Here is a 112,348-nt window from a genome sequence, read left to right on the forward strand (position 1 = left end):
ACCATCGGTTACGGACTGCCGGACTTCGCAGAGGAACTCAACTACGGAGTCGATCTATCAACCATCTGAGGGTGGTATCAGATTGATGGGGTGAAGGTGCCCCATCAACCATTAAATCCGTATACCCAGATAATCTTAAATGAAGCATCGGCCCAGCCTCGGAGATGGAGAGCGGCTAGGCCAGTTGGGGGGGCAAGCAGAACACCAGCTTACCATGCGAAGGTTCTAGCAAACCGAGCTGCTAAACCGGCGCGAAGTCAGGTCGCATGCTTCTTAGCGCGGCTCAGGTCCTGTACTCGTGAGGCCGAAATGCCTGCGAGTTTGGCCAACAATGAATGGGGGATAACACCCAAGAGGTGGTTGTATCTAACAGCTCTGGATACGCGCTCGTAAGGCTTCACGCCGAGAAAATCACGGCGCTTTTCGATGATGCTGTAAGGGACCCCTACAATGCGGCTGATCTTGGCGATCGACATGCTGTGCAATAGGGATTCGTAACCCAGCAAAGGACCATGGAAGTCCTGCAGAGGGTAACCGTCCGGCCAACTCACCTTCCTGACCCCGACGCCAAAGGCGATGGTGTCCACCTAATTTAAGTGGACACCATTTCTAGCCTTTTAAGCGGGTCTTTCCATGCAGTCACAACGCCGTTCCTATTCAAAATCCTTCAAGGCCCAAGTTGTCCAAGAGTGCGCCCAGCCCGGCGCATCGATTGCCAGCGTCGCGCAGAAGCACAGCCTTAACGCGAACCTCGTACATAAATGGATTAGGGTACTCACGAACAAAACTATGGCGCTGCAACCTGCTTTCATTCCAGTGCCCTTGCCGCTAGCCGGAGGACATTCGCAGGCAGCTTCATCAAGTATCTGCATTGAAATCCAGCACCCGCGTGGCACCGTCAAAGTGAACTGGCCGACCGAAAGCGCTGTCGCCTGTGCCACCTTTCTGCGAGACCTGTTGGAATGATTCGGATCGATGCCATCTGGCTTGCCACCGAGCCTATGGACATGCGCGCCGGTACCGAGACCGCGCTGGCCAGGGTGATCGCGGTGTTCGGTGTGGCGAAGCCGCACTGCGCATACCTCTTCGCTAATCGCCGTGCCAACCGAATGAAAGTCTTGGTGCATGACGGTGTGGGCATTTGGCTGGCAGCGCGACGATTGAACCAAGGCAAGTTTCATTGGCCCGGCATCCGTCACGGATCGGAAGTCGAACTCGATAACGAGCAACTTCAAGCCTTGGTACTGGGTTTGCCGTGGCAGCGGGTCGGCGCAGGCAGCGCGATCACAGTGCTTTAGCCCCTGCCATTAGCCCATCGGTTTATCGCTGTTGACGACCTGCTCTGACACAATCAGCGGCATGACTTCCTCGCCCAATCTCGACCAGATGACACCGGAACAGCTGCGCGGCTTGGCCGAACAGGCTATGCAGTTGCTGTCCCAGGTCGACTCCATGAGCCAGAAAATCCAACGCCTCGAAACGGTCAACGAGCAACTGGCTCATGAAATCGCCATCCTCAAGCGACACAAGTTCGCCAAGCGCAGCGAGCAACTGAGCCCCGACCAAGGCAGTCTGCTTGATGATCTGCTCGATACCGATATCGCAGCTATCGAAGCCGAGCTGAAGGCAGCCAATCCGCCGGCCGCACCGGCCGAGCCACGTCATAAGCCCAAGCGTGCACCACTGCCGCCGCAGTTTCCGCGAACCGTGATCCGTCACGAACCAGAGAATACTCAGTGCGTGTGCGGCTGCCAGCTTCAGCGAATCGGCGAAGACGTCAGCGAGAAGCTCGATTACACTCCGGGCGTGTTCACAGTTGAGCGGCATGTGCGTGGAAAATGGACGTGCCGTCAGTGTGAAACACTGATCCAGGCGCCTGTACCGGCCCAAGTGATCGACAAGGGCATCCCGACCGCAGGCCTTTTGGCCCACGTGATGGTGGCGAAGTTCGCCGACCATTTACCGCTGTACCGGCAGGAGAAGATTTTTGGTCGGGCCGGACTGCCCATCGCCCGTTCGACACTGGCGCAATGGATCGGACAGACCGGTGTGCAGCTCCAGCCTCTGGTCGATGCGCTGCGTGAGCATGTGTTGGCCCAGGGCGTGATCCACGCCGATGAGACCCCGGTTCAGATGCTCGCACCAGGCGAAAAGAAAACCCACCGCGCTTACGTGTGGGCCTATAGCACCACGCCTTTCTCGGCCCTAAAGGCCGTGGTCTACGACTTCAGCCCCAGCCGTGCCGGCGAACATGCGCGTAACTTCCTGGGCACGTGGAACGGTAAGCTGGTCTGCGATGACTTCGCCGGCTACAAGGCCAGCTTCGAGCTGGGCATCACCGAAATCGGCTGCATGGCCCATGCACGCCGCAAATTCTTCGACCTGCATGCAGCCAATAAAAGCCAGTTGGCGGAGCAGGCGCTTCACTCGATTGGCGGGTTGTATGAAGTCGAGCGACACGCCAAGGAAATGAGCGACGAAGCCCGCTGGCGATTACGTCAGGAAACAGCGGTGCCCATCGCTGAAAAACTGCATGAGTGGATGTTGGCCCAACGCGAACTTGTGCCCGAGGGTTCGGCCACGGCCAAGGCCCTGGATTACAGCCTTAAACGCTGGGTAGCGCTGACGCGCTACCTGGAAGATGGTGCTGTGCCCATCGACAATAACCAGATCGAGAATTTGATCCGGCCGTGGGCGCTTGGGCGCTCGAACTGGTTATTTGCCGGGTCGCTGCGCAGTGGAAAAAGGGCGGCGGCAATCATGAGCCTGATCCAGTCGGCGCGTATGAATGGGCACGATCCGTATGCCTATCTCAAGGATGTACTGATGCGGCTTCCGACACAGCGGGCGAGCGAAATCACGCAATTACTCCCGCAGCATTGGATGCTTGCCTGAGGCAGGCTAAGTGGACTTCGCCAAATAGTCAGCTCAAAGGCTGATTGGCATCAACAATTCGGAAGCGACTTTTCTCAGCATGTAGGTTTCGCGCAGAATTGACTGCCCCATCGAAGACTCGTGACGCTGCATGACGGCTTCATTGTGTGCGATGGCTTCATGCAGGTTGATCCAGACAGGCCGCATACCATTAGCGATTTCGTGGCTTTCCATTCTCACCGGCTCTAGCTGGGGCGCTACTTCGCATTGATAAAAATGCGAGGTCATGTGCATCAGATCGTACTGTGGCTTTTGGTAGGGCCGGTACTCCTCGATGTAACCGTAGTGCTGGAGCACCTGTATTTCACGAGCACCAGTCTCTTCCTCAAGCTCACGCTTCAGGCCTGCGACAATGTCCTCGTCACCATCAAGGCCGCCTCCAGGAAAGCTGAAATCGTTATAGCGCTCGGTGAACAGCAACAGGATCTGTTCACCCCGCATCACGATGCCGCGAGCTGCATGTCGACGGAATACTCTGCCCTGCTTGGATTTCAGCTCGGGGTGAACAATTTCAGTTATGAGTTGCATGTGGTCTCGTAGCGGCAAGATCAGTTAGTCATCGTCCAGGGTGGCCACGGTATTTCCTCAGTTCTGGAAATACTGTGGCCAGTGGAACTGGCTCAGCGAAGCAGCAATAAGGGTACAGTGGATGTACGCAGCATCGTCGTGGTCGTGCTGCCTATCAGAAACTGCCTGATGCGTGAGTGCCCGTACGCCCCCATGACCAAGAGGTCAATGCCGTGCTCTGCCTGATACGCATGCAGTGTGGACTCTACTTCGCCTGGGCGGATCTCGGAATGCACCAGCGAGCCGGAAGACGCAAGCGTGGTTCGTGCCTTCTCCAGCGCGTTCTGGTTGTCTTCAGAATCCGTTCCAACCATGACGATATGAATTGGCAGGCCTTCGCACAGCGGGCTTGAAGCAAGCATCTGTAAGGTCTTGTGGCCTGTTGCGCTGCCGTCAAATGCCACCATGACCGTTTCAGGTTTCCTGAAATGGCTGGTTGTAATCAGGGTGGGGCGGTGGATAGTTCGGACTATCGCTTCAATCTGGCTGCCAAGACTTTGGGCACTGCGCGTGCTGTCCTCACCGACTCTTCCAATCACCAGTAACCGAATATCGTCTTGGAGATCGCTCAGGCTCTCGACGAGATGGCCATGGCGCTGCTTCATATCAGGTGACATGGCGCCAGAGTGAACTGTTCGCTCGCGAGCTTTTTCAAGCATGTGCTGCCCATGCTCCAACGCCAGTTTTGCCCGCTGCGCATCCAGCATGGCCAACTCTTCCAGCAGATGTTCTCTGCTACCGAGACCGATATTGCCGCTGAGGTCAGCGGATGCAGGATATTTCTCCTTATCCAGCACATGAAGCAAGGTCAGGGGAGCGCTGAGTCGTTGCGAGGCCCATGCTGCGTAATCGCAGACCGCCAATGAGGATTGTGAGTTATCAATGCATGCCATTACGCGGGTCATTGTCGTTCTCCTTAGTGGCTCATGAGCTTGTCGATGGCACCGGGTTTGTCATGCACGCCGAAGCGGTCAACGATTGTCGCGCTGGCTTCATTGAGACCGAGCACTTCAACCTCAGCGCCTTCGCGTCGGAACTTGATCACGACCTTATCCAGCGCTGCGACGGCGGTGATATCCCAGAAATGCGCCTGTGTGAGATCGATGGTGACCTTGTTGAGCGCCTCCTTGAAGTCAAAAACCTCAGTGAACTTGTCCGCAGAGCTAAAGAACACCTGGCCCACGACGCGGTAAGTCCGATGCGATTTCGTCTCTTCAAGAGTGCTCTTGATATCCAGGTAGTGCCCGACCTTGTTTGCGAAGAACAGGGAGGCCAGCAGCACACCTACCAGTACGCCGTAAGCCAGATTGTGAGTGGCCACGACGACTACGACGGTCGCCACCATGACGAGGTTGGTCGACAGCGGATGCTCTTTCAGATTACGCAAGGAATCCCAGCTAAAGGTGCCGATGGACACCATGATCATCACAGCCACGAGTGCCGCCATAGGGATTTTGGAGAGCCACTCGCCAAGAAATACCACCATCAGCAGCAGGAAAACGCCGGCACACAATGTCGAGAGACGGGTGCGGCCACCAGATTTCACGTTGATGATCGACTGGCCGATCATGGCGCAACCTGCCATGCCGCCAAGCATGCCGGCAGCGATGTTGGCCACACCCTGGCCTTTGCACTCGCGGTTTTTGTTGCTGGTGGTGTCGGTAAGGTCGTCGACGATGGTCGCGGTCATCATTGATTCGAGTAGACCCACTACTGCCAACGCAGCCGAGTACGGGAAAATGATGCGCAGGGTTTCAAAATTCAGCGGAACTTCAGGCCAGAGGAAGATCGGGAGCGTATCAGGCAGTTGGCCCATGTCACCGACGGTGCGGATATCCAAACCGAGGTAAATGGCGATGGCAGTCAGCGTCAGAATGCACACCAATGGAGAGGGAATCACCTTGCCGATTTTCGGTACATACGGGAACAGGTAGATGATTCCCAGGCCCGCAGCGGTCATGGCATAGACATGCCAGGTGACATTGGTCAGCTCAGGCAATTGCGCCATAAAAATCAGAATCGCTAATGCGTTTACGAAGCCGGTGACTACCGAGCGTGAAACAAAGCGCATCAACGAGCCGAGCTTCAGGTAGCCGGCAAGGATTTGAAGTACGCCACATAGTAGCGTCGCGGCCAGCAGGTACTGGAGTCCATGCTCTTTTACCAGCGTAACCATCAGCAGTGCCATGGCGCCTGTCGCCGCCGAGATCATTCCGGGGCGCCCGCCGACAAAGGCGATGACAGCACAGATACAGAAGGAGGCGTAGAGACCGACTTTGGGATCTACCCCGGCGATGATGGAAAAGGCGATGGCTTCCGGGATCAGCGCGAGTGCGACCACCAGCCCCGCGAGCACGTCGGCACGGACGTTGGAAAACCACGTTTGTCTAAGTTTTTGCAGCATATAAATATCCAAGGCAAAGCATCGCGCACGCCAAGGGAGTGGCGAGCGAATCGATACAAATTCAAATTTTGAGGATTTTTTGCTGTGTGCTTAAGGTGTAAAACCAGGCGTACAGCAGTGAGCACCCGCGAGCGAGGCTAGCGGAAGCAGGTTGTTGCGAGGGGGCGTAGCGCTAAGGCGGCGTAGGCTGCCAGTAGATCGTTTGGAGTACAGTCATGCTGATGTTCCTGTAGCTCAAGGGGTATGCGGAGCCGAAGTATACAATGAAGCCATCGTCGATTGCGACCCGCTGGCAGGCTCTGCATGACCTACGTCAGATACAGGCTTATTCAATGGGTATACCTGCGGGCAAGGCTTTGTTTTCCACCCGTTCTTGTCCGAGCTGGTCTGTGTGCTGAGGGGTGAGTTGGCCAGACGGTTACTGCAGAGGGGCTATTTCGATGGGTTGGAGTAGAGGAGCGACTGGCTCGAACCCGAGCGACTCTCTCGCTTGCTGTACGGCATCGAGCGGCACGTCGGACACTCGAGCTATCTCTTGATCACTCACGAAGCCGAAAAGGGGCTTGTAGGCCCTCAGAGGGTGTCCTATGGGTAGGCTTTGCTGCCGCGGTTTGGGCCTAAACACCGGCAGAATTTTTTGGGACTCCCTGTAGACTTTCACCATGTGGGCCGAGACGCCGCATCGAGCTGCAACAGAACGATCCGAGATAACCCCCAGCAAGTGCGTATAAGGAGCGATAGCTTGCGCTACGGTGTAGGGCGGCAATCCATACGCTTCTCTACGGCGTTTGATGGCGTGCCTCGAAGTGCCCACCTGCAGGGACAGGTGAAGATCTTTCATGGTGCCCAGTAGGTGGTCATAGTCCCGTGGTTTACCGATCGCAGCCGGATTTACGATCCTCGGTAGGCTTGCTTCCATTCAATGCTCCAACACTTGCTAAATGCCGCCGGCATTCCGGTAAAAACTCAACTCAGTTACGCGGCAAAAGGAACATGTTAACAGCCCTCAACCTGAGAGTTCATACCATCCTTTGGGCGGACGAGGTGATCTTTCTGACAATCCAGCACTCCACTCTGAAGGGAAATCTCAGTTAGCGAGGTCGCGGATCGTGCAACCACCCAAGGCACCGAATCCGGGTTGGATCGCTCCACAACTGGTGACTTTGACGACTCGGCCTCCGCAAGGCGAATGGAGGTACGAGATCAAGTACGACGGGTATCGCCTTTTAGTCCGGATCGATGGTGACCAGGTGCAGCTTTTTACGAAGAACGGTTTTGACTGGACCGATCGTATGCCACTGCTTACCAAAGACCTAGAACGCCTGGCCGTGCATTCGGCCTGGCTCGATGGTGAGGTCGTGATCCAGGAGGATGACGGTCGACCTGCCTTCCAAGCCCTGCAGTCGGCGTTCGCCTCAAAGGCCACCGATGACCTGGTATATGTGGCCTTTGATTTGCTGTATCTCAATGGTGCGGATCTTAGAGGTGAAGCTGTCGAGCTTAGGCGACAGGTCCTCGAGGCGCTTCTTGAGCATTGCCCAATGGAGCGAGTGCGGTTCTCCGTGACATTGGATGCTGACCCGATGCAATTGCTTGCCAATGCCTGCCGGATGAACTTAGAGGGAATCGTCGGGAAGCGAGACGGTAGCCGATACAGCAGCGCGCGGGACGGTGCCTGGGTGAAGCTCAAGTGTGGCAATCGGCAAGAATTCGTCATAGCCGGCTACACACGGGCTGCAGCCGGCATTGGCTCGCTATTGCTGGGCCTGCATAACGACGATGGTCAGCTGGTCTACGCAGGGAGGGTTCGCTCCGGGATCAGCGAGCGTACCCTAAAGGCTTTACGGGTTGCTCTCGCACCGCTTGCCCAGGATCGCACCCCTCTCATCGACCCGCCCCGTATGGAGCGCGCAGGGGTTGTGTGGCTTGCCCCGCAGCAGGTGTGTGAAGTGAAGTTCGCGGAGATTACCCCGGCCGGCAAGGTTCGGCACGCCGTGTTCGTCGGGTTACGCGACGACAAGCCGGCCGACGCCATCAGCCTGGAAAACGACAGCGAGCTGGACTGAGCGGACAACTTCCTCAGAAGGTTTTCCGTTAGTCGTGTTCGTTGGAGGCCAGCTCAACACCGCCGTCCCACTCGGCCTGGACCTCGGAACCGCACGACGCACAGGCCGTCGTCACCTCGGGCGCAGATTCCGGAAGTTGCAACTGGCCGGCATGCCCACAAGCCTCGCAGCGGTAGACGTACAGCACTATCGGGGCGGTCGTATCCATGGTCACGTTTTCCTATGGTCAGGCGTAGCGCTCAAGCCGGGAATGCAGTTCAAAAATGAATTTGCTTGAACTGCGCGATTTGTCCTTTCTCCAGCATACGGACTGCACCGCTGGTCTGGGGACGTAAATACTTTAGGTCTTTCACATCGATCTTGAGCTTGCGGGCAGCCTCATCCCAATCGGCAGTGGCCAGGTTCAGAAGCAGCAAGGTGCCAGCGTTCTTGATGAAGTCAGAGCTAAAATGTGCTGGGGACTGTCCTGCCAATAGAATGGACAACCCAAACTTACGCATTTCAGTGACGATGATGTTAATAGGATTGCTAACGTCCTCATCGTTAAATTTCTTGGATTCATCCAACACAACAAGGCGCCGCAGCTTTCCACCAGACTCACCTCGTTGCATCATCTCGCGGATGATGGAACGGAGGCGGAAGCGCACGAACATTTTTAGTTCGTCCTCGGATTGAGCCAAAGGTTTCAAATTGTAGCGCCGCACCCTTGCATTACCAAACGGGGGAGGGTTTGGGTTGAAAATGCCAGTAGCGTGAAGATTCTCAAGTCGAGTGATCACACTTAATACAACGTCCTTGCTGTGGTACTTGATGACATCCTCAAACTCATGGCCAGTTTCAATATTATTTAGGAAGGTCATATGTGCCTCGGCTGCTTTGTCTTTTGCCGAATTGAGTCGCTTCTGCTGTGCCTCCATATCTGCATCATCGCCTCGCGCTTTTGCTTTTGCGAGTTCAGTACGCCTTTTGTTCACCGCCGACATGCACCTGCAATATTCCTCAAAACAGCTCAAGGCTTTTTTTCCATCGCCACTGTCGTCCACCCCCATCCAAAGTGAACGCAGCTTTCGTTTCGCAAGCCGGATCACATCAGGTAGCGTAGGGTAAACACCACGGAGGTCATTCCACTGCTTTGTCTGAATTAAGTGGCGAATTTCATCCTCGGTCGCTTCACGCCGCACCCAGGTACGAGGATCACCAGGCAGTATGCCGCGGGCGGTGTACGCATCTGTTAGCAAATGCCGAAGCACACCTTCCTGATTACCGCCGAGCTTTCTTGAGGTTGAATTGATCGACTCAATGACGTCATTCACTGCGCGACGAACACCGCCATAATGCGGATCAGTATTTAGAATGAGCGGGTTGAACCCGTAGCGTGATGACTCACTAAACATGACGGTCTCTGTGCCAGGGATCTCGATATCACCGTGATAGTCGAAGATGTCGATTTCGATCTCTTCATTCATGTTCGTCACGAACTCGCGAATCCAATGAGTTTTACCAGCACCGGATGTCCCGGCAACACCAACATGGTGATTCGAAACTCGGTCCTCTGACCAAACAACAGGTAACTCAACGTTATCTTTTTTGAGTTTCCAGTAGTCGTTCCCCAATTTGATAGCTGTGGACATAAAAACTCCTTAGTCGTCGAAGGCTTCTTCGGGTATCTCTAGATCATCCCCTTCATCACCCAGCAACTCCTCGAATTCGTCTTCATCACGAACCTGGTGGTAATAGCCGGAGAGCCCTTTCGCCTCTGCAGCGTGTACTGCTTTTCGAGCAGCTTGGAACAACACAATGCCGCGTTGTTCAGGGCTCACTTCAAACCGGGTAATAGTGTCCATGTGAGCTGCCGTTGCCACAATTTCATCGAGAACCGGATCATCCAGCTTTGGATAGTAGGCGGATTCGACTCTGCGCAACTGGGCAGTTACGTAATCGACTGAATGGTGATCGGTTATGCTGATCTTTTCGGCGCTGTGAGGTAGCCGCGAATATTCTGGTCGCTCAATTTGAAGGAACCGGTTGATACGTGCCGACAGTTTGCTAGTTTTTTTGTGCTCATCCGGGATGTAGAAACTGGAGCTCGGAACAACGCTATCTTTGAAGATGACCATGCCTTCGCCGGCTTGGAGCTTTTTCAAATCAGGCAGCTCGATCTTGTTACGTTTCTCAATATTGGCTCCCGCTTGAGCGCGGAAAGAGGACTGCATGGCACCGGAGCTTTCATCGTAGCCACCCAGGACACTGTAATACCCTTCACCGCCAGCCTTGCGGATGAAGTCGTAGGTGTCCTCAGGGTCTTCCAATGCGAGCACCCACTTAACCTTGGTATTGGCCAGCATCGAAGCAGCTTCGTCAGCTGCCTCGCCACGTTTCAGACCTTGCATGTCTTGAACTGCCGCAACCATCATGAAGCCCAGACTACGAGCCTGTGCGAACATTACAGCGATCCCTGCAGCAAAGTAGTAAGCCAGCTCATCACTGATGATGAGGTAGGGGTTGGGCGCATTGGTCGCTTTTGTGTCGAGCACCTGCTCTTTCGTCCCCTCCAGTTTGTAACCGAGGTTCTGTGCCATCATCAACCGAATGGACGAGATATAGAGCTTGCCCAGCGATGCCGCTTCGGAGGCTGATTTCTCCAGGCTCGGGATCATCACCACAAGCAGCCTATCGTTAAGCAACACATCCATCATGTCGATTTCCGGATACTTGTCGCTGAACACGTGCGAGTAGGTATCCATCATCATCGAGAAAATTCGCGAGAATTGACCAGTCAAATAGCCATGCTGGTTAAATACCTCCGCGTCCCATTTAGAAGGATCGTCCACCAAGTCGGGGTTGAAGCCCGGCAGGCCGGTCTCAAAGTACGCTTTGATAGGCAGGTAGGCAGTCTCGGGAATCAGTCCCTGCTGGCCTTCTTTGTATAGCTCGACCAGATTCTTCAGCGCGAGATAATGCCGGAAGGTAGCAACGGAAATTTCAATTTCGCCCCTGGCGCGTTTGTAGCAGAGCGTCCTGATCACTGCGTCGACCATGTTGATCGCTTTTTCTTGCCACTTCGCACCATCGCCACTGGCCGCAGGCAGCAGCGACGCCAAGAGCTGCAGCAAAAAGTCGGCAGCACCGTCACCAAAGGGATTCAGCGAGTTCGACTGCGCTCTAAAGTCCGAGGTCCACTCTTTTCCATTCTCGCGTGCCACCATGCTATCGAATGGGTCCATACCCCCGGTCAAATAGTTGAGGATCAAGAAGTCATCTTCACGGCCTAGGCGCCTGGCAAGCGACCACAGGCAAAATGCTAGGTTGGAGTCTGCTTTGCCGTCTGCGTAGCAAGCTCCCGATCCCCAGCAAAGTGCGTTGAAGAACAGCGCCATGAGAGTTTCACTTTTTCCACTGCCGGTGGTTCCAGGAATCCACATATGCGTACGGCAGTCGGAGTTGTTGAGCCAAAGTTCTCGACCTTCGTCTTCACTCCTTGCAATGCCCTCGGCGTTTGGCGTACGCAAATACCCCAGATACATGATGCCACCAGCAGCAAGGAGCTTGCGAAACGTCCGAGAGCTTTTAAATAAGCCCCACAAGGTTTTTTGTTCGACCAGTTCTTCGTAATAATCAGTTCGATCTTTACCACCGATGTCTTTTGGCATGCGCAATGGCATTCGAAAACGCTGATCATTGAAGGACATAACCATCATGCACATGATCAGTATCCAAACAGGCCACGCGGCAGGTTGATAGATCATCAACCCAATAAGTGCGAGCATCGCCAGCTTGAAGTTATTTGGCCGATGAAGTGAGACCATAAATCGGGTCCAAGCTGACCGGGTGTCTCTGGACAAGCGTCCAGCTTGGATCTCGTGTTGAGAATCGATAGCCATTAATCGTCTCCTACGCGCTCAAGGTAATGCCAATAGCGCGTTCAAATTGCAAGCTAAGCGCTTTTTTGAAGAGAGCCGCATCGCGAATACGGGCTATGACAGCCCGACCGCGCTCCGCTGCTTTAACCTGGGATTCGGGGATCTCGATATCCAGACGGTGCTTAACAAAATCGGTCAGAAAACGGCTGAGCGGTTGCGCTTGGTTCAGCATCTCAATCCAATATTCGAGACCGTTTTCTCGCAGGACACTGTCCGGGTCGGTACCTTCTGGAAGGAATAAGAATTGAGCATTTTTCCCATCGCACATTTCTTCCAAAACAACCGCAGAGGATCTTAAAGCCGCTTTTCGTCCCGCTTTATCGCCATCGAAGGCGAATGTAACGGTATCTGCGTTTTGAAAGAGCCTACGCATTTGCACATTGGTAAGGGACGTGCCCATGGGAGCAACTGCCCGCGAATCACCAGCCTGGTGGAGGCTCAACACATCGAAAAAGCCTTCGACCACCACCGCATGTCTGTCAGCGCGGATGAATTGGCGGGCGATGTTGAAGGCATACAGCTCCTCGCCTTTATGAAAAAGTTTCGTCTCTGGCGAGTTAATGTATTTAGGCGTTCGGTCAGGGCTCTCAATAACAGATCGGCCAGCAAAGCCAACCAGGGCCCCGCCGTGGTCGTGAATCGGGATCATTATCCGGCTTCGAAATCTGTCAAATAACCGGCCATCTTCGGCTTCACATACCAGACCACAATCAATCAGGATCTGCCGGTCGTGGCGCTTCAGCAGGAGATCTGCAATACCAGTACCTACGGTGCCTAAACCGTATTTACCGATCGTCTCGGAACTCAACCCTCGCTGTTGAGTCAGGTAGCCATATGACTTTGCATTCCTCTGAATGCCTCCGGCATAGAGGGTTTGGGCATCCTTGAGGGCTCGGTACATGGCTGCCAACTCTGCATTCCGGGCTTGATCTGCCGCAGTATCCTGGCAGGGCTCAGGGAGTTGGATGCCCGAAAACTCGGCAACCGCTGCAACGGCATCAGGGAAGGGCAGGTGGTGATGGTCCATCATCCACGTGATAGCGTCACCCTTCGCGTCACATCCATAGCAGCGGTAGAAATTACGCTCTGGGGAAACACTAAACGACGGCGTTTTTTCTTTGTGGAAGGGGCAACAAGCGCTAAAGTTTTTGCCCGATTTCTTCAGTGTAATGTCACGCGATATCAACCCTACCAAATCCGCTGCTTGGCGGACTCGGTCGAGAAACTCGTCACTGTATCTAACGTACTTCCCCATGGGCGATCCCTACTGAGCCTGCGTCTGTTCCAGCCACTGGGCAATAGCTGCCGCTTGGTTGGGAAGGGTGAGCGGCGTCTGCGCGCCCTGCTGGTTGATCACTGTTGGGGTGCCCAGGAACTGCAGTTTTCTGAAGACTTGGTCATTGGCCCGAACATGGGTAAGGCCTTCCTCGCATACAGGCCCATCGATCGGCCGCCCCTTGGCGATGGCTTTCCACATCGAGGCGCGCTGCTCGATCGGAGCGCAAAGCATCTGTGCGATAGGCTTGGCTGAGCCTTCACCACCGATCACCGATACAGGGAAGATCTCAACGGTATGATCCGCGGCGAGCTGCTCGAGCTCAGGCTCGAATTTCTGGCAATGAGGGCAAGAAGGATCAGAGAAGACGTAGACAGTCCCTTTAGCCCCTTCGGATAGCTTCACTGAATACTTGCCGGTAGCCACCCCGGCCTTGATCGCCTCGCGGACAATTTTCGGGTCTGTTGGTTTGGGAAGGCCGGGGATGTTAGAGAGGTCTGGGGCAGGCTGTTGGAATGTCTGTGGGTTCTGTGGGGCAAATGTCGGGGTAGGGGTCTGTGGTGTTTGGAGACCGCTTCCCGAACCATACTGCGCCTCGGTAGGCGCCTGCAGCCCGGTCAGTTTTGCCGCAAACATGTTCAGGCCGAGGGCAAAAATGATTGCGAAAGCGGGGATAACTCCCCACTTTACGATCCCTTTGGCCCGGGAGGTCCAGCGCCGGCGCAATCCATGCGAAACAATAGCGCTCTGGAGTGCATCAAAGGCGTCAGTAGCCAGTTGTTCGGTGCCAAAGGACTCGAGAACGACCTGCTCCAGCTTCCCGCCAAATGCGCTGGTCACGAGGATCTGCTTACCCTCACGCTTCAGAGACAGCCCGCGCTCCAAGGGCAACAACGATACACTCCGTTCTTCACCAGTCGAGCCGAAGTGAATGTGAAGGGTGTTGTCGTATTGACGAATCTTGTCTCGGTTCTTCATTGGATATCTCCAGTATTGAGGTCGACGAGACCAAGCTTGGCCAGATACTTTTCAACCCCGTCGATTGCATCTTCGATAAATGGCTCGGTTAATCTATAACCCGTGTCATCGGCGTAACTTTCCCAGTGGGTCTGCGTGTAAACTGCTCCCGCTTCTATAAGCGGAGCTTTACGCTTACCTAAATTCAGCGCGTAAAACAAAGGGCGGTCCATCCCTTTCAACCAACGAAACTGAGACGATGGCAATTTTCCCAAATTACTAGCTTGCTGGTGCATGGCATAAAGCATTGTTCTAGGGTAGGGGTGTTTATCAAGAAAAGTTTGAGCTTCCGGGTGTATGGCATACTTCTTGAAAGCATCGTCAGCCAAGCTCAAATCGGGGTAGCCCTTTTTTCCCTCAAAGGTGTTGTGGTGGCATGAACGATTCAGAGCGTCCAGCAGCTCCTGGGCCTTTTTCATATCGCGCCCATCCGATAACAGCCTGGCGCCGAACACTGCAAACAGGGCTCGCTCGGTAGGACTCAGCTCATTCAGGCTTTTGATCCGGCTACCCAAGTCTTTCACCAGCAGCTCCCGGCAGCGCTCCCGGTCGAGCCGTCGGTTGACGATGAGGCCACGCTGCAGAGCCCATTCTTCGGGATGGATCGCGCTGCGATGCTCCTCAGGATCTTCATTCAAAAGCAGCGTGTGCGGATCGCCGTAATACAAGGACGGGATGATTGCGGGCGAATGGTTAGACATCACCCATGGCAGCGTTTCTACTGTGATAACTCGGCGAGTTTTGTTAGCCGCGTGCCGATGCGCCGCACGAAATCCACGTAGCGCTAATATGACGGGGATGAAAATGAAAAAGTACCCGGAAATATTGAGCAGACGCAGCAAGTCAGCAAACTTTACTTGCGAGGGGTTCATCGCAAGCTGGGCCGCTTCGTATCGCCACAGGCGAATTTGATCTGGCATAAATGACCAATCAAACACACCAAGTTGGTGCCAAGCCCATTTCAACCCCCAGTAGCTGATCGTGCCGTGCCAGCGAGACCAGCACATCCAGCCAAACACAACAGGAAGTGCGATCATCACCAACCACACAACTCCCATACCATCAGACTCACCCTGGTTATGGCGCGCCATATTCCCTCCTAGAATCTCAATGAGTTGTTATATACGCGCTGTATATAGGGATATTTGAATTTCGGAGTTCTTGAGTGGTAGTGCCCAACACCGTCCCAAAAACTCCCACCGGCCTGATTAATTTCGTACCGCAGGATGTAAGCGCCGGCCCTTGCCGCCCAGCAGAAATCGCTCGTGATGAGTTCGGGCGGGACGCCGAACTCGCTTTGCAGGCGGTTTGCCCAAACCGTGTTGATCTGGAAGGGCCCGTGATCGACCGTCCCGTTCTTGTTCACGCTCTTCAACGGTTCACCGCTGCCGCTCTCGGTAAGCCATACAGCGATTAGGCCACGCAATGGCAGGCTGTAATCCCGAGCAGCCTGCACCATGCAGGCAGGTACCAGGTCTTGGGCGACATCAGGCGGTGGAGCGGGAATTGGAACCATTAGGCAATCCTTCCGTAATAACCCGTGATGGTTTATGATTTTCCGTATGATAGCTATTCTACGGAATCAAGGCAAGGCAAACCATACCAGTCGCTGGGTAGGTCCAGACGGCTCCAGACTTAAGGGTAAGGAGGGTTGATGGAAAAAATTCTTTGGATCGCTGAGAAAGAATCCCAGCTATCGCAGGGTGTATTCCCTGTGCTCAATGGACACTCTTCTGATCGTGGGGCAGGCTGGACGAAACATGGTAACGACTGGTGCGTATGGCTGGATGGACATGCCTTCCAACAGGCGACGCCTGATGACTATTTGCCGGACGATCTGCCTACTACCGGCAAGGGTCGGAAAATTTGGCGGATGGAAGATCTGCCAATTATTCCACCAGAACAACAATGGAAAATTCTGCCTGATCCTCGCAAACGGCCCCGGCTCAGCAAGCTGAAAGAGCTTCTGGCCTGGTGTGACGTTGTGTACCACCTTGGCGATCCGGATAGCGAGGGACAAAGTCTGGTCGACGAGGCGCTTGAGTACTATCGCTGCCGCAAGCCTGTTAAACGGGTGTTGATCAACGACTACAACCCCAGCAAGGTCCGCGAAGCACTCGCCAATATGCGTGACAACTCTGACCCGCTGTTCAGTGGATGGCGGTTGTGGGGGCTTGCTCGGAGCCGTTATGACTGGCTTTTGGGCATGAACGGTACAAGGGCGATGACCCTTCGAGGGCGCGACATGGGCCACCAAGGATTGCTGCCCGTTGGTAGCGTGCAAAGCCCTCTGCTGTACGTCGTCCGCGAGCGGGACCGAGCGATCGAGTCTTTCAAGCCTGTCCCTTATCAAGACATCACTGCCGTTTTCACAGCCGAAGCTGGGATTTCAATCCGCGGCCGCTGGATGCCACAGGATGACCAGGCTGGCCTGGATGAATCCGGTCGCCTGGTCGACGAAGGGGTTGCTAAATCCCTCCTTGCACGCCTGCAGGATGGTGTGCCCGGGGAAGCCTCAGTCATCGAGCACTCGGTCACCGACAAGAAGAAGGAGCCCCCACTTCCCTTGTCCATGAATGAATTGCAAATGGAAGGTTTCAGCCGCTTCGGCTACACCGGTGACGAGGTAATGGAGGCCGCGCAAAAGCTCTACGACACCTACAAGGTCATGACATATCCTCGTACCGATGTGCGCTTCCTTTCTGAAGCCCATCATGCCGAGGCGCCCTGCGTGATCGCCGGCATCATACAGCTGCGGCCAGATCTGCAGGCCATTGCTCGTGAGCTGGACCCATACCGCAAATCAGCAGCCTTCAATGATGCGAAAATGCGTACTCCCACGGGGGAACCCACCCCGCATCACGGCATCATCCCTTCAATCCCGGAAAATCCAGTCAATGTGGCTGACTGGTCGGAGCCTGAGCGGAACGTGTACGACATGGTGGTGCGGGCGTATCTTGCCCAGTTTGCAGCCGATTACCGGTATCGGTCGATGGTGTTGCGCATTCGCGTTCAGGTTGGTGAGGTGTTCGCCGCAACTGGTGTCTGCCCAACCGAGCAAGGTTGGAAAGCTGTTTACAAGGAACCCCCACCGCTGGATGGTGCGCCCGCCGAAGATGAAGGGCCCGAGGGTGAACTCCCTAATGTGCAGATCGGCGATCTGTTGCAGTGGCTGGAAGTAAGTGCAACAGGCAAGGTGACTACTGCGCCACCGCGCTTTGACGACAACATGCTCCTCGATGCAATGAAAAACTTGCATCGATACGTAGACGATGTGGAGTTGAAAAAGCGGCTCAAAGAGGGTGAGGGGATAGGTACTACTGCCACTCGTGCAGGCATCATCGCCGACATGAAGCGACGTAGCCTGTTTGTGCCGGCGGGGGGAAAGGGCAAAAAGCTCATGACCAGCCCTGAAGCCAGGAGCTTGATTGACGCTCTGCCCATGCGCGTTAAAGACCCCGCACAAGCCGGTGCCTTCAAGCGCTCGCTGGATCAAGTCGCTGATGGAGCGATGAGCCTGAGCGACTTCATGCGCTACGCCGAGGAATTCGTTCGTGACGTTGTAGCCACGGCCAAGGACGCCTCTATCACGCCCCTCCCGCCCGCAGCTGGCGAAGGCGTTCCCTGTCCTAACTGCAAGAGCGCATTGCAAAACCGGGGCAAGCGTCGCAAGCTCACTCCAGTCGGTCAAGCTGTAATGATCGGGGTAATTGCAATCAGCATTGGATGTGAATACCCAGTACAACCTTCCGATAGCCGGATGAACCGTGCTGACAAAAACTTCGCTCATGGCCGATCCTCCTTAAGCGCCGCCGCGCCGGCCGTAACTCTTCACTCCGAAAACCAAAAGCCCGCGAATCCGCGGGCTCGATGGTTTTTATTTCCAAACCTCATTCCAATTTGTCGACGAATCGGCCGCGTCACTGGTGTGTCCGACCTCTACAGGGTTGCTGATATGCGTATCGCCGCTACCGACAACGGTGCCAAGGCCGGTATCGTTGACGCCCGTTTGATTGACAGCATCAGTTACGGCCCCGTTAACCTCGCTCATGACTCCGTTGATCTGTCCATTCACCTCGGAAATCACACCGTTTACTGAGGAGCTGGCGATCGAGCAAACCTTGTCCTTGATCATTTGCCAGATGGCAGACAGATCAGGGAAAGAGGTGGTGCTGAATATGCCGGTGATCCCCCCGACACATTTGCCCAAAATGTCTGACGATGTCTGAGCAGCCGTTTGGTTGGTGTCGGCCGCGTCCTGATCTCGAGCCAGGCCGGCCTCACCACCACGCACCGCGGCTTCTCCGCTACGGCAGGTGGCAGCATGGGCTGTCACAGCCGAGCTCATGAGCAGCACAACGAGTAACGCGCGGGTCAGTGTCTTCATACCAGTCCTCCAAGAACATTCAACGGCCAGGAGCATCAAGCTCGTGCCCGGGATTTAACAGCGGGTTGCGCCGGGCTGGGCTGTTGCTTGACGGGCTCCGTCAGAGCCTCGGGCTTTGGGGAAGCGCTTGATTTCTCCCGCTCTTTACGTTGCTCGAGGAAACCCAGCTTGCGGTGCATATCCTCATCAACGTGCTTGGTAACCTTTGCCTTGAGGATCTGGTTATCAACGTTGAAAAGCACCTCATCGAAGTAAACGGCTTTCCCGTCGCCGCGGCGATTAACCGCGTTCCCGAAGCCGATCTGCGTCCACTTCTGGTCGCTTCCATCGTTGTTCGGCTGGGACAGGGTGATAAAGTTAGGCTTGATCTCACCGGTACCTGGGTCGGGGTTACGCTCATTGATGAACGCAAGGACCTGGTGCTTCTCACCGTTGACCTTCACGTATCCCTGTAGGTAATCCCCACTGCCCTGGTACAGGAGCACTGTGGTGTCGTACTGATCGTTATCCAGCTTGGTCACACCGCGAAGGATGAGTTTCTGTCCCGTATTGCTGTCAGCGTTTGCCATACCAACCTCCTGAGGAGTGGTTGAGTCACTGGTTGAAGCGCCGGTAATGTCCCCGGGTACACCGGAGTTGCTCGACCTGCCTTGAAGGCCAGCGCCAAAGCCTTCAATCTGGGATTCGGGGGTATGCTCATCCTTGATAAAGGCTTTCGCCATGATCCAGTCGTACTCGTTCACTGGTGCCGGCACAGGACGGCCTGTTTTGTCGAACCAGTAGTACTGATCGGTCGCAGGCTCTGGCCCAAGAGCGGCCAGATCGTGCTCAAGCTCTTCCAGCGACTTGCTCCAGGTACTGATGGCCTCAGACTGATCTCGCCACCAGGCGGCGGCGTTTACCGCAACAAGGTTCTCAGCCTGTTGCAGATCGGAGTCCCCAAATGGCACTCCCTCAGTTGCCTGGAAATGTCGCTGCTCGACCGCTGCTGCAGCTAAATCCCCCAGTTCTACTTCATCAGCAGCCTGTGGAGCTTCTCCTGTACAGTCCAGAGTTCTGGACTTCTCGTACTCGGAGATAGCACCAGCAAGCACGGCGATATCCGCGCCTGGATCGTTGATCATTGGCTGGGGGATGCGCTGACCATTAAGGAAGGTTGCAGGAGCGCTCTCGAGCTTGCCCGTCCCGCACAATTCAGTGTGGATACCGGTCGGTTGCCCTTCACGGTCGAAATAGGCAATGGAGTACGTGACACCATCGACCCTTTCCGATTCGTTCACTAGACCAATTTTCGCGGTGTAGCCGTGCTTAGCAGCCTCGCTGTTCAGCAATTCCCACCTAGCTGAAGGCGTCGTATCTGAGTCATAGGGATACTGGCTGTAGCTATCCAGCGTGAACGACTCCAAAACTTCTGTCGGAATTGAATCCGTCGAGGAGCGAGGGGGGATATCTGTGCCTTGATGATTTTTCAGTGAGGCCAGATAAGCAGCATCTATCTGTTCAATTGCTTCGATGACTTCATCTGGATCCCAGCAATTCTCTAACTGGTACATCCGGTCAAACTCATTGCTGCCAGGCTCGGGCAGTGGCCCGTACTGCTTATCAGCGTCTGCCAGCAGCTCTCTAGCTATGGCGTAACCCTCTGATGCTTCCATCTGCCCGCGGAAGTGCGTATTGAGCTTGCCGAGCTCACTGTCCAGCTTGGCTTGGAACGCGGCGCGATATTTTGCCTCGGCCATGCAGCTTTCGATTGTCCGCAGTCCTTCCGGAGAGCTGTCATGCTCCCACATGACTGCCATAGCGTGATCCTCGGCCCGATACGGCAGCAAATCAGGGTAGTCATTGATATCACCTGTAGGCAGACCGATTGACTCAACGAATCTCGCATCGCGTCCAGCAACTGTGAGGGACTCAGCTGCCAACGGTTCGACTGGGGGGGCCTGCTCACGATCAGCTTTAGCAAGCAGAACGGCTTCCCACTCATTACGATGAACCGTTTTTTCTTCGTAACGCTCGACACGGCCATCGCTGCCACGTACCGGCACCTCTACCGTCACCTGCTTACGACCCAAGTTATTCAACGTGACGGTATCGCCTGCTGCGATTTCGTTCTCGCGGAACACTCGGGCCAGATCTACCCCCCAGGTAACACGCTCTTCTCCGTCGCTATTGCGCAACTTCACGTAGAAGCTTTTGCTTTGCTTCTTGTCGAAAAGATACGGCGCCGGGCCGAAATCTACGATCACACCCTCACGGGCATTCACAGGTGTAGGATCATTTGCGGCCGGTTCTGCAGGTGATGCCGTTTCTTCGCTGGAGGTGCCCACCTTCTCAGCGGTTGCCTCGGTCGGTTTCGGCGTTTCAGTTTGCGCGGCGGCTTTGTCTGGTACAGCTGCAATGGGTGGCAAGCCGAGCAGTTCGCGGCGAATAGCTTCTTGTGCGGGGTTATTGAGTTCTACCGGAACCTCATGCTTGATCAGAACCGCGATCGCCCGGCGCTTAAACTCTTCACTGCCAGTGAGCTCGATAGACCCACCGAACTTCTGTTTCGCCATGTAGAGGCCGGCGAGAATGGCCATCTCATCATCTTTTGCTTCAGCCACCATGAGGATTTGCTGCCCATGGTCGATGAAAATAGGTCTGTCATGCAGGGAATAGAGGACGCTGCCATCGCGCCGCTCCTTGTAGGTGATCTCCTTCAAGAGCTCGCTAATCTGGATTTTTGGATCCTGATCAACACTTTCTTGATCTAAATCAGGGTTTCCACGGCCAAAACCGTTACCGAATGCTTCATGCCCCCTCAAATGCGAAATAATTTCGCTGTAAAGGGCCTGGTCTAGTTCCTTTAGCAATTCCGCATATGTATCGTATGCGAAAATATTCTGATAAACGGTAGTTGCTGCTTCAGCTGTATTCTTGGCGTCAATTGAGCGCCATGACGACAGGTCTGCAGCAACCCAATGTCTGACCAACGCAGTAGGGACGGCCGCAGCCTCTTCTTCGGAAGGTTGGCTATTTAGCCAGGCTTGGTACGCCTTAGCACGACGTTCGATCGCTTCACGGGGAGAGGCCTCCGTTGCCTGCGGCGAATTCAATCGCTCGTAGACAGCTTGGCGGAACTCTTGCATCAAGGCTTCGCTTACTTCGCTCATGGCAATCCTGCCTCCTTCCGGATGGTGGGGTAGTCCGTTGCCCTGAGCCCCCCGTGGAGGGGCTGGGTAAAGTTGGGTTAAGCGCGTCGCTCTGGGCTGGACCGTGACTGCTGAAATTTCGTATTGTGTATATTATTCAAAATTCAGCGGAATGGGAAGCTCCGCGCCCTAAGGCCCAGGAGGGCTACGTCTGCTACATTTGAGGGGATCAAATGTCCTTTGGAACTGATGAAATTCAGCCAATTTGTGGGACGGATTTGGAGAGATGGCGGATCGAGAACGGTCTGACCAAGGTTGCTGCTGCAGACGCCTTTGGCCTGCAGAAAGCGAAGTGGGAAGAGCTAACAGGCCCGGATAAGTCGGCTGAGCAGATCAACGACCCCGTGGTGGCTATGCTGCTTTTTCTCTACAGAACGCATCCTGAGTCTTCACCGGTGCAACCGCCGTTGGATATCAAGGATTTTTACGACTATTTAGGACTGCAAGATTCGCCTCAAGATCGAGATACGTTTGCCACCCTTATTGGTAGATCGCCACCCTCGGTTTACCGCTTGATGCTTCATGATGGCAAGCCCGGTCGGCCGGTCATGAAGTGGGTTGAGGCCTTGAAGCGCATGGATTTGACACCTAAACAGTGCAAACGCGTGATGCAGGATGTCGTAAGTAAGGTAGGTGAACGACAGAAGGTGGAAAGGGTCTTGATTCAGGGTTGGTCAAAAGGTGGCATTGGTGAGCACGACTGAGAAAACAGACTCGCACATTATCGAGCTCTCCAGCGTTTACTTCTACGCTGGCCCAGCGCCGCGGGCGATCGCCTTGAAGGACTGCGGCGCGCTACTCAACGGGCAACCTGGGGACGTGTTCCCGGCACTGTACGGGTATCAGAGCAAGCAGGACGGCTTTATGGCGGCTCGGGCGTACGCTGACAAAAACCGACTCCATTTTACTGTTATCGATTTCCTGGTGGAGCTTGATCACAAGCAGAATCCACTCATGATGAAGCCGGAGGACCTGGCCAACCACGACTTTGTGTCGTTTGCCAGAATGTCCAGGAGCATGATGGATGATCTGCAGGATCTTCTGCGGGAAAGGTTGGTCTGCGAAGGCTTGACCCCGACAAAGACTGAATTGGCGAAGCCTCATCTATTGCTGCAGCAACGCCCCGAGTTGTTGAGCACACTGACGGCCGCTCCGGACTGGGAACATATGAAGGTAATTGCCTATCCTGCCAAGGTGGCCTTCAGTGAGAAGCCATTGACGGTAGGAGTGCTCCCCCATAAACACTGGTCGGCAATCAAGGAGGCGACTTGCCGCCTCAACCCCGGTATCCGGATCACGTTAGAACCTCCAGGGCCAGCCAGTACCGACGCTGCACCATTGGCTGCACAAGCCAGCAGGGACCGAGGTCCTCGAGCACGCTGAACGACTGACATCAAAAAACCGCCTCTCAGGGCGGTTTTTTTCTAATCTCTGAATCGGTTCCTGTACCACCACGGCCGTGACACGATCCGACCTCCGCGCATGAAGCCCAGGAACTTGTTCCAGCAAACATCCAGGGTCCACCCAATATGAGCCATGACGCCGAAGCAGACGATGATCATCACTGCGGTGATCCATACCCACGGTTTATGCCCTACATACAGACAGGCCATCAACGGCAGATAAGCCCCGCAGGGTATGCCGAAGGCCTTGGGTGAGATTGATGCGCCTCTCCAGCTAGATGCCATGGTTTAGACCCTCCAACTCCCAGCGTTTCTTGAACTCTTTAGCGCCGGCCAGGCTGATGAACTCGCCAGCATCAATGCGATCCGCTTGGAACAAACGCCAGGCTTTGTCATCCAGGGTGGCCTCGGCCTTCTCCAGTAAACCCCGAATGAACCGGCCCCAGTCCGTGTAAGGAAGGGACTGTAGTTCATTGCGCACCTCACGATCGAACACCAGGTACTCACGGATCGCAGCTCGCTTGCCGTCCGTGGTTTTGAGCAGGCGTTGAACCAGAATGACACGTAAGGCACCGGCCAGGCGTGAAGCCATACCGGCTTGCTGGTCAGGTGGATAGGTTTGAATTGCACGGTTGATCGTCTCAGCAACAGACTCGGTGTGCATGGTGGCAAAGCATAAGTGACCAGTCAGCCCAGCCTCAGTCATTGCCTCGATCGTCTCGCGGTCCCGAGCTTCACCGATACCGATGATACTGGGTTTACGACGCATGGCATTCCGAAGTGCTTTCGGGAAGTCGCCAATGTCTCTACGCAGTTGCGATTGCGACGGTTGCGGTCCCAACCAGTGCGGACCACCAAGTACATACTCGATGGGGTCCTCATAGGTGATCACTTTCCGGTCGGGCATTTCTGTCCCTGCCTTCTTGTACAGGCCCGCGAGGAAAGTTGTTTTTCCAGACCCAGTGGGTCCGCAGACCAGAACCAGGCCCATTTCTGCGTAGCAGCCCCGGATCAAGTCGGGCTCGATTCCCATTTTATCGATATCAGGCAGATCCGACGGAATCACCCGCATGGTGATCGAATAAGCCTCATCGATGCTGGCTATGCGCGCTTGAACAAAGTTGGTCCGAAAGCGAAGCGTGGTACCCCGAGCCAGCCCAAACTCTTCTCCAGCCAGCTCCAAGGCACGGTCAACACCCTCATCACCCTGCTTGATCATGCTTTCAATTTCAGCGGACCAAGCCGACGCCATCAACGGTGATAGCTGACCTTGCTTGATTGTCGTCGTTGACGCTTTCAGTTGCCGTCCATGCAGCTCGACCCAAATGTAGTCGCCGCCTTGTACGAGAATGTCAGACACCCCCCGATCCGCACACAGCTTCAGAAAGCGCATGAAATTATCGGGAGACAAGTCGCCCTCGAAATTGTACGGATCGAATATTGGACTCGTCACTTGGTCGCACCATCACCGGTCTGCCGGTACTGCGTTTTGACCGTAGGGCGCCATTTTTTAGGATCAGTCTCGAACGTCGCACGGCCGGTTACGCGACGCAATTTGTCGCCAAGCATCATTTGCTTACCATCACCCGTAACAGTCTGCTGGCTTTCAGCCACGCTGGTCGAGCTGATCATGTCGTTCTGCAGAAGAGAGGAATAGAGGTGCATGCCGAGGTAATCGCGGGTCAAACGATTGAAATTGGCGGCGAGGATAGCGTCCGCTTGTTTGTAACCATCGTCCCAACCTTTACGGACTGCTACCTCCCAGATTTCAGCCTCGTCACTGTCTTGAGGGCGTGCTTCGAAGTCGGGCAGTTCAACACTGGCATTCAGAGGCAGGCCAACATAGAGGTAGTCACGCCAAGTAGGGGGAACACTCACAAACCGTTCCTCCCGCTCAATTTTGTAGACGCGATTCGCTGTTCGGACCTGGTCTTGAGAGAACGCAGCAACGTCCCGGGCTTCTACGATAACTGGTGGAAGCGTGCCGTTCTTAGCGATCATGGGAGCGAACTTGAACATTGCATCGAGTGACGGCGATCGTGCGTTAAGGCCATCAACCAGCTCACGAGCTCGAGCTGCCATACCGCCGCGGAAGCCGACAGTGTTACCCATGTCGGTCAGCAATTGATTGCGAATGTCGGTGACCTTGGTGGTCGCTTTTGACTGTGGTTTCAGCAACGAGTCGAGATCAGGCGGTGCCGTTTCAACGACTGGAGCGCTTGTCTGCCCGCTGGCATCAAGCTCGGGGGTTTCACCCGCATGGACAGCAAGCGAAACCATCAGAGGCAACAATGCGAAAATCCGCTTCATAGCGTACCTCCAGCTCAGGCCTGAGGCCGGTTGTAATGAAGTTCCAACTTCCCGGGCGTCTGGGTCACATTGGCGCGGTAGCCAACTTGGGAGCGAATCATCAGCATCAAGGTGTTGTAGGGCACCTTGTTTACATCGATGTCGACCGGCAGCGGCATACGCACGCCCATGAACGAGAACTCAAGCCCACGATCCCGAGCCAAGGCTGCTAACAGTTCGACTGCATCGCCCTGCCACTTGAGCGACACACGCTGCTTGTCGTCCACGATGGTCGACGGAAGGCGCATCACCACGCGGCTATTAATCGCGCCCTGCTGATATAGGTCGGCCTGAGCCATCTCAATGCGTTGCGACGCTTCGAGGATCTGTTGGTCGATCAGCTGCTGGGCCGATTCGTCCGGTTTCTTCGATGCGCAGCCCCCAAGGGCAAGAGCCAAGGCAACCAGTGCCAGTGGGTAACGTGTGTTGGCCATTATCAAACCCTCCGTTGATTTCGTATAGATACTATAATACGGAATGAGCACAAGCAAACACTATCCCCCCCGCGGGCCGCTTCTTGACCTCTGCTGTGCGTCCCGCTCGGCCTTGAGCTCACGAAGCAATTTTTCGAGCTCTGGATCTGCTAGCGCACCGCTGTATCGTTCATCGACCAAAGCCTCGATCAGCGAGCGCTTAAATTCGGCACTGCCGGTGATCCGCAACGGACCAGGTGGTGCCGTGTTCGGCATCGCGCGTAAGGCGCGGGTGATCAGCTCACTGTCTACCGCTTGGCCAGGGAAGTTGAACTGGCCGCCAAGGTCTACAAATCCCGGATCGCCAGCGGCCCGCCGGTAAATGACTGTGCCGTTTCTCCTAACTACACCGAGCATTCCATCGATCGACTGATATTTAGGATCGAGATCCCGGGCAAATTCGAAACCGTTAGCTCCTTCAGCCTTCGCTGCGCGTTTCTCGCCATATGTGAAACCTCGCAGCTGACTGATTGCCCCTGGATCACCGGTGGCTGCTTCTTGCTCAACCCATTCACGATAACTGAGCCTTTTATTAGAAGGATCATTCTTTAAATCTGCGCGCATTTTTGAAATCTTAGTTTTCAGTTCCTCTCTAGCTCTTAGTGTCTCGAACGCCAAGATACTGTAAAATGCTTTTCGATCCTTTGGATTTTTAATACGCAATTTGATATCCAGGCGCTGCTGTCTGGAGTCATCGCGTACGCGTTTGAATTGTTGCTTGACCCACTCTTTATCAACTCGGCGATATACAAATTTTGTCCGATAGGCTTCGTATCGGGCACGTAGTGCCCTGCGCAAATTAGCTCGCTCTGTGCGGCGCTGCTGACGATCTTCGGGATTCCGTCGTGGGCTTGCGAATTTTTCGTAACTCATAAGAGCCATCAGCTCTTGTGTAACTTTACGCTCCTCATAGTCACCAAGACGCTTTTCCAATCGAGCCTTAGACAAGGCCTCGTGCATGTCGCTTGCTTTGATAGGCACCAAGCTCTGTTCTTCAAGCGAATAAATACCCATGCCGCGACCTTTGGGTTTGATCCCCAACCCAAATCGCGCTAGTTCCGCGTGCAGTTTCTGCCAGGTAAGGCTTTTCTTTTTCAGAAGCGTTGCAATTGCATCGCGAGGTTCACCGCGAGAATAAGTGTGCAGACTTTCCTGGTCAAGATGACGTTCCATATCCGCAGCACGAGTAGGCTGTTTACCTTGAAATTTGGGTTTAGGCGCTGACCAGGCAATTTCAGGCGAGCCCTTTTTGTCTTTGACACTGTAGGGACCATTGTCATGAGTCCAACCATAGCGAAGCTCAAGCTCTCGCATTGCATAATCGAGCTTAAAATAATCTCTATCCGGGTACACCGCGTTATACGAATCGGGGTGAACCCGATTCACCGTCATGTGTAAGTGAACATTGTCCGTGTCATGATGGATAGCAAACACATACTGGTGCTCCGCCATACCGACCGCATCCATTGCATGCAGAGCACAATCGAAAGCTTGATCATCAGTTGGTTTCTCTGATTGCGGCCAGCTCAAGATGACATGGTAAACAGGATCCTTAACACGTGAATTTTGAGCCGCGACTGCTTTCATTTCTGCCGCGGCTGTCGCCAAGCTCAAGCAGTTGTGCTGGCAGGATACACCGGAACGTGTAACTTCCCTTACTGGTGCTCCGAGGAGGAGTCCGGATTCGAGCTCGGCGATAGCATTGAGCTCATCTCCTGCATCCCTTCTTTGAGCGGCTGCAGCATGAAACGCAAGGTTGGCTCCACGGGATCTTGCTCTTGCCGCAAAGTCAGGATGATTTCTAACAGCTTGTCGGAGATGGTTTGCTGCTGCTGCAAGATGGTGCTGAGCAACGGCAAGACGGCTTTCATGTCCATCAGCGCTTACCCCTCGTTCTGTGATGGGTCCAGGCTCGTCAATGCGGACTGGAACTGGGTGTTGATCCTGTTGATATCGACGCCAATTGGAATCAAGAGCAATTCCAATACTTCGAGCACGTTCTCGGATGGCATTTTGAGTTGCAGCATCAATTCGTCCAATCTCTCGCAAACGGTCTGCTGCTCTTTCGATATGTTCTCGAGCAGACTCAAGAATTGAGTCGTCTCTTCGGGTGTGGCCTGGATTGAGCTCATCCGTTTGTGTCTCCTTTTCTTCGTCACGTTCTGTCGCGTAGTCGACCAACGCCGAGAAGCTTGAGCTCCCATCGGCCCGTTTCGGTGGAACCTTCGCAAGCATTACGAACCGATCCTTTCGATAGCAGCTTTCAACGCCACCAGGATCTGTGCGTACTCTTTTGAAAGCTTCCCACCGCCTTCATTGAACAAGTGTTTCTGGAGGCCTCCGAGCCTCCGCAGTTCGTTGAGGATATGCCCCTCCACCTTAGACCTGGTACGTCTCCCAAGCGCAGCTGCGAGCATGAATTGACCCACGCTCTGGCCGCAGTCCTTCGCCTTGTCACGGACGATTTCCTCTTCATCCTCGAAGCACCGGATAGGTGGTAGCCGACCGGTGCGACGCCTTTGCTCACTGGTACTCATAAGCAGGATCCTCAGGTGTTCCAAGGGGTCTCGGGGCGCAGCCCTGAGCAGGGTGGTAGGCATCGCAAGGGAGTGAAACGACTGTCAGCGATGCCGGTTGGACGGACGCCATTTATGGCGGGAGTACAAACCCTACCCTGTCCAAAACTGTAGACCTAGTTTCGTATCAAGGCTATCGTACGGAACTTGACTACGCAAGGGATGCCCATAGAATCAGGGCATAGAGGACGTTAGGGGGACGGCAAAATGGGATTCACCATTTCGCAAATCGAGAAGCTCATGGGCGATCTCGAAAACCTGCCAGAGGTAGAACAACCGGACAAGCCGGTCTCAAAGCTGAAAGCAGTCGAGATGATGCAAGGATCGATAAAAGAGCTGCAATCACGCGGCTACAGCCTGGCGAAGATTTCCGAAATTTTGACTGCAGGTGGAATGCAAATTTCTGAGACAACGCTGAAAAGCTATCTCACTAGGGCGAGGGGTTCTGTGAAAGGCAAAACCCGGCGCACGCCAAAAGCCCGGGTTAAGTCTTCCGGCGAGGATCGCCAAGGCGGGAAAGAAAAATCCACTCAGGCCGGCGCGAAGGCGGCTCAGGGTGTACGTCAGGTAACAACCGGGGTAACACGAGATGGGAATCCCGGTTTCCAACCGAAAACAGATACGGATGACATTTGAGGAGCAACCCTATGAAAGAAAAATCGACTACCCAGGTTGGTCAAATCTACGTCAGCGGTGGTGGCAAAGGAGGCGTAGGCAAAAGCTTCACTACGATAGGTTTGGTTGACACTTTGATCCAAGCTGGATTCAAGGTCTTGCTGATTGAATCGGATACCTCCAATCCAGATGTTTGGAAGATGTATAAAGACGAAATAGAGTGCAGGCTGATTGATCTGGACGACGCAAACGGCTGGATTGACCTGGTCAACGTCTGCGACGAATTCCGCGATCACGTTGTGGTAGTCAACACAGCAGCACGGAACAATAAAGGCGTAGCTGCGTACGGAGAAACGTTGAACAGCACGCTCGGTGAACTGAACCGGAAACTCATCACTCTCTGGGTGATCAACCGACAGCGAGACAGTCTGGAACTGCTCAAGGAATATCGAGAAGCGCTGCCAGGATCAACTACTCATGTTATCCGAAATGCTTACTTCGGTGATGAAATCAAGTTTGAGCTTTACAACAATTCAAACATCAGGGAAAGCATCGAGGGCGCAGGCGGAAAGTCACTGATGCTGCCAGACTTGGCCGATCGGGTGAGTGATGATTTGTACAGCAAACGACTTTCGATCGGAAAAGCTTTGAAAGAATTACCAATCGGAAATCGCGCTGAACTGACCAGGTGGCGTCGCGATGTGAATAAGGTGATGGGGGAGGTTATCAATGGATGATATTGAGGTAGCTTTCGAGAAACTCTTAGGGAGGCAAGCCTCTGATAAAGAGGTGCAGGATCTCTATAGGGTTAAAAATGCATTGAATCTGCATAATAATGATTCGCTCTGGCTAATCTTAATGGCCTTGCAGTCCTACGACACGATGTATGCAAAGTATCCAGAGCTGATTGCCAGGCAGGTTGACAAACAAGTTGACAAGCATAAGTCATTGTTCGCCGAGATGGCAGACGCAGAAACAAAAAAGGCGCTCTCTACATTGTCCGTTGCTGTAAGCGAAGCTAGTCAAGCTGTTGCGCTGAAAGTTGCTGATGCCGCTCGATGGAGAGCCTGGGGATTCGTTTTATTCGCGCTTCTCTGTTTTGCCGGCTTGTGCATGACTGTCGGGTTTGTGCTTGGCAGCGGGCAGGTTCCTTATTGGGCTCAAATTGGCTCGGCAAGGGGACCACTCTTCAATATCGTCACGATAATCCTCAATGCCCCCGTCGGGTGGCTACTCCCCATTATCGCTGCTGAGTTATTCGGAGCAACATTCATATATCAAAAACCTACAATCAGGTCGGTCTTGTTGCTGGGGCTATTGCTGGCCTTATCGTTGCTTTCCCTGGGGTTTGTACTATGACAAGTGGGCCATTATTTTTTTTGGCCCATTTATTCCGTATGATACATACTATACGGAATTAGGATGTGTAATGACTCTACGTCAATACGGAGGTCAATTATGGAAGCGTACTCAAACATCAAGGCGTATCGCAGTGTCGGCCTGGACATCAAGGGCTACAAGGAAGCTGAGGCCTCCAGAGGCCTCGCGTGGTCCTGCAAAGTGTATCTCCACAAAAAAATGCTTGGGCTTGTATCCAACAATGGCGATGGCGGCATGACGCGGGTTGAAATCGATTATGCTCAGCAAACGAACTTGGTTGCGCAGTTGAAAGCGCAAGGCTACCAACTTCAATTGACCTTCCAAGGGCACGCTATGGATGAGCCAACTGAAACGCCAGAATGGCTCGACATGGCCATCACCCAGATGATCGATGAAGTTGCCCAGCTGCGGAGATTGAAACGTCTCGGCAAGACTCATCTGATCGTCCTGCAGCATTCGAACTCACCAGAATTCTCCTTCTATAAAGCGCCTCCTAGTGACACCTCGATTGCTCGTATTCGTCGTCAGCTGGGCCCGGATCTGGCCTGCGTCATGAATGCGGAAATTGCCGCCCTGTAGGGCATTTGATGCCCGATCACTGAAGGATGGACCCTATGGACTTGAAAGACATGCTTAGACAGCTCGATGAAGACCTGCTTGCCGAAATCTTGGAAGCCGCGCATTGCGCCCTGAATCGACCAGGTGCAGCCAAACGAGTAGCAAAAGCAATGAACACCTCGGTTGACCGTGTTCGGACCCTGGCCTACATCTCTGCCCAGCTCAACCTGTGTCCAAGGCTTGTGCCAGACATCAGCACAATGAAAGAAATGGAAGCATTTCAAGCGCGCTTGAGCGCTGCATAGCCTCCCTCCCCCCGCGTTCATAAATTGGTGATAAAATACGTTATCACCAATTTTGGACAGGGAGAGGTTTTGTGGACTGGTTTGACCCTCTGCGTGATTTTTTCGAACACACGCGCCGGAAATCCCCAAAAACGACCAAGCTCGAACAATCCGTTCAGTTAGTGACTGAACGGGAGAGTTCGCACCCGCTCCAATTTGGTTATCCGTCTCCGACCATTTACGCCGGCATTTATGCCGGCGCTACGCGCGTGGGTAGTATCGAATACGGTTTGAACCCGATCCTCGACCGCGTGTACGTTCACAAGATTGATGTGGACGATCAGCACCGCGCAAATGGCCATGGCCTGGCCACTTTAAAAGTGCTTCATGAACAGCACCGGGTTCCGATCGTGCCGGTTCATGTCTGGGGATCTGCACTAGGCTTTTGGTCGAAGGCAAAATCCGCCTTGGCAAAGTCTGGTGGCTCCATTGCCGCTGAAATCCGTGGTGAAGATGAGATGGATGCGGAAACTCAACGGTGGGAGCGATTACTGAACGCTAAGCCTGTCGATCCTGTAGATACCAGCACGCCTAATAGACGACGGCGGATGCGTTGATGAAAGACATTCAGATAACCAGGCAGCCTGGCAAACTCACTGAAGCGCAGTACCTGGCTCTATCTGAGGTGCCAGCTGCTACCGAGTGGTTGGCCAACATTGATAACCCGCAGACCCGCCGTGCCTACAGCATCGATATCGGCGATTTCACCGCTTTCGTGGGCATTGTCCATCCGGACCAGTTCAGAGAGGTTCAACGCGCCCATGTTCTAGCTTGGCGAGCTGACCTCGAGCGCAGAGTGTTGTCCGCCGCAACCATCCGGCGAAAGCTTGCTGCGTTGACCAGCCTGTTTGATCACCTGCTGGACAGCAACGCTGTGGCGGGAGGCAATCCCGTCCATGGCGTCAAGCGGCCTCCGAATGAAAGCAATGAAGGTAAAACGCCGGCGCTGGGCGACGACCAGGCCAAGGCACTACTTGATGCTCCAGATCTGGATAGCGTGAAGGGGCTTCGCGATCGAGCCCTGCTGGCGGTTCTCCTATACCACGGATTGCGTCGTGAGGAGGCAGCTATGTTGGATGTCGACGACCTGCAGGAACGCCGCGGCGTTCGTCATTTGAAGGTGCATGGCAAAGGTCGCAAGGTGCGCTACCTGCCACTCCATCCAGTGGCTGCAGAGCGGATCCACCAATACCTGGAAGCGGATGGCGAGCGGACCACGGGCCCATTGTTTCGCTCTGTTCGCGGACGGACCCCAGGGGCGCGTTTGCTGGCCAACGGTATTTATTCGATCATCGGGTTTTGGGCCAAAACGGCCGGCATTGCGGTGGCTGGCCTTGGTGTGCATGGGCTGCGGGCTACTGCCGCAACCAATGCTTTGGAGCACGAGGCTGATATCGCGAAGGTCCAGACCTGGCTGGGACATTCCAATATCAGCACGACGCGCCTTTACGATCGGCGTGGCCAGCGGCCGGAGGATTCGCCGACCTACAAGGTCAAATATTGACGCGGATTCTCCAGGGCATCATCAAACGCCGCGTTCGCACGTTCACGGAACAGATTGCGCCAGAAGATTGCCCATGGATTGAAAGCCAGAAACGGGCCGGTAACATAAATTGCGAACGTTTGAGAGATGTCCCCAGGCAAGCCGATTCGCTCAATCACCATTCCGAGTGCAACCGTAATGCAAACAGCCTTGATTGCACCGCAAACGACATTGACCAGCTGGTCCCGCCAAAGCATCCGGTCGCGTAGCGCAGCACGGATCGCAACTTTCCTGGCGGTATCGGCCGCGAGCCACATCCTCTCCATTTCTTCGAGCTCCTTCATACTGGCGACCAGTGCGTGGCACCGTTGTAGGCATCCCCCCCTTCAGCGATGAACACCTGACCGGCAGGGTCCACTGCGATAGCGCCTGGCTGCTCATGCTGAGGGTCGCGCAACTCATTTTTCCAACCGTATACGGTCCCCTGCCAGACCAGGACGATTCCTCCCTGATTGCATTGGTTGCTATCGCGCCAGTTCTGGGCTGTCTTCTGAAGGGTGCTGATTTCAAGTTCCATGAGTTCCTCCGCGAACAATCCATCCCGGGATTAGTGGAAATTTTTCCGATACAGCCAGTAGTACCCGCCACCCAGAATCGCTGCGAGCCCTACCCACTTCACCGCGCTCGAGGCCCACCAAGCAACCGGTGGCGTCTGCCCTGGAAACGCAAGGCCGACCGCTCCCCACTCTGTCATCCCAGGCCAAAGCCCTCCCCAGATCGACCCAACTGCCAGCGGTAGAACACCTACGGCAGTGATCATTCCAATACCATCAGGCTGGGTCTCGCACCAGAGACCTGTCCCGAGTATGCCGACCGCAATCAGCACCCCGAGCATCATCCAGGCGTGTGCGGCAAAGCTTACTTCCGGTAGCAACTGCAGCACACCGTGCGTGAAAGCCGCAGCGACTACAGCCACCAGCGCAGTACCAACCGGTATCAGCCTTTCAGTTCCTACAGACATATCGATCTCCTTGAAGTGTGATCGAGGCGCCTACGCGCCTCGCTGCGGTGTACTCACTTGATGATGCGCTGGTGCAATTCGGCCAGCGATTCCGGCATAGGAATGTTGGCAATCGAAAGCAGCTGAGCGGCAGTGGCTTTGGTCCCGTCGACCGTCTTCTGCATTTTGCCCAATACCACGCACCGATTCTCCCACATGCCGTCGCTCTTTGACGGTTGAAGCGCCTCGAGCGGTCTCAACACATGCCACTTGGCCTTGCCTGGATCAATGACCTTGGCGCTCTTCTCTTGAGGCGATAGATGCGTACCGTAAAACAGCGCTTCACGACCGAACGTCCCAAGCGCCTCCAGGAAGACCGCGTGTCCAATGACGAAATTCTCACGCACATCCGAGGCAGCGATCTTGCCGGAAACCATATTGCCCCACTGGGGGATGTACTTCTCACAACCTTCGAGGAACTCACGCACAAGATCGGCGCAGTCCATTAGCTCATCATCACTCAGGCCAGTGATAGTTTTCTCACTGAGCCCCGTAAGCAGTGTCACGAATTTTTTGAAGGCAATCAGGCTCCAGAGCTTGGACGAACGCATGCCCGGAGTACCGTTCTCGAAGTCGATCTTGCGCTTGATCGCAGGAAGCTGTGTGAGGAGATCCTGGAGCCAGGTGTTGTATGGATTGCGATGATCATACAGCGCATTGATCGCGCTGGACGGCTTCACCGCCTTGCTGTTGATGTCAGCAAAGATCTGTTGAGAGCGCTGCAGGCCTTGGTCAAAGTGAATCTGTACCGGCGCCGTTTCATGGCGCAGCGTCTCGTCGTTGCGCAGTGCCATTTCGATAGCCAGGCGCCGGTGCTGCCCATCATTGATCAGCATGGTGGCGCTCATGGGAATGTGTAGCGTGCCCAAGGGAGCACGCTTCTTTGGCGATCACTGCGTCGTACATTCCAGCCTCCGATTACCTGGTGAGAATGCACAAATGATAATATGCGTACGTACGTATGTACATACTTTTATGTGAAGGCAATGGCGCGGCGGCATAGCTAACACATATATGTATTAGGCTAAGTTTCTTCTACTGCGCTACCGTGCGCGTCTTCAAGCACTTCAACCGGTCACATCCAGCCTGGAAGCAGCGATGCCCAAATATTCCAAGATCGAACCCTACGACTGGCTTCTTGGCCAATGCTACGACCGCATTGTGGCCTACCTGGCGGGCACGACTACTAATGCGGTCCAGATCCGTCGGGCCAATAAAGGCATCCCACCATATGCGGACGACAAAACGATCAGCAAACCCTATGACCCGCTCTTGGGCACTATGTCGGACGTAGCCCTGGCAAAAATATTCTGCGTCACTGCGTACGAAATTGGCCGCCGGCGACGGCTATTGAAAGTGGATATTTACGAACCCCGCCAAGGGCAAAAGCTGGAAGATTTCGATCATCTTCTCCCGACCACAAGTAACGCGGAGATTGCACGCCGCGCAGGCTGCTCCAGACAAGCTGTCGCCCAGCGCCGCAAGAGACTGATCGTGTGAAGCCTGTCCTCCCTAGCGCGACGGTTGCCCATTTATAGCCTAAAACATATATGTTTTAGGCTAACTAACGCATCTATTTATTAGGCTCCTGAATTTCCTTGGAGCTCTTTGACCGCGGCCTCGACGCGGTCGACGTACTCTTCCTTGTGGCGCTCACGGATCACCGTCATCTCGTATATGAGCAAACTCACCTGCGGAGACAGCTGCGCTTCAATACTGGCCATGTCTTCCTGGACCACGCCAGATTTTTGCGCTGCGGTACGGCCAGGCGTACCAAAGAAAGTTAGCGCCTTTCGGAAATCTACCCCACGGCCGATTAGCCGTTCACACACGTGCTCAGCAACTGTAGGGGTGATGTCCAAGCCAGCATCACGAGCAATCACCAGCTCGGAAAACACTAATCCTCGCTTGCACCGCTTGTGCGCTGCAGCAACCCGTGCGCCGCATCGACCAGCCATAGACCTGGGATCCCCTACCCCAAGCGTCAGCATGTTCATAAACGCATCAAGAAGCTCGGCATACGCGGCCTCTATCTCCTCTTCATAGATCTGTAACAGCCTTTCTTTTTCGAGCACTTGCATAGTTTTGCCCTAACTAAAGCATATATCTGTTAGGGTACTATAGGCGGAAATCTCAGGGACTGTCAGCTCCTGGAAACGCCTTTTGTCTAACCGACGCTAGTCGCGCAGCGATTGCTGGATTACTGTATATGCAAACAGTAATTGCTGGTGTCTTTTATGAATGCCCTCACGCCGTATCCACTGGCGCCGTCGACGCAGCTGCTCCAAGTCTTGGCTGGTACTGCAGCGGGCGGTTTCCCAAGCCCCGCGGCTGACTACTACGAAGCCCCTCTGTCCCTGGATGAGCGCATGAATATTCGTGCTCCTCACGTCTGGATCGTCCAGGTTGAAGGTGACAGCATGCGCGACGCCGGCATCTTCGATGGTAGCCTCCTGGTAGTCGACCGATCAATTTCTCCGACTGCCGGCCATATCGTACTAGCTTACGTCGACAATCAACCTCTAGTGAAGCGGCTGGCCAGGTCAGCTGCAGGGTGGGTATTGGAGTCGGCAAATCCAGCGTACAAGAGCATCGCTCCCAGCGAATATGGCACCATTGAAGTGTTCGGCGTCGTGACATGGGACCTGACGCCCCATGCACACTAATCATCAGCCTATCTTCGGCCTGGTGGACGTCAACTCGTTCTACTGCAGCTGTGAACGCATTTTCAGACCAGAGCTGCGACAGCGCCCAGTCGTCGTATTGTCCAACTCGGACGGCTGCATCGTGGCACGTACCCCTGAAGCGAAAGCGCTCGGTCTGAAAATGGGAGATCCCTATTTCAAGGTGCGCTCGTTTCTGGAGCGGCATGGCGTCGCCGTGTTCAGCAGTAATTACACCCTCTACGGGGAATTGAGTCATCGATGCGGTGTCGCCATCGCGTCGTTGGTGCCGGACTGGGAGCGATACTCCATCGATGAGCTGTTTGTTCGACTGGACGGGCTACCTGAGCCGATCGCTGATGTTGGCAGGGCCATTCAAACCCGCGTGCTGCAGTGGACAGCGCTGCCGGTCGGCATTGGCATCGGTCACACGAAGACCCTAGCCAAGGCTGCGCAGCACGCCTCAAAGGTTTGGCGGGAAAGAACTGGCGGCGTCGTCGACCTGCGCAAGCCGGAAGCCGTTGAATGGCTGCTCAGACGCATGCCGGTCGATGAGGTATGGGGCATTGGCAGACGCATGCGGGAAAACCTCGCAAGCGACGGTATCAGCACAGCTTGGGAGCTCTCCCGGGCGGACGCCAGGGCCATGGGACGCAAATACAGCGTAGTGCTTGAACGTACGATACGTGAGCTGCAGGGCGAGTCCTGCATGGACCTGGAGCAATCCGTAGCGCCCAAGCAATCGATCTGCTCAAGCAAAATGTTCGGTCAGCGCGTCCATACGCTCAAAGGCCTACAGGAGGCCTTGGCGACATACATACACCGTGCCGCCGAGAAGCTGCGCATGCAGCGCTCGCTGTGCGGGGCCATGCGGATAGGCATCCAGACTTCGTTTCACGGGGACGGGGCGAAGTATGCGAACGCGGCAACGTGCATACCGCCCTACCCTACCGACGATGTACGCCAGTTGACCAAATGCGCCCTGCAGGCGGTCGAGCAGATCTACCGGCCAGGTTTCGCGTACAGCAAGGCCGAAGTCTTGCTGATGGATCTGCGCAAGCGAGGGGAGTTCACGCAGGACCTTTTCAGCCCGAGCCAGCCTGAGCGCTCCGACGCACTCATGGCTGCCATGGATCGGATCAATCGTCGGTGGGGGCATGACTGCTTGCGCACTGCTGCCGTTCCGCTGACGCCGGACTGGGGTATGCGCCGGGCTCTGCTAAGCCCCAGTTATATGACCAGCTGGGACCAACTTTGGAAGGTCGGATGCCGGTGACAAAAAAAGCATCCTCAAGGCATGCGGGGGAGATAAAACAAAGCCCGCACAGACAGGCTTGAAGGTAATATGCCACCACAATGACTCGGGGGCCGCGTGACAGGAATTCTTAAACTCAAGCCGAACCAGCTGATCGAGCACCCGAATGGGGGCCATGTGTTCGGCGTGATTCCGGAGATTGTCCGTCTGGGCGCTGCTGAAGCTTCCGTCTACCTGAAGGCCGGCCTGCACCGGATGAGGCCCGGACAGCCCGCCGCTGGCTACGGTGTCAAGCACATCTGGGAAGGCAAGAAAAAGGAGCTGCGCAGTCGAGGCTGCACCAAGGCTGACGATGTGCCGCTGTTCGTGGCGAATCTCATTGTCCTGGGCGCAGAGCTTTACCATGATTCCGCGCATCCTCGAGCGGCGATGAATCGCATCACGATCCTGCGCACGCAGGATGGGACATTGCTGCTGGAGCCGCTGATGGATCGCAACCTGGGGTTTCACTATTCAGTGGTCACCTGGACGCCGCGCACCAAGCCCATGGGCATTCAGGTTGGCACCATTGCCAAAAACCGGGCATGAAAAAAGCGGCCCGAGGGCCGCTTTCTTCTTGGTTCGAGAGGCTATAGTCGCAGCGATTCTTTAGCTTTGAGGCTCGTTTCCGTGTCTCTTGGGTCAGAATCCAATCGAGTCAAGCAGCCATACGAAGGTGGCCTATCGATTGTCCCTACGTCAGTGAGTACCAGTTTCACTGCTGCCGAAAGTCCGGGGGGCCAATACTGGACAGCCAAGCCCGGAAATGCGCGTTTGCAGTCCTCAAGACAAACTCTACCAACCCCTGAGCGATTATTCAACGGATAGTTGAATAGGGGCCAGGTTAAATGCGAAACGGCAGACCCTAAAGGCTAGAACGGCAAATCGTCATCAAAGTTATCAAAGTCAGGCTCCGGTTGGGGTGCTGGTTGGTCGGGAGCCCGGCGCGGCGGCTGACGTGGTGTTTGCTGGTGGCCAGCCTGGTAATGCTGATCGCCGCCCTGCTGTTGGCCTTGCGGACGGCCACCGAGCAGCTGCATGGTGCCGTTGATGTCGACAATGATCTCGGTGGTGTAGCGTTTGATGCCGTCCTTTTCCCACTCCCGGGTCTGCAGTTTGCCTTCTATATAAACCTGCGAACCCTTGCGCAGATATTCTCCGGCGATTTCGGCTACCTTACCGAACAGCGACACACGGTGCCACTCGGTACGCTCGACCTTTTGGCCCGACTGCTTGTCATTCCACTGCTCGCTGGTAGCCAAGCTAAGGTTGGTGACGGCGTTGCCATTAGGCAGGTAGCGGACTTCGGGATCCTGGCCACAGGTGCCGACCAGAATGACTTTGTTTACTCCTCGAGCCATGATGTCTCTCCTCTTCTCGACACGACCTCGTGCCAATTACTGTTGGTAGAGCCGGTGGTAGACGGGGTGACTTGTCGCGCTGGATAGCACCGGCCAGCAAGCCACCTGGCGCGCTAGGCCTCGGACTCTTGGTGCCGCCATTTCAAATAAGTCTCGACGCGACTGAATCCAGCAGCTGCGGCATTACGCTCAAGCAACCAGAAATTCTCACCTTCATAGACGAACTCGCGGCAATCCTCGTCGACGCGCCATAGCTCGTCCGCGATCGGCTTTTCCTTCGCCATTTCGCGTTCGAATTCTGCTTCCATAGCGGCTTCAAGCTCCGGATCGATAGGTTCGTCTGGGTCGAAGTCTTCGTGGTAATACTCACCTGGGTGATCTTGCTGTTCCCATTCCTTGTTTGCCCAAGCGCGTTTGATGTCGTCATCAGAGTACCCTCCATACACCATGGAACTGACCAGATAAGCCAGGACGCCCTGGGGGAATTCTGCCGCTTCGAGCTCGAGGAGTTTTTGCACATCGGCGGCGGCGTCGTCTTCAACGCTGTTGATGTAGCGCTCCAACTCGGCGTCTTCCGCTTTTCGTTTTTCATGCGCATCACGCGCACGCTCAGTAACAGCCTGTTGATCGATGCGCGCCTGCTCCCGAACCGCCTCCCAGTTCGGCGGCTCGGGGCATGCACCTGTCTGAACCAATGAAGCGTTGATGATATTCAGCAACGCCATGCTTTGCTCTGGAACGGCTTCGGTGACAATAGGATCTGCCGACACGTCCTCAATGACCGGGGAAAGTCCGCGCTTCATACGGCCGCTGCCTACTCGGTCGACGAGATATCGCTCGCTCCATGCCCTGCCCCGGCTTTTCTGCCCTTCCCGCTCCAAGCTCATGGTGTATTTCATGAGCCATTTGTGCATGAACCGCTGACGCTCGGGGGCCATTCGGATCGAGATATCGTGGTAACGCTGATAGAAGGCCTCATCATGGCCACATGCGATGCTGTCGCCCTGGTGAGCAACTTCGTGTTCGACCAGGCCGAAGATGTAAGCAACTGTCTCTAGTGGCTTGCTATTGAGCCGTTTGACAATATCGCTACCGATAGCCAAGTAGGTTCGCCCATCTGTCCAAGCCTCAGCAGTGTTCGATTCACCCAGCAGGATTTGCATCCGCTTTTCGCCGTGGCGAAGGGTTCCATCCCTGTATCGTTCTGCCCCAATACATGCGCCGGCATAGTGCTGGAGGCACCACCGCAGCGCTGTCCACGCTCTGCGCGTCTCCTTGTCCAGCGTTTGGCGGTCGTCAACGATCTGCGTTCTTTCGATGAAGGCATTTCGGAACGTGGAATATGCGGCCAGAGATGGCGCATCGAGCGCTTTTCCACGCCAGAACCATGGAGCACGTTCGCCGCGTTCTTCGAAGGCCTGTGCTGCCTCACTGACGTTGCAAAGGGCGCGATCAAGCGCTTCCTCGAAATCGATGTGATTGTGGCAGCCGAACCGTTCCAAGGTCTTAGGGTGGACAATTTGAATCAGACCTTCACGAGCAATAGCCTCGCCCTTGGGAATATCGTCCCCATGCTCGATCAGGGTGTATGTTCCCTTGTGCCAGTTGAATGCCTTGAGTCGGAACTCCATCAGCGTGATGTGCCGCTTGCCAGGGAGCAGCGTGATCACCTCCTCCTTTGCAAACACTTCACAGATATTCTCGTCACCGCTGAGCAACGATCGCGCCGATTTTTCCCGACGGGCTTCGGTCTTACGGTGATCCCCTAGCTTTGCCGATACAGCCTCGGCCAGGCGCCTGAACTCTTTGGCGATCGGTTTCCATACGGGGCAGGTTTTGCGCAGGATTTCTGTGCGGGAAACGTTAAGGTTGATAGCCTTTTTCGAGACGATCAGGCCTCCAGCTCCCCAGACATGAGAAGAATCATGTCGAATCAGCACACCTTGGTTGTAGATCGAGACGGGGCCTTCTTCTTTGGCCCGGTAGTAAGCAAAGTCGTCCTCGAAATCCCATTTTTCACTTGCCGGATTGCGCGTAATGACACGCCCGTTCAGCTCAACGCTAATGGGCGTGTAACGAACCAAATCGCGTATCTCCTGCACCGCAGACATCAGCTCAAGGTCATTGAGGGCTTCGTACCAGGTGCCGGTGATACTGCACCCGTTAGACGGTTCCTGGAGATCCTCAAGCTCGTAGCTGTACCCCATGACCCGAGTATCAACCTGCATCGACCAGCGATTGGATACCCACTCAGTCCTGGCATGCGCCATGATTTGGCCGCGCCCCAGACGGAACCGCCCGTAAGTCGCATCGCCTTCTTGATGCGGCGTGCCGAATCGGCCGAAGTAGCGCACAACATCCTCACGGCTCGCAAAACCGGTACCGTCGTCGACGCAATCGAATCCAGCCTTGGTCATGGTGAGCCTCACCGTGGTGGCCTTTGCGTCAACCGAGTTCATGATCAACTCGATCACTGCCTTGCCGATGGAACCGGCCTGGCTGTAGATGATGTGATGAATGATCTGCGGGTCAAGCTCAAAAGGTAGAAGCACGAGGCACCTCCTTCATGGGTTTCGAAATGGTTGCAAAGCACATCTCAGCGCATACGGCGGCGAGGACGATCCGGGGTTTCACACCCAGCCCTCACCTGTTGCGCGATCCATTCGATTTGGGGTGTGTCCAGTCCGAACCGCTGGGCGTAATCGTCCCGGTGCTGGTCGAGATCTTTGGCAAACTCTTCCGAATTGAAGTCTCGGCCTACACCCCGCAGGAACCGGCCGGCACCTTCTCTGCCTTTGTAGGTGGGATGAGAGCCATCCAGGATCAATTTCACTTCCTGGAGCAATTCGTCGTGGTTGAAGGTTTCAAGTGACATATTGCTAATTCCGTATAATGTCTTGAATACAGAATATAGCATACAAAAAAAGGCCTGTGCCCTGCCCTTTCGCACTCTGTAAAAACAGCCATTCAGGCTGTTGCTAGTAGCAACATTCAGCTGTTGCTACTAGCAACACTTGGAAAGATCCGCCCGGCGCACTAGGCGGATCAGGCGTCTACCTAGATCAGCATTGCCAATTGCCCGGTGGACTCGACCACCGAAAAGGACTTTTCGACCAGAAGGTCACTCAACAGCTTGGTCACGGCATCGTCATCGCAGTCATAGTAGGCATCGTCCAAGAGGTTGGAGAGATCTTGAAGCTTCAAACCGTTCTCAATGGCCATCGATAGGAGCCGAGGATCGATGCGGTCATATTTCCCGGCAATTTCCAAGGCTGGATGGTGATAGGCGTTGTTGGCCATGAAGAAGGCGTAAGCAAATCCTGCTGGTGTCACGCTACGTGCATTCTTCGTGGCCAGGCTGCTCCCACCGTACTGCGTGTGCATTTTTGAGCCCTCGGTGGGATGGACAGGTGCAACGGGTAAGTCTGCGTTGAAGCGGCCCCATATGAGGGTTTTCTTCGTGTAAGGCTCGCCGAGATCGCAGGGGTTGAAGCTGAGGCGCCACGGTGGAAGACCAGCTAGCTTCTCGATTCGACCTACTGGATTTTCAATCGCCCAGATCGACGGCCGATAATACTCGACCAGTCGCAGAGTCTGATGAACCAGCTCTATTGAGGCCGCAGTGCGCCCATCGAGATCCTTGGCTGCAAAGTGCCTTGCCCCTGAGTTCGCAAAATCAGTGCAAGGGCAAGCTGCGATGATCGCGTACACCTCTGCCCCTTCGAAGTCGCCGAAGTACTCCATGAAGAACTCAACGTCGAATTTGCTGACGTCACCCAGCTCTGGGTTGTCTTGAATATCAAACCGGTATACCTGGTAGCCGGCCTCAACCCAAGGGTCAGACCATTGCCCGCTCTTATCAAACAGCGACAGCACAACTTTATCGCTGTTATCGCCCGTCGAACCTTGAGACACAGCCTCTTGTCTCCAGGTGCTGATGACATCAGCAGCATCGTCCAGGGACAGCATGCCGTGAGTCCGAGCCTTGGCGCTGAGTCGGATAACCTCTCTTGCCAAAGGGGCTGTGAATAGGCGATGAACGCCCTCCTCCGACATTTGCTGAAGAACTGAAGCATATGGGGTCACAAATTGGCTCACTGGAATTGGTGTGAGTGAGCGCTGATGCTCTGGGGCACTGCTTGGGGAAGATCGGACGGGAGAAAAACCATTCATGCTCTTGCTCCTAGACTGGTGGGCCTGCAGGGGAGGTAGCCGCCTCGCCTGCAGGATGTCTAACACAAGAACATTTTACACGTACGTACGTACGCATTCAATGATATTAATGCGAGTATGCCACGCTGGCCCGAGTTACATTGTCTGGTACTTTTCCATGTGGCTAAGCACTACTTGTCTATCAGCATGCACCAACGAGCACGCGGTAAAATCCCCCTCCCACACAGCGGTCGCCCATGTTCCATCAAGCCCTGCTTGCCAGAATGCACCCCACTCGCCGCTTGGCAGCTCTAGCAAGAGCCAGTCTGGAAACGGACATTGCCTAGCCAGGCTCAGAACGTACCTGACGTGATGTGGTTCACTAGGCATTCCCATGCGTTTCGCTCCGTTAGCTGATTGAACCCACCCCGATCGGGGCGGGCTTGGCCATGCTCAATTTCGCGTGCCTTGTGTCGCAAATTCAGAAGCATCAATCGAATCAAGGAAAGCTGCGAGCTTGTCCATGATTTTCTGAGGGTCCACTTCCTTATCGATCTTGAATTCAAGCTTGCGCCCATTCAAACGAACTGAGCCAACCCCTTGCAGCTTCCGAGGTTCTGCCATCATGGGCTTAGGACCGCTACAAGCAGCAAGCTTCTGCCCAATCATGCGAAGCGCGGCCTCCTGGCCAGTCCCCTTCTCGGCCATTTGAATCACAATGCGATGGACGATGTTCACATCCGCCTTTGAATGCTCTACAAACTTTTTCGCATAGTTCGCTGTAATCAAGTGGGGTTTGGTGTCCAGAATTTCCTTGATCTGTTCGGGCAGCTGAATAAGGTCAAGGCAGCGGTTCACGACTGTGTGATCTACACCAAGGCGTCGAGCCAATGCCCGCTGGCTTTTATCAGCGCCTTTCAGCATGTATCGCTGATAACTCACAGCTTTTTCGTAATCAGTGAGCTCATTTTGGAGGTTGTCGGTGATTGCCAAAAGCATCGCCATGTCGTCTGACATTGGCTTTACATGAGCCATGATTTTGTCGCGACCCAGCATTTTGTGAGCCCGCCATCGGCATTCACCGCCGATAAGCTCGAAACGCTCCCCTACAGGCCGGATTGTAATCGGTTTACCCAGGCCCACAGAGTCAATCGAGCCAGCGAGCTCTTCAAGCTTGGCTTGATCGAAGAACATCCTTGGCTGATACGGCGAGGGATCGATCTGCTCAACCAGGACCTCCTCGAGCCATTCGTCCTTGAGTATGAGTTGACCTTCTTGAGCGCCTTGAGCAATGAGATGCTTGTTATCAGTCTCATGCTCAGATCCCATGGCCTGCTGGAGCATCGCCGCCCTGCTGCCACGGCTACCTGTGGTTGGCGGCATTTCCGTAGGCTTGCGCAGTGATGCCATTGCCGTGCTTGGCTTGCCTGGGTAGTCGGTGGATTTCATTAATCACCCTCCTGTGTTGCTACTAGCAACACTCCAATCTGCTGTTGCTACTAGCAACAAAATCGTTGCGTGTTGCTAGTAGCAACACCTTTGAGAATATGAGCCCTGTTGCTAGTAGCAACACTCACTCTTGGGGCTGAGCAGCAACACGGCGGATCTTCTCCAGAACCTCGGCATGCACTGCGCGAGCGTTGTCGATGGTGTCCCGATTAGCACCCTTCCAGAACATCAGGGGGACACCGTCATCGAGGGAGTTCACATAGTCTGCAGAGTGATAAATCTTTTCCTCTGTCACGCGACCTGGGAAAAGCTGGTTCAGTCTGTACAGGTTGTTCAACATCCGAGGACGCCCCTTTGCAAACATGGTCGGCACAGCTACCAGTTCAGGGGCGAAACCGTATTCGCGTGCGAAACCAGCGCACCAGTCATGCAGTCGCAAGATCGCCTTGAATGAGAATTTGTCCATTCGAACTGGGCTCATGAGCAGATCGCTTGCCGCTACCGAGTTCTTGGTCAGGCGCGAGCCTGCGGGGGCGTTATCGAAAATGATGACGTCGTATTGCGATAGGTCGCAGCCTGAAATCTTGCCGGCTTTACCATCTTCAACCCACTTCGCGTACCACATATCCGAATTATTGGCTGCGTCCAACGCCACGCCCAGGTCTTCTAGCGATGCGTCGGCTGGGATCAGGTGGGGGCCATTTTCACCAAAGGGTTTCTTGATGACTTCATCAAGCGTTTTGGGTTGGAACGAACGCATGCGAAGCATTGGGCTGATCAAGTGGCCGAGGTGACCATCAACGATGCGGTCAGCAGGAATTCCAAGCTCCTGCAGATCTTCTGGAGTAGCGTCCGGGTCGTAGCCGAGCATGCTCGACGTATCACCCTGGGGATCATTGTCGACCAAAAGAACGCGCAACCCGGCGAGAGAACAGGTAATGGCCTGGCCGACCGCTGTGGTGGTTTTGTTGGTGCCACCCTTCGAGATGTAGGTGGACATGACCACCTGGCGCGCCAAGCCCTTCAAGTGACCAAGTTCACGGCGAAGTGCTGCCAAATCGAAAAGGTCCGATGGCGTATAAACCCGGGAGGTCACGGTTCCGCGCGGCACACGACGGATCTCGATGTTGTTCGATTCTTCGATGTCTTTCAGGCGCCGAGTCGTAAGGCCAAAGCAGTCCGCGGCGAAACGGGGCGTGAAAAACAACTCATTGAAATCCACGTAGGTTGCAACATCTTCGACCATTTCCACATTCGAGTTCATAGCACTTCTCCGTTTTGCTGTTGCATTCAGTATAGATCCTGAACTCCTGTTGTAAACCGTGGAATTCAGGTTATTTTAATTTTTTAGCCTGATAACCTGAATCTTTTGGCCGATTGTGTTGCTAGTAGCAACGATATGAGCGGCCCAAGCACTCGCGCAGGCGCCTACGCCGCAGCAAGCGAAGGCTGAGAGCATCTGAAAGGGGAGGGGGAGGGGATTTGTGGCAAAAAGGCGCTAAGCAGGGCTCATTGCGAACCCGCTTTGAGGGGTTACTTCGTGGGTGGAGTTGACTCGATGCCCCACATCATCTCAAGTGCCTGCTCGATCAGGAATGACATAGCAGTGTTTTGTTCGAATGCCTGCTTGCGAAGGCGCTCATGGTAGTCGTCGCGCATGGTGATCGTTTTGGCGCTCCGCTTAGGTTGCGAAGGTGCTGGCGCAGCGTCTTTACGTGATGCCATGAACAGGCCCCCATATGGATTGAAGTCGCGACAATGATAAACCGTTTGCTTATTTATAGATACGTACGCACGTACAATGCGTACGCATCATTTAAGCCCCTTACTGCTGCTCAACCAACCTCGCACCGCGGCCGTCATTGGCGCCACGCTTCAAGTCGGACAGCTGTTGGATAGTGTCCTGGAGGTTGCGCAAGACATATGCAGGAAAGCCTGGTTTACCCTCGGAATGACGCACTTTCAGATCGTCGATGTGGTCACTATCGAATCCCAAACGAGTAAGGCCCAAATCATCGCCCTCTACTAGGGCACGATTCGCGGAGATCATTACTGAATGGGCTTCTTCCAGTTTTTTGATTTCATCATCGATGTGGAGGGTATCGTCGCGATCAACGGACCATAGCGAAATGCGCTTCATGATATTGCTCCTAGACGCTTGGTTAGCCTGGTAGCCGCCAGGCACAACTCGGTGGGTTTCCTTACACACACTATACGTATGTACGTACGCATACAACACTATTTGTCGGCGATATACGACGACTCGGCTAGTTTTTCTATCGGGTGTCGCGGTTTGCTGAGACATTTAGCTGGAGCCGACGCCTCCGTGCGCACTCTTTTGAGCAGCCAGCAAGATCAGCCAAGGCCTGGTCAGACATCGCCCCCTGCAAATGGTCGAAGTTAGCGATTGCTGATCGCTTGAAGGTGGGCTTCTCCAGTTGCTTCATACGCTTGATGACGAAGTAGGCCGATACGCCAGCGAGCTCGGCGATTTCAGCCACAGGGCGCTTTGCTAGAAGATATTGATACTTGAGAAGGGCAGGGGGGGTGGACTCGGCGAGGGCAAATCGTTCTTTGCCAATCTTGAGCCTGCGCCGCCGAACAGCTTCCGTGCTGCAGTCAGCTAATTCAGCAATGGCCTGGTCAGTCCGTTCCCCCATCAAATGATCGTATTGCTCAAGCCTAGATCGCGCCGGCATTCAACCCTCCATGTCTCGCTTTTCAAGCGCAGCGAACCAATCCAATTCCCCTTTGGCAGCCAGCTCCTCGAGGAGCGATTGCTCATCGCGCGTGTAGAACACGATCCGATGAGGCTTCACACTGGTATCCAACCCCATGTGATAGTCCGGCAACAGGTCTCGCTGAATAATCTTGCGGATCTCCGCTCTGTAATGGGTGAGGCTCTGTTTTGAGCCACATTTTTGCTGCAGCGCAACAATGTCCGCGGCCCAAATCATCTTGCTACCCAAGTGCTTACGAGCGAGTTCATATAACCGCCGTTCAAGAGGCATCCGCAGCCCAAAGTAGCGCCGATCAATGCTCATCACTTCAAAATGCAGGAAGGCGTTGTAGATCCACTCTGACAGCACGACTTCGCATTCCAACACGCCTTTGCCATTGGATGCGGTCTTGGTGACGGTGTAGTCCTCGATCCAGCCAAATCCCTTGGTCTGCTCTTGACCACCAGTAACGATATTGGTTTCGAGCTGAGTCCCTTTTAATCGCCGAAGCATGTCCAGGACGTTCGAATACGCGTTTCCACCAGGATCGCGGGATGTACCTGTCAAAAAATCGTATGTGTCGAACTTAACGCGCTTGGAAATTGGCATCCCTGCTTTGCGTGCCTCGATGATCTGCGATCCGAGGAACAGCAATAGGTCTTTGTCGAAAACGGTGGCGGCACCGATCACTGGCGGGATGATGCGTACCCGCTTGTTCGTTCCGGGCTGGCTGTACTCACGAACGCTCGTATCTGGTTTGGTCGACAAGCTGAAAAGCGGAAACTCCATGCTGGCCAGGTCATCCTTAACTGGCCATTCAACAATGTTCGCCTGGAACATGTCGGTCTGTACGTAGGGTACTACGTTCGCTTTTCGACCTCTCTTGAGAGGCTTATCATCTTCCGCTGCCATATCGGCCATCTTCATCTCGATCATTACGCGTTCCCGCCATTGTACACAGGTAGATAGCAACGCTTGTGCAGCTGCCGACTCACCCTGTGTATCAGTTTTGTGCAGGCCTCATCCGAGGCCAATACGGTTCGTATTTCACCGACACCGTGCTCTCCAGAGATTCCCCAGTTCCGCATTGCCACGGTGTGACCAATCAGATCGACGAGGATCCGCAGCTCGTAGAAACGCGCACCACGTTCCCATCTAGCGTAATAGGGTCGGTTGAGGTACCTGGTTGCAGTCGTTATCATGTGCGAACCCAGACGCTCCTAGACGAGTTCATTTCTGGTAGAAGCCCGGAACCGGTAGCCGCCGACCGGGCTTCGCTCTGCTTACGGCAAGACTTTATCGTCGTAGAGCATGACCATCTCAGCCATTACACACAGCTCCCCCTGCACCTTGGCCATTAAGCCGCGGCAATCGCCTCGCTCCAGGACACCTGCATCCCACAATTTGCACAGCTCCGCATAGCTGTAAGTCTGCATCGGCCAGTCACAATGCCGAACGAACGTCCAACCATGGCTATCCCGAAACTCACGGGAATATGAAGCGCCCATGATCACAAATTGTCGGCCATTAACCTTCACCGTTGGAACAGTCGGGACCTTGTCGCCCGCCTCTGCGAACGCTGCAGGGCAAACAGCACCATCCCAGCGGTGAGAGTCAAGCTTATGCAGGTGGACAACGTCACGATGACTGGCCCGAAAGAAACTCGACTCCCACGGTACGAACTCACACCAGCAACGCTGTTCAGCGCTTTTCAGCCAGGCCTGCACGACTATTGAGCCGACGCCAGGAACATGGATGCCCAAGGTTTGCGAGCGCGGTGCGCGGCGCTGCTTGAAACGGCAACCATTCACACCACCAGCGTCTGCAAGGAATGACAAATCCGCCCATTGGTCCATGGACACAGGCAATGCCGATCGCCACATAAACGAGCCAGTTTGAACGGTGTCGGTACCGCAGCGCTTTTCCTGAAGCAATGCTTGAAGACATGATTCGATGCTCTGCTCGAACAGCGGTCGGACTTCGGCGGGTACGTCATGCAATCGGGCAGCTGCAGTGTCAAGCATCGCCTTATAGGCATCATGGGTATATTCAGGCGAGCACCAGCTCTCGCTACCGCCGAAAGCAGCTTCAGCGACAGTTTCATCAAAACTCAAGCCCATTTGCACAGGATTCATCTTCTGCACTCCTAGAGAAATTCAACCCGGTAGCCGCCGGGGAAGCAGGAACGCTTCAAAACAAAGAATAACATACGTACGTACGTACGCAAAGAGCAAATAGATTTCACCACGGACACCTGGTGCAAACGCAGTTGATATCAACTTAGGTAGTTGAATTTCGGGTCCAGCTCGGGGCTGGTAAGAGGAGGGGAGGGAGGGAGGAGGGGTCGGTCAGTGCCTGAAACCCCGAGGGCCGATTGCGCGGCCCCTTTTTCATCATTCAGCCTTAGCCTTGGCCTTCACCGGCAGAGTCTGGTTATGGTGATAGGCGGGCATCCAGCGGGTAAGCAGCTTGATCCCATGGAAAGAGCTGCCTTGGCCACTGATCACAAATGCAACTGGATCCGCCCCCTTGGGGACGCGTCGACCTTCCTTCTTCCAATACCCCGCGGTTTTGACGTCATCAGGTTGTAGTGGCCAGCACGATACATCAGGTTTGCAGTCGTAATGCGGGAGCCCGGGATGCTCGGCTTCTTCGGTCGTCAACCGTTCAATGATTGCTGCTGAACGAGTCATAAAAACCTCCATCAACAAGGGTTTCCAATTCGCTACCCGCGTGCAGGTAACGGGTGATCGGGTCGCTTCGGAGTCACGCACGGCGATGCGGGGTGATTTGGGTTAGCCGCTATCGCCGCGCACTCCGCCTCATACGCAGCCTGGTCAGCTGTCTTTTCGTACCTCTGCTGCCCATATCCGACGATGAGGAACGTGCCGATCAGGATCAACTTTGTAGACGTTTTCATGCTGTGTTCACTTCCCTGTAAGTCCATTTTTCAAGGTCGCCTTCCGGGCATCCTTACTTGGGTTCATCAGGTTTGCCGGCAGAAGGCTTCTCCGTCGCACTGCTATGCCGGCTTTTGGTCGGGCTCAAGCGAGTCATAAGCTCGCTGTTCTGCCGCAGCACCTCTTGGAGGGGGAACCGCAGAATTCGGAAAAAATCGTACGCTAAGCTAACGGTGTTCTCGTGACAGCTCTTTGACTAGGCTTTCTAAGGGGTCGTCTCAGAAAACGGAAAATAAAGCACGCTAAGGCATAGCCGAACCTGCCAAGCTTGCTCCACCCTGTAGTGACGCGATCAGCGGGCAGGAAACGTTCCCCCTTCGCGCATGGCAGGCGCACACCAACTCAGACAGCACGGCCTCCATGCGCGCCAGGTCAGCCATTTTCTCGCGCACGTCCTTGAGCTTGTGCTCGGCCAGACTGCTGGCTTCCTCGCAATGGGTGCCATCCTCCAGCCGCAGCAGCTCGGCGATCTCATCCAGGCTGAAGCCCAGCCGCTGGGCTGATTTCACGAAGCGCACCCGCGTTACATCCGCCTCGCCATAGCGGCGGATGCTGCCATAGGGCTTGTCAGGCTCCAGCAACAAGCCCTTGCGCTGATAGAAACGGATGGTCTCCACATTGACCCCGGCCGCCTTGGCGAAAACGCCAATGGTCAGGTTCTCCAAATTGTTTTCCATATCGCTTGACTCCGTACATGAGTACGGAAGTAAGGTTACGCTATCCAATTTCAATTCGAAAGGACAAGCGCATGTCTGAACCAAAAACCGGGCGCGGCGCGCTCTTCACTGGAGGGCTTGCCGCCATCCTCGCCTCGGCTTGCTGCCTCGGGCCGTTGGTTCTGATCGCCTTGGGGTTCAGCGGCGCTTGGATCGGCAACTTGGCGGTGTTGGAACCCTATCGCCCCATCTTTATCGGCGTGGCGCTGGTGGCGTTGTTCTTCGCCTGGCGGCGCATCTACCGGCAGGCAGCGGCCTGCAAACCGGGTGAGGTCTGCGCGATTCCCCAAGTGCGAGCTACTTACAAGCTCATTTTCTGGATCGTGGCCGCGCTGGTTCTGGTCGCGCTCGGATTTCCCTACGTCATGCCATTTTTCTACTGATCGGAGTTCACCATGAAGAAACTGTTTGCCTCCCTCGCCCTCGCCGCCGTTGTTGCCCCCGTCTGGGCCGCCACCCAGACCGTCACGCTGTCCGTACCGGGCATGACCTGCTCCGCCTGCCCGATCACTGTCAAGAAGGCGATTTCCAAGGTCGAAGGCGTCAGCAAAGTTGACGTGACTTTCGAGACACGCCAAGCGGTCGTCACCTTCGACGATGCCAAGACCAGCGTGCAGAAGCTGACCAAGGCAACCGCAGACGCGGGCTATCCGTCCAGCGTCAAGCAGTGAGTCACTGAAAACGGCACCGCAGCACAACGGACGTCATTGTCTGGCGCCACAAACGATAAAGGATCTGTTGCATGACCCATCTAAAAATCACCGGCATGACTTGCGACTCGTGCGCGGCGCACGTCAAGGAAGCGCTGGAAAAAGTGCCAGGCGTGCAGTCGGCGCTGGTGTCCTATCCGAAGGGCACAGCGCAACTCGCCATCGTGCCGGGCACATCGCCGGACGCGCTGACTGCCGCCGTGGCCGGACTGGGCTACAAGGCAACGCTAGCCGATGCGCCACTGGCGGACAACCGCGTCGGACTGCTCGACAAGGTGCGGGGATGGATGGCCGCCGCCGAAAAGCACAGTGGCAACGAGCCCCCGGTGCAGGTAGCGGTCATTGGCAGCGGTGGAGCCGCGATGGCGGCGGCGCTGAAGGCCGTCGAGCAAGGCGCGCAGGTCACGCTGATCGAGCGCGGCACCATCGGCGGCACCTGCGTCAATGTCGGCTGTGTGCCGTCCAAGATCATGATCCGCGCCGCCCACATCGCCCATCTGCGCCGGGAAAGCCCGTTCGATGGCGGTATTGCGGCAACTGTGCCTACGATTGACCGCAGTAAGCTGCTGGCCCAGCAGCAGGCCCGCGTCGACGAACTGCGGCACGCCAAGTACGAAGGCATCCTGGGCGGTAATCCGGCCATCACCGTTGTGCACGGTGAGGCGCGCTTCAAGGACGACCAGAGCCTTACCGTCCGTTTGAACGAGGGTGGCGAGCGCGTCGTGATGTTCGACCGCTGCCTGGTCGCCACGGGTGCCAGCCCGGCGGTCCCGCCGATTCCGGGGTTGAAAGAGTCACCCTACTGGACTTCCACCGAGGCCCTGGCGAGCGACACCATTCCCGAACGCCTTGCCGTAATCGGCTCGTCGGTGGTGGCGCTGGAGCTGGCGCAAGCCTTTGCCCGGCTGGGCAGCAAGGTCACGGTCCTGGCGCGCAATACCTTGTTCTTCCGTGAAGACCCGGCCATCGGCGAGGCGGTGACAGCCGCTTTCCGTGCCGAGGGCATCGAGGTGCTGGAGCACACGCAAGCCAGCCAGGTCGCCCATATGGACGGTGAATTCGTGCTGACCACCACGCACGGTGAATTGCGCGCCGACAAACTGCTGGTTGCCACCGGTCGGACACCGAACACGCGCAGCCTCGCGCTGGACGCAGCGGGGGTCACTGTCAATGCGCAAGGTGCCATCGTCATCGACCAAGGCATGCGCACGAGCAACCCGAACATCTACGCGGCCGGCGACTGCACCGACCAGCCGCAGTTCGTCTATGTGGCGGCAGCGGCCGGCACCCGTGCCGCGATCAACATGACCGGCGGCGATGCGGCGCTCGACCTGACCGCAATGCCGGCCGTGGTGTTCACCGATCCGCAAGTGGCGACCGTGGGCTACAGCGAGGCGGAAGCCCACCACGACGGGATCGAGACCGACAGCCGCACCTTGACCTTGGACAACGTGCCGCGTGCGCTCGCCAACTTCGACACACGCGGCTTCATCAAGTTGGTTATCGAGGAAGGCAGCCATCGGCTGATCGGCGTACAGGCGGTCGCGCCGGAAGCGGGTGAACTGATCCAGACGGCGGCTCTGGCCATTCGCAACCGCATGACGGTGCAGGAACTGGCCGACCAGTTGTTCCCCTACCTGACGATGGTCGAGGGGTTGAAGCTCGCGGCGCAGACCTTCAACAAGGATGTGAAGCAGCTTTCCTGCTGCGCCGGGTGAGAAAAAGGAGGTGTTCAATGAACGCCTACCCGGTGTCCCGGCTGGCTCTTGATGCCGGGGTGAGCGTGCATATCGTGCGCGACTACCTGCTGCGCGGATTGCTGCGCCCGGTGGCGTGCACACCAGGCGGCTACGGCTTGTTCGATGACGCCGCCTTGCAACGGCTGTGCTTCGTGCGGGCGGCCTTCGAGGCGGGCATCGGCCTCGACGCGCTGGCGCGGCTGTGCCGGGCGCTGGATGCGGCGGACGGCGACGAAGCGGCCGCGCAGCTTGCCCTGCTGCGTCAGTTCGTCGAGCGTCGGCGCGAAGCGTTGGCCGATCTGGAAGTGCAGTTGGCCACCCTGCCGACCGAGCCGGCACAGCACGCGGAGAGTCTGCCATGAACAACCCCGAGCGCTTGCCGTCCGAGACGCACAAACCGATCACCGGCTACCTGTGGGGCGGACTGGCTGTGCTGACTTGCCCCTGCCACCTGCCCATCCTCGCTGTCGTGCTGGCCGGCACAACCGCCGGTGCTTTCCTCGGCGAGCATTGGGTCATCGCGGCGCTCGGTTTGACCGGCCTGTTCCTTCTGTCCCTGTCGCGGGCGTTGCGGGCATTCAGGGAAAGAGAATGAGCGCTTTCCGGCCGGATGGATGGACGACGCCGGAACTGGCCCAAGCGGTCGAGCGCGGGCAGCTTGAACTGCACTACCAGCCCGTCGTCGATCTGCGCAGTGGTGGGATTGTCGGCGCGGAAGCCCTGTTGCGCTGGCGTCATCCGACGCTTGGACTATTGCCACCGGGCCAGTTCCTGCCCGTGGTCGAATCGTCCGGCCTGATGCCTGAAATCGGCGCTTGGGTGCTGGGCGAAGCCTGCCGCCAGATGCGTGACTGGCGAATGCTGGCATGGCGACCGTTCCGGCTGGCCGTCAATGCTTCGGCGAGCCAAGTGGGACCGGACTTCGACGGGTGGGTAAAGGGCGTGCTGGCTGATGCCGAGTTGCCCGCCGAGTATCTCGAAATCGAGCTGACCGAATCGGTCGCGTTTGGTGATCCGGCGATCTTCCCCGCCCTGGACGCCTTGCGGCAGATCGGTGTGCGCTTCGCCGCCGATGACTTCGGGACGGGGTATTCCTGTCTGCAACATCTGAAGTGCTGCCCAATCAGCACGCTCAAGATCGACCAATCGTTTGTCGCCGGGCTCGCCAACGACCGCCGCGACCAAACCATCGTGCACACCGTGATTCAGCTTGCGCACGGGCTGGGCATGGATGTGGTGGCTGAAGGCGTGGAAACATCGGCGAGTCTTGATCTATTGCGACAAGCGGACTGCGACACAGGACAAGGCTTCCTGTTCGCGAAGCCAATGCCGGCGGCGGCATTCGCCGTCTTCGTCAGTCAATGGAGGGGTGCCACCATGAATGCAAGTGACTCGACCACCACCAGTTGCTGCGTGTGCTGCAAGGAAATCCCGCTCGATGCCGCCTTCACCCCGGAAGGCGCGGAATACGTCGAGCACTTCTGCGGGTTGGAGTGTTATCAACGCTTCGAAGCGCGTGCCAAGACAGGGAACGAAACCGATGCCGATCCGAACGCCTGCGACTCGCTACCGTCAGATTGAGGCATGCCTCAACCTGGCGTCAGACCGGACGACCGAAGTACGTCAAGATAGGGGCTATTTCGGCTTTTCCTGACGTTTCCCTACAAACCTCTATGACTTCAACCTGACAGGCCACGGCTTCAGGCTGCTTGGTTGTCATTGGGTTTATCAAAACTTGAAGAAGTGGCGGGCTGCCGCTATTAGTTAAGATTCACTCAACACAAGGACGCGACGATGATTCAGAGATTTGTTGTTGTTCCTGCGATCCCCATCGAAACAGGATCGATTCGTAATGGAACTCGCTTTCACTCCACTACAGTTCCTGGCGGGTTTGATATTTATGACAATCAAGATAAGCAGCGATTGCAGTTCACCTACCCGACACAGATAGAAGCAGATGCTGAATGCGAAAGACTGAACATGGAGCACTATCAAACCTCTATGACAACACCTACCGGCATCAGCTCACCATGATCTAGTCGTTCTCTGCTCAACGGTGTGGACTGAAAACAAAAGCCCCGGCATCTTGACGGGGCTTTTGTTGAGGGGATCTGATCCTTCAGCTCCCACGATTGTAGTCAAGAAATGAAAGGCAAACCGAGCAAGTGCAAACACTCTGACAGAGACATGCCCGAACTTTGCGGGTCACAGGGCCTATCGTACGATTTTTTCCGTTTTCTCTATGCACCCCTATTGGGGTTGTCGATGGCCGATTGGAGCGTCAGCCCAAGTCGTTGCGTGAAGCGGTGGCCACCGCCGAACGGTTGGAGCGCGAAGGCTTCCGTTTCTCGGTCGGTATTGGCCAGCTCCTGGTGACGAACATGCGGGCTCTCGGCCTGAGCTACGCCCAAGCGTTTGAGCCGTGCCGCAACCTGCAGGCGATTAGCGAGCTGATGGTCAAGAACTACACCAAAGCCCTGACCGCGAATCCGAACCCACAAGAAGCCCTGCGCGACTCGCTCTCGATGTACTACAGCGGGAACCCTGTACGTGGTTATCGCCCGGACAAAGAGGGTGATCTGTCCTACGTGCAGAAAGTTGTGGTCGGTGCCCTGAATCCTTCGAGTGCTGATCCGATTGTGCCTGCTGTGGAGGCCACTGCAGGCGATGAGGCGATACCCGTAGCGGTTGCATCACCAGGGGCACGAAAAACGCCTGTGCGCGCTCGTACAGCTTCGTCAAAACATAGTGACCCATGGGTGATTGTGACCGACGAAAACGGCCAGGCACCGCAACCCGCTCAACAGGCTGCGATGCAACCGGCGAGCCCTGAGCAGTCAAGGATTCAAGTTGCGCTGGACACTGGCGATGCTGCGCCGGTTGAACAGTTCCAACGCTTCGCTGATCCCAAACCAGCCGCTGCGCTGGCATCCGGCCAAGGGCAAGCGCAAGTCGAGCCATCTTTCGTACAGATCATCAATTGAATTTCTCGCACGCGAGAAAAGGGGGATTTATGCAAAAACTTCCATCCGTTTTTTTGCTGGGAGCGTTATTGCTGTCAGGTCCAGCCGTTGCTGATGAACCGGTCCAGCCGCCCTATGGCCATGACAGTAACCCCGACGCTTGCGGTGCTGTTCTTTGTCTACTTGGCATGACCCGCGATGGTGACTGCGACAAGTACATCCAGAAATATTTCAGTATCAAGCGTTACAAGCACGGACATTTCAGTCCTTCGCGCACGAAAGCCGCACGGGGGGAGACTGTTGAGTCCTGCAAGGACGATGAGGGTTTGACTAAAAAGGCCAACGATATTTGGGGGCCTGTAGAACATGGTTTCTAGAGTTTTCAAGCCACTGGCGTTGACGATGGCACTGGTCGCGGGGGGCAGCCTGCAAGTGCTGGCCCTGGCTGCTGACAACGAGGGCGACGCAAGCCGTCGCATCGAGGTCGGTTTCTAGCCCGAGGGCTCTGCACAGAAACTAGTCTTGCGCACCATTTACGCGGCCACCAGCTCTATCCGCGTTGCTGCGTACGTCTTCACCAGTCCAGACGTTACCCGAGCGCTGGTTGCCGCCAAGCAACGCGGTGTTGACGTGGCGGTGGTCGCCGATCACCGCAGCAACCTCGAAGAAGCGCGCTCAACTGCTGGGCGCCATGCCCTGACGCTTATAGCCAAGACGGGTACCCAAATATTGGATCTGATTTTTCGCGCCCAGCATCAGACACGCGGCCGACTTCGCCTACGGCGCTTACTATTGGCGCAGTTGCACCGTGATCGCACTGGTGGGCCGCGTGCAGCACAACAGGATGTCACCGTTTTGCGGAGCGTCCAGCGGGTCGTCGAAGTACTCGACCGTACCTTCGCGCAAGCTCACCTGGCAGGTATTGCACAAGCCCGCCCGGCAATTGAACGCCGGAGTCAGGCCCGCCTGTTCGGCCAATTCGAGCAATGAATGGCAGTTTTCATCCCAGGCTACGCGGGTGCCGGACGGCATGAAGCAGACACTTACGGCACCGTCCTTTGCCACAGGTTCGCTCAGCGTCGGCTCAGGTGGCGGCGCTGGACTGACGTCGTCTTCCTCAAGCACCGTCGCCGGGCCAAAAAACTCGTAATGAATTCGTTCGCGGGCCACCCCAAGGCTGCGCAACAGCCGCCAGTTGGCCTGCATGAAAAGTCTGGGGCCGCACAGGTAGATATCATAGTCGTCCAACGGCAGCAGGCTTTGCAGGGTTTGGCGACTGATCAGGCCCTGGCTGTGAAAGCGGTCACGATCCGCCTCGCTCGGATTGCGATAACAGAAGTGCACTTCAATGCCCGGGCGCCGGTCGGCCAGGGCCAGCACTTCATCGCGAAACCCATGCACCGCGCCGTTTTCGCAGGCGTGCAGAAAGTGCACCGGGCGCATCGACTGGCCGCTCAGGCGATGCAGCATGCTCAGCATGGGCGTCAAACCGACGCCGCCGCTGAACAGCACCACCGGCCTTGGACTTTGCTCGTCCAGCACAAAGGTGCCGGATGGGCCTGCGATGTCGAGTACGTCGCCAACCCGCACGCCGTCGTGCAGGTGGTTGGAACCTTGTCCGGCCGGCAGGTCTTGGCGATCGAACGGGGCGGGTTCACGCTTGACCGAAATTCGTACCTGGAGCGGGTTGTCCGTGAGGGCACTGACGCTGTAGTTACGCAGCACTCGAGTGCCGTCGCCCAACACCAGCCGCACCGTGAGGAACTGCCCCGGACGAAAGTCCATGGGTGCAGGACCGTCCTGCGGCGCGAGGACGAAGGAGGTAATGACCGCGCTTTCCGGCGTTTTCTCGATCACCCGCCAAGCCTTGAAACCTTGGGGTTGGCTGCTCATCTCAAACCCCCGCTGTTTGCGGTCTGGCCTTGTACCAGCGGGATCAAGTCCGCAGGTTGTTCCTGGGCAATCAATTTGGCCAGGTTACGCCGGAAACGCAGGGGTCCCGAGTCGGAGGCCAGGTCGATATTGGGGCTGCACTTGTTGGCCATGCCTTGATGGACGGCGGCGAGCACCACGCGGTCTTCGGCGAAAGCGTGACGTACGTCCTCATCGAACTGGCGCGAGACTTCCTCGTTGTCCTGGTCGAAGTTGCGCACCTGGAACCAGTAGTAGCGGGTGGTGGACTCATCGATGGGGGTCATGAAGTTGTAGGAGTTCATCAAGAACACCTGTTCGTGCACCGGCCCGGCATCCGATCCGGTGCCGGCCGGGGTGAAGATGGCCTTGATGATGGCCTGGGCCGGGTAGTGCACTTCGTAATGCTGCTTGCGGTCACAGTTGCCGCTGAACTTGACGAACTTGGCGTAGAACGGCGCCACTTCGATGTCGCGCATCCACCGCGACACGATCACGCCGACGTCTGTCACCGTAGTTTGCAGCGGCTCCTGGGCGCATGCGGCGCTGCCAAAGGAGGACTGGTGAACCCAGGCCACGTGGGAGGGGTCGAGCAGGTTGTCGGTCATGTACAGGTAGTTGCAGGGGATGACCATGCTGTCGCCACGATTCAGGCCCCAGGCCGGATCGCCCCATTCGGGCACGTGGCAAATCTTGCTGGCGTCGGCCAGCTCGGCATCGCCCATCCAGATCCAGATCAGGCCGTAGCGCACGGCCAGCGGATAACTGCGCACCTTGGCGCCTTGGGGAACGTGCTTACTGCCGGGGGCGCGCACGCAACTGCCCGAGCAGTCGAAGGTTAGGCCGTGGTAACCGCATTCGATGTCGTCACCTTGGCGCCGCCCTAAGGACAACGGCAGTTTGCGATGCGGGCAGGCATCTTCTAGGGCGACCGGGGTGCCATCGCCTTTGCGGTAAAGCACTACCGCCTCATTCAGCAGCTTGACCGCAAACAGTTGCTCACCGAGTTCGGTTTCACTGGCGGCGACATACCAGGCGTTGCGCATAAACATGGGGTCTCTCCTTATTATTCTTCGGATCGTGGCTAACAACGGATCCAGAATACGAGAGGCCAGTTGAGTAAGAATAGATGGATAAAACTGATATTTGGTTTAGGTTCTCTTAAGTGTTTATCGCGTCCCCACGAACATCTCCTGTGGGAGCTAGCTTGCTCGCTCCCACACTGGGTGCTGTGCGTTTTACAGACCGCCGCGCGTGCCTATCGCGGACAACGCCCGTTCCCAGATCTGCCGCGTTCGCACCCACACCAACTCTTGCCAGTCGCTGTCCGCGGGGAAGAATTGTTCAAGCAGTTGCAACTTGATCTGCCGTGCTTCGGGGCCGGTTGGGTCGCCGTGTAGGTGCAGCCACTGATCGTCGCGCAGCACCGCATGGATTTGTTGACCAGGGTAGGTGCCGCACTCGATCACGAACGGCATCAGTTGCACATGAGGCAAGGCGTTGATGATGGCCTGGGAGGTGTAACCGGTGGCAGTGGCAGCAACGCCGGTGTCACTCTGGCTGTTGGCGCTGGTCATCAGGGTGAACAGCCAGGGCCCGAACAACACCTGGGCCTGGGGCAGTGCCGGGTACGAGGCCTGGGCAATGGTCATCAACATCGGATGGCCATAATCGCCCGCGCCGGTGTGCAGGTCGAAGCACATCGCGACCTCGGCGTGTGCCAGGTGTTCGCCGAGGATCCGGTGCAGGGTCTGGTTCGACCAACTTGAGCTGTTACCGCCGTAGAACAGGCCATCGGGATGGCGATACTGACCGGCCTCGACAATCGACATCACCGCCGACCAGCCCTCGCGGCTGATCCGTTCATTGAGCTGGGCATCGGCGCGCTCACGTTCGGGGCCACGCAGTTGGGTACAGGTGTAGATCGGGTGCAGAGTTTCATAAGCCGCGTTGTCGGGTGGTGTCTTAGTGAAGTCCAGGTAGTTGCGGTTGAGGTCGATGTTGTCCTCGTTGACCCGACGCATCCAGGCCGTGCCCCACGGGTTGATCAAGTGGATCATCAGTACCGCGACGTCGTCGGGCAGGCTGCGCTCCCTGAAGGTTTGCAGCCATTGGCGCTGGCAATCCGAGCCGTAATAACCTTCCACGCCGTGGGTGCCGCTCAAGGCCACCAACACCCGTTTGGCCTGGGGGTTGCCGAGCAGGGCCACATCTGTGCCCAGGGCCTCGGCGAACGGGCCGCGCAATGGGTGCGGGTAATGGCTAAGACGGGCGCCGACGGCCTCGGCGGCGGCGAGGAATTGTTCACGCTGCTGGGTAAAGCTGCGGTGTGATGGAAAACCGTTACTCATGGTTGTCTCCTGTCGAAATGGGGTTACTTCAGGCGGCCGGAGAGGAACTGGGTCAAGCGCTCGCTTTGCGGACTGACCAGCACTTCACCCGGCGGACCTTGCTCTTCAACCCGGCCTTGGTGCAGGAACATCACATGGTTGGAGACGTTGCGCGCAAACCCCATCTCGTGGGTGACCACGACCATGGTGCGACCTTCCTCGGCCAGGGCCTGCATCACTTTCAGCACCTCGCCCACCAGTTCCGGATCCAGCGCGGAAGTGGGTTCGTCGAACAACATCACTTCCGGTTCCATGGCCAAGGCACGGGCAATGGCGACCCTTTGCTGCTGGCCGCCGGACAGGTGGGACGGGTATTTTTTCTCAACGCTCGGGTCCAGACCGACTTTATGCAGGTACTGCCGCGCGCGTGCCTCTGCGTCCTTGCGCTTGACGCCCAGCACATGCACCGGTGCTTCGATGATGTTCTCCAGCACGGTCATGTGCTGCCACAGGTTGAAGTGCTGGAACACCATCGCCAGTTTGGTGCGCACTTTTTGCAGCTGACGCGGGTCGGCCACCCGCAGCGCGCCGTTGAGATCCTGTTTGGTGCGGATTTGCTCGTTGTTTACCGTGATGGTTCCGGCGCACGGCTGTTCCAGGAAGTTGATGCAACGCAGGAAGGTGCTTTTGCCCGAGCCGCTGGAGCCAATGATGCTGATTACGTCGCCAGCTTTGGCCTTGAGCGATACGCCCTTGAGTACTTCGTGGTCGCCGTATTTCTTGTGCAGCTCATCTACGCTTAGCTTATACATGTTCGATGTCTCCAAAAGGACGGTCACTCAATGCGCCTGCGGTTGCAAGAAGGCCAGCCAGCGCACTTCGCAGCGACGAAACAGCCAGACCAGGGTAAACACCATCAGCGCGTACAGCACCGCCGCCAGGCCGAAGGCTTCGAACGAGGAGTAGGTCGCAGAGTTGACGTCGCGAGCGACCTTCAATAGATCGGGCACGGTGGCGGTGAAGGCGAGAGTGGTGGAGTGCAGCATCAGGATCACTTCGTTGCTGTAGTACGGCAGCGAACGGCGCAATGCCGAGGGCAGGATGATTCGCCGGTACAGGGTGAAGGTGGACATGCCATAGGCGCGGCCTGCTTCGATCTCGCCATAGGGCGTGGCGCGGATGGCGCCGGCGAAAATCTCCGTGGTGTAGGCGCACGTGTTGAGGGCAAAGGCCAGCAGGGTGCAGTTCATGCCCTCGCGAAAAAACGCATCGAGGGTCGGTTGGTCGCGCACCACTTGCAAGCTGTAGATCCCGGTGTAGAGGATTAGCAGTTGGATATACAACGGCGTGCCGCGAAACACGTAGGTGTAGAACCATACGGGCATGCGCAGCAGCGGATTGGACGAGACTCGTGCCACGGCCAGCGGCACGGCCAGGGTGCCGCCGATGGCGATGGAAGCGACTAGCAGCCAGAGGGTCATGGCCACGCCTGAGAGTTGGTAGCCGTCAAACCAAAGGTAGGCTTTCCAGTACTCCTGGACGATATCGATCATAGCTGCGCACCTCTGACGCCCACCGAGTAGCGGCGTTCAAGCCACATCAGCACGCCGTTGGAAACGGTGGTCAGGGCCAGGTAGATCAGGCCGCCGACCACGCTGAAGAAAAACAGGTCCATGGAGTTCTTGCCCGCGTCCTGGGTGACTTTGACGATATCGATCAAACCAATGATCGACACCAGCGCCGTGGCCTTGATCAACACCTGCCAGTTGTTGCCGATTCCCGGTAGGGCGAAGCGCATCATTTGTGGAAACAGCACCCGCACAAACACCTGCCGACGATTCATGCCGTAGGCCACGGCAGCTTCCAACTGGCCGGCTGGCACGGACTGAAAAGCGCCGCGGAAGGTCTCGGTGAAATAGGCACCGTAGATGAAACCCAGGGTCAGCACCCCGGCCGCGAAGGGGTTGATGTCAATCTGTTCGGTGTCCAGCCATTCAGTCAGGTTGTTCAGCCAGATCTGCAGGCTGAAGAACAGCAACAACATGATCACCAGGTCCGGCACGCTGCGAATCAGCGTGGTGTAGCCGGCGGCCAGGTGACGCAGCAGCGGTTGTTTCGATAGTTTGGCTGATGCGCCGATCAGGCCCAGCGTGACGGCCAGTACCATGGACATCAGTGCCAGCTGGATGGTCGCCAACGTACCTTCGAGAATGAGCGAACCATAGCCCTGTAAAAGCATGTTCTGTCTCTCCGTTGGCAAGGGCGGCCCGGGGGCCGGCCCTTGCGCGAAATGGATGGGCAAGGCGCCGGATCACCAAGCCGCGAGCGTTCCGGCACCGGTCAAGCGCAGGGCTTTTAGTTGTAGATGTCGAAGGTGAAGTACTTCTTCTGGATGGTGTCGTAGGTGCCGTTCTTGTGCATTTCGGCCAGTGCCCGGTTGATGGCTTCCATCAGCTGCGGCTCGTTCTTGCGCAGGCCGATGGCAATGCCTTCGCCCAGCAGTTCCTGGTTGTACACAGCGTCGCCGGCGAAGGCGAAACCGGTGTTCTTAGGCGTTTGCAAAAAACCCAGTTCGGCCACGGCGGCATCGGTCAGGCTGGCGTCGATACGGCCGCTGACCAGGTCCGGATACAGCAAGTCCTGATTGGGGTAGGTGACCATGATCACCCCTTTAGGCGCCCAGATTTTTTTGACGTACGTCTCTTGGGTAGTGCCTTGGGCTACGCCGACGCGCTTGCCTTTCAGGGATTCTGGCGTAGGCAGCAGACCGCTGTCCTTTTTCGCGATCAAACGGTTGGGGGAGTTATAGAGACGGTCGGAGAAGTCCACGTTTTTTTTGCGCTGGTCGTTGATGGTCATTGCCGACAACACGGCATCGAACTTTTTCGCCCGCAGCGCCGGGATGATGCTGTCGAATGCGTTTTCCACCCACACGCACTTGACCTTCAGCTCGGCGCAAATGGCGTTGCCCAGGTCGATGTCAAAGCCCACCAGTTGACCGTCGGGGTTTTTCGATTCGAACGGAGCGAAGGTCGGATCGACGCCAAAGCGAATGACGCTTAAATCCTTGGCCAGGACGCCGGTGGAAGCCAATGCAAAGACGGTGGCGAGTACAAATTTTTTCATTGTTGTTTTTCCTTTGTCTGACGGATCGAACGCTAACGATGTATTACAGAAAAATCTTTATATGATAGTACCTGTATATATATTTAATGCAAAATACAGGCCAATTCACGGAAAATGCCTGCAAGGTGCTGTTTTTCGCGGTGCTGATAAGCCCGGGGTGGCTGAGTCGCCGGGCCACTATGGTTTTTTGGTACGCATGGTTACATCAGAGGCTGCACCGTATCGGGTCTTGCGTAACAACATGGGGCGTCTCCTGACCGGGACAGGTAAATACCCGCCAAAGCCAGAATACGAGGCTTTTCATATACAAAAAATGTCGAAAACTGTGGCTTGCTATAGCTCAGCTAAAGTATAAAACCGTCGATTGCTATGGAGATGATGATGAACAGCTTGCCTTCCCTGCGCGCGCTGCAGGTTTTTGAAGCCGTGGGACGTTTCGGCGGCATTGTCGAGGCCGCCAAGCGTCTGGGTATCTCGGCCGGTGCCGTCAGCCAACAAATGAAACTGCTGGAAGACACCCTGGGCTTGAGCCTGACCTTGAAGGTCGGCAAGCGTATTCGCCTGACCGCCGCCGGCCAGCGTTATCACGATAGCTGCGCAGCGGCATTCGAGAGCCTGCGCATCGCCCAGGTCGAGGTCGAGCGGTCGAAAAACGCCAGCAACCTGCGCATCAGCGCTTTGCCGTCATTGCTGTCGGATTGGTTGGCACCGCACATCTATGCCTGGCAGGACGAGCACCCGGAACTCAATTTGTTTCTCGATGGCAGTCACGCCGAACCTTCGCCAGAGGGCTACGACATCGATTTTCGCTTCACCTACGGCGACTACGTGGCCACGGAAAACGCCATCGAACTGTTTCGCGATTGCGTGGTGCCGGTGTGCAGCCCTTGGTTGTTGCGGCCTGATGTGCTGCTCAACAAACCGGCAGACCTGCTGGCATATCCGCTGCTGTCCATCGACTGGCTACCGAAGTTTGCCTCGCCGCCTTCGTGGCGTGACTGGTTCAAGGCCCAACAGGTGGACTGCGAAAGCATTCGCGATGGCTACCGCGTGTATTCCTTGTCTGCCATGGCAATCCAGGCCGCATTGGCGGGGCAGGGTGTGGTACTGGCGCAATACTCAATGGTGGCTGATGCGTTGTCAGATGGGCGTTTGATCAGGCCGTTTGCCCGGGCCTTGCCCTTGCCGTCGGCGTATTTTTTGGTGGGTGCCAAGGGCGCGTTCGACAAGGCCCACTGCCGCGACTTCCACCGTTGGATTGTGGCGCGCGGGCGTGAGCAAATGGTGATCAATCAGCGGTTGCTGGCGTAGCCGTCACTAGGCTGCGCTTGAGCTCAGGTTTTCGTCGGACAGTTCGCTGTTGGAGCGCCGGCACAGGTAGTACTGGCGGCCGTCATCCACGTGCAGGTCGAACAGCTTTACCAGTTCGCCGCTGGCGACATCGGCGCCACCAACGGCTCGCGCAGCAGCGAGCAACCGGGGTTTGGGGAGCAATGGAACCAAAAACCAACGTAAGCTCTGAATCCCACCGTAAAGGGGCTTTCCGATCTCCAGCTCACCCGCCAGGCATTACTCTCTGATCAGTGCCTCGATGATCGGGCAGATCGTTCCGCCGTCTCCCGCATCACATTGCTGCACCAGTTCGCCTAACAGTTGCTGCATGACGACCAAGTCGGCCATCTTCTGCTCGATCAACGCGAGCTTGCGTGCAGCCCGTGCTCGCGTTTCGGCACAGGCGCACGACTCATCCAGCGTCAGCAGTCCACCGACTTCCGAGAGCGTGAAACCCAGCGCCTGAGCCCGCTTGATGAAACGCAGTCGCTTCACCATGTCCACCGGATAGCGCCGATGGCCACCCAAGGGTTTGGCTGGTTCATCCAGCAGCCCGCGTCGCTGGTAGTAGCGGATCGTCTCGACGTTCACCCCGGCGGCGTCTGCCAGCTTGCCAATGGTCAGCTCTGTGGCCATCACTTTCTCCTTGATTCCGTACTTTGGTACGGAGTTTAGAATAGCACCTAGGCAATCAGGCTCAGGAGATGGGAATGGGGATGCAACTCACCGGGAAAGGCTCGCTGGTCGCGAGTTCGCTGACCGCCATCGGTGCGTCGGTGTGCTGTGTCGGGCCACTGGTGCTGTTGGCACTCGGTGTCGGCGGTACGTGGGTGGGCGCTCTGACCATGATGGAGCCACTACGCCCCCTCTTCATCGGGTTGACTCTACTGTTCCTGGGATTGGCATTCCGCAAGCTCTACCTGGTGCCACAGGTTTGTACGCCAGGTACACCCTGCGCCGATCCGCGCACGCTCGTGCGACAGCGACTCGTGTTCTGGATCGTCAGCGTGCTGCTGCTCGGCCTATTGGCCGTGCCGTGGCTCGCCCCGCTGTTCTACTGAAGGAGATTAACCATGCGCAAACTGCTGATCGCCGTGCTTTTCGCCTTGCCCTTCGTGGCGCTGGCGGCTCCCCCGAAAACCGTCACGCTCGACGTGCAGAACATGACGTGCGGACTCTGTCCGATCACGGTCAAGAAGTCGCTGGAGAAGGTGTCCGGCGTGAGTGACGTCCAGGTCAATTTCGACCAGAAGACGGCGACCGTCACCTACGATCCCGATAAGGCCCAGCCCGAGGCACTGACTGAGGCGACCGCGAACGCGGGATACCCCTCCACAGTGCAGAAGTGAGGTCACGATGAGCGCCATTGTCCTTGAGTCCGTGCTGACTTGCCCGCGCTGCGGCTTCGCCAAGCCGGAAACCATGCCCACGGACGCCTGCCAGTTCTATTACGAGTGCAGCAACTGCAAGGCGCTGCTGCGCCCCAACCCAGGGGATTGCTGCGTTTTCTGTTCGTTCGGCTCGGTGAAGTGCCCGCCGATCCAGCAGCAGCTTGGGTGTTGCTCATAGCGTTTAGGGGGATCACAGGTCGTCGTCTGGATTACGCAGTGGCCGCAGCTCGCCGCGCGCAACTTCTTCCGGTACCGCAAAGGAATACCGCCCGAGCATGTTGATGTGCTCGTAGATCAGCGGCGATAGCCGGGCCAAATCCTCTTCCAGCACTGGATAGCCGTGCTGCTTGAGCCGTTCCACGGCCGCCGTCATGTAGAGGGTGTTCCACAGCACGATGATGTTCACCACCAGGCCCAGAGCACCGAGCTGGTCTTCCTGGCCTTCGCGGTAGCGCTGGCGGAGCTCGCCGCGTTTGCCGTGGAACACGGCGCGGGCCAGGCTGTGCCGGCCTTCGCCTCGGTTCAACTGGGTCAGGGTGGCGCGGCGCTTGGACTCGTCGTCGATATAGGTCAACGTGTGCAGAGTCTTTTCGATCCGCCCGAATTCGGCCAGCGCCTGGGCCAGCCGGGTGGGTCTATCTCCCGTTTGCAGCGTGCGCATGATGCCAGTCGCCGGCACCCGGCCGAGTTTGAGCGAGCCGGCCAGGCGCAGCAGGTCGTCCCAGTGCTCGGCGATCAGGTCGAGTTTGACCGACTGGCGGGCCAGCCCGTTGAGCTTGCCGTAGTCCGCGTCCGGGCGCGTGCGCCAGAAGCGGGTACCGCCGACATCGGCCAGCCGCGGACTGAAGTGGTAGCCAAGTAGGCGGAAGAGCCCGAACACCACATCGCTGTAGGCCCCGGTGTCGGTCATGATTTGCGTCGGCTGCAACTCGGTCTGCTGTTCCAGCACGACCGCCAGCAACACCAGGCTGTCGCGCAGCGTGCCGGGCACGGTGATGGCGTTGAGGCCGGAGAATTGGTCGGAAATCAGGTTGTACCAGGTGACACCCCGGCCGGTGCCGAAATACTTCGGATTGGGGCCGGCATGCACGGTGCGCACCGGTACGACGAAGCGCATGCCATCGGCGGAGGCGACCTCGCCGCCACCCCAGACTTGGGCCAGTTCCAGTTGGCTTTGCGCTCCGACCAGGATGGCGTTAGCCGCTGACAGGGTGTCGTCGCGGATATAATTCTGGCTGACCCAGGACAGCCGGTCACGGCGCAGCGCCGGGTTGTCGGTGCGGATCAAGGGCTCCAGGCCGGTGTTGCAGGCCCCGCCCAACAGCACCGCGCAGAGGCTGGTGACCAGGTTGTCGGCGCGTGCATTGCGTTCGGAGACATGGGTGAAGGCCTCGGAAAAGCCAGTGCGGGCGGCGATTTCCAAGAGGATTTCCGGCAGATCGACACGCGGCATCAGGTCAGACACGGCCGCCCGCAGTTGCAGCAACGAGCAGGGCTCGTCCAGCTTGTCCAGCGCCCCGAGCGACAGTTCGGTCTTGCCCTCGGTGTTCTCGCTCAGTTGAATCGCCGGGTTGTCGGGCAGGCGCGCGGCTACTGCCAGCCAGGTTGCATCCAGCTCGACGGACAAGGCGTCCAGGGTGGTTTTGGCGTCGATGGTCAGGCCCAGTGACCGGCAGATGATCGGTCGCGCCGCCAGCCATTCGGCACCGTCGAGCAGGCCAAGGCGCGGGTCGGCATAGCGCCAACTGGGCGAGACGAAGACATCGCGGCGGCGCAGGGCCGTGCGCAGCGCATCGAGCGTGCAGAACACATAGGCACCCATGTCGAGGGAGCCATCTTCGCGGGTGATGTGCTTCTGCCAAGCCTTGGCCACGATCTCCTGCGGCGCGTCATCCTCTGGCTTCCGGCGCGGCAGGTTCAGTTGCAGCCACTCCAGACTAGCCGCCACGCCCTTGCCGGCCGGGCTGAAGCCGAAGCGGATGTGCTTGAGCAGGTCGGGCAGGAAGCGGCGCACGCTGCGGTAGCGCGCTTCCAATGCAAGAAAATAGACGTCATCTACCGGGCGGATCAGCGCGTTGACCTCTTCCAGGGCCTTTTCCAGGGTGGTCCTCGGCAGGTCGTTGAACAGCCGGGCGCGCACGTTGTCATCGCTGATCGAGCTGTCCAGCACGACCTTGCACGCGGCGGCGAGCGTCGCGGCCGACCGATCCAGGTCTTTCAGGCTGCGCATGCGGGCTTTCTTGTCGGCCTTCTCCGCGTTGCTGAACAGGTCGCGCAGCAAGGCCTCCAGGACTTCCAGTGCGTCGTCGTGCGCAGTCGCCTCCAGGCAGAGTGCGAAGGCCACCAGTGTCGCCATCCGCCGCGACGCCGGCAGCCGATTAATCGCGGTGACCTTGGCCGTGTTGGCGAAGCGGGCCAGGGCGGCGATACGGCTGGGAGGGATGTGCGCCGCCGCCGGCAAGGTGATGCCGATGCCGCGCACGTCATCGAGCCGGCGCAGTGCCCGAATCAACGCGGGGCCACTGACCATGACCGGGCCGGAGCGCAATTGATCCAGCCGGGAGCTGCGGTTGCCTTCGGCCACCGTCAGCAAGTCTTGCAGTTGCAATCGCTGTTCCTCAGTCACGCTGCGGCCCAGCGTAAACCAGAGGCGTTCTTCGACCCGACTGCGCAACTGGGCGATAAAGCGCTCTAGTTGAGACACACCAGGCAGGAGGACTTTCTGTGTGAACAGCCACGAGGTGGCTCGCTCAAACAGCACTCCCGGCCGGTCGGTGCCCGTCCAGCAGAGGGCATACAGCCAGCGGCTCAAGCGAAAGCCGATGCCCGGATCGGTGAAATGACGATAGCCAAAGCGGTTCTGAATATCGGTGGCATGTATCCAGCGGCGATGATCGCTATAGCGCTGGAGGCAGTCGGGGTCTGGAATCGCCAGTTGTCGGCAAAGCACCTGCAGGACTTCCACCGGCACGGCGGCGGGCTTGTCCGGCAGAACGCCAACGAAGCGGACGGTGGTCAGCAGAACGGCATAACCCAGACGGTTATGGTTACCCCGCAGCACCTGGATGGCTTCACGGTCTTCATCGCTCAGGTGGAAGTAACGTTCCAGCTCTTCACGGCTGGGCGAATCAACATAGCGGCCAAAACCGTCGCGTTGCTCTTGAGTCAGAAAACCGACCGGCATTGATCACAGCACCTCGACGCAGAACACGGCGGGCGTGACGATCCGCGTGCGTTCGATGTGCCCGCGTTGCAGCAGGCCGGCGCGGCGATCACCGGTTACCAGGTAGTCCGCATCGCCCGCCAAGGCCATGGCCAGCAAAAACGAGTCATCCGGATCATCGGCTTCGACCTCGATGGTCAGGCGCTCCAGTACCACAGCCCGTTGCAGGTTATTGATCATGGCGCCCACCTTGGCGGGCTGTAGGATGGCCTGAAGCTTGGGATAGCGGCTGGCTCGACGAATTTCATCGAGTTGCATCCGCGAGGTCACCACCTCGAAACGCGCCGCCCGCCAGGCACGGTAGATCGCATCGGGCGCGCCATGTGGCGAGATCAGGGCGCTGAACAGGATGTTGGTATCCAACACGACCCGCATCAGCGCTTACGTGCCCAGTCGAGCGCTTCGTCAACCGCGTTGGTCAATTCTGCCTCACTCAGATGGGCGTTAGCGGCCTTGGCCTGCTCAGCGCTCAGCTCCAGGATGTGTGCCCGTACCGCTTCTTCGATGAAGCGCGACAGGTCGCCCTTACGGCCGCCGCCCTGGCTGGCCAGAAACATCCGAAGCGACTGGTCGGTGTCGGCCGAGACGGCGACATTCCAGCGAATGGTATTCATAGCGTTCTCCGCTAATAGGTGTTTGTGTGTTTATACGCCAATCACAAAGGGCGATGCAATGGTTCGACAAAACGATGGTTTTCCCGAACTAACCAGACGCCACAAGGGTTTGCGGGCAGGCGCTGGGCTTAAGTGCACTTTCTGTTCCGTTGCTCCCCAAACCCCCTCGACCGGCCTCTCATTGGACAGCACGACATTCGGTGCCGTTAGCCAGTGGAGCGCACCTCCTAGATCCCCATCGTACAGCTCCAATAGCGCATCGAGGATCTCGATAAGACGACAGAACACCTCACCAGCCTGTATAGACATCACGGCACTGCCGGGGGACGCAGTGATCCACTGCGCGATCTGCGCTGGCGATCGCTCCAACTCGCTTGCCAAATCGGAGATCAACGACACCGGCAGGCCCGCCAGTACGGCGACGTGCAGATAGTAGTGGCCTCTCGGCAAATCCAGTTTTTCGCGGAGCCTTTCCATAACTGCCTCCAGGATAATTGGCCATTTGATAATGTCATCTTGGCCCCGAGTTTGCGCATGATGGTCTCGAACCATCCGCACCGTAGCTTCGAGAGAGAGCGAATGAACACTATCTGAAGGCTACTCGGCAGTGCGAGAGGGCTTTGGCAGTGACGCTTTGATCGGTGTTATTATTGAAACCTGCCCAAGAGCTTCCTCTCCCGGGTGCGTGTACCGGTGATGAAACTTGGTTTGAGGCGGTCTCGTTGAGGCCGCCTTTGTCGCTTCTGGGAGAGCCCCCAGTACTAAGCAGCCGTTATGCGTCGAAGCGCAAAGCCTCGACCAAAGCTGTTCGCAGGCCCTCTAACTCGGCATTTCTCCAATCTTATGAACTCGCGCTGGGTACGGACGGCGGGAATTATCTGCAATTATCTCGGCATAGATAATTGATCAATATTTAGCCGCCACTACTGAGCAGCGCCTCTCAAAGTTAATCCTTTAGATACAGCAGGTTACAGAACGAATGTCCTAATTTTTGCCTTATCTCGGCATGCCCCCTAATGCGGAAAATGGCTGCTGCGAGGTGCTCGCGGCGGCCAAAAACGGAGAACTGAGCGGGTTACCTGGTCGATTTTGATCGACGGCCCGCTTTCAAAAGCAGCAAGGGCTGAAGTCGACCGGAAATACAGGGTTACTTCAGACCTTCCTTAGGTAGCGGCCATTGCTGCGAGTGAACAACGCGCCAACTTCCGTTCGACAGACATTCACGGCGATCGCCAGGCAAAACAGCGGGAACGAGAGGCGTCCCAGAATGAACAGGTTATCCAGTGATGGCCATGCCAGACGCATGTGGTCGAGCACCATCGTGAGCAGGGCGATCCACTTGATGAGGTCCTGTCCGTTGTGTCGTTCAACCCGCGAAGGTGGTGATTCGTACGCGCTCAACTCAGGTTCTCCAGGATGAGAATCGCAAGGACCAGATACCGTCCGCCCTTGGCGAGCGTGACGATCAGGACGAACCGCCAGAGCGGCTCTTTCATCACGCCGGCGATCACGGTTAGCGGGTCTCCAATGATGGGTACCCAACTGAGCAGCAGCGACCAGTACCCGTAACGTTCATAGGAGGCTTTGGCTTTTTCGAAGGCCGCTTGCTTTACCGGAAACCAGCGCTTTTCGCGATAAGCCTCGATACCTCGTCCCAGCAGCCAGTTCACAACCGATCCGAGTACGTTGCCTGTGGTGGCCACCACCAGCAGGATGGCTGTGGAAAAACGCTCGGATATCAGCAGTCCGCCCAGCACTGCCTCCGATTGCATGGGCAGCAGGGTTGCCGCGCCGAATGCAGCCAGAAACAGGCCGAGGTAACCGCCGTACTCAAACATTCAACAACCGAGCACCGTGCCTACAGGTATTTGGTGATTTGCTTGAATTCGTCCAGTGCCGAACGGTCGCCCTTGCTCAGGGCTGTCACCGAGTCTTCCAGGCAATGGTCGATGTGGTCCTGGATCAGTGTCCGCTTCGCCTGGCACACGGCCTTTTCAACAGCATGGAGCTGCTGGGCGATGTCCACGCATTCACGTCCTTCATCGATCATGGTGATGATGCTGCGCAGGTGGCCGTCCGCTCGCTTGAGGCGTTTGATGATGGCGTCGTGAGTCTGGTGGGTATGAGCGTGACCATGCGGTTGGTCGTGAACGTGTTCTGACATGACTTGAGTCTCAGACGGCGATACTTTACGCTCTGCATGCTATCCCCCTGGGGGGGTTGGGTCAAACGCGCTATTTCACACCGTGTTTCAACCGGATAAGCATTGGGATGTCTCGTCGTTTTCTTTCAGCGACCATGATCGTGGCTTTGGCAATGGCCTTTCTGCTGGCCTGGACCGGTCATGCCTATTCACTTTCCGTCCTCTCGCAAATCACGGCAAAGAGCGCCCAGAGCCTGACTCATGATCACTCCCACGACTCGTCCCTGAGTTGTGCGCAGTGCTCTGATCACTACCACTCCCCCCTGACGCCCGATCACCAGCACGAAACGCCTCAGATACCAGCTGCAATCCACTTCTCCAGTCATTTCGAAGCCTCGGTACACCTGGCCATGCTGGGCGATTCCGTGCCTTGGCCCCCCATCTTCCGTATCGAACGCCCACCCCGTCCTGTGCTTGCTTCCTGACCAAGGCCGCTCTGCGGCCAACAATCACTGCAAGAAAGGATTGATCCATGCATTCGCACTCCCTAAAGGGTGGGGGCCTGTTCGCCATGCGTTCACGCCACCTGTTGTATCTGCTGTTCCTGCTCGTCGCCTCGCTGTTCATCGGCATGCCAGAAGCTCTGGCCCATGCCGTGGCCGAGGGTGACAAGGGCTTCATCCAGGAAAGCACCGGGGTCATGCTGATCCCCTTCATCTACATGGGCGCCAAGCACATGGTCACGGGATACGACCATCTGCTGTTCCTGTTCGGCGTCATCTTCTTCCTCTACCGGCTGAAGGATGTCGGCCTGTACGTCACGCTGTTTGCGGTCGGCCATTCGGTGACGCTGCTGATCGGCGTGCTGACGGAAGTCAGCATCAGCTCGTACGTCATCGACGCAATCATCGGTTTCTCGGTGGTGTACAAGGCCCTGGATAACCTGGGCGCCTTCCAGCGCTGGTTCGGCTATCAGCCGAACACCAAGGCCGCCACGCTGATTTTCGGCCTGCTGCACGGCTTCGGCCTGGCAACCAAGATCCAGGAATACGAGATCTCTCCCGATGGGCTGATCCCCAACCTGATCGCCTTCAACGTAGGGGTGGAGATCGGTCAGCTGATGGCGTTGAGCGCCATTCTGATCCTGATGGGCTTCTGGAGGCAGACCCCAAGCTTCTGGCGTCATGCCTATACCGCCAACGTCGCAATGATGAGTGCTGGTTTCCTGTTGATGGGTTACCAGATCTCCGGCCTGTTTCTGACCGCTTAAGGACTCCTGATCATGTTCAATTCTCCACTCCCATCGGCAAGCGAATTGCCGAGCAGCCGCCAACTCGTTCGTTCCACCGTCATTGCCCTGGCTGTCGCCATGGGCCTGCTGGTCACCGTGGTGATGCCTTCGGAATACGCGGTCGACCCGACCGGCCTGGGCCGCGCCATGGGCCTGACGCAAATGGGCGAGATCAAGATCACCCTCGCTGCCGAGGCTTTGGCTGACGAGGCTGCGTCGAAAGCGGCAGCTGCTCCGGCCCCAGCTCCTGTCGTTGCTGCTGCACCGGCACCTGCACCGGTAGCGCCACCCGTACAGCAAGTGGCAGCAGCCCCTCAGCCCGCGGCTCCCGTATCCAGCAAACCTGCTGCCAACGCCAAGTCCGATCAGGTCACCGTAACCCTGACGCCAGGCGAAGGTCGGGAGATCAAGCTGGAAATGCTCAAGGGCAGCACTGTGAGCTATGAATGGACCGCATCCGGCCCGGTCAACCACGACACCCACGGTGAGATCTACAACGCCGCCCAAGGCGATTTCCACAGCTACAGCAAAGGGCGTCAGGTGAAAGGCGACAAGGGCGACCTGACCGCGCTGTTCGATGGCACCCATGGCTGGTTCTGGCGTAACCGCACCAACGCCGATGTCACCATCGTGCTGAACACGACTGGCGACTACCTGAACGTGAAGAAGTAATCCCGCCGGGGCGAACCTGTTGTTCGCCCCGACTTTTTGATCTCAATTGGAATAGCTGAAGATGACTACCAAAATCCTCAAATCGCTCGTTGTGCTGAGCTTCCTCGGCCTGTTGGCTGCCTGCGGTGGTACTGATACCGAATCGAAGTCTGGCGATGCGGGTCACGGCCACTCGCACGAGTGATGCAAACAGGGCCGCTAAAGCGGCCCTGTTTCTTTCTGGATTACGCGAAGATCATCGATAGAACCCGTGCAACGCGGGCTTTATGGCTTTGGCCATTTCCGGTGATCGTCATCGATGACGAACGAGTGCGCATGCGCATTGCCGTTGGCCACGTGCGGGTGGTCTTCCGGCAGGTCATCGTGATTGTGCGCTACCACGTCTTCCTCATACTCCGGGCGCCAGATCCGCTTGCTCACCAGCCAGGCTACGGCGGCAACCAGACTCAGTCCGATGAACGAAGCCGTCAGGCTGACGCTTGCCCCCAACCATCCCGCGAGCGGGTAGGTGATCAGCCAGCAGGCGTGTGAAAGGGCGAACTGGGCGGCGAACAGCGCAGGTCGATCCTGGGCTGAGGACGAGCGCCGCAGAATGCGTCCGGACGGTGTCTGTGCCAGGGAGTAGCCGGCACCCAACACCAGCCACAACAGGATCAGCGCCGGGTAACTGGAGACGAAGGTACCCAGGATCAAACCGGCTACCAGCACGGCACCGCCGGCCAGCATCGCCTTGCGATCGTCCAGTCGTTCCAGCAGCTTGGGCAGCATCAGGGCGACCACCATCGAGCCACCGCCGAAGGCCATCAAGGCCATGGCGGTAGAGCTCTGGGGCAGCGCGAACTTGGATTGCACCAGTACCACGGTGTTGACGATGACCATGGCGCTGGCGGCTGCGATCGTCAGGTTCAGTGCAAGAAGGCCACGCAGCCGCGGGGTGCGCAGGAAAATCCGCATGCCCTTGGTGGTGCGTTCATAGATGCTGCGTTTGGGTCCTCGTGCCGCCAGGGGCAGCACCACGGTACCGACCATCGCGGCGGACACCAGGAAGCCCACCACCGTGCCCGCGAACAGGCTGTGGAAGCTGACCACCGTAAGCAACAGCGCGGCCAGCATCGGACTGATCACGCTTTCCAGGTCATAGGCCAGGCGCGAAAGGGAAAGCGCCCGGGTGTACTCGCGCTCATCCGGCAGGATGTCAGGGATGGTGGCCTGGAAGGTTGGCGTAAACGCCGCAGAGGCCGACTGCAGCACGAAAATCAGCACGTACACCTGCCAGATCTCGGTGACGAAGGGCAGCATCAGCGCGACCGCTGCCCTGACCAGATCGAGGGTGACCAGCATCGCCTTGCGCGGCAGATGCTCGGCGAACGCGGCGGCAACCGGTGCAACGCCGATGTAAGCCGCCATCTTGATGGCGAGCGCGGTACCCAATACAGCTCCCGCCTGGGCGCCGGCCAGGTCGAATGCCAGAAGCCCGAGGGCAACCGTCGCCAGACCAGTGCCCACCAGGGCGATCACCTGGGCCAGAAAGAGGTGTCGATAAGTACGATTTTTTAGAACGGATAGCATGCGCTACCTCCGGGTAGTGCGGGTGATTCATGTTTCTAGCGTATCCCCCCTGGGGGGATACGGTCAACGTGAGTGAATCGAACCCTCATCCCGGCAGTGCATTTTCCTGAGAACAGAGCTAAAGTAGAGATTCATACATTTTATGTTTGATTCTCTACATGAAAAATTGGCTTCTTCTTGTGTTGGCACTCCCCACGGCCAACGCGACCGAACGTATGCGTGCCTGGCGGGCGTTGAAGGCTTGCGGCGCTGCCGTGCTGCGCGACGGTGTGTACCTGTTGCCTGAGCAGGACGCGGGCCGCGAGGCGTTCGAGTCCGTGGAGCGCGATGTGACGGTCAGCGGCGGCACTGCGTTTCTGCTGGCATTCCCGGACGAAGAAACTCGCTTCGCCGGCCTGTTCGACCGGAGTGAGGAGTACAGCAAGCTGCGCGACGAAGTCGCCGCGTGCAGGGAGGGACTGCTTCCCGAGAACGCCCTGCAGGTCGCTCGCCAGGTCAGAAAACTGCGCAAGAGCTTCGCCCAGTTGGCCCTGATCGACTTCTTCCCCGGCGTTGCGAAGCAGCAGACGGAGACCGCGCTGGAAGCGCTGGAGACGGCAATCAGCCGTGCCCTCTCACCTGATGAACCGCACATTCAGGATCATCCCGTCACGCTGCTGGACCACAGTCATTACCAGGGGCGTCGCTGGGCAACCCGTCGACGTCCCTGGGTCGACCGGCTGGCCTGTGCCTGGCTCATCCAGCGCTTCATCGACAGCGGCGCGGAAATCCTCTGGCTGGAATCCCCGAGCGACTGCCCCGCCGATGCACTGGGCTTTGACTTCGATGGCGCCGCGTTCAGCCATGTCGGGCACCGCGTCACCTTCGAAACCCTGATCGACAGCTTCGTGCTGCAGGCTCCAGGCCTTTCACGCATCGCCGCGCTGGTTCACTACCTCGATGTCGGTGGCAGCCAGCCTGCGGAAGCGTCCGGCATCGAGCGTGTCCTGGCGGGCCTGCGCGAGAGCATTACCGATGACAACCAACTGATGGCAGCGGCAAACGGCATCTTCGACGGGCTGCTGGCGGCCTTTGCCAACGAGGAAAACGGTCATGGCTGAAACGACGACGCTGGCCACGGGCGAAGCCCCCCTCAAGCCAGCGACCCCGGTGGGCTTGTTCGAAGCGTTGCTGTTCTGGCTGAAGATCGGCTTCATCAGCTTTGGCGGGCCGGCAGGACAGATCTCCATCCTCCACCAGGAGTTGGTGGAGCGTCGCCGCTGGATCAGCGAGAAGCGCTTTCTGCATGCCCTGAACTACTGCATGTTGCTGCCCGGGCCCGAGGCCCAGCAGCTCGCGACCTACATCGGTTGGTTGATGCACCGGACCTGGGGCGGGGTGATTGCTGGCGGGCTGTTCGTGCTGCCGTCGCTGTTCATCCTGATCGGGCTGTCGTGGGTCTATATCGAGTTCGGCAACGTTCCGGTGGTTGCCGGGATCTTCTATGGCATCAAGCCGGCGGTCACCGCGATCGTCGTTCATGCGGCGCACCGCATCGGTTCCCGGGCATTGAAGAATGGCTGGCTATGGGCGATCGCCGCAGCATCCTTCGTCGCCATTTTTGCCCTGAACGTCCCGTTCCCGCTGATCGTTCTGGCCGCTGCCGTGCTGGGCTACATCGGCGGAAAAGTGCTGCCGGACAAGTTCGTGACCGCTGGCAAGCATGGCTCCGGGAAGGCCAGTTACGGGCCTGCGCTGATCGATGACGATACACCGCCACCCGCGCATGCCCGTTTCCGCTGGAGCTATCTGCTCAAGCTGATCCTGATCGGTGCGGCGCTATGGATGCTCCCCATGGGGTTGCTGACCGTCATCTTCGGCTGGCAAGGCACTCTGACCCAGATGGGGTGGTTCTTCACCAAGGCTGCGTTGCTCACCTTCGGCGGTGCCTACGCGGTGTTGCCCTATGTCTACCAAGGTGCGGTCGGTCACTACGGCTGGCTGTCGCCCACGCAGATGATCGACGGCCTGGCCCTGGGGGAAACAACGCCGGGGCCGTTGATCATGGTGGTGACTTTCGTCGGCTTCATTGGCAGCTACATCCACCCGATGTTCGGCACCGACCATCCGTTCCTGGCGGGCGCGGTGGCGGCTGTGCTGGTCACCTGGTTCACCTTCCTGCCCTCGTTCCTGTTCATCCTTGCCGGCGGTCCGCTGGTGGAGTCGACGCACAACGAACTGAAGTTCACAGCGCCGCTGACCGGGATCACCGCCGCCGTGGTAGGTGTGATCCTGAATCTGGCGTTGTTCTTCGGTTACCACGTGCTCTGGCCCAACGGCTTTGGGGGAGGATTCGAGTGGGCCTCCGCACTTATCGCCGCGGCCGCCGCTATTGCCCTGTTCTACTTCAAGCGCGGTGTGATCCAGGTGCTGGTGATGAGTGCACTGGCGGGGCTGGCGGTCCAGCTGTCGATGCGTTGAGGAGGATGCCGCTTGAGGGTGATCCGGGGCAGGCGGTCAAGCGCCTGCCTCAAGATCGAGGGGGAAGGAGGAAGTAGAGAAACAGCACATCCATGAGCCTAGGATGGGCTTTTAGCGTTTTCCTTTTCTTTGGTCTCTGCCGGTTTGGCTTTGTCTGCGGTGTCTTTTTCACCCCAGAGGCGTTTCTGGTCCTCGCGGAATTTCTTGTTGAATTCGATCGAGCGGTCGTAGCCATCTTCGGCAAATACCGGTGTCGTCACACCAACAGCCAGTACACCGATGAGAAGCGCTTGGGTCAGTCGCATTTTCAGAAACTCCAGGGGTTTGGATCTCAATGGATCGTGAGATTTTCGATACCCCTGAAGCTTAAAGAAGCGTCTCTGACGACAACGTGAGGCGCGAATTACAATGTTGAAAGACGCCTTGGGCTCAGAGACGGTTCACCGGAAAACTCAGGTGGAACCAGGTAAAGCCCGAGCCCGTTATTTCTACCTTCGCCACGCCTTGGTGCAGGCTCATGATCGATCGCACGATGGCAAGCCCGAGGCCTGTGCCTCCCTCGCTGCGCGCACGCCCTTTGTCGACCCGATAGAAGCGTTCGAACAGATGAGGCAGGTGCTCTTCCGGAATACCTTGGCCTGGATTGCCTACGCTGAGCCTGATGTGCTCCTGCTCACGGTGAACCTTCACCACTACAGCCTGCCCTTGTGGGCAGTAGCGAATGGCGTTGGAGAGCAAATTGGACACTGCCCGTTGAATCATCAGGCGATTGCCTTGGATCACATCGACACTGCCTGACACATCGAGCCGAACGCCGCTCTCTTCGGCACTCAGGCTGAACAAGTCACTGACCCTCTGCACCTCGTCGACCAGTGCCACCGTCTCGAATTGCACCAAGGCTGCAGGCTGGCTGACATGTGCCAGGAAAAGCATGTCGGCCACCATGCTTTTCATGCGATCCAGCTCCTCGGCGCAGGATTCCAGCACCTCACGGTACTCCTCCGAGCTGCGTGGTCGTGACAGGGCCACCTGTGCTTTGCCCATCAGGTTAGTGAGCGGAGCACGCAACTCGTGGGACAGGTCGTCCGAGAACTGCGATAGCTGCTGCACGCCACCGTCCAGGCGGTGCAGCATAAAGTTGATGCCGTCCGCGAGCTCCAGCAGTTCGATCGGCAAGCGGTCGGTAGGCAGCCGATGCTGCATGTTGTCGGTGGAGATCTTCGACGCGACTTTCAGAAAGCGCGTAAGCGGCAGCAAGCCCCGGCGTACCGTCCACCAGGCCACGACCATGATCAGCGCCAGGATGAAGGGTGACGCCATCAGGGCCCAGCTCAGCATCGCCCGGAGCAATTCGGCATCGGAGGATTCATCCACGGTCATGTACACACCGACCTGGGTACCGTCAGCCAGACGCATGAGCTGGGAAACGCTGAGCATGGGCATGCCCAGTTCGTTGTTCCACTCGTAGAACTCCACTTGATCGTTGGCAGGAAAGCTGGTGAGTTCGGTGGTTATCTTTTTCGAGCCGATGGTCAGCAGGGGGATTCGGCTGTTTGCCGTATCGAAAATGCTGACGAACAGGTTGTTGTGGCCCATCGCAAGGTCGACCAACTGGTGGGAGTCTGCGGTGACCTCGGACAGATCCGCGACGGTCGATAGGTTATGGGCCATGCCACCCATCTTGGTGATCAGGCTGCTTTGCGCCGTGCGCTCCAGCGCCTGGCCGAGCATCAGGTAGCCCACGATAGAGAGCAGCACCAGCAGTATCACGCTCATCAAGCCGACTTTGAGTCCCAACCTGGCGGCCAGGCTGAAGCGCTTCATGAACGCTCCTCGATCACATAGCCCACACCGCGCAGGGTGTGGATAAGTTTGTTCTCGAACGGATCGTCGATCTTGGCGCGCAGGCGCCGGATCGCCACGTCGATCACGTTGGTATCGCAGTCGAAGTTCATGTCCCAGACCAGGGAAATGATCTGCGAGCGGGTCAGGGCTTCCCCTGGGTGGCTCATGAGCAGGCGCAACAGGGCGAATTCCTTGGTAGTCAGCTCGACGCGCAGGTCACCCCGGAACGCGCGGTGGCGACCCGGATCCAGCTCAAGGTCTGCGACCCGCAAGGTCGGGTGGTCCACCACCTTGTCGCCACGCCGCTGCAGCGAGCGGATGCGGGCAAGCAGTTCCGGAAACTCGAACGGCTTCACTAGATAGTCGTCGGCGCCGCCGTCCAGGCCCTTCAGCTTGTCGTGCAGGCGGCCACGACCGGTCAGCATGATGATGCGAACCCGACTGGTCTTGCGGATCGTGTCGAGCACGTCCCAGCCGTCCACCTTGGGCAGGTTCACATCCAGGATGACCAGGCCGTAGGTGTTGTGCTGGAACAGGTGCAGCGCATCGACACCATTACTTGCCCGGTCAACGATATAGCCACTTTCGGTAAGCCCTTGCTGAAGATATTCGGCAGTTTTGGCTTCGTCTTCCACTACTAGAACACGCATTATTTGTTTATCTCAAATTAAAAAAGTATTCGGGTGTCAAATAAAAAAATATTCATTTATTTCTTGAAGTGTCATTGCCTCATGCACCGAACCAGCATGGTGATCATCGATGAATCAATCTTAAAACGAAAATCAGGAGGGAGGTGGAATCCTTCAAATTTGTAATTCAGCGGTAACGTTCCTGATAGTCACCCCCCTCTAGAATCGAACCTGTAGAGGAGTCTACGACAATCTCCTTCCATGCAAAGGGTGCAGCAGACGAGTGGGTTACTCATGTGTGTCCTGCGACCGCGCTCGCCTTGCGATTTAAAAATCCTCAAAGACAGGTCTAAAGCATGCCCATGTCATGGCGCTTCACGGGGAACTTTCGATGAATAACGAACATTATCTGCGCAGTGTAAAGGGGCTCTCTTTCGCCATCGCTTTTATTATTTCAGGGCCTGCCATGAGTGCTGAGAAGTTCTCTGTCGCCAATGAACAGATTCAAGCGCTGGGTATCAAGACGTCTGCTGTGCAAAGCATGAAACAGACGGTCAGCACGCGATATCCCGGCCAGGTTGTCGTGCCTCCGAAAGCGGAGCAGATCGTCAGTTCCCCACTTGAAGGTGTGGTGGTGCAACTGCTGGTGGGCGAGTACCAGGCCGTTCGCAAAGGCGAGCCGGTCGTGCGCCTGTCCAGTCCGGCGATGAGCCAGCTCCAGCTCCAGCTGTTGCAGGCATCTGCCCGCGCCACGCTGGCCCGGCAGGCCTACACCCGGGAACAGAAGCTGTTCGATGAGGGCATCATTCCGCAGCGTCGGGCGCAGGAAGCCCAGGCAACGCTGAAGGAAGCGGAAGCGACTCTGGTGCAGACCAAGGCCGAACTGGCCCTGGCGGGAATGACCCCGGCCATGATCGAGCAGGTCATCCGCTCCGGGATTCCTTCCGACAGGATCACCCTCAGCGCCGTTCAGGACGGCATTGTCAGCAACATCTCGGTCCGGCCCGGCCAGCGGGTCGACGGTGCCACGTCGCTGCTGAACATCACCCAGGTCGATGCGCTGTGGCTGGACGTGCAGATTCCGGCCGCGGCCAGTATTGGCATTCAGCCGGGCGCGGGCGTAACGGTGGTCGACAAGGGCATTAATGGGCGTGTCATCAACCTGAGCCCGACCCTCTCGGCTACCAGCCAGTTCGTGGTGCTGCGCGCCGAAATCGAAAATGCCAACGGCGCCCTGCGTCCCGGCGAGCTCGTCACCGTGGAGATCCCGGTTCAGGCCGCTGGCAAATCCTGGGACATCCCTCTGTCTGCCGTCGCTCGCAACAAGACCGACTCCGTGGTGTTCGTCCGCACGCCCGACGGTTTTGAAGCCCGCCCGGTCAAGGTCGAAGTCAGCGCGGGGCAACTGGTCCGTGTCCAGGGCAACATCAGCGAACAGGACCAGGTTGCCGTCGCCGGCGTGATTGCGCTGAAAGGCGCCTGGCTTGAAGAGGACGGTGAGTGATGCTGAGCCGTCTTATCCAATTCTCTTTGTCCCAGCGCCTGTTCATGGTGCTGGCGACGCTGTTGCTGACCGGCGCGGGCTGGTATGCCTACCGTGGGCTGCCCATCGATGCCTTCCCTGATGTGGCCAGCACCCAGGTCAAGGTGATCATGAAGGCACCGGGGATGACCCCGGAAGAAGTTGAAAGCCGGATTGCCGTGCCGATCGAAGTGGAAATGCTCGGTATTCCCAAGACCAAGATCCTGCGCTCGGTCACCAAGTACGGCCTGGTCGATGTCACCATCGATTTTCAGGATGGCACTGACATCTACTGGGCGCGGCAACAGGTTTCCGAGCGTCTCGGCAACCTGAGCGACAGCCTGCCGGACGGCATCAGTGGCGGCATGGCGCCGATCACCACACCGCTGGGCGAGATGTTTATGTTCACGGTGGACGGTACAACCTTGTCTCTGGTCGAACGTCGCAGCCTGCTCGACTGGGTGATCCGGCCGGCGCTGCGTACCGTACCTGGCGTGGCGGATGTGAACTCCCTCGGTGGCCAGGTCAGGACCTTCGAGGTACTGCCAGATCCCATCCGCATGGCTGCCAGCGGCGTGAGCCTTGAGCAGCTGACCAACGCGGTCAACACCAACAACCGTAACGACGGTGCCGGCCGACTGGGTGAAGGTGACGAAGTCCTGCTGGTACGCAGCGAGGGCAGCATCCGCACCCTGGATGACCTGCGGGCCGTTGTGGTCAATTCCAACAGCTCCAGCCCGGTGCGGGTTGGCGACCTGGCCGAGGTTCGCCTTGGCACCCTGACCCGCTACGGCGTGGTGACCCAGGATGGCAAGGGCGAGGCTGTGCAAGGCCTGGTGCTCGGCCTGGCTGGCGCCAACGCCCGCCAAGTGGTCGCCGGTGTGCAACTGAAGCTCAAGGAACTGGAGGCCACACTACCGAAAGGCATCACCATCACCAGCTTCTACGATCGCTCGTCGCTGGTCGATAAAGCGGTAGGGGCTGTGTCCAAGGCGCTGATCGAGGCCACCGTGTTGGTCATCGTGTTGCTGGCCCTGTTCCTCGGCAACGTTCGCGCAGCGCTGACGGTTGCCCTGGTACTTCCGCTGGCGGCGTTGATCACCTTCATCCTGATGCGCTTCGTCGGCATGTCCGCCAACCTGATGAGTCTGGGAGGGCTGGCCATTGCCATCGGCATGTTGGTGGATGCCGCGGTGGTGGTGGTCGAGAACATCGTCCAGCGTCTGGCCACCGATCCTTCCGGTGGCAAGCTGCCGCGTCTGCACATCATCTACCGGGCGGTGCGCGAGGTCGCGGTACCGGTGACGTCCGGCATCCTGATCATCATCACGGTGTTCCTGCCGCTGCTCACCCTGCAGGACCTCGAAGGCAAGTTCTTCGTCCCGGTGGCGCTGACCATCGTCTTCGCTCTGGCGGGATCGTTGCTGCTGTCGCTGACCGTGATCCCCGTGCTGTCCTCCTACCTGCTGCGCGAGGTCAAGCACGAAGACCCCTGGCTTGCCCGCAAGCTGCTGGGCATCTATGGCCCGGTGCTGGAGTGGGGGCTTGGCCGGCAGAAACTGATCGCGATCATCGCTGGCGCCATGTTGGTCGTCGCTGGCCTGGTCTACACCCAGGTGGGCAAGACCTTCATGCCGACCATGGATGAAGGCGACCTGATCGTGGGTATCGAGAAACTGCCATCGGTCAGCCTCGAACAGACGGCCGAGCTGGACAAGAAGATCCAGACCGCGCTGATGGCAGCGGTCCCGGAGATCCGGGGCATCGTGGCGCGGGCCGGTTCCGACGAGATCGGTCTTGATCCCATGGGCCTGAACCAGACCGATACCTACCTGCTGCTCAAGCCCATGAGCGAATGGCGGATGGACACCAAGGAAGAGCTGATGGACGAGGTCCGCAAGGTGCTCGATCCAATGCCGGGTATCGGCTACAGCTTTACCCAGCCCATCGAGATGCGCGTCTCCGAGATGATCATCGGTGTGCGCGGCGACCTCGCCGTGAAGATCTATGGCCCTGACCTGGGCACCCTGAGCCAACTGGGCGGCAAGATCGAGTCGCTGCTCAAGACTGTGCAGGGCAACCAGGACGTCTACACCGTGCAGAACGACGGTGTGCAGTATCTGCGCGTGGAGATCGACCGGCTGCAGGCTGGCCGTTTCGGCCTGAGCGTCGAGGCCATCCAGGATGCACTGCGCGTGCAGATCGAAGGCCAGCAGGCCGGCCTGGTGATCGAAGGCAACCAGCGCACGCCGATCCTCATTCGCTCGGACGAGTCGGTGCGCACGTCGCCGGCGGACTTCAACGCGGTGCGGATCACCACGCCGGATGGCCAGACCATTCCGCTGAGCAGCGTGGCGAGACTGGAGCGTGCCGATGGCCCGGTGAAGATCGACCGGGAAATGGGCAGCCGCTACAGCGTGGTGATCGCCAACGTCAGCGGTCGTGACCTGGTCGGCTTCGTCGAGGAGGCCAAGGCGCTGGTGGCTCAGCAGGTGGAACTGCCCAACGGCTATCGCATCAGCTGGGGCGGCCAGTTCGAGAACCAGCAGCGTGCGGCTGCCCGGCTGTCCATCGTCGTTCCCGTGGCGCTTGGTCTGATCTTCGTCCTGCTGTTCTCGACCTTCGGCTCCGTGCGCCAGGCGTTGCTTATCCTCAGCAACATCCCCTTCGCCCTGGTGGGCGGCATCGTCGCGCTGTGGGTCACTGGCGAGTACCTCTCGGTGCCAGCGTCGGTGGGGTTCATCGCTTTGTTGGGTATCGCGGTGCTCAACGGCATCGTGCTGGTCAGTTACTTCAACCAGTTGCATGGCGAAGGCCTGCCACTGCGGGAAGTGGTGCTCCAGGGTGCCCGTCGCCGGTTACGCCCGGTACTGATGACCGCCTCGATCACCGCCTTCGGTCTGGTCCCACTGTTGTTCGCTACCGGGCCCGGCTCCGAGATCCAGCGGCCGTTGGCCATCGTGGTGATCGGCGGTTTGATCACCGTCACCGCGCTCACCCTCATGTTGCTCCCGATTCTCTATCTGCGATTCGCCCACGCGAAAAAGGAGGCCAAAGATGCCTGATACCTGGTTGACGCTGCTCTGCACCCCAAGCTTGGAGGAGAAGCTCATCGACCACCTCCTGGTCGTGACGGGGAACCAGATCTTCACCAGCACACCGGTTGCGGCGCACGGGCTGTCCACCGCGGCACTCAATCCGATGGAGCGTGTCATGGGGCGGGCCAAGGCTGTGCAGATCCAACTCGTGGTGGAACGGCAGCAACTCACGGAGGTGCTGCAATCCCTCAAGGAGGAGTTTCCAAATACCGGGCTGCGCTATTGGACGGTCCAGGTCAGTAACTTTGGGGAGTTCGTGTGATGAAGCGCCTTGTTCCCCTGGCTCTGCTGATCAGTGTGTGTGGCACGGCCGTGGCGCAACCTGCCGCTCCGGCAAACATTCTGCCCAAGCCGCTGGTGGTGTCGCTGCTCAACGCCGATCCCCGCGTGGCCTCGGCACGCTCCAGCATGGATGCCGCCATGCTGGAGGCTGGCATCATCCGGCGTTCGCCTTATGAATGGACGGCCACGGCAATCGGCCAGCAACGGCGTACCGACGCTGGCCCCAACTACAACGAATGGAACGTGGGTATCGAGCGCACGGTGCGCCTGCCTGGCAAGGCCAGTGCCGACCAGGACATCAGTTCGGCAACGCTGCGATTGGCAGATGCCACCTATGGCGAAGTCCGTCATGAAGCCGCGCGGGAACTGATGACCCTGTGGCTGGATTGGCTGGTGTCGGAGCACGCGCTCACCATCGCCAATAAAGGCCTGGCCTCAGCCAAGGAAAGCCTGGCGGCGGCGGAAAAACGCAACCGTGCGGGTGACGCCTCTAAGCTGGATGTAAGCCTGGTCAAGGCGGAAGTGGCCGAGCAACTGCGACAAGGCAACGAAGCCAAGATAAAAGCCGCTGCGAGCTGGGCAACACTGTCGCGGCGCTTCCCTGGCATCGAGCGCAAAGTGGTTGATCTGCCCATTCCTTCGGCCGAACTCGGTCAGTACGACACCTGGCGCGAGCGGATCCTGGCCGAAAGCGATGTGCTGCGTCGGGTCGAAGCCTCTCTGCTGAGAAATCAGGGGCAATCGGCCCGGGCGAAGGCTGACAGGGTGCCGGATCCTACGTTGGGGGTATTCACCGCCTCCGAGCAGGGCAACCGTGAGCGCATCTACGGTGTCAGCTTCAGCATGCCGATCCCCAGCGGGTCGCGCAGTGCTCGCTACAGCCAGGCGCTGGCCCAGGAGAATGCGGCTCGCGAGGATGTCGACCTGGCCAAACGCGAGCTGGAAGCCGGGATTGCCCGTGACGTCGAACTGGCTTCAGGTGCTTACGAGAGCTACCTGATCGCGAAGGATGGCGCCGCTGCCATGACCCAGAACGAAGCACAGATGCAGCGTGCCTACGAACTGGGCGAGGTGGATCTGCAGTCGTTGTTGCTGGCTCGCCGGCAAGCCGTCGCATCGTCTACCAGCGCCCTGCAGGCCCACGCGGATACGCTGCGCACCCATCTGTCGCTGTTGATCGATGCCCACTGGATATGGGGGTTGGACGAAAGCTGAGTTGTTGCGTTGCCCGGCATAGGCCGGGCAACCTTTCAGAATCGTAATGAGTTACTCATGCTCCGGTTAGTTTTCGGCAGCAATGATAGGAAACGGCCAGTGACCACAGCTGAATAATAAACGGCCGTCCTATCTCAATAAGGGAAGGTCTGAAGTAACCCTGTATTTCCGGTCGACTTCAGCCCTTGCTGCTTTTGAAAGCGGGCCGTCGATCAAAATCGACCAGGTAACCCGCTCAGTTCTCCGTTTTTGGCCGCCGCGAGCACCTCGCAGCAGCCATTTTCCGCATTACAGGTGCACCTTTCCTGCGGTAGTCAGCAAATGTCGGCGCGCCATCCATAGGTTCGACAGCGCGAACAGCGTCACCAGCTGAGCGGTGTTCTTGGCCAGGCCACGGAAGCGCACCTTCACGTAACCGAACTGGCGCTTGATCACTCGAAACGGGTGCTCGACCTTCGCTCGCACTTGTGCCTTGGCCTTCTCGATCTTGCGCTTGGCTTTGTACAGGGCGCTGCGTTTATCGAGCTTCTTGTAGGTGCTGCGGCGTGCTGCGACCTGCCAGATCACTTCGCGGCCCGCATGTTCGGGGCGCTTTTCGACGCCGGTGTAGCCGGCATCGGCGCAGACGACGTTCTCGTTACCGTGCAGCAGTTTGTCGACCTGGGTGATATCGGGGTTTGGGGAGCAACGGAACAGAAAGTGCACTTAAGCCCAGCGCCTGCCCGCAAACCCTTGTGGCGTCTGGTTAGTTCGGGAAAACCAAGGTTTTGCCGAACTCTATCGAGGAATGGCTCGGTTCGTTAAGCTCCCCACGCTACGGTTCAAATAACTGGTACGCTTTATCAAAGTTCAACTATTACTAACGTAGTCGAGTAAACGGTACTTTTGATGAAGATCGGTTATGCGCGAGTGAGCACTCGGGATCAGAAAGCCGACCTACAAGTCGATGCCCTGAAACAGGCCGGGTGCGAACGCATCTACCAAGACATCGCCAGCGGCGCGAAAAGCGCCCGTCCGGAACTGGACAAACTGCTGGCCAACGTGCGTCCGGGTGATGCCGTGGTGATCTGGAAACTGGATCGCCTCGGGCGCTCGCTCAAGCACCTGGTCGAGCTGGTCGGCGAGCTGGCAGAGCGTAAGGTCGGCTTGCAGAGCCTGAATGACCCCATCGAACCACCCATGCCCAAGGCCGCCTGGTGTTCAACCTGTTCGCCTCGCTGGCCGAGTTCGAGCGCGAGCTGATCCGCGAGCGGACTCAGGCGGGCCTGTCGGCCGCACGGTCGCGGGGCCGGATCGGTGGCCGTCCCAAGGGTCTGCCCGCCAAGGCCGAGGCCACCGCCATGGCGGCGCAAACGCTGTACCGCGAGGGTCGCCTGAGCGTCAGCGCCATCGGCGAGAAGCTACACATCTCCAAGAGCACACTGTACAGCTACCTGCGCCACCGGGGTGTCGAGATCGGCGCATACCAGAAGAGCGCCCGGTCACGCGATCAGCAGATCACGGCCTCGTCGTCATCGCCGGCAGAGCCGCCCGCTGTCGAGCGGGTGGCCACCGTCACCCTGCGCCTGGCTGTGGTGAATAACAGCAAGTTCGTGCGCGGCCGGAAACGGGCCAAGGAGAACATCGAGCGCTACTGCCTGGAACCCTACGGCATGAAACGGCTGGAGTCGGGCCACTACGAGTTGGCCATTTCGTATCGAAGCGACGACGAGCTGGACAAGACCGTGCACGACCTGCTGACCGAGATCAGCCAGGAAGCCGACATGCGCAACTGCTTCATCGAGGCGGATGCCTGGGAAGAAGGCACCGAGCGCAGGTGGTAGGGCTTACGTTGGTTTTTGGTTCCATTGCTCCCCAAACCCCCAACCCAGGCCGGTCAGCGCCAGTTGCCCGTCTTCGAGCAGCAAGCCATTGAGCGCACTGGCGTGCTTGACCTCGGCGACTTGAAACCATTCGGCCCAGGTGCCGCGTTCTTCGTCGTGCAGCAACGGCAGTTGGCTCAAGGCCTGGGGCGAGTCGATGGGGGCGTGGCGCTGAAGGAATTCGCGGCTGCAATAGGGCGAGACGGCACCCGAGATCAGCGGCTCGCTGTGATTGCCCGGCCAGTGGCTGGTTCGCTGGAATAGCTGCGGTGGTTTGCGTAGGTGACGTTGATGTCCAGTTCCGGGTTTTGCGCCAGGAACTCGACCAGCCTCGGAATGAACAGGTTGATGCCAAACAGCGGAATCAAGCTGATGGTCACCTGGCGCATGACGGACTTCTCGCGCACATGCTCGGTGGCGCTGTGCAATACCGCGAAAGCCGAGCGGATGGCACGGTAATAGGGGGCATGCCGAGATAAGGCAAAGTTCACTAATTTGGTATGCCGCCGCTTGGGCTGTTGGGCCGCATGCGTTTTTCGCGTTCCAAAGCTCGCTCGGTTTTTGGCCCATCCACAACCGTTTTCGGGGCGTGCGCTTTCTGCAGGCGCTGGGCGTCCCGCTCTTTTTGCAGCGCCAGTGCCGTGGTTTTGTCGTAGCGCTTGGCAATAGAACCCGGCAAACCGGCGATAGCATCGGTGTAGATCCTCGCTTCCAACCGCGCCCGACTGATGGCCACGTAGAACAGATTTAGCGAAGTGGTACGGCTCTTGGTGTTCACGGAGATCATCACGCGATCATTGGTTAGGCCCTGCGCACTGTGAACAGTCGCGGAATAAGCGTGTTCCAGGTGCAGCGGTTTGTTCGATGGCAGCTTCACCACGCGCTCCGGCTTTCCGTCGCGCTCTCTGGTCGAAGCCAGCTCGATCATGCCGTTGGCTGTGCTGATAACTCGCATCCGGTCGCCGTTGGTGAGGTCGAGTGATGGCGTGTTGCGGGTGATGCGTACCAGGTCGCCAATGGACAGCTCCGGGCGCTCTGCCTTGTAGACGCTGAGCTTTGTAACCTGTCGCGAGTTGATCTGACGGCTCTGGCCATCGGCACCGGTCACGACAAGGATGTTTCCCGGTAACGCCTGTTTGACGGTGTAGTTCTCGCCACGAACCAAGCCCGCTTTTTTGTAGTCTTTCTCCGGCTGAATGACCATTCCTTGCTGGTAGGTCGGTGCGTAGCGCCGCTCTGCCTGAGTCATATCAACGCGGTTCAACGTGTCGAACTTCGCCCCCCGGCCCTCAAGGCCCAATGCCTTGCGCGCCAAAGTGTTGATCTCTTTGCGGTCTTTGTTTGTACCGGCAACGATCAATACCTCTCTACGCTCCTGGTCAGTCAGTTGCATGTAGTCGTTGACGATCGCTTGATGTCGATCGATAGGGTTGCGCAGTTCCTCAATGTGCTTGATGTGCTGCAGCGACTTGGGAGTATTGCCATCGGCGGCGTGCTCGACGGCTAATTTCAACTCGGGGTCTTTCTGCCGCTGGATCTCCTTGATCCGGGCGGTTTGCATGCCGTTCTGCTGGAGCTGGGCGAATGGTTTTCCCGCCTCGATGGCCTCGGTCTGTTTGGTATCGCCCAGCTGAACAAGGCGGGCCCCGAACTTTTCCACCAGCCGCATGAGCTGTTCCATCTGGCGAGCGCCGACGACACCGGCCTCGTCGAGAACAATGATAGTCCTTTCGTCCAGGGTCTTGTCTTTGGTGTTGAAAAAGCTGGCCAGGGTATGAGCGTCCATCCCCTCGTTTTTGAGTGCGGCAACTTGGTTCCCATACGGCGCCAATGCGAGGATTCGATAGCCGAGTTGATCCTCTGTCTTGCCGTAACTCATTGCCTCGTTGACGGATGTGAGCAGTTGCACGGCCCGCTCAACGGAGTAGGTTTTGCCCGTACCAGCATCACCCTGAATGCCGACAAACCGATTCTCCGTGCTGACGATGGTCTCGACGGCTTGCCGTTGGCCAGCGGTGAGGGTTGATCCTTCAAGTGCTTTAGCGACCTGCTCCTGGGACATGAGCGGCGTCACCTGGCCCCGGCCAGTGCGCTCAATGGCAAGGATGGCTTTCTCGCGCTTCAAGCCTTTCTGTGTGGTGTAGCGCTTCTCGGTTGGCACCAATGAACCGCGCTCGATGGCGGTGGCCACGTACTGTTTTGCCTGCTTGTCCGTCCAGCCTTTCAACTCCTGCAGGTGAGCTTGCCAACCTGCAGGCGACAACACGGGCGCGTTTTCCGTGGGCTGTGCCATTGAGTAGGCCGGTGCTGACTCTATGAGCGTACCTTGTTGTACCAGCCGGGCTATTTCGGCCCGTACCTGGTCAGGCCCGGCCAACCCTACCGAACGCTGGAGCGCCACGGTCAACAGGTCCAACTGGGTAACAACCTGTTCACGCTCGGTCAGGTGATTGATTGCGTATTGCACAACGGCTTGGGCCGGTGTCAGCCCTGCGGGTAGATTGGGATCAGATGGAACGCGGCCAGCGCCTGACGCTGGGCCTGATTCACCATACTCGCGGCCATCCAATCGGCTTTGTGGGCCGTAGTCGATCCCTAACTCACCATACTCGCGGCCATCCAATCGGCTTTGTGGGCCGTAGTCGATCCCTAACTCGCGGCTTTTCGTCACCCAATACTGTTTCACCAGATCGTGGTCGCGCTCGTCTTTGTGCGGCCTGGTGGCCATTGAGATAACTTGTTTTTCCAGAGTGGTCGCGTCGGCCCGGGTTTTCCCGTCCTTGGCCAACGCTTCTTCAATGACTTTGCTGCGGCTGGAGAATGCTTCGATCTGTTCCCGTGAAATGTGATTCAGCTCGAAGTTGCCTTTGCCATCGAGTACGCGGATCTCGTAGCCCAGCTCGCGCAGCTCCAAGGCCAGTTGGCCCTTGTACATGGCGTCAACTTCATGCTGAACCTTGAAAATATCGTCGTTGAACAAGGCACGCCATTTACCATCGGCGCGCTGCGTCATGTTCATGATCACCGCATGGGTGTGCAGTTGGGGATCCTTGCCGCGACTCATTTCGTGGCGAAACTTGCCAATGACCATGTTCCCCGTGCGTTCGCGCAGGAACTTGCCCTGTACCTTGCGCCGTGCCTGGGCGAGCTTTTCGACGTGGTGCATGGCCTTGGCCACCGCCCGGTCGTGAGCCAGGGTGACATTTTTGTCGCCGGCGACGAGTGCTTGCATCGACACCGATTTCGGCGCCGAGAATGTCATGTCCAAGCCCATGCGCCGCTTGTTGGTTTCGGCATTGAACGTGGTGTGGATCCGCTCGCCGTTCGGCAACTTGCCATCAAGCAGTTTGGCCAGTTGCAGCTGATCGACGGGGCCGACCAGGCCGAGCCGTTCGGCACCTTCGCCTTGCCACTCGCCGGGTGTTTCCTTGGCGTAGTAGGGGTGCATAGAGAAAACGGAAAAAATCGTACGATAGGCCCTGTGACCCGCAAAGTTCGGGCATGTCTCTGTCAGAGTGTTTGCACTTGCTCGGTTTGCCTTTCATTTCTTGACTACAATCGTGGGAGCTGAAGGATCAGATCCCCTCAACAAAAGCCCCGTCAAGATGCCGGGGCTTTTGTTTTCAGTCCACACCGTTGAGCAGAGAACGACTAGATCATGGTGAGCTGATGCCGGTAGGTGTTGTCATAGAGGTTTGATAGTGCTCCATGTTCAGTCTTTCGCATTCAGCATCTGCTTCTATCTGTGTCGGGTAGGTGAACTGCAATCGCTGCTTATCTTGATTGTCATAAATATCAAACCCGCCAGGAACTGTAGTGGAGTGAAAGCGAGTTCCATTACGAATCGATCCTGTTTCGATGGGGATCGCAGGAACAACAACAAATCTCTGAATCATCGTCGCGTCCTTGTGTTGAGTGAATCTTAACTAATAGCGGCAGCCCGCCACTTCTTCAAGTTTTGATAAACCCAATGACAACCAAGCAGCCTGAAGCCGTGGCCTGTCAGGTTGAAGTCATAGAGGTTTGTAGGGAAACGTCAGGAAAAGCCGAAATAGCCCCTATCTTGACGTACTTCGGTCGTCCGGTCTGACGCCAGGTTGAGGCATACCCCATTCGGACACCGACTACACAACCTAAGGGCTTGCAGGCTGTCAGCAGGGCTTATCGTACGATTTTTTCCGTTTTCTCTATGCCCCCCTCCTAAGAAGAAAGCCCAGCTTACGTGTGCTGAAACACTGCTCCCCTCTGATCTCAGACACACGGCGGATAGGCGGGGCGAGCCGATACCTGGGCGGCAACGGGGCTAATGCCCGCGTAGAGGGTTCTGGGAATGGAGATAGGTGCAGGGGGAGGCAACAACGTGATGATCAAGCTAGTCGTCGCAACGGCCAGCATGAGCAGTTGAATGATTCGGTCGTACATGTGAAGGCACTCCTGGGCCTGGAAGGTGACTGGAAGCTTGCCGTCACGACCGATTCGAAATCCTCTTGGGTTATTTCCGCTCGAATCTGATTCGTCACGACGCCGGCCTCGTCGCAGTCGGAAGCCTGAGGAGTATGGACAGCAACTGGAAGCTAGAAAATGCAGCGTTTCCGTCGAAATCACAGCTAGTCCATATGGACTAGCTCAAATATGGACATTTTTTACAGAATTGTCCATAGGGGCTCTGCCTCGCTCAGAGCAGTGGTCACTCGCTACGGGAATCTGCGCTAGTACAAAAGCATTCCGTTGCAGCCTACCTATGGTGGGGGATTTCGCATTCGCCAAAGCCTCCGGTTGGTTAGTCTGATTTGGCATTTGTCAGGATTGAGTCATTATGTTTCACTGGAATCTCCAGTAAGTGCTAGAAGTTTTGCTCTGAGCGAGTGGTTCTGATGTATAAGTGAAACAATTTGGCATAGGGCTTGTTCATAGTCTTTTTTTAGTTTCTTGATTTCATCATGGTTTGTCTTGTTTTTTTGCTTTAAGCTGTCGGGGTTGAGGGTTTGTTTGGAGGCGTTAAGTGATTGGGCTGCAGCAGCTTCGATCGCTGCAATTATTGAACTATGTTCGGTTCTGCTTTTTTTTATGGATCCTCGCTTTCGCCCCGCTTCCAGAGCAACGGTGTCCTTGTTTATAGAAGATTTTGCTGGAAGAATACGGGTCTTGCCTTCGATAATTCGTTTCAATGCCGAAAAATAATCTTCATTGCTGCTCATAAATCCTCCATTTTTTTCAGTAGACCATATCCCTTTACACTTTCGTAGGTGGCGTCAATTTCATTTTGTAATTGGATGTATTGTGGGGAGCCTGATTCATACATTTTTTGCCCCCGCTTGAGTGTTGTAATGCCTGTTTTAATTTTCCTTAAACTGTGATCATCAAGAATTGATTTTTCGCATCCGGCACAAGCGCGAAGGATATTTGTAAAAGAAATCTTGTCACATGGCTCAATGTTTGTGCAGTGGCCAAGAGGGCCTGGTTTGTATACCATTAGTCCAGTTCTGAATTTTTGCTCAGTAACGGCTCTGTCAGTTGTAATGATGAGAGGGCGCCCTTTGTTTCTAGCGACTTGAATTCGATTGCCCTCACCTCCCCATAAGAGGTTGTTGGAGTTGATTATGTCAGCGTCGTAGTCAAGGAATTGCGCCATTTGGCGTTCGGTTTCCAATTCATCCATCAGTTGCAACGAGTCATCAGTTTTGATGAAGTTAACAGCAAAAGCGCTGCCGCGCCGGTAATATGAAGCCATCATTTCTGTGAATTGTTTAAATTGCACAGCCAGGGAGCCCACTGAAACGAGTTTTGATCGCGCGCAGTAAACAGCTAATGAACGCCTGCATTGATGAGTTGCAAGCGGCCAAGGCTCTGCTAAAAGCACATCTGAATCGTTACGCCAGTCCCGAAAACCGTCAAATTGTTCTAGTTCTCTGATATCAGATTCACGCACGAGCATGTCGGGCCATCGCGCAAGCAAGCGTTTGAGAGTGCGTGCATGGCAGGCAGGAGATATTACTGGTGCGCCATCATATGCTCGAGTTATCTGTTGGACTTTCTTTAAGGCTGGAAAAAGAGGATAGCTATTGATTTTTGTTCTGTCGTACTTGAAGAGTTTTGCGCAGAGTTCACCAATCTTCAGGGCAGAGTTTATGCCTATTTGAATTATCTTGGATGTAACCCAGAATGTATCAGTATGGATTTGACTGCCGATTTTTGAAGTGTATCCACGTAAGATGCTAATCGCGGTCCCGCCAGCTGATATTGTTGTTAAGCTATCGGCGGGTAGGTGCCTGGCTTCATTGTGTCGCATTCCGCTAAATAAATGCACCCAGTAGAGCGCAGCGCATTGAATCTCTCCAATGTAACTGCTAAGCGCTTTCCAGTTGCTAATGGATTTGTTTGAGAAAAAAGCATCAAGGTCTAGAGCGCTCGAAGCATCCTGCCAAGAAATGGCTTTATGCTTTCTTGCTCGACGTAGTGGAGATCCATACATTGGATCTTCAATTCGCCTCGCGTACAGTTCAATGATGGCATCAGATTTAGTATTGAAATCTGTTAGTTCAGAGTGTAGTAGAATTAGTAGTGTGGCATAAAGTCGAGAAGGAATTAACTTGGTTTGCTGCGGGGCGTCTCTCTGCGCTTTCGGGTGTTTGTCATACATAGCCTGCATTAGCGATATGGTTTCGAAACTAGCTGGACCTAGGGTGAGCTGAGCATGTTTTGCTCTTATATAGTAAAGTTCTTTTATTAATCCTAAGGTAAGAAACATTTGTTTTGCGCTAAGGTGTGAGTAACTTGGGAGCAAGATCTTGCGCATATTGCGCTCTTCAAATAGTTCGGAGAGTGTAAGTCTATTTTTTAAAGCTAGTTTAGCAAATTTCCTTAGTTCTATCAGAGTGATCGAAATTGGCCTTCGAGGTTTGTGATAGAGGAATAATCGAGAGATCTGAATTTTTTTCATCTCTTCGGTGATTTCTCTAGCGATTGAGGTATCTTCTCCAGAGTGCCAGCTTGAAAAGTTGTAAACGCAACGTCCCTTTGCGTCGTATGTTTTAAGGTTCCATATGTTCTCTCCGTATTTTGATAGAATATTTCCATCTTTAGTTCGGGAAATAACAAAGTTTCGATCTAAATCGAAATAGTCTGAAGGTTCTGCGCGATGGTCTGGTAGTTGATGGGGGTCAATAGATGAAAGTTCTAGATATGCGATGATGCTCATGAAATGGCCCCAAGTACGACAAGAGTGTCAAAATGGATTGCCCAGAATGGATCGAGCTTGCCCGTTGCTATTTCCGAATTTATTTCTGTTATCTTGTCGGCATATGATCGTCCAGTGTCAGCGATCTCTGATAATATTTCATCGATTCTATGTTTTGTGGGGGCGCTTGAAGATAGTACTGGGTCGGGAGAGTCGTTGTCATTTGTGATTTCAATGATGTAGCGAAGGGAAAGTAAACGTCGTATATCTTGGTCGTCGGCATGGACTCCATAGTGGGTGCAGAAGATACAGGTTTCTGGAGACTGACAATTGGGGGTAGGAGCATGATGAGTAAAACCATTTGCATGCTCGGGTTCAGTCAGCGCTTTTTTCGTACAAGCGCCGATGTTAGTTTTGCTGTCATGTGTTGATTCGTCTAAAATAATTACTGGAATTTTTGAGGCAGAACGCGTTCTGTCGATTGCTGATTGGTGCATTGCCTCAAAAAAACTCGTCATTTCCTTTACGTAATCTTCCAAGGCGGGACGACTATAGCTTTGGCGTATAGTCTCCTCCGTGTTTCCAAGTTTCTCTGCCGTCAGCAGCATATCTCCGCCGCTAAGCTTTATATATTGATAGCTTATATTTTTTCTCCACTGGGTTGGATTAATCCATACCGTATTCGGAAGAATCATTCCAAGGTGTTTTTTGAACGCCCTTAAAGCGGATGTCGAAACAACAGAGATACTATCTCTGCTTCGGTGTGTACTCACAGGTATCGGAAATGCTAAATCAGTTTTTTCATTAGCGATAAGCCAGTCACGAATCTTTAGGTGCTTGTCAAATACCGATGAGAAGCGCGCTCCGAACTCGGGCAGCACTGTCTTTCCCTTAGCCCTATACTTAACCCCGGACATGCGTTTACCTTGCGTTGTAGGCACGATTTCTAAGGAAGTAAGGCGGAGTTGTTTAGCGACGCTCGTATTGCAACCAGTAGCCGCGATGAACGCAAGAAATCCGGCTGTAATTGCGTGGATACCTAAACGGATTCTTGTTAATGATCGTAAGTCGGAGTTCCGATCTTCTATGCGATAGCGCGTTTGATCGAAACGGGATCTCTCAATCACCGTCGTTGCGGCCCGCCAGTCCAGCCCATAATGACGTGTGACATCGGGCCAAGAAGGAAAGTGAGGTGATGACTCTAATAGCTTGGCGATAGAAAAATGATCAGGATTTCTTGAAGCGAAGTGGACGGACCAAAGATAATATGTAGGGTTGTCTGGCGAAACTATCTTTAAGGGAAGCGGAGCGCCTTCCACAAGCACGCGATAGGCTTCCTCTACGTAGCAGACTAACGTTGCGAATGTCCTCGCTTGAGTATCTGAGTCGGGGAGCTCAAGACTGATATGTCTAGAGTTATCTCGGCTTTGAGTGATGTAAGTCGCAAAGCCTTTTATTTCATTCTCGCTTAGCTCTGTGGTCGACGCTATTATGAAGCGCGCTGCACGTTGGTATGATGATGCGGTGCTTAGCTTGATCGGGCTGTCGTTAATTCCTGATTTTCTTACCCGCATCAATAGATTGGCAGTATATGCGAAGTAAGCGCTTCGCATGGATGCTAAATTATTGAATTCGTATGCTTGTTCTTGTGCGTCAATCCAATCCATAAACCTTGAGAATTCACCAAACATTCCAATTGCGGTGCTGGCTGGCCTTCTGCTTAATTCTTCAAGCATGAAGCGCGCTATTGGTATCCTATGTTTATCTAGCGAGGCGAGGTCAACGGGACAGCTTAAGTGCTGAGGGAGTTTACTGCCTCTCTTTGTATAACACAGTGAGCCAATATCCAGGGTGCGCGAGCACGAAGCGTATTTATTGAATACGTTCAGAACTGAAAGCTCAGGTCGCATTATATGTACGTTGTCATCAGCAGGCAGGAATTCCATAGTCTTTCTCTGGATGAGAGTCTGTTTCATTTTATCTGCTCTCCCGAGATGCTAGTGAGAACATGCTTGAAGAGCTCCTCTTCAAATTCATGCTGGATGCTTTTTTTCCACTCCATTCTTGTCTTGTAGTTTAGGTATTGTAATGTGGTGTTCTTGTTTGTGTGCCCCATGCGCTGCTGGACATGTTCAATTGCATAATTTGTGCTCGTGTTGCCAAAATGCTTAATTTGGCTTTCCATAAGATTCATTCCAAATGTGGCGCGCAAGTCATGGAATTTGAATTTTTTGAAATTTGGATGAGTGCGAAATATTCTGGGAAGAAGTATTTGCTGGATGTGAACACGAAGGGCGGCTCCGTCTTGTATATTTACTTGCTGCGCTCTGCGGCTCATATTCCCGTTCGATGTGAACATTTTCTGGCTTTTGCTCGATATTTCTCGCCTGCTTGTGTAGTAAGGAATTCCACTCTTGCTCAAAAAAACATAGTTGTCTTTGGAGTCTCCGTAATAAGAGCGTAGTCGCCGCTTAATAGCTTCAGGGCACCTGCTATAAATAATTATGTCTTTCACTAACCAGCCTGGGACTAATAGTGTCATTTTTTTATTTTTCTTTGTATCTATTAAGGTTCCAGAGCCTATGGCGAGCCTTAAATTTCCATCGGAGTCGAGCCTGCCTTCAAAATCTCGTATTCGGAGGGTACCAATTGTCTGGATGCGTGCGCCCGTAAATAGAGCAAGATAAAATATAAGCTGATATTCACGCGAGGAGTGATGTAACGTTTTTAGAACGATAGCTTGCTCGTCGGTGGTTAATGGGCGAAGTTCCTCGTCATCTTTGATGTACTCGGCACAGCTTTGTTTAGATCCTCCCTTGAGGGATAGGTTATGAGAGGAAATCTTTACTTTTCCGGCAGCTCCGTACTCAGTCTTAACGAAAAGCTCTCTGTTGATTCTCGTGAAAGCTATGCCGTCACCGCATGGCTGGTTTACTAAGCCCCACTTTGTGATGGCGTCATAAAAATTAACTACAGCGTTAATTCTGGATTTTGCTGTGCTTGTTGAGAGTTCTGCATTATCCACAAAGTTCAGTAATTGCTCTCTATATCGATATGTCACTTTCAGACGATCATTTTCCGGAAAGTGAAGAAAATTAAGTTTCTGATCCTCCAGGAAGCGCAGATAGTCAAGTAAGTGGTCCGCAATACCTCTGTATGTCTTCGACTCATATCCAGGCTCACGTTCTAGTTTCGTCGTCAGGTAAAGATTTCCGATGAGCCATGGCTCACCATTACCCTGTATTAAAACTGGAAAGTTTGGGTAGTAACCACTTTCGCTGCGTGTGAATATATCGTCCAGCGCCTTCGTCGAGTCGAGGGGGAAGTCTATGTTTATGCTTTTAAGTTCTAGCAGAAAGAACTCAGGAATTAGAACTCTTCGCGCTTTTGATTCATAGCGGCAACTGTTGCCTTTGAATTTTTGATTTTGATTAGTCATGCATAATCACCACGGCGCTGAAAAATTACTTTCTTGGGTGGTTATGCAGCTTTGTTTATAAAGACCAAGGATCAACCCTGATAAGCTGATTCGCTCTACTGTTCGGGTGTTAGCTTGGTAGGTTTTATATGGGAAATAAAGATAAGACGACACACTTACTCTCCAATTAGAATATTATGGAAAGTAAGGTCGTCCATATCCTCTTAACGGGGGCCGCCTCACCGTGCCATCATATACCGTGAAGATTTTGCGTTAAATAAATTTTGTCTATCAGAATTTTCTTTCCGATAGTATGATCGAGTGCTAAGGTTTGATGGAGTTGCAAAATTCTGGAGCCTAGCGGTTATTTGTTCCTCAAACTGACTACGCCTGGCCTCAGACGGGCGACCTCCTAGGCAGGGATTCTGAATTGGATCCCCTAGATTTCCGTACCTCCATTCCAATTGTCATGGGGCGGTCAGTTCAGCTTGCGCCGGATATTGACGTACGATTGGTGCGACATTGTCAGCGCCTTCAGCCTGCAGAAGCGTGTGCACTGTCGCCAGGATTGGCTCCAGCTGATCCTTACTCACCGTAACTCGACTACCGCCATTGGCTTCAAACTTCGGTGGTCCCGACGTCTCCGCATCTGATTGACGTGCCGCGCGTCATGCAACCATACAAGATGATGTCACCGTGAGATTACTGGGTTAATATACAGTTCTATGGACAGCTGACCCAGCAGGAGGATTTGATGTCTCTCTCTCGTGGCATTGTGGAAATCAGAACGCTTGATGAACTGTCATCTCTGTACGAGATTGCCCCAGACTGCACTCTAACGAAGGAGCAGTATCGAAACCCGCTGCGGCCATATCGGCTGATTCGCCCTGAGGCGAGCTGCCAATACCAGAAAAACGGGAAGCGCTGTTCCCAGCTGCATCAGCACGGCTTTGTGGTCGAGCTGCACGACGATTCAAAGGTATTGATAGGGAATTGCTGCGCACTCAATCATCTGGGTCTTGATGACGAACAGGTCAGAGGCGATTTCAAGCGGCTAAGCGCTACTGAGCGGCAGAACATACGTCGGCATAAGATCGAGACAATGCTCAACCAGCGGGACAGCCTCATTGTCCGGACCCGCGCTGCGAGTATCGAGTACAGAAAATTGCACAGCTCAGCTATGCAGACTCTCAAAGCACTCCCCATTGAAGTACGTCGTGCTCTGCTTGATCGCTGGAAGCGGAATGCATTAGAGGTTTCTTGGGAATACCTGATCATCAAGAAGGGGAAAGACGAAACGGGGAAGCCATATGAGGAGCGCGGCTGGTATGCGCATTCCTTCGGTCAGTTCAAAGGGCTGGGCCTGTGGCTGCAACTGGATCAGCAGCTGTATCAGGAAACGCTTTTGAATCTACGTCGGCAGCTCGAAGCTGTCCCCAACAAGGCGCGATTGAACCAAGTGGAGTTGGAGCTTGCGGAAGCTGCGCTTAGCCAAGTGGCGACCCTGGAGACCATCGAGCGCGAGTTACACGGCCAGTCTGAGCTGTTGGAGGATTTCCGCAAGCCGGCGAATTTACAGTTGGCAATCCAGGTCGTCAGCAACCAAAAGGTCCGCGCTGAAACGGTAAAAGCGATTTACCAGCTTATGGGTGAAGCCTGCAGCATGAACCCTGAAAAATATGTCGCCGAAATCGATCTGGCGTTGAAGCAAAAATATTCGGCGAACGGCATTCGCATCGCCTCTTAACCTGCCTCGACCGGCGCCTCATCGTTAAGCCCTGACTGGCAGTTTTTACCAACCTGCCAGCCAGGGTGGTTAGGATACCGATGCCATTAGCATCAGCCCTTGGTCCACGCTCAAAAGCAGGCGACCAAATGCTGACCTATTGCAGAGTCGAATTGAAAGCTGCAGGTAGCTCCCTATGTGCCTCGCTTCTCGATTTTGGCAGCTCAAAATAGCCTCTATCCCACTCACCGAAAACCCACTCTGCGGATATTGGTCTCCGCTCGCCGAGGAGCAGAGGGTGGTTGCGTACCCTGCTGCAGGTTCATTAGTACCACTGTCGATTCTTGGCTCGGGTATGCATGGAGCCACTTACAGCGCATTGGGGCTTCCGTTTGCTTTTGCTTCCCAGTTCGCGCCTGGTCAGCTTCGCCAAGCACTGCCGATCCTTCACAGATTCCTCTCCTACGGGAAGACTTAGGAGCACCACACCAACTCCTAGGAGTCGCAGATTTTGGCTTTAGCTGATCGAATTTCGCAGAGCGGACCGCGCTGGGGCAAAAAATCCAATCAGAGCAGAGGTGATGGTGATGAATACCTCAGTCCGAGAGCGGCACGTTGAGTTCCTGACGTACCCGTTCGAGGATGGAGTCCAACGTGGCGTCCTCGTCCATGAAAAGGTAGCACTGAGTCAAGATTGTCAACGGATGAACGTCCATCACAGAGGCAAGACCATGCACCATTTCAAGGGTAGGGCCCTTTCCTCCGGCCTCGAGTTGACTGAGGTAGGTTTGGCTGCTGTGCGCACCGAAGTCTTCCTGGCTGAGGCCGCGAGTTCTCCTTAGCAGTCTCATCGCTTTACCAAATGCCTGTTTCAGCTGCATTTTTTTCATTCCTACAAAAGGAATGATGAAGCCGTCTTGAACGTCAGACATCCATTAACTATTGTTAATATTTTGAGGATTTATTCGATGTTCAAGACCTACAGGCACGCCGAGCTGAGCCCTGCCAGCATCTTCGGGGAACCTTCCACCCGACACTGGCAATTTATTGAGCTTGAGCTGCACCACCCGTGGTTTTACGTGGAGCTGGTACGCGATCATGGCGATGACATCGTTGGAAGCATGCTGATGATCCCCACGGTACCGATTCTTCAGCAAATGCTATCGGAACTGGATGATCATTCCTGGTTCGCGCAGGCGCACCTGATGTCTCCCGGCCACATGAGGGGAGGGGACGACTGGGTGATGGAGCCGCTCATTGAGGTAAGCGTTACCGAGGATGGCTCAGGGTGTATTGGAGGCTACTTATATAAGGTGGAAGGGGGCAAGAGTTACAGTATTCACTATGCGTCTTCGCGCGAGAACGTCAAGGTTAAAGAAATAATTTTTTCGGCTGAGCGCGATTTGCGCGTACGTGGCTAAGCTTGTACTCGCCGAAATTCACGACTTCCTGAAGGCCAGGTTGACTTGTTCGGTGACGCATATCTTGGCTTTGAGTTAAAAATCCGCCCTCGAAGAGTCTATGTCGACGGGTACATATCCTTTGTTTTTTATATTTCATCCTCATTCTTCTGCCAGCAGGCTGCGGGTTTCTTCTGATTGTAGTGGGTTCTGATCCTTTGAATTGCATGCAGTATGGTTTGAGCACATCTGGATATCATAGGCCGCGTCTGTAATTCAGGGGGTTAGCGATGTTGATAAACCCGCTCCGTGAGCTGCTGTATTCACTCTGGGTTTTTCCATGCAAATATATATTTCTGATTCAAAATATGGCTAGGCGCAAACTGGCATGTAGGGCTGGTGAATATACCGGGCTGGCTCTGTTCTAAACGGTTTATAAGTGCCAATATTCTCAGGCGTTCCTTTATTGATAGCTTGAATTTGGGATGCAATGGGCTATGTTACGGAGACGGCAACGTTGGCTTGATGTGATGCTGATTTTTCCAACAGAGGGCGTAGTGGTCCAGTACTCTCTGCACTGGTGTCTATTGATGCCGGAACGTGCCATGAAGCATTCCGCTTGTCGTAACGGTAGAGTAAATATGATTGTTCGAGGTTGATTCGACTGATCATAAGCCGAACCAAATTGTAAATTGCATCACGGGGGCAAACGGTCCTAGGAGGAAGCCTTCGTCGAAAGTTTCCACAAGTCATAGTAAAAGTTGAGCGGCTTTGTCAATCAGCATCAGTTCCTTGGGCTTATCTATGCTGCAGTCGATCGGGTTGATGTGGATGACCACGACGCACGCCGCCAATGCGAGGTCGGAAAAACAGGCGGCTTGCATGACTCCCCTTGAGGAGACAATCGCCAGCAGAGTGACAAAATGCCGCGTCGGCTGCGTGCCGGCCTTCCAGGGCCTCGCCGTACCACACCATGCCAGACGCAGTTGGCCATTGCAGTGGATACAGCGCGACGGCTCGGCCAGTTAGCCGTCCAGGGTGACGATCTGCTCAACGTTGCTGAGGGCGGCGGTACGACGAGAGGCGAATCATTTGGGCGTCATCAGACTGCCATGCAGATACACGACGCGCTGACTGCCGGCACGTCATGCAGTTCATCAGCATTATGAGTGCTTACCTTTACCCGGTATCGGCTGTCAGCCAGGCGAGCAATTGCTTGGTGCGCCGCATTGGGTTGTGCCTACAGCAATTGATGGCGAGCCTCGAGGTACCAGATCCACACTAGCGCAAGGCACCTACGACAGTCACTGACGTTTCCAGGCGGTCGCCTTTGGCTCTAATTCTGGCGAGCGGTCAAAGTAAAAAGCCCGCCGAAATCGGCGGGCTTATCAATTGTCTCCAAGGGGAGGCGGAGCGCCAACAAATCTCGGAGCCAGCCCTCATAGCATACTCCAGTTTGGCGACAACTGGGGGCCAGTGGGGTGCTTGCTGCTGGTTTGCCACACCGTATACGACTAAATCAAGGCATGGTGGGTCTAGGAAAAACCCGTCATTCACCGTCGCGGAACCAATCGTTCCGGCTGGCCAGGCCCAGTTCCACTTCGCTGGGGATGGGGTTGCTTTCGAACAGATGCGCTGTCCGCCGCTCCTGTTTGAGACAGGCGAGGGGGGTAAAGAAGCAGCGCTCGCACAGGTGCACTTCATAGCGCTCGCCGTCGTGCGCCGTCCCATAACCCCACTGAGCTTCCAACGTCCCGAACTGCAGGTTGCCGCTCGCCTGCCGAGTGGACTCATCACAGATATCACAGCGCAAATCGGTCACGGCCTCCTGTTCCACGCGTCCCAGGATCTTCATGAGGTTATCTCGTTCGTCAGCGTAACTTTAAGCGTAGAAGTTGGCGGCTTGCGCACTGGGCCATCGGTCGCAAGGCCTAAGGCCTTACAGGTCAGGCTGCGCAGCGGCTCACCGCTACGCTGAGAAGTGGTTGCACCTCGGGCGCTGTGCCGGGCGAACGCAGTCTACTGCGCAAGATCGCTAGCCGGGTTTGGCGAAGGTGGCTGTCGATGGCCTGTGAGAGATCTCTCTGCGAATATTGCTCGCACGCGGAAGCCGTCGTGGTCAGATTGCTACTGCCCGCTCTCGGAGTTCGGTATTCAAAATTCGATCGTTTTCGCTATAGTCGACTGGACAGTCGATCACGTGCACGCCTGGGTTGGAAATGCAGCGATCGAGCAGCGGTAGCAAAGCATCAGCGCTTTCTACACGGTAACCGTTGGCGCCGTAGGACTCGGCGTATTTAACGAAGTCCGGGTTCCCATAGTCCAGGCCGAAATCGGTGAAGCCCATGTTGGCTTGCTTCCAGCGGATCATGCCGTAGCCGTCGTCGCGCAGGATCACCACGGTGATGTGCATGCCCATACGGACGGCGGTTTCCAGTTCCTGGCTGTTCATCATGAAACCACCATCGCCGCAGACCGAGATCACTGGACGGTCCGGGTGCACCAGGTGCGCCGCCATCGCCGATGGCAGGCCGGCTCCCATGGTTGCCAGCGCGTTGTCCAGCAGCACGGTGTTCGGGTTGTGCGCCTTGTAGTTGCGGGCGAACCAGATCTTGTAGATGCCGTTGTCCAGGGCAACAATGCCTTCGGGGGGCAGTACACGGCGGATATCGGCGACCAGGCGTTGCGGATAGATCGGGAAAGGGGTCATGCCGAGATAAAGGAAAATTAGGACATACGCGCTGCAACTGATTGTATTTAAATATTTTTCTAGCGTCGCTGAGCTGCTCAGGGTGGGCTTTATAGGCTTTTATAGTCAATTATAGAAACGGCTCTGAACGCCTGATTGAGGTTATGCCGAGGCAAGGGGGAAATTCACTCATTTGTCCTGTAACTCATTGTTATTAATGAGTTTATTTCGACAAGAGGGCGTGCCGAGATAAGGCAAAAATTAGGGCATTCGCTCTGTAACTTGCCGCACTTAAACGAACAGATTGGAAATCCTGCTCAAGCGAAGGCGCGCTTAGCGTAATGGCTTCAGCCAGATACCGCTGAGGATCAGTTCGGCCTGCTGCGAATTAAGTAGGCCGATCTGGAGTTGGCAAAGGTACTGGGGTGTCGGTATCAAGGCTCTGAGCCCAAGTCTCGACCAATGCGTGATCGATCACCAAACCCTCGCTCACGTCGGCCAATGCCTCGCGTGTTAGATCAGCGAGTCGTTGGTCGTGATTTATTGAATTGGCCATTCCCCGTCCATTTTGCCGTGCTCTGCTGCTAGCTGACGGGCGTTGGCTCTGAATAGCCCGTCTTCACGCCCTGGGTGGCCGCGTAATGGCGGGTTTGGAAAGCCAGGACATCCTGCATCTGCTTGCTGACGTCCTCTTCAAGCCCCCATTCATAGGCCAGCTTGTCGAGTTGGTAGCGAGAGACAAGCTGGGTCGCACGCGGTGAGCGCTCTGCTGGTTTCAGGTTTGACCAACTGCTGACAAAGCCTTTTAGGCGCGCGGCTTTGTCCGTTGATACACAGGGAAAGCGACGCAGCAGGTCGACGAGATAGAGGGCACGCAGCTTCTGTTCAGGCTCGCGCAGCTTGCCTGCCACTTCACGCTGCAGTACTGGCACGAGGTCGCGCTCTTCGTACCACAACTGCTTGGCGAGCTCCACAAGAGCATCGGACGCAACTTGGCTAAGACGCTGCTGGGTGACAGTCTCCAGAAGCGTGCCAAAGCTTTGTTTACGATCCAGACGTGGCATCTCGCCCATCCTCCAGGTACTTCGCTGTGACCAGTTTCAGGCAGCCTAGCATTGCACTTCGGTTGCCCACGGCATAATCGATTGCCTCTGTTGCTAGTGTAACAAACTGGCCGACATCGACACGGCCACATTCGATGAGCTGTTCGATATCAGATTGATCGTTTTCCGTAAAGCGGCCGAGCTTGGAGATGGCCAGATCCACGCCGGCGGCAACGAAGATATGTAGCGGCTGCTCACCCTCGAAACCCTCCATGGGGATGGCGCGCTCGCGGTAATCCTCGTGCAGTGGCCCGAGGGCATTGGTGTAGTTCTGGTCCAGGTACACCTGCAAGTCGCGGCCGTCGCCGTCCTCATATCCCTCTGGCGGTGTGTAGACGGCCATGATCTCGTCCTTACGCAGCACACGGGCCGCCTCGATCTCCGCATCGATGTCCGCACTACCACGCGCATGGGTGAGCAGGTGCACCGCGCAGCCGCCGAAGACGAAGACCTTGAGTGAGCCTGGCGGATTGCCATCCAGTAGCGGCAAGGCCCGGGCGAACAGATTACCAATGGCCTGGCCCAGCGGCGTAGTCAGCCGGACAGGTTCCGCAGCCCCCTCATCGGCAGTCTCAAGTAGTGTCATCTCCACCTCCGCTCAGTGCATAGGCTCAGTGTGCCGGTTCATGTGCTACGTGCGCCATCGCTGTTCACAAGCGGCACCCCGAGTAGCTTTAGCTGTGTAGTGGCTTCGACCAAGCGCTCCTGCAGGCCCTGCGTCTACTGCACCTGAAGCGCGGATGCTTCGCTCAGCCGGGACACCTCCTCCTGCAATGTGCGACAACGCTGTTCAAGGGCTTCATTCGAGCGTTCGGAGCCGGCCAGCGTGCTCTGCAGAGCCTCCAGGGCCTGAGTTTTCTGCGCCACTAGCTGTTGCTGTGCATGTCGCTCTTTTTGCAACTGCCGCGCCTCGGTGAGCAAGCGTGCATTGTCGCGGTTCAGTTGCGTCAGTTCGTCCTGCTTGATTATCAAGGTCTGCTGCAGTTGCCGCAGTTCTAGTTGCAATTGTTGTATCTGCGACTCGTGTCGGCGTTGTTCCTGCTCACGCTGTTCCTTGCTGGCCTGCCGGTAGTGCTCCAGGGTGTCGCGCGCATGTCGGTGTTTTTCCTCCAGCGAGTGGATCTGTGCGTCGCGATCCTTGTGCCGCTCCTCCAGGTCGCGATTAGCCTGCTGTAGGCGGGCGTTCTCGATCTCGGCCTGCTGCCGTTGCTCGCGTGCCTGCTGCAACTCGTGATGAGTGGTCTCAAGTCGTTCCGCGTCGAGCGCGGTCTGGCCTTCCAGTTGTTGGATGCGGTTTTCGGCCTGTCGAAACCGATGCTGGTAATCGAGCCGTTCGCGGGCCAGTTGTTCGCGCTCCTGGGCCACGGCGGCCTGCGCCTCCTCCTCTAGCTGATCTGCCAGTTGGCTGACCAGATTGGCCAACTGTTCGCTGAGCGGGATCAAGGCCGCATCCCGGCCGCGCTCGGCGTCTTCAAGCTCTTTCAGGTAGCGGTGAATGGTGGTCTTTGAACCGGTATTGCCCAGCTCGATGCGCACCGCATCAATACTGGGGTGGATACCGCGGGCGAGTAGAGAATTCCGGGCTTTCTGCACGATTGCTTTGTTGATGCCACCGCGGGCCATAAGTGGAACTCCTGACGATTTCGTTCTGTGGTATGTACTATGTAAATACATAGCATATTATCAAGAACTTCGTTTTTTTCCGCTCGTATTCTAGAATTGGATAATCATGAATTATCCAAGGTGATGCGGTGTTTTTGTCGTTTGGCAGTCGCTCACCGGTACACCAAGGGGATGCGCTCAGATGAGCCAGGAGATCGAGCGGTACCTGCAGGCCGGCACTCGTGCCAACACCCGGCGGAGCTATCAGCAGGCGCTTGAGCACTTCGAGGTGACGTGGGGTGGCTTTCTGCCGGCGACTAGCGATACAGTCGTGCGCTATCTGGTCGATCACGCCGCCACCCTGTCCAGCAATACCTTGAAGTTGCGCCTCGCGGCGTTGGCGCAGTGGCATGTCAGCCAAGGCTTCCCGGATCCGACCAAGACTCCGCTGGTCCGCCAGATCCTCAAGGGCATTCGTACTTTGCACCCACGCCAAGAGAAGCAGGCCGAACCTTTGCAGCTGCGCCAGCTCGAACAGTGCGTGTTGTGGCTGGAACAAGCTTTGGAGCAGGCCCGCGCGGAAGACGACTTGCCACGGCTACTGCGCTGTTGCCGCGATCGCGCTCTGATACTGATCGGCTTCTGGCGGGCCTTTCGCAGTGATGAGCTATGTCGCCTACAGGTCGAGCACATCCAGGTGCGGACCGGGGAGGGCATGCAACTGTTCCTGCCCTGGAGCAAAGGTGATCGGGACAACCAAGGCCAGACCTTCAACGCGCCGGCGCTGGCCAGGCTGTGCCCAGTACAAGCCTACGTCGACTGGATCAGTCTTGCGGGTATCGCACGCGGGCCGGTATTCCGTGGAATTGATCGCTGGGGGCACTTAGGTGAGCAGGGCTTGCACCCAAATAGCGTTGTCCCACTCATGCGCGCCGTACTGCAGGCAGCAGGGCTGCCTTCGGAGCTGTACAGTAGCCACTCGCTGCGCCGCGGGTTTGCCACCTGGGCCACCCGCAGCGGCTGGGATATCAAAGCGCTGATGCAGTACGTAGGCTGGAGCGATGGGCAATCCGCATTGCGCTATGTCGAGAGCACAGGAGTGTTCCCTGGGCAACTGAGTGCGCTACAACACATCTCAAACTGGCCCGAGGGACTGCCATAAGACCGCCTTCCGCGGCCCCGATCTGCACCTAGCTGCGCACTGGGAACACCAGCTCGTCATGTGCGGTGCAAATGAGTCGATGATCCAGCACATGGAAAATTGCAGGGTTCTTGGCATCCTGGGCACCCACAAAGAAGAGGTAACTGCGGGATGCCTGCTTGTCTTTTTTGGCTTTTATGTTCTCTTGCCGGGCTATTTCCAGCTCATTTTTCAGTCGCCCGCGGGCAACTGCTGACCACTCGCTCCAAAGGACGACCACCTGGTAAGGCGTTAGTTTTTTCTCTTCCCATTCGCCCGCGTTGAGTGAAATGGTCAAGTGTTCATGCTACAAAGACGCGCTGAGGGAACGCTGGTCGAGGCAGTCCAGGTTGTACTGCCTGCGAGGCTGAATGGATCCAATGACTGGACGATGGAGAAGCTGACCGAGCTGATAAGGGTCTATGACCGGGACGAACGAGTCTTGGGCTACGACTTCCAAACGGCATCAGGCCAGACCTACTCGCACAGAGATTGCCTGTACTCACAGGACGGAGCCAAGCACCAGGTCTATTGTTCGATGATGTGTCCCGCATGAGATGGTCGCCACCTCTGGTGGTTCTTGGCAGGGCCACTCACGAGGTTTGACAGGACAATGAAGGCTCTTCCCGAGAAAATCCTGGACATCATTCAACAGCTTCCAGAAGGTGAGGTTCTGACACCTAGCAGATTCCTGCATCATGGTTCTCGCCATGCTGTGCAGCGAGGACTCTCTCGCCTGGTCGAAGGTGGAAAGCTGTTTCGCGTTGCTCGGGGCATTTATGTTGCCGCAGTCGAAACTCGGTTCGGCGTGCGCCCGCCGGCACCGGAGAAGGTTGTCCACTCGCTGGCTAATGCGCTGGGTGAAGTGCTGGTCGACCACGGGGCTCGTGCCGCGAATAAATTAGGGCTGAGCACACAGGTTCCAGTTCGCTATGTCTTTCTAACCGACGGACGCTCTAGGGAGCTTCAGGTAGGCAAGACCACCGTGTCGATTCGGTATGCGCCTCGATGGTTGATGGCTCTAGGCGCTACTGGAGCGGGGGAAGCCATTCGAGCATTGGATTGGATTGGCGAGGCAAGCGTGGGGTATGCCGTTTTCAAACTTCATAAACTACTACCCGAGAGCGAATGGGGTGATCTGGTGTCAGCTCACCGCTCGTTACCTATCCGGATGGCGAATGCAATCTGCGCTCAGTCGAGTTGCACCCACCCTGTCAAGTTGGGCTAGCGGTTTAGCTGTAGCCTACTTACCGCCAGATCGGCATCATCTGGAATGGGGCAATTCGATGTGAAAGCCCGTGAGGCCGGCGGCTGAGGTGCACCAGATGCGGCCTTTGTGAGCCTCAATGATGGATCGGGTGATGGCAAGTCCGAGCCCGGCGTTGCTCGGGCTTCCCTCCCGCCGAGCGGGGTCGACCCGGTAAAAGCGGTCGAAGAGCTTCTCTAAATGCTCTGAGCTAATTGTGTCCCCTGGGTTCTCGATGCTGAAGGTTGTGGAGTCCGCTGTCTCGCGGATCAAAACCGAAATTGTATGTCCCACCGGCGTGTAGCGCAGTGCATTGGACAGCAAGTTGGAAAGTGCACGATCAAGCATCAGCCGATCTCCCAGCACTTGGCCTGTGCCTGTGAGCGATAGTTCAATGCCATGTTCTTCGGCCAGAAGGTGGTAGTAGTCAAACAGCTTGAAGACTACGTCAGCCAGTTCGATCCTGGCCTGCTCGGGGATGATCAGGCCATTATCAGCCTTGGCCAAGAAAAGCATGTCATCAATCATCCGAGACATGCGCTTCAAGTCCTCCAGGTTGGAGTAGAGATTCTCTTCATAGGCATTGATATCGCGTTTCTTGCTCAGCACGACCTCGGTGTGGGTCATCAGGTTGCTAACGGGCGTGCGTAGCTCGTGGGCAATGTCGGCCGAAAAATTGGAGAGCCTAACGAAGGCATCCTCTAGCCGAGCCAACATCGCATTGAAGGATAGAACCAGTTGCTGAAGTTCCCGCGGCACTGGTTCGAGAGGGATTCGTTCCTGTAACGAGCGAGCGGACATCCCGGAGGCCACATGAGTGACTTGCCGCAGAGGCCTAAGGCCGCTGCGAGCAACCACCCAGCCGAGCGCGGCACTGAACAGGGCACTGATGACCAATCCAATCCAGAACCATCGTTGCAGCGTGTCGAAAAAGTGTGTGTGATTGGTGACGTCAAGAATCAGCAAAGCTGTGAGCGGCTCAGCCTGATCGGCTACCGAGATTTGCGCCGTCATGCCGCGGTACATGTGTTGGCCGTTCTGCCACTCCCACATGCTCTGCTCATTTTCACGTCTGAAACGCTCTGGTACTTCGACTGCTCTGGGGTCGGAGAACAGTACAGAACCGTCACTGGCCAGGATAGTGGCCGCCAGATCCTGATGGGCTCCCAGCAAGGCTCGCAACTGCGGTAATTCTTCCGAAAGGCTCGCTTCACCGCGAGCATTGTTGAGGATATGTTTGGCGGATTCGAGTTTCTCCACCAGGGCCTGCCGATCCAGCATCTTGAAGTGGTGCTGGCTGAGCATATTGAAACTCAGCCCTGCTACCGTCAGGACTGCAATTACCGCGGACATGAACATCAGGCTCATGCGTGCTGTCAGCGAAAGGTGCTTCATATTCACTCCGGCGCATCCATCATGTATCCCATGCCGCGGGCGGTATGAATCAGCTTGAGATCGAAATCGTCATCGATTTTTGCGCGTAGCCGGCGTACCGCAACCTCAATGACATTGGTGTCGCTGTCGAAATTCATGTCCCAAACCTGAGAGGCAATCAGCGACTT

At 56.3% G+C, this 112,348-nt stretch carries 115 protein-coding genes and 7 pseudogenes (1 of these 122 cut by a window edge); 49 read left to right on the top strand and 73 right to left on the bottom strand.

The genetic code is table 11. From position 1 onward, the window contains the following. Positions 1-257 precede the first annotated feature (257 nt). Positions 258-587, bottom strand: a complete 330-nt coding sequence (locus DMX12_RS08640) for a hypothetical protein (protein WP_146226821.1) — start codon at positions 585-587, stop codon at positions 258-260. A gap of 46 nt (positions 588-633) precedes the next feature. Here DMX12_RS08640 and DMX12_RS08645 point away from each other — a divergent pair, with 46 nt between their 5' ends. From DMX12_RS08645 to DMX12_RS08655, 3 genes are all read left to right on the top strand, one after another. Beyond that, on the top strand, positions 634-966 hold the full coding sequence (locus DMX12_RS08645) for a transposase (protein ID WP_009684096.1): 333 nt from the start codon (positions 634-636) through the stop codon (positions 964-966). Further along, the gene (gene tnpB / locus DMX12_RS29880) at positions 963-1,298 is read left to right on the top strand and encodes an IS66 family insertion sequence element accessory protein TnpB (protein WP_009684097.1); all 336 of its coding nucleotides are present in this window, start codon (positions 963-965) and stop codon (positions 1,296-1,298) included. The genes DMX12_RS08645 and tnpB overlap by 4 nt, the downstream gene beginning before the upstream one ends. Positions 1,299-1,359: 61 nt before the next feature. After that, positions 1,360-2,895: an IS66 family transposase gene (locus DMX12_RS08655; protein WP_009684098.1), complete on the top strand. Its 1,536-nt coding sequence runs from the start codon at positions 1,360-1,362 to the stop codon at positions 2,893-2,895. A gap of 33 nt (positions 2,896-2,928) precedes the next feature. Here the strand turns inward: DMX12_RS08655 and DMX12_RS08660 are convergent, their stop codons facing one another. The 3 genes from DMX12_RS08660 to DMX12_RS08670 form a co-directional block, all read right to left on the bottom strand. Next, complete coding sequence (locus DMX12_RS08660) at positions 2,929-3,462, bottom strand: NUDIX hydrolase (protein WP_009684099.1); 534 nt, start codon at positions 3,460-3,462, stop codon at positions 2,929-2,931. A 92-nt stretch (positions 3,463-3,554) separates the two neighbouring features. Next, entirely contained in the window at positions 3,555-4,406 is an 852-nt protein-coding gene (locus DMX12_RS08665; protein WP_012316922.1) for a universal stress protein, read from the bottom strand. 11 nt (positions 4,407-4,417) lie between these two features. Beyond that, on the bottom strand, positions 4,418-5,905 hold the full coding sequence (locus DMX12_RS08670) for a SulP family inorganic anion transporter (protein WP_009684101.1): 1,488 nt from the start codon (positions 5,903-5,905) through the stop codon (positions 4,418-4,420). A 1,109-nt stretch (positions 5,906-7,014) separates the two neighbouring features. On the opposite strand from DMX12_RS08670, the gene ligD reads away from it, so the two are divergent. Further along, entirely contained in the window at positions 7,015-7,971 is a 957-nt protein-coding gene (ligD, locus tag DMX12_RS08685) for a non-homologous end-joining DNA ligase (RefSeq protein WP_158622667.1), read from the top strand. A gap of 28 nt (positions 7,972-7,999) precedes the next feature. Here ligD and DMX12_RS08690 read toward each other — a convergent pair whose 3' ends face one another. The 7 genes from DMX12_RS08690 to DMX12_RS08720 are packed head-to-tail and all read right to left on the bottom strand — an operon-like array spanning position 8,000 to position 15,700. Next, the gene (locus DMX12_RS08690; RefSeq protein ID WP_009682473.1) at positions 8,000-8,179 is read right to left on the bottom strand and encodes a zinc ribbon domain-containing protein; all 180 of its coding nucleotides are present in this window, start codon (positions 8,177-8,179) and stop codon (positions 8,000-8,002) included. 49 nt (positions 8,180-8,228) lie between these two features. Beyond that, positions 8,229-9,602, bottom strand: a complete 1,374-nt coding sequence (locus DMX12_RS08695; protein ID WP_009682474.1) for a hypothetical protein — start codon at positions 9,600-9,602, stop codon at positions 8,229-8,231. Positions 9,603-9,611: 9 nt separating this feature from the next. Continuing rightward, positions 9,612-11,852: a hypothetical protein gene (locus DMX12_RS08700; RefSeq protein ID WP_009682475.1), complete on the bottom strand. Its 2,241-nt coding sequence runs from the start codon at positions 11,850-11,852 to the stop codon at positions 9,612-9,614. Positions 11,853-11,862: 10 nt separating this feature from the next. Continuing rightward, positions 11,863-13,146 carry a DNA primase gene (gene dnaG / locus DMX12_RS08705; protein WP_009682476.1) on the bottom strand — a complete coding sequence of 428 codons (1,284 nt, stop codon included), beginning with the start codon at positions 13,144-13,146 and terminating at the stop codon, positions 11,863-11,865. A 9-nt stretch (positions 13,147-13,155) separates the two neighbouring features. After that, positions 13,156-14,145: a DsbC family protein gene (locus tag DMX12_RS08710; protein WP_009682477.1), complete on the bottom strand. Its 990-nt coding sequence runs from the start codon at positions 14,143-14,145 to the stop codon at positions 13,156-13,158. Further along, entirely contained in the window at positions 14,142-15,275 is a 1,134-nt protein-coding gene (locus tag DMX12_RS08715; protein WP_009682478.1) for a hypothetical protein, read from the bottom strand. The genes DMX12_RS08710 and DMX12_RS08715 overlap by 4 nt, the downstream gene beginning before the upstream one ends. Positions 15,276-15,283: 8 nt before the next feature. Next, positions 15,284-15,700: a lytic transglycosylase domain-containing protein gene (locus DMX12_RS08720; RefSeq protein ID WP_023662967.1), complete on the bottom strand. Its 417-nt coding sequence runs from the start codon at positions 15,698-15,700 to the stop codon at positions 15,284-15,286. Between the two features lie 138 nt (positions 15,701-15,838). Here DMX12_RS08720 and DMX12_RS08725 point away from each other — a divergent pair, with 138 nt between their 5' ends. After that, on the top strand, positions 15,839-18,283 hold the full coding sequence (locus DMX12_RS08725) for a DNA topoisomerase (RefSeq protein ID WP_177411255.1): 2,445 nt from the start codon (positions 15,839-15,841) through the stop codon (positions 18,281-18,283). A gap of 323 nt (positions 18,284-18,606) precedes the next feature. On the opposite strand, the gene DMX12_RS08735 is transcribed toward DMX12_RS08725, so the two are convergent. Further along, on the bottom strand, positions 18,607-21,723 hold the full coding sequence (locus tag DMX12_RS08735) for an LPD7 domain-containing protein (protein ID WP_009682496.1): 3,117 nt from the start codon (positions 21,721-21,723) through the stop codon (positions 18,607-18,609). A 212-nt stretch (positions 21,724-21,935) separates the two neighbouring features. Here DMX12_RS08735 and DMX12_RS08740 point away from each other — a divergent pair, with 212 nt between their 5' ends. Then, entirely contained in the window at positions 21,936-22,466 is a 531-nt protein-coding gene (locus DMX12_RS08740; RefSeq protein WP_009682497.1) for a hypothetical protein, read from the top strand. Continuing rightward, a complete protein-coding gene (locus DMX12_RS08745; protein WP_009682498.1) occupies positions 22,453-23,145 on the top strand; it encodes a hypothetical protein in 693 nt (230 codons plus the stop codon). Before DMX12_RS08740 ends, DMX12_RS08745 begins: the two co-directional genes overlap by 14 nt. Before the next feature lie 41 nt (positions 23,146-23,186). On the opposite strand, the gene icmT is transcribed toward DMX12_RS08745, so the two are convergent. Genes icmT through mobA form a run of 6 tightly spaced genes read right to left on the bottom strand, consistent with a single transcriptional unit; the run spans position 23,187 to position 28,524 of the window. Further along, positions 23,187-23,450, bottom strand: coding sequence for an IcmT/TraK family protein (icmT, locus tag DMX12_RS29610; protein ID WP_033690317.1), 264 nt, complete (start codon positions 23,448-23,450; stop codon positions 23,187-23,189). Further along, complete coding sequence (gene traJ, locus DMX12_RS08755) at positions 23,440-24,618, bottom strand: plasmid transfer ATPase TraJ (RefSeq protein WP_009682500.1); 1,179 nt, start codon at positions 24,616-24,618, stop codon at positions 23,440-23,442. Before traJ ends, icmT begins: the two co-directional genes overlap by 11 nt. Continuing rightward, positions 24,615-25,475: a type IV secretory system conjugative DNA transfer family protein gene (locus tag DMX12_RS08760; protein WP_009682501.1), complete on the bottom strand. Its 861-nt coding sequence runs from the start codon at positions 25,473-25,475 to the stop codon at positions 24,615-24,617. Before DMX12_RS08760 ends, traJ begins: the two co-directional genes overlap by 4 nt. Positions 25,476-25,489: 14 nt before the next feature. Beyond that, a complete protein-coding gene (locus tag DMX12_RS08765; RefSeq protein WP_009682502.1) occupies positions 25,490-25,948 on the bottom strand; it encodes a DotD/TraH family lipoprotein in 459 nt (152 codons plus the stop codon). Positions 25,949-26,008: 60 nt separating this feature from the next. Then, a complete protein-coding gene (traI, locus tag DMX12_RS08770; RefSeq protein ID WP_193936644.1) occupies positions 26,009-28,222 on the bottom strand; it encodes a TraI/MobA(P) family conjugative relaxase in 2,214 nt (737 codons plus the stop codon). Then, positions 28,222-28,524: a plasmid mobilization protein MobA gene (mobA, locus tag DMX12_RS08785; protein ID WP_009682506.1), complete on the bottom strand. Its 303-nt coding sequence runs from the start codon at positions 28,522-28,524 to the stop codon at positions 28,222-28,224. The genes traI and mobA overlap by 1 nt, the downstream gene beginning before the upstream one ends. Before the next feature lie 246 nt (positions 28,525-28,770). Here mobA and DMX12_RS08790 point away from each other — a divergent pair, with 246 nt between their 5' ends. The 7 genes from DMX12_RS08790 to DMX12_RS08820 all read left to right on the top strand — a co-directional run bounded on the left by DMX12_RS08790 (position 28,771) and on the right by DMX12_RS08820 (position 32,964). Further along, positions 28,771-29,199, top strand: coding sequence for a hypothetical protein (locus DMX12_RS08790; protein WP_009682507.1), 429 nt, complete (start codon positions 28,771-28,773; stop codon positions 29,197-29,199). Positions 29,200-29,210: 11 nt separating this feature from the next. Next, positions 29,211-29,915: a protein mobD gene (locus tag DMX12_RS08795; RefSeq protein ID WP_009682508.1), complete on the top strand. Its 705-nt coding sequence runs from the start codon at positions 29,211-29,213 to the stop codon at positions 29,913-29,915. Next, a complete protein-coding gene (locus tag DMX12_RS08800; RefSeq protein ID WP_009682509.1) occupies positions 29,908-30,537 on the top strand; it encodes a hypothetical protein in 630 nt (209 codons plus the stop codon). The genes DMX12_RS08795 and DMX12_RS08800 overlap by 8 nt, the downstream gene beginning before the upstream one ends. A 99-nt stretch (positions 30,538-30,636) precedes the next feature. Beyond that, complete coding sequence (locus tag DMX12_RS08805) at positions 30,637-31,137, top strand: hypothetical protein (RefSeq protein ID WP_009682510.1); 501 nt, start codon at positions 30,637-30,639, stop codon at positions 31,135-31,137. 35 nt (positions 31,138-31,172) lie between these two features. Further along, positions 31,173-31,421 (top strand): hypothetical protein, encoded by a 249-nt coding sequence (locus DMX12_RS08810; protein WP_009682511.1) that lies wholly within the window; start codon positions 31,173-31,175, stop codon positions 31,419-31,421. 71 nt (positions 31,422-31,492) lie between these two features. Then, the gene (locus DMX12_RS08815) at positions 31,493-32,017 is read left to right on the top strand and encodes a hypothetical protein (RefSeq protein WP_009682512.1); all 525 of its coding nucleotides are present in this window, start codon (positions 31,493-31,495) and stop codon (positions 32,015-32,017) included. Further along, positions 32,017-32,964 carry a tyrosine-type recombinase/integrase gene (locus DMX12_RS08820; protein WP_009682513.1) on the top strand — a complete coding sequence of 316 codons (948 nt, stop codon included), beginning with the start codon at positions 32,017-32,019 and terminating at the stop codon, positions 32,962-32,964. Before DMX12_RS08815 ends, DMX12_RS08820 begins: the two co-directional genes overlap by 1 nt. Here the strand turns inward: DMX12_RS08820 and DMX12_RS08825 are convergent. Genes DMX12_RS08825 through DMX12_RS08840 form a run of 4 tightly spaced genes read right to left on the bottom strand, consistent with a single transcriptional unit; the run spans position 32,946 to position 34,872 of the window. After that, positions 32,946-33,287, bottom strand: a complete 342-nt coding sequence (locus DMX12_RS08825) for a hypothetical protein (RefSeq protein WP_125854363.1) — start codon at positions 33,285-33,287, stop codon at positions 32,946-32,948. The two genes, DMX12_RS08820 and DMX12_RS08825, sit on opposite strands and share 19 nt — an antisense overlap. Then, a complete protein-coding gene (locus tag DMX12_RS08830) occupies positions 33,284-33,520 on the bottom strand; it encodes a hypothetical protein (protein ID WP_009682515.1) in 237 nt (78 codons plus the stop codon). Before DMX12_RS08830 ends, DMX12_RS08825 begins: the two co-directional genes overlap by 4 nt. A 30-nt stretch (positions 33,521-33,550) precedes the next feature. Beyond that, entirely contained in the window at positions 33,551-33,964 is a 414-nt protein-coding gene (locus DMX12_RS08835; protein ID WP_009682516.1) for a hypothetical protein, read from the bottom strand. A gap of 53 nt (positions 33,965-34,017) precedes the next feature. Continuing rightward, positions 34,018-34,872, bottom strand: coding sequence for a DNA sulfur modification protein DndB (locus DMX12_RS08840; protein WP_255751494.1), 855 nt, complete (start codon positions 34,870-34,872; stop codon positions 34,018-34,020). A 229-nt stretch (positions 34,873-35,101) separates the two neighbouring features. Between DMX12_RS08840 and DMX12_RS08845 the strand changes: the two genes are divergently transcribed. Next, the gene (locus DMX12_RS08845; protein WP_009682518.1) at positions 35,102-35,503 is read left to right on the top strand and encodes an AsnC family protein; all 402 of its coding nucleotides are present in this window, start codon (positions 35,102-35,104) and stop codon (positions 35,501-35,503) included. 80 nt (positions 35,504-35,583) lie between these two features. On the opposite strand, the gene DMX12_RS08850 is transcribed toward DMX12_RS08845, so the two are convergent. Further along, on the bottom strand, positions 35,584-36,084 hold the full coding sequence (locus DMX12_RS08850; protein WP_009682519.1) for a hypothetical protein: 501 nt from the start codon (positions 36,082-36,084) through the stop codon (positions 35,584-35,586). A 156-nt stretch (positions 36,085-36,240) separates the two neighbouring features. On the opposite strand from DMX12_RS08850, the gene DMX12_RS08855 reads away from it, so the two are divergent. From DMX12_RS08855 to DMX12_RS08865, 3 genes are all read left to right on the top strand, one after another. Continuing rightward, entirely contained in the window at positions 36,241-36,669 is a 429-nt protein-coding gene (locus tag DMX12_RS08855; protein ID WP_009682520.1) for a LexA family transcriptional regulator, read from the top strand. Beyond that, the gene (locus DMX12_RS08860; RefSeq protein ID WP_009682521.1) at positions 36,659-37,942 is read left to right on the top strand and encodes a Y-family DNA polymerase; all 1,284 of its coding nucleotides are present in this window, start codon (positions 36,659-36,661) and stop codon (positions 37,940-37,942) included. Before DMX12_RS08855 ends, DMX12_RS08860 begins: the two co-directional genes overlap by 11 nt. A 96-nt stretch (positions 37,943-38,038) precedes the next feature. Next, positions 38,039-38,509: a hypothetical protein gene (locus DMX12_RS08865; RefSeq protein WP_009682522.1), complete on the top strand. Its 471-nt coding sequence runs from the start codon at positions 38,039-38,041 to the stop codon at positions 38,507-38,509. A gap of 323 nt (positions 38,510-38,832) precedes the next feature. On the opposite strand, the gene DMX12_RS08870 is transcribed toward DMX12_RS08865, so the two are convergent. Further along, on the bottom strand, positions 38,833-39,321 hold the full coding sequence (locus tag DMX12_RS08870) for a single-stranded DNA-binding protein (protein WP_009682523.1): 489 nt from the start codon (positions 39,319-39,321) through the stop codon (positions 38,833-38,835). Between the two features lie 113 nt (positions 39,322-39,434). Further along, positions 39,435-41,873 (bottom strand): ATP-binding protein, encoded by a 2,439-nt coding sequence (locus DMX12_RS08875; protein WP_009682524.1) that lies wholly within the window; start codon positions 41,871-41,873, stop codon positions 39,435-39,437. A 14-nt stretch (positions 41,874-41,887) separates the two neighbouring features. Between DMX12_RS08875 and DMX12_RS08880 the strand changes: the two genes are divergently transcribed. Beyond that, positions 41,888-42,193, top strand: a complete 306-nt coding sequence (locus DMX12_RS08880; protein ID WP_009682525.1) for a hypothetical protein — start codon at positions 41,888-41,890, stop codon at positions 42,191-42,193. Positions 42,194-42,378: 185 nt separating this feature from the next. On the opposite strand, the gene DMX12_RS08885 is transcribed toward DMX12_RS08880, so the two are convergent. From DMX12_RS08885 to DMX12_RS08940, 10 genes are all read right to left on the bottom strand, one after another. Then, positions 42,379-43,290, bottom strand: a complete 912-nt coding sequence (locus tag DMX12_RS08885; protein WP_228393790.1) for a DNA cytosine methyltransferase — start codon at positions 43,288-43,290, stop codon at positions 42,379-42,381. Positions 43,291-43,926: 636 nt separating this feature from the next. Continuing rightward, positions 43,927-44,922, bottom strand: coding sequence for a ParB/RepB/Spo0J family partition protein (locus DMX12_RS08895; RefSeq protein ID WP_009682527.1), 996 nt, complete (start codon positions 44,920-44,922; stop codon positions 43,927-43,929). A gap of 124 nt (positions 44,923-45,046) precedes the next feature. After that, positions 45,047-46,186, bottom strand: a complete 1,140-nt coding sequence (locus DMX12_RS08900) for a ParA family protein (protein WP_009682528.1) — start codon at positions 46,184-46,186, stop codon at positions 45,047-45,049. 269 nt (positions 46,187-46,455) lie between these two features. Further along, on the bottom strand, positions 46,456-46,647 hold the full coding sequence (locus DMX12_RS28960) for a hypothetical protein (protein ID WP_125854362.1): 192 nt from the start codon (positions 46,645-46,647) through the stop codon (positions 46,456-46,458). A gap of 100 nt (positions 46,648-46,747) precedes the next feature. After that, a complete protein-coding gene (locus tag DMX12_RS08905) occupies positions 46,748-47,062 on the bottom strand; it encodes a hypothetical protein (protein WP_009682530.1) in 315 nt (104 codons plus the stop codon). Positions 47,063-47,198: 136 nt separating this feature from the next. Then, positions 47,199-47,621, bottom strand: a complete 423-nt coding sequence (locus tag DMX12_RS08910; RefSeq protein ID WP_009682531.1) for a hypothetical protein — start codon at positions 47,619-47,621, stop codon at positions 47,199-47,201. After that, the gene (locus tag DMX12_RS08915) at positions 47,622-48,578 is read right to left on the bottom strand and encodes a replication initiator protein A (protein ID WP_009682532.1); all 957 of its coding nucleotides are present in this window, start codon (positions 48,576-48,578) and stop codon (positions 47,622-47,624) included. A 347-nt stretch (positions 48,579-48,925) separates the two neighbouring features. Beyond that, positions 48,926-49,777, bottom strand: a complete 852-nt coding sequence (locus tag DMX12_RS08925) for a hypothetical protein (RefSeq protein WP_023662975.1) — start codon at positions 49,775-49,777, stop codon at positions 48,926-48,928. A gap of 258 nt (positions 49,778-50,035) precedes the next feature. Continuing rightward, positions 50,036-50,335: a hypothetical protein gene (locus tag DMX12_RS08930; protein WP_023662976.1), complete on the bottom strand. Its 300-nt coding sequence runs from the start codon at positions 50,333-50,335 to the stop codon at positions 50,036-50,038. 509 nt (positions 50,336-50,844) lie between these two features. Then, complete coding sequence (locus tag DMX12_RS08940) at positions 50,845-51,279, bottom strand: mercury resistance transcriptional regulator MerR (RefSeq protein WP_003131969.1); 435 nt, start codon at positions 51,277-51,279, stop codon at positions 50,845-50,847. Between the two features lie 71 nt (positions 51,280-51,350). Here DMX12_RS08940 and merT point away from each other — a divergent pair, with 71 nt between their 5' ends. The 11 genes and pseudogenes from merT to DMX12_RS29890 all read left to right on the top strand — a co-directional run. Beyond that, complete coding sequence (gene merT / locus DMX12_RS08945; protein ID WP_003131974.1) at positions 51,351-51,701, top strand: mercuric ion transporter MerT; 351 nt, start codon at positions 51,351-51,353, stop codon at positions 51,699-51,701. A 12-nt stretch (positions 51,702-51,713) separates the two neighbouring features. Further along, positions 51,714-51,989: a mercury resistance system periplasmic binding protein MerP gene (gene merP / locus DMX12_RS08950; protein ID WP_003131987.1), complete on the top strand. Its 276-nt coding sequence runs from the start codon at positions 51,714-51,716 to the stop codon at positions 51,987-51,989. Between the two features lie 71 nt (positions 51,990-52,060). Continuing rightward, complete coding sequence (merA, locus tag DMX12_RS08955; RefSeq protein WP_003156770.1) at positions 52,061-53,746, top strand: mercury(II) reductase; 1,686 nt, start codon at positions 52,061-52,063, stop codon at positions 53,744-53,746. 17 nt (positions 53,747-53,763) lie between these two features. Next, entirely contained in the window at positions 53,764-54,129 is a 366-nt protein-coding gene (gene merD / locus DMX12_RS08960) for a mercury resistance co-regulator MerD (RefSeq protein WP_032488411.1), read from the top strand. Beyond that, positions 54,126-54,362: a broad-spectrum mercury transporter MerE gene (gene merE, locus DMX12_RS08965; RefSeq protein ID WP_003132004.1), complete on the top strand. Its 237-nt coding sequence runs from the start codon at positions 54,126-54,128 to the stop codon at positions 54,360-54,362. Before merD ends, merE begins: the two co-directional genes overlap by 4 nt. Then, positions 54,359-55,348 carry a DUF3330 domain-containing protein gene (locus DMX12_RS08970; RefSeq protein ID WP_012314201.1) on the top strand — a complete coding sequence of 330 codons (990 nt, stop codon included), beginning with the start codon at positions 54,359-54,361 and terminating at the stop codon, positions 55,346-55,348. The genes merE and DMX12_RS08970 overlap by 4 nt, the downstream gene beginning before the upstream one ends. 213 nt (positions 55,349-55,561) lie before the next feature. Beyond that, positions 55,562-55,801 (top strand): hypothetical protein, encoded by a 240-nt coding sequence (locus tag DMX12_RS08975; protein ID WP_081791613.1) that lies wholly within the window; start codon positions 55,562-55,564, stop codon positions 55,799-55,801. Positions 55,802-56,040: 239 nt separating this feature from the next. Further along, positions 56,041-56,751 (top strand): mating pair formation protein, encoded by a 711-nt coding sequence (locus tag DMX12_RS08980; protein ID WP_190288915.1) that lies wholly within the window; start codon positions 56,041-56,043, stop codon positions 56,749-56,751. Positions 56,752-56,780: 29 nt separating this feature from the next. Then, complete coding sequence (locus DMX12_RS08985) at positions 56,781-57,107, top strand: TrbM/KikA/MpfK family conjugal transfer protein (protein ID WP_053070061.1); 327 nt, start codon at positions 56,781-56,783, stop codon at positions 57,105-57,107. Next, positions 57,097-57,225 carry a hypothetical protein gene (locus DMX12_RS29885; protein ID WP_254925078.1) on the top strand — a complete coding sequence of 43 codons (129 nt, stop codon included), beginning with the start codon at positions 57,097-57,099 and terminating at the stop codon, positions 57,223-57,225. Before DMX12_RS08985 ends, DMX12_RS29885 begins: the two co-directional genes overlap by 11 nt. Positions 57,226-57,252: 27 nt before the next feature. Then, a pseudogene (locus tag DMX12_RS29890) lies at positions 57,253-57,447 on the top strand (phospholipase D-like domain-containing protein); the annotation flags it as partial. Between the two features lie 72 nt (positions 57,448-57,519). Here DMX12_RS29890 and DMX12_RS08995 read toward each other — a convergent pair. From DMX12_RS08995 to DMX12_RS09025, 7 genes are all read right to left on the bottom strand, one after another. Then, positions 57,520-58,623 carry an FAD-binding oxidoreductase gene (locus DMX12_RS08995; protein ID WP_009682427.1) on the bottom strand — a complete coding sequence of 368 codons (1,104 nt, stop codon included), beginning with the start codon at positions 58,621-58,623 and terminating at the stop codon, positions 57,520-57,522. Further along, positions 58,620-59,693, bottom strand: coding sequence for an aromatic ring-hydroxylating dioxygenase subunit alpha (locus tag DMX12_RS09000; RefSeq protein WP_009682426.1), 1,074 nt, complete (start codon positions 59,691-59,693; stop codon positions 58,620-58,622). Before DMX12_RS09000 ends, DMX12_RS08995 begins: the two co-directional genes overlap by 4 nt. Before the next feature lie 186 nt (positions 59,694-59,879). Beyond that, the gene (locus DMX12_RS09005; RefSeq protein WP_009682425.1) at positions 59,880-60,992 is read right to left on the bottom strand and encodes a DUF2817 domain-containing protein; all 1,113 of its coding nucleotides are present in this window, start codon (positions 60,990-60,992) and stop codon (positions 59,880-59,882) included. 23 nt (positions 60,993-61,015) lie between these two features. Then, positions 61,016-61,783, bottom strand: a complete 768-nt coding sequence (locus tag DMX12_RS09010) for an ABC transporter ATP-binding protein (protein ID WP_009682424.1) — start codon at positions 61,781-61,783, stop codon at positions 61,016-61,018. A 27-nt stretch (positions 61,784-61,810) separates the two neighbouring features. Further along, positions 61,811-62,524 carry an ABC transporter permease gene (locus DMX12_RS09015; protein WP_009682423.1) on the bottom strand — a complete coding sequence of 238 codons (714 nt, stop codon included), beginning with the start codon at positions 62,522-62,524 and terminating at the stop codon, positions 61,811-61,813. Continuing rightward, positions 62,521-63,210 carry an ABC transporter permease gene (locus DMX12_RS09020; RefSeq protein WP_009682422.1) on the bottom strand — a complete coding sequence of 230 codons (690 nt, stop codon included), beginning with the start codon at positions 63,208-63,210 and terminating at the stop codon, positions 62,521-62,523. Before DMX12_RS09020 ends, DMX12_RS09015 begins: the two co-directional genes overlap by 4 nt. Positions 63,211-63,326: 116 nt before the next feature. Continuing rightward, on the bottom strand, positions 63,327-64,097 hold the full coding sequence (locus DMX12_RS09025; RefSeq protein ID WP_009682421.1) for an ABC transporter substrate-binding protein: 771 nt from the start codon (positions 64,095-64,097) through the stop codon (positions 63,327-63,329). On the opposite strand from DMX12_RS09025, the gene DMX12_RS28965 reads away from it, so the two are divergent. Both DMX12_RS28965 and DMX12_RS09030 read left to right on the top strand, forming a co-directional pair. Then, positions 64,054-64,452 (top strand): hypothetical protein, encoded by a 399-nt coding sequence (locus DMX12_RS28965; RefSeq protein WP_146226822.1) that lies wholly within the window; start codon positions 64,054-64,056, stop codon positions 64,450-64,452. The genes DMX12_RS09025 and DMX12_RS28965 overlap by 44 nt on opposite strands. A gap of 26 nt (positions 64,453-64,478) precedes the next feature. Next, positions 64,479-65,408 carry a LysR substrate-binding domain-containing protein gene (locus DMX12_RS09030; protein WP_009682420.1) on the top strand — a complete coding sequence of 310 codons (930 nt, stop codon included), beginning with the start codon at positions 64,479-64,481 and terminating at the stop codon, positions 65,406-65,408. Between the two features lie 6 nt (positions 65,409-65,414). Here the strand turns inward: DMX12_RS09030 and DMX12_RS09035 are convergent. Continuing rightward, positions 65,415-65,575: pseudogene (locus tag DMX12_RS09035) on the bottom strand (LysR family transcriptional regulator); the annotation flags it as partial. A 91-nt stretch (positions 65,576-65,666) separates the two neighbouring features. Then, positions 65,667-66,065 carry an Hg(II)-responsive transcriptional regulator gene (gene merR / locus DMX12_RS09040; RefSeq protein WP_003089120.1) on the bottom strand — a complete coding sequence of 133 codons (399 nt, stop codon included), beginning with the start codon at positions 66,063-66,065 and terminating at the stop codon, positions 65,667-65,669. Between the two features lie 74 nt (positions 66,066-66,139). Between merR and DMX12_RS09045 the strand changes: the two genes are divergently transcribed. Genes DMX12_RS09045 through DMX12_RS09055 form a run of 3 tightly spaced genes read left to right on the top strand, consistent with a single transcriptional unit; the run spans position 66,140 to position 66,998 of the window. Continuing rightward, positions 66,140-66,490 carry a mercuric transporter MerT family protein gene (locus DMX12_RS09045; protein ID WP_003089115.1) on the top strand — a complete coding sequence of 117 codons (351 nt, stop codon included), beginning with the start codon at positions 66,140-66,142 and terminating at the stop codon, positions 66,488-66,490. A gap of 12 nt (positions 66,491-66,502) precedes the next feature. Beyond that, a complete protein-coding gene (gene merP, locus DMX12_RS09050; protein ID WP_003150552.1) occupies positions 66,503-66,778 on the top strand; it encodes a mercury resistance system periplasmic binding protein MerP in 276 nt (91 codons plus the stop codon). 7 nt (positions 66,779-66,785) lie between these two features. After that, complete coding sequence (locus DMX12_RS09055) at positions 66,786-66,998, top strand: GDCCVxC domain-containing (seleno)protein (protein WP_003089113.1); 213 nt, start codon at positions 66,786-66,788, stop codon at positions 66,996-66,998. Positions 66,999-67,010: 12 nt separating this feature from the next. Here the strand turns inward: DMX12_RS09055 and DMX12_RS09060 are convergent, their stop codons facing one another. The 7 genes and pseudogenes from DMX12_RS09060 to DMX12_RS09090 all read right to left on the bottom strand — a co-directional run bounded on the left by DMX12_RS09060 (position 67,011) and on the right by DMX12_RS09090 (position 72,821). After that, complete coding sequence (locus DMX12_RS09060) at positions 67,011-70,004, bottom strand: Tn3 family transposase (protein WP_003299771.1); 2,994 nt, start codon at positions 70,002-70,004, stop codon at positions 67,011-67,013. Between the two features lie 3 nt (positions 70,005-70,007). After that, positions 70,008-70,418, bottom strand: a complete 411-nt coding sequence (locus tag DMX12_RS09065; RefSeq protein ID WP_003150546.1) for a putative toxin-antitoxin system toxin component, PIN family — start codon at positions 70,416-70,418, stop codon at positions 70,008-70,010. Beyond that, a complete protein-coding gene (locus tag DMX12_RS09070) occupies positions 70,418-70,657 on the bottom strand; it encodes a ribbon-helix-helix domain-containing protein (protein ID WP_003089107.1) in 240 nt (79 codons plus the stop codon). Before DMX12_RS09070 ends, DMX12_RS09065 begins: the two co-directional genes overlap by 1 nt. 30 nt (positions 70,658-70,687) lie before the next feature. After that, positions 70,688-71,134, bottom strand: coding sequence for a hypothetical protein (locus DMX12_RS09075; protein ID WP_003288519.1), 447 nt, complete (start codon positions 71,132-71,134; stop codon positions 70,688-70,690). A gap of 687 nt (positions 71,135-71,821) precedes the next feature. Then, positions 71,822-72,058: pseudogene (locus DMX12_RS09080) on the bottom strand (TraX family protein); the annotation flags it as partial. Further along, positions 72,055-72,495, bottom strand: coding sequence for a YqaA family protein (locus DMX12_RS09085; RefSeq protein ID WP_003089095.1), 441 nt, complete (start codon positions 72,493-72,495; stop codon positions 72,055-72,057). The pseudogene DMX12_RS09080 and the gene DMX12_RS09085, both read right to left, overlap by 4 nt. Before the next feature lie 20 nt (positions 72,496-72,515). Continuing rightward, positions 72,516-72,821: a metal-sensing transcriptional repressor gene (locus tag DMX12_RS09090; protein ID WP_003089094.1), complete on the bottom strand. Its 306-nt coding sequence runs from the start codon at positions 72,819-72,821 to the stop codon at positions 72,516-72,518. 511 nt (positions 72,822-73,332) lie between these two features. On the opposite strand from DMX12_RS09090, the gene DMX12_RS09100 reads away from it, so the two are divergent. The 3 genes from DMX12_RS09100 (at position 73,333) to DMX12_RS29895 (ending at position 74,947) form a co-directional block, all read left to right on the top strand. Beyond that, positions 73,333-74,070, top strand: a complete 738-nt coding sequence (locus DMX12_RS09100) for a HupE/UreJ family protein (protein WP_003089091.1) — start codon at positions 73,333-73,335, stop codon at positions 74,068-74,070. 12 nt (positions 74,071-74,082) lie between these two features. After that, the gene (locus DMX12_RS09105) at positions 74,083-74,763 is read left to right on the top strand and encodes a hypothetical protein (RefSeq protein ID WP_003089089.1); all 681 of its coding nucleotides are present in this window, start codon (positions 74,083-74,085) and stop codon (positions 74,761-74,763) included. Between the two features lie 61 nt (positions 74,764-74,824). Further along, positions 74,825-74,947, top strand: coding sequence for a hypothetical protein (locus DMX12_RS29895; protein ID WP_016713062.1), 123 nt, complete (start codon positions 74,825-74,827; stop codon positions 74,945-74,947). Between the two features lie 80 nt (positions 74,948-75,027). Here DMX12_RS29895 and DMX12_RS09110 read toward each other — a convergent pair whose 3' ends face one another. Then, positions 75,028-76,332 carry an MFS transporter gene (locus tag DMX12_RS09110; RefSeq protein WP_003089087.1) on the bottom strand — a complete coding sequence of 435 codons (1,305 nt, stop codon included), beginning with the start codon at positions 76,330-76,332 and terminating at the stop codon, positions 75,028-75,030. Positions 76,333-76,490: 158 nt separating this feature from the next. On the opposite strand from DMX12_RS09110, the gene DMX12_RS09115 reads away from it, so the two are divergent. Both DMX12_RS09115 and chrA read left to right on the top strand, forming a co-directional pair. After that, complete coding sequence (locus tag DMX12_RS09115; protein ID WP_023095846.1) at positions 76,491-77,432, top strand: chromate resistance protein ChrB domain-containing protein; 942 nt, start codon at positions 76,491-76,493, stop codon at positions 77,430-77,432. Continuing rightward, positions 77,425-78,792, top strand: a complete 1,368-nt coding sequence (chrA, locus tag DMX12_RS09120) for a chromate efflux transporter (protein ID WP_003089083.1) — start codon at positions 77,425-77,427, stop codon at positions 78,790-78,792. The genes DMX12_RS09115 and chrA overlap by 8 nt, the downstream gene beginning before the upstream one ends. Positions 78,793-78,890: 98 nt before the next feature. On the opposite strand, the gene DMX12_RS09125 is transcribed toward chrA, so the two are convergent. From DMX12_RS09125 to DMX12_RS09135, 3 genes are all read right to left on the bottom strand, one after another. Continuing rightward, positions 78,891-79,097: a hypothetical protein gene (locus DMX12_RS09125; protein ID WP_003089081.1), complete on the bottom strand. Its 207-nt coding sequence runs from the start codon at positions 79,095-79,097 to the stop codon at positions 78,891-78,893. Positions 79,098-79,221: 124 nt separating this feature from the next. Continuing rightward, positions 79,222-80,616 carry a heavy metal sensor histidine kinase gene (locus tag DMX12_RS09130; RefSeq protein WP_003089080.1) on the bottom strand — a complete coding sequence of 465 codons (1,395 nt, stop codon included), beginning with the start codon at positions 80,614-80,616 and terminating at the stop codon, positions 79,222-79,224. After that, positions 80,613-81,287, bottom strand: a complete 675-nt coding sequence (locus tag DMX12_RS09135; RefSeq protein ID WP_003288515.1) for a heavy metal response regulator transcription factor — start codon at positions 81,285-81,287, stop codon at positions 80,613-80,615. The genes DMX12_RS09130 and DMX12_RS09135 overlap by 4 nt, the downstream gene beginning before the upstream one ends. A gap of 370 nt (positions 81,288-81,657) precedes the next feature. Between DMX12_RS09135 and DMX12_RS09140 the strand changes: the two genes are divergently transcribed. Genes DMX12_RS09140 through DMX12_RS09155 form a run of 4 tightly spaced genes read left to right on the top strand, consistent with a single transcriptional unit; the run spans position 81,658 to position 87,383 of the window. Then, entirely contained in the window at positions 81,658-82,770 is a 1,113-nt protein-coding gene (locus DMX12_RS09140) for an efflux RND transporter periplasmic adaptor subunit (RefSeq protein ID WP_003089078.1), read from the top strand. Continuing rightward, a complete protein-coding gene (locus tag DMX12_RS09145) occupies positions 82,770-85,853 on the top strand; it encodes an efflux RND transporter permease subunit (protein WP_003089077.1) in 3,084 nt (1,027 codons plus the stop codon). The genes DMX12_RS09140 and DMX12_RS09145 overlap by 1 nt, the downstream gene beginning before the upstream one ends. Then, positions 85,846-86,148 (top strand): DUF3240 family protein, encoded by a 303-nt coding sequence (locus DMX12_RS09150; protein ID WP_003288512.1) that lies wholly within the window; start codon positions 85,846-85,848, stop codon positions 86,146-86,148. Before DMX12_RS09145 ends, DMX12_RS09150 begins: the two co-directional genes overlap by 8 nt. Continuing rightward, entirely contained in the window at positions 86,148-87,383 is a 1,236-nt protein-coding gene (locus DMX12_RS09155; RefSeq protein WP_003089075.1) for a TolC family protein, read from the top strand. Before DMX12_RS09150 ends, DMX12_RS09155 begins: the two co-directional genes overlap by 1 nt. 288 nt (positions 87,384-87,671) lie before the next feature. Here DMX12_RS09155 and DMX12_RS09160 read toward each other — a convergent pair. Then, positions 87,672-88,055: pseudogene (locus tag DMX12_RS09160) on the bottom strand (transposase); the annotation flags it as partial. Between the two features lie 216 nt (positions 88,056-88,271). Here DMX12_RS09160 and DMX12_RS09170 point away from each other — a divergent pair. After that, positions 88,272-89,206 (top strand): annotated as a pseudogene (locus tag DMX12_RS09170) (recombinase family protein). 30 nt (positions 89,207-89,236) lie between these two features. On the opposite strand, the pseudogene DMX12_RS09175 reads toward DMX12_RS09170, so the two are convergent. From DMX12_RS09175 to DMX12_RS09200, 7 genes and pseudogenes are all read right to left on the bottom strand, one after another. Continuing rightward, a pseudogene (locus DMX12_RS09175) lies at positions 89,237-89,706 on the bottom strand (LysR family transcriptional regulator); the annotation flags it as partial. A 29-nt stretch (positions 89,707-89,735) separates the two neighbouring features. Beyond that, the gene (mobF, locus tag DMX12_RS09180) at positions 89,736-92,693 is read right to left on the bottom strand and encodes a MobF family relaxase (RefSeq protein ID WP_110677173.1); all 2,958 of its coding nucleotides are present in this window, start codon (positions 92,691-92,693) and stop codon (positions 89,736-89,738) included. A gap of 208 nt (positions 92,694-92,901) precedes the next feature. After that, positions 92,902-93,141: a hypothetical protein gene (locus tag DMX12_RS09185; protein ID WP_081791613.1), complete on the bottom strand. Its 240-nt coding sequence runs from the start codon at positions 93,139-93,141 to the stop codon at positions 92,902-92,904. A 918-nt stretch (positions 93,142-94,059) separates the two neighbouring features. After that, the gene (locus tag DMX12_RS28970) at positions 94,060-94,443 is read right to left on the bottom strand and encodes a hypothetical protein (protein ID WP_075044227.1); all 384 of its coding nucleotides are present in this window, start codon (positions 94,441-94,443) and stop codon (positions 94,060-94,062) included. Further along, positions 94,440-96,443 (bottom strand): hypothetical protein, encoded by a 2,004-nt coding sequence (locus tag DMX12_RS28975; RefSeq protein WP_143516620.1) that lies wholly within the window; start codon positions 96,441-96,443, stop codon positions 94,440-94,442. The genes DMX12_RS28970 and DMX12_RS28975 overlap by 4 nt, the downstream gene beginning before the upstream one ends. Next, complete coding sequence (locus tag DMX12_RS28980; protein ID WP_144415473.1) at positions 96,440-98,398, bottom strand: hypothetical protein; 1,959 nt, start codon at positions 98,396-98,398, stop codon at positions 96,440-96,442. The genes DMX12_RS28975 and DMX12_RS28980 overlap by 4 nt, the downstream gene beginning before the upstream one ends. Then, the gene (locus tag DMX12_RS09200) at positions 98,395-99,861 is read right to left on the bottom strand and encodes a site-specific integrase (protein WP_054889346.1); all 1,467 of its coding nucleotides are present in this window, start codon (positions 99,859-99,861) and stop codon (positions 98,395-98,397) included. The genes DMX12_RS28980 and DMX12_RS09200 overlap by 4 nt, the downstream gene beginning before the upstream one ends. 733 nt (positions 99,862-100,594) lie before the next feature. Between DMX12_RS09200 and DMX12_RS09210 the strand changes: the two genes are divergently transcribed. Then, on the top strand, positions 100,595-101,587 hold the full coding sequence (locus DMX12_RS09210; RefSeq protein WP_075044228.1) for a hypothetical protein: 993 nt from the start codon (positions 100,595-100,597) through the stop codon (positions 101,585-101,587). Between the two features lie 575 nt (positions 101,588-102,162). On the opposite strand, the gene DMX12_RS09215 is transcribed toward DMX12_RS09210, so the two are convergent. After that, the gene (locus DMX12_RS09215) at positions 102,163-102,498 is read right to left on the bottom strand and encodes a helix-turn-helix domain-containing protein (RefSeq protein WP_371263219.1); all 336 of its coding nucleotides are present in this window, start codon (positions 102,496-102,498) and stop codon (positions 102,163-102,165) included. 36 nt (positions 102,499-102,534) lie between these two features. On the opposite strand from DMX12_RS09215, the gene DMX12_RS09220 reads away from it, so the two are divergent. Continuing rightward, the gene (locus DMX12_RS09220) at positions 102,535-102,987 is read left to right on the top strand and encodes a hypothetical protein (RefSeq protein ID WP_046787885.1); all 453 of its coding nucleotides are present in this window, start codon (positions 102,535-102,537) and stop codon (positions 102,985-102,987) included. 728 nt (positions 102,988-103,715) lie between these two features. On the opposite strand, the gene DMX12_RS29900 is transcribed toward DMX12_RS09220, so the two are convergent. The 6 genes and pseudogenes from DMX12_RS29900 to DMX12_RS09245 all read right to left on the bottom strand — a co-directional run bounded on the left by DMX12_RS29900 (position 103,716) and on the right by DMX12_RS09245 (position 108,381). Further along, positions 103,716-103,850, bottom strand: a complete 135-nt coding sequence (locus DMX12_RS29900; protein ID WP_256212454.1) for a hypothetical protein — start codon at positions 103,848-103,850, stop codon at positions 103,716-103,718. Positions 103,851-104,515: 665 nt separating this feature from the next. Beyond that, positions 104,516-104,821: a hypothetical protein gene (locus DMX12_RS09225; protein ID WP_046787886.1), complete on the bottom strand. Its 306-nt coding sequence runs from the start codon at positions 104,819-104,821 to the stop codon at positions 104,516-104,518. 264 nt (positions 104,822-105,085) lie between these two features. Beyond that, positions 105,086-105,667 (bottom strand): annotated as a pseudogene (locus tag DMX12_RS09230) (thiamine pyrophosphate-dependent enzyme); the annotation flags it as partial. Between the two features lie 572 nt (positions 105,668-106,239). After that, the gene (locus DMX12_RS09235) at positions 106,240-106,719 is read right to left on the bottom strand and encodes a hypothetical protein (RefSeq protein WP_004374702.1); all 480 of its coding nucleotides are present in this window, start codon (positions 106,717-106,719) and stop codon (positions 106,240-106,242) included. Next, the gene (locus DMX12_RS09240) at positions 106,700-107,344 is read right to left on the bottom strand and encodes a DUF6036 family nucleotidyltransferase (protein WP_004577577.1); all 645 of its coding nucleotides are present in this window, start codon (positions 107,342-107,344) and stop codon (positions 106,700-106,702) included. Before DMX12_RS09240 ends, DMX12_RS09235 begins: the two co-directional genes overlap by 20 nt. Before the next feature lie 134 nt (positions 107,345-107,478). After that, entirely contained in the window at positions 107,479-108,381 is a 903-nt protein-coding gene (locus tag DMX12_RS09245; RefSeq protein ID WP_046787887.1) for a DNA-binding protein, read from the bottom strand. A 181-nt stretch (positions 108,382-108,562) separates the two neighbouring features. On the opposite strand from DMX12_RS09245, the gene DMX12_RS09250 reads away from it, so the two are divergent. Next, positions 108,563-109,522: a site-specific integrase gene (locus DMX12_RS09250; protein WP_004374696.1), complete on the top strand. Its 960-nt coding sequence runs from the start codon at positions 108,563-108,565 to the stop codon at positions 109,520-109,522. A gap of 28 nt (positions 109,523-109,550) precedes the next feature. Here the strand turns inward: DMX12_RS09250 and DMX12_RS29270 are convergent, their stop codons facing one another. Beyond that, on the bottom strand, positions 109,551-109,838 hold the full coding sequence (locus DMX12_RS29270) for a hypothetical protein (RefSeq protein ID WP_156089063.1): 288 nt from the start codon (positions 109,836-109,838) through the stop codon (positions 109,551-109,553). 315 nt (positions 109,839-110,153) lie between these two features. On the opposite strand from DMX12_RS29270, the gene DMX12_RS09260 reads away from it, so the two are divergent. Next, positions 110,154-110,768, top strand: coding sequence for a DUF6088 family protein (locus DMX12_RS09260; protein ID WP_046787888.1), 615 nt, complete (start codon positions 110,154-110,156; stop codon positions 110,766-110,768). A gap of 36 nt (positions 110,769-110,804) precedes the next feature. On the opposite strand, the gene DMX12_RS09265 is transcribed toward DMX12_RS09260, so the two are convergent. Both DMX12_RS09265 and DMX12_RS09270 read right to left on the bottom strand, forming a co-directional pair. Continuing rightward, a complete protein-coding gene (locus DMX12_RS09265; RefSeq protein WP_016487036.1) occupies positions 110,805-112,181 on the bottom strand; it encodes a heavy metal sensor histidine kinase in 1,377 nt (458 codons plus the stop codon). A 2-nt stretch (positions 112,182-112,183) separates the two neighbouring features. Further along, positions 112,184-112,348 carry the 3' end of a heavy metal response regulator transcription factor gene (locus DMX12_RS09270; protein ID WP_004374688.1) on the bottom strand. It continues 513 nt past the right edge of the window, so the window shows 165 of its 678 coding nt (coding positions 514-678); its start codon lies off the right edge, out of view; it ends in the stop codon at positions 112,184-112,186.

This window comes from Pseudomonas sp. MB-090624, from assembly GCF_003205245.1.
Classification (GTDB): domain Bacteria; phylum Pseudomonadota; class Gammaproteobacteria; order Pseudomonadales; family Pseudomonadaceae; genus Aquipseudomonas; species Aquipseudomonas juntendi.

Coding starts and splice junctions, on each gene's coding strand:
- tnpB (WP_009684097.1), top strand. CDS start 963: ATGATTCGGATCGATGCCATCTGGCTTGCCACCGAGCCTATGGACATG.
- DMX12_RS09135 (WP_003288515.1), bottom strand. CDS start 81,287: ATGCGTGTTCTAGTAGTGGAAGACGAAGCCAAAACTGCCGAATATCTT.
- DMX12_RS08725 (WP_177411255.1), top strand. CDS start 15,839: ATGGAAAAAATTCTTTGGATCGCTGAGAAAGAATCCCAGCTATCGCAG.
- DMX12_RS29895 (WP_016713062.1), top strand. CDS start 74,825: ATGACTACCAAAATCCTCAAATCGCTCGTTGTGCTGAGCTTCCTCGGC.
- DMX12_RS09265 (WP_016487036.1), bottom strand. CDS start 112,181: ATGAAGCACCTTTCGCTGACAGCACGCATGAGCCTGATGTTCATGTCC.
- traI (WP_193936644.1), bottom strand. CDS start 28,222: ATGCTTGCGAAGGTTCCACCGAAACGGGCCGATGGGAGCTCAAGCTTC.
- DMX12_RS08895 (WP_009682527.1), bottom strand. CDS start 44,922: ATGAAATCCACCGACTACCCAGGCAAGCCAAGCACGGCAATGGCATCA.
- DMX12_RS08940 (WP_003131969.1), bottom strand. CDS start 51,279: ATGGAAAACAATTTGGAGAACCTGACCATTGGCGTTTTCGCCAAGGCG.
- DMX12_RS09240 (WP_004577577.1), bottom strand. CDS start 107,344: ATGACACTACTTGAGACTGCCGATGAGGGGGCTGCGGAACCTGTCCGG.
- DMX12_RS09100 (WP_003089091.1), top strand. CDS start 73,333: ATGCATTCGCACTCCCTAAAGGGTGGGGGCCTGTTCGCCATGCGTTCA.
- DMX12_RS09245 (WP_046787887.1), bottom strand. CDS start 108,381: ATGGCCCGCGGTGGCATCAACAAAGCAATCGTGCAGAAAGCCCGGAAT.
- DMX12_RS09125 (WP_003089081.1), bottom strand. CDS start 79,097: ATGCGACTGACCCAAGCGCTTCTCATCGGTGTACTGGCTGTTGGTGTG.
- DMX12_RS08910 (WP_009682531.1), bottom strand. CDS start 47,621: ATGCCGGCGCGATCTAGGCTTGAGCAATACGATCATTTGATGGGGGAA.
- chrA (WP_003089083.1), top strand. CDS start 77,425: ATGGCTGAAACGACGACGCTGGCCACGGGCGAAGCCCCCCTCAAGCCA.
- DMX12_RS08845 (WP_009682518.1), top strand. CDS start 35,102: ATGCCCAAATATTCCAAGATCGAACCCTACGACTGGCTTCTTGGCCAA.
- DMX12_RS09070 (WP_003089107.1), bottom strand. CDS start 70,657: ATGAATACCATTCGCTGGAATGTCGCCGTCTCGGCCGACACCGACCAG.
- DMX12_RS09005 (WP_009682425.1), bottom strand. CDS start 60,992: ATGAGTAACGGTTTTCCATCACACCGCAGCTTTACCCAGCAGCGTGAA.
- DMX12_RS08645 (WP_009684096.1), top strand. CDS start 634: ATGCAGTCACAACGCCGTTCCTATTCAAAATCCTTCAAGGCCCAAGTT.
- mobA (WP_009682506.1), bottom strand. CDS start 28,524: ATGAGTACCAGTGAGCAAAGGCGTCGCACCGGTCGGCTACCACCTATC.
- DMX12_RS09000 (WP_009682426.1), bottom strand. CDS start 59,693: ATGTTTATGCGCAACGCCTGGTATGTCGCCGCCAGTGAAACCGAACTC.
- DMX12_RS08900 (WP_009682528.1), bottom strand. CDS start 46,186: ATGAACTCGAATGTGGAAATGGTCGAAGATGTTGCAACCTACGTGGAT.
- DMX12_RS08655 (WP_009684098.1), top strand. CDS start 1,360: ATGACTTCCTCGCCCAATCTCGACCAGATGACACCGGAACAGCTGCGC.
- DMX12_RS08995 (WP_009682427.1), bottom strand. CDS start 58,623: ATGAGCAGCCAACCCCAAGGTTTCAAGGCTTGGCGGGTGATCGAGAAA.
- DMX12_RS08825 (WP_125854363.1), bottom strand. CDS start 33,287: ATGAAGGAGCTCGAAGAAATGGAGAGGATGTGGCTCGCGGCCGATACC.
- DMX12_RS28960 (WP_125854362.1), bottom strand. CDS start 46,647: ATGGCATCACGTAAAGACGCTGCGCCAGCACCTTCGCAACCTAAGCGG.
- DMX12_RS08860 (WP_009682521.1), top strand. CDS start 36,659: ATGCACACTAATCATCAGCCTATCTTCGGCCTGGTGGACGTCAACTCG.
- DMX12_RS08830 (WP_009682515.1), bottom strand. CDS start 33,520: ATGGAACTTGAAATCAGCACCCTTCAGAAGACAGCCCAGAACTGGCGC.
- merR (WP_003089120.1), bottom strand. CDS start 66,065: ATGGCCACAGAGCTGACCATTGGCAAGCTGGCAGACGCCGCCGGGGTG.
- DMX12_RS08665 (WP_012316922.1), bottom strand. CDS start 4,406: ATGACCCGCGTAATGGCATGCATTGATAACTCACAATCCTCATTGGCG.
- merP (WP_003131987.1), top strand. CDS start 51,714: ATGAAGAAACTGTTTGCCTCCCTCGCCCTCGCCGCCGTTGTTGCCCCC.
- DMX12_RS08880 (WP_009682525.1), top strand. CDS start 41,888: ATGGGTTTCGAAATGGTTGCAAAGCACATCTCAGCGCATACGGCGGCG.
- DMX12_RS09075 (WP_003288519.1), bottom strand. CDS start 71,134: ATGGAAAGGCTCCGCGAAAAACTGGATTTGCCGAGAGGCCACTACTAT.
- DMX12_RS08850 (WP_009682519.1), bottom strand. CDS start 36,084: ATGCAAGTGCTCGAAAAAGAAAGGCTGTTACAGATCTATGAAGAGGAG.
- DMX12_RS09115 (WP_023095846.1), top strand. CDS start 76,491: ATGAAAAATTGGCTTCTTCTTGTGTTGGCACTCCCCACGGCCAACGCG.
- DMX12_RS08885 (WP_228393790.1), bottom strand. CDS start 43,290: ATGCTGTCCCTGGACGATGCTGCTGATGTCATCAGCACCTGGAGACAA.
- DMX12_RS08925 (WP_023662975.1), bottom strand. CDS start 49,777: ATGAATCCTGTGCAAATGGGCTTGAGTTTTGATGAAACTGTCGCTGAA.
- DMX12_RS08835 (WP_009682516.1), bottom strand. CDS start 33,964: ATGTCTGTAGGAACTGAAAGGCTGATACCGGTTGGTACTGCGCTGGTG.
- DMX12_RS08805 (WP_009682510.1), top strand. CDS start 30,637: ATGGAAGCGTACTCAAACATCAAGGCGTATCGCAGTGTCGGCCTGGAC.
- DMX12_RS28970 (WP_075044227.1), bottom strand. CDS start 94,443: ATGAGCAGCAATGAAGATTATTTTTCGGCATTGAAACGAATTATCGAA.
- DMX12_RS08870 (WP_009682523.1), bottom strand. CDS start 39,321: ATGGCTCGAGGAGTAAACAAAGTCATTCTGGTCGGCACCTGTGGCCAG.
- DMX12_RS09030 (WP_009682420.1), top strand. CDS start 64,479: ATGAACAGCTTGCCTTCCCTGCGCGCGCTGCAGGTTTTTGAAGCCGTG.
- DMX12_RS08720 (WP_023662967.1), bottom strand. CDS start 15,700: ATGGTTCCAATTCCCGCTCCACCGCCTGATGTCGCCCAAGACCTGGTA.
- DMX12_RS08690 (WP_009682473.1), bottom strand. CDS start 8,179: ATGGATACGACCGCCCCGATAGTGCTGTACGTCTACCGCTGCGAGGCT.
- DMX12_RS09130 (WP_003089080.1), bottom strand. CDS start 80,616: ATGAAGCGCTTCAGCCTGGCCGCCAGGTTGGGACTCAAAGTCGGCTTG.
- DMX12_RS09220 (WP_046787885.1), top strand. CDS start 102,535: ATGTTCAAGACCTACAGGCACGCCGAGCTGAGCCCTGCCAGCATCTTC.
- DMX12_RS09085 (WP_003089095.1), bottom strand. CDS start 72,495: ATGTTTGAGTACGGCGGTTACCTCGGCCTGTTTCTGGCTGCATTCGGC.
- DMX12_RS08740 (WP_009682497.1), top strand. CDS start 21,936: ATGTCCTTTGGAACTGATGAAATTCAGCCAATTTGTGGGACGGATTTG.
- DMX12_RS08970 (WP_012314201.1), top strand. CDS start 54,359: ATGAGCGCTTTCCGGCCGGATGGATGGACGACGCCGGAACTGGCCCAA.
- DMX12_RS28975 (WP_143516620.1), bottom strand. CDS start 96,443: ATGAGCATCATCGCATATCTAGAACTTTCATCTATTGACCCCCATCAA.
- DMX12_RS09090 (WP_003089094.1), bottom strand. CDS start 72,821: ATGTCAGAACACGTTCACGACCAACCGCATGGTCACGCTCATACCCAC.
- DMX12_RS08855 (WP_009682520.1), top strand. CDS start 36,241: ATGAATGCCCTCACGCCGTATCCACTGGCGCCGTCGACGCAGCTGCTC.
- DMX12_RS28980 (WP_144415473.1), bottom strand. CDS start 98,398: ATGAAACAGACTCTCATCCAGAGAAAGACTATGGAATTCCTGCCTGCT.
- DMX12_RS08735 (WP_009682496.1), bottom strand. CDS start 21,723: ATGAGCGAAGTAAGCGAAGCCTTGATGCAAGAGTTCCGCCAAGCTGTC.
- DMX12_RS09020 (WP_009682422.1), bottom strand. CDS start 63,210: ATGCTTTTACAGGGCTATGGTTCGCTCATTCTCGAAGGTACGTTGGCG.
- DMX12_RS08975 (WP_081791613.1), top strand. CDS start 55,562: ATGATTCAGAGATTTGTTGTTGTTCCTGCGATCCCCATCGAAACAGGA.
- DMX12_RS09155 (WP_003089075.1), top strand. CDS start 86,148: ATGAAGCGCCTTGTTCCCCTGGCTCTGCTGATCAGTGTGTGTGGCACG.
- DMX12_RS08795 (WP_009682508.1), top strand. CDS start 29,211: ATGAAAGAAAAATCGACTACCCAGGTTGGTCAAATCTACGTCAGCGGT.
- DMX12_RS09025 (WP_009682421.1), bottom strand. CDS start 64,097: ATGAAAAAATTTGTACTCGCCACCGTCTTTGCATTGGCTTCCACCGGC.
- DMX12_RS09150 (WP_003288512.1), top strand. CDS start 85,846: ATGCCTGATACCTGGTTGACGCTGCTCTGCACCCCAAGCTTGGAGGAG.
- DMX12_RS29885 (WP_254925078.1), top strand. CDS start 57,097: ATGGTTTCTAGAGTTTTCAAGCCACTGGCGTTGACGATGGCACTGGTC.
- DMX12_RS09185 (WP_081791613.1), bottom strand. CDS start 93,141: ATGATTCAGAGATTTGTTGTTGTTCCTGCGATCCCCATCGAAACAGGA.
- DMX12_RS09055 (WP_003089113.1), top strand. CDS start 66,786: ATGAGCGCCATTGTCCTTGAGTCCGTGCTGACTTGCCCGCGCTGCGGC.
- DMX12_RS09110 (WP_003089087.1), bottom strand. CDS start 76,332: ATGCTATCCGTTCTAAAAAATCGTACTTATCGACACCTCTTTCTGGCC.
- DMX12_RS09015 (WP_009682423.1), bottom strand. CDS start 62,524: ATGATCGATATCGTCCAGGAGTACTGGAAAGCCTACCTTTGGTTTGAC.
- DMX12_RS08695 (WP_009682474.1), bottom strand. CDS start 9,602: ATGTCCACAGCTATCAAATTGGGGAACGACTACTGGAAACTCAAAAAA.
- DMX12_RS09105 (WP_003089089.1), top strand. CDS start 74,083: ATGTTCAATTCTCCACTCCCATCGGCAAGCGAATTGCCGAGCAGCCGC.
- DMX12_RS29900 (WP_256212454.1), bottom strand. CDS start 103,850: ATGCAAGCCGCCTGTTTTTCCGACCTCGCATTGGCGGCGTGCGTCGTG.
- merT (WP_003131974.1), top strand. CDS start 51,351: ATGTCTGAACCAAAAACCGGGCGCGGCGCGCTCTTCACTGGAGGGCTT.
- DMX12_RS08710 (WP_009682477.1), bottom strand. CDS start 14,145: ATGAAGAACCGAGACAAGATTCGTCAATACGACAACACCCTTCACATT.
- DMX12_RS09210 (WP_075044228.1), top strand. CDS start 100,595: ATGTCTCTCTCTCGTGGCATTGTGGAAATCAGAACGCTTGATGAACTG.
- merA (WP_003156770.1), top strand. CDS start 52,061: ATGACCCATCTAAAAATCACCGGCATGACTTGCGACTCGTGCGCGGCG.
- DMX12_RS08765 (WP_009682502.1), bottom strand. CDS start 25,948: ATGGCCAACACACGTTACCCACTGGCACTGGTTGCCTTGGCTCTTGCC.
- DMX12_RS08800 (WP_009682509.1), top strand. CDS start 29,908: ATGGATGATATTGAGGTAGCTTTCGAGAAACTCTTAGGGAGGCAAGCC.
- merE (WP_003132004.1), top strand. CDS start 54,126: ATGAACAACCCCGAGCGCTTGCCGTCCGAGACGCACAAACCGATCACC.
- DMX12_RS09260 (WP_046787888.1), top strand. CDS start 110,154: ATGAAGGCTCTTCCCGAGAAAATCCTGGACATCATTCAACAGCTTCCA.
- DMX12_RS08660 (WP_009684099.1), bottom strand. CDS start 3,462: ATGCAACTCATAACTGAAATTGTTCACCCCGAGCTGAAATCCAAGCAG.
- DMX12_RS08820 (WP_009682513.1), top strand. CDS start 32,017: ATGAAAGACATTCAGATAACCAGGCAGCCTGGCAAACTCACTGAAGCG.
- mobF (WP_110677173.1), bottom strand. CDS start 92,693: ATGCACCCCTACTACGCCAAGGAAACACCCGGCGAGTGGCAAGGCGAA.
- DMX12_RS08930 (WP_023662976.1), bottom strand. CDS start 50,335: ATGACTCGTTCAGCAGCAATCATTGAACGGTTGACGACCGAAGAAGCC.
- DMX12_RS08715 (WP_009682478.1), bottom strand. CDS start 15,275: ATGGCGCGCCATAACCAGGGTGAGTCTGATGGTATGGGAGTTGTGTGG.
- DMX12_RS09140 (WP_003089078.1), top strand. CDS start 81,658: ATGAATAACGAACATTATCTGCGCAGTGTAAAGGGGCTCTCTTTCGCC.
- DMX12_RS09045 (WP_003089115.1), top strand. CDS start 66,140: ATGGGGATGCAACTCACCGGGAAAGGCTCGCTGGTCGCGAGTTCGCTG.
- merD (WP_032488411.1), top strand. CDS start 53,764: ATGAACGCCTACCCGGTGTCCCGGCTGGCTCTTGATGCCGGGGTGAGC.
- DMX12_RS09060 (WP_003299771.1), bottom strand. CDS start 70,004: ATGCCGGTCGGTTTTCTGACTCAAGAGCAACGCGACGGTTTTGGCCGC.
- DMX12_RS09200 (WP_054889346.1), bottom strand. CDS start 99,861: ATGACTAATCAAAATCAAAAATTCAAAGGCAACAGTTGCCGCTATGAA.
- DMX12_RS08790 (WP_009682507.1), top strand. CDS start 28,771: ATGGGATTCACCATTTCGCAAATCGAGAAGCTCATGGGCGATCTCGAA.
- DMX12_RS09010 (WP_009682424.1), bottom strand. CDS start 61,783: ATGTATAAGCTAAGCGTAGATGAGCTGCACAAGAAATACGGCGACCAC.
- DMX12_RS08810 (WP_009682511.1), top strand. CDS start 31,173: ATGGACTTGAAAGACATGCTTAGACAGCTCGATGAAGACCTGCTTGCC.
- DMX12_RS09235 (WP_004374702.1), bottom strand. CDS start 106,719: ATGCCACGTCTGGATCGTAAACAAAGCTTTGGCACGCTTCTGGAGACT.
- DMX12_RS08915 (WP_009682532.1), bottom strand. CDS start 48,578: ATGATCGAGATGAAGATGGCCGATATGGCAGCGGAAGATGATAAGCCT.
- DMX12_RS08985 (WP_053070061.1), top strand. CDS start 56,781: ATGCAAAAACTTCCATCCGTTTTTTTGCTGGGAGCGTTATTGCTGTCA.
- merP (WP_003150552.1), top strand. CDS start 66,503: ATGCGCAAACTGCTGATCGCCGTGCTTTTCGCCTTGCCCTTCGTGGCG.
- DMX12_RS09145 (WP_003089077.1), top strand. CDS start 82,770: ATGCTGAGCCGTCTTATCCAATTCTCTTTGTCCCAGCGCCTGTTCATG.
- icmT (WP_033690317.1), bottom strand. CDS start 23,450: ATGGCATCTAGCTGGAGAGGCGCATCAATCTCACCCAAGGCCTTCGGC.
- DMX12_RS09215 (WP_371263219.1), bottom strand. CDS start 102,498: ATGTCTGACGTTCAAGACGGCTTCATCATTCCTTTTGTAGGAATGAAA.
- dnaG (WP_009682476.1), bottom strand. CDS start 13,146: ATGGGGAAGTACGTTAGATACAGTGACGAGTTTCTCGACCGAGTCCGC.
- DMX12_RS09065 (WP_003150546.1), bottom strand. CDS start 70,418: ATGCGGGTCGTGTTGGATACCAACATCCTGTTCAGCGCCCTGATCTCG.
- DMX12_RS09225 (WP_046787886.1), bottom strand. CDS start 104,821: ATGAAGATCCTGGGACGCGTGGAACAGGAGGCCGTGACCGATTTGCGC.
- DMX12_RS08905 (WP_009682530.1), bottom strand. CDS start 47,062: ATGAAGCGCATTTCGCTATGGTCCGTTGATCGCGACGATACCCTCCAC.
- DMX12_RS08700 (WP_009682475.1), bottom strand. CDS start 11,852: ATGGCTATCGATTCTCAACACGAGATCCAAGCTGGACGCTTGTCCAGA.
- DMX12_RS08670 (WP_009684101.1), bottom strand. CDS start 5,905: ATGCTGCAAAAACTTAGACAAACGTGGTTTTCCAACGTCCGTGCCGAC.
- DMX12_RS08760 (WP_009682501.1), bottom strand. CDS start 25,475: ATGAAGCGGATTTTCGCATTGTTGCCTCTGATGGTTTCGCTTGCTGTC.
- DMX12_RS09250 (WP_004374696.1), top strand. CDS start 108,563: ATGAGCCAGGAGATCGAGCGGTACCTGCAGGCCGGCACTCGTGCCAAC.